The organism is Nitratireductor sp. ATLC21, from assembly GCF_057196525.1.
This window is the reverse complement of the sequence record NZ_JBXUOU010000001.1, coordinates 1-114,039: the sequence shown is the minus strand read 5'-3', so window position 1 is coordinate 114,039 and position 114,039 is coordinate 1. Positions and strand designations below refer to the sequence as shown.

General features: G+C 59.5%; 108 protein-coding genes and 4 tRNA genes. 43 read left to right on the top strand and 69 right to left on the bottom strand.

The genetic code is table 11. The annotated features are described in order from the left end of the window. Positions 1-181: 181 nt before the first annotated feature. A complete protein-coding gene (gene recA, locus AC2CHD_RS00560; RefSeq protein WP_229447096.1) occupies positions 182-1,267 on the bottom strand; it encodes a recombinase RecA in 1,086 nt (361 codons plus the stop codon). Positions 1,268-1,503: 236 nt separating this feature from the next. On the opposite strand from recA, the gene AC2CHD_RS00555 reads away from it, so the two are divergent. After that, positions 1,504-2,454 (top strand): carbohydrate kinase family protein, encoded by a 951-nt coding sequence (locus AC2CHD_RS00555; protein WP_484552210.1) that lies wholly within the window; start codon positions 1,504-1,506, stop codon positions 2,452-2,454. 12 nt (positions 2,455-2,466) lie between these two features. After that, positions 2,467-3,384: a pseudouridine-5'-phosphate glycosidase gene (locus AC2CHD_RS00550; RefSeq protein WP_484552209.1), complete on the top strand. Its 918-nt coding sequence runs from the start codon at positions 2,467-2,469 to the stop codon at positions 3,382-3,384. Positions 3,385-3,451: 67 nt separating this feature from the next. On the opposite strand, the gene AC2CHD_RS00545 is transcribed toward AC2CHD_RS00550, so the two are convergent. The 3 genes from AC2CHD_RS00545 to AC2CHD_RS00535 all read right to left on the bottom strand — a co-directional run bounded on the left by AC2CHD_RS00545 (position 3,452) and on the right by AC2CHD_RS00535 (position 6,298). Further along, positions 3,452-4,111, bottom strand: coding sequence for a YiaD family glycine zipper/OmpA-like lipoprotein (locus AC2CHD_RS00545; protein ID WP_223020454.1), 660 nt, complete (start codon positions 4,109-4,111; stop codon positions 3,452-3,454). Positions 4,112-4,265: 154 nt separating this feature from the next. Then, positions 4,266-5,342 (bottom strand): GGDEF domain-containing protein, encoded by a 1,077-nt coding sequence (locus AC2CHD_RS00540; RefSeq protein WP_229447099.1) that lies wholly within the window; start codon positions 5,340-5,342, stop codon positions 4,266-4,268. A 125-nt stretch (positions 5,343-5,467) separates the two neighbouring features. Further along, positions 5,468-6,298: an aldo/keto reductase gene (locus AC2CHD_RS00535; RefSeq protein ID WP_484552208.1), complete on the bottom strand. Its 831-nt coding sequence runs from the start codon at positions 6,296-6,298 to the stop codon at positions 5,468-5,470. 87 nt (positions 6,299-6,385) lie between these two features. Between AC2CHD_RS00535 and AC2CHD_RS00530 the strand changes: the two genes are divergently transcribed. Then, positions 6,386-7,384: a heparan-alpha-glucosaminide N-acetyltransferase gene (locus AC2CHD_RS00530; protein WP_484552207.1), complete on the top strand. Its 999-nt coding sequence runs from the start codon at positions 6,386-6,388 to the stop codon at positions 7,382-7,384. Further along, complete coding sequence (locus tag AC2CHD_RS00525; protein WP_229447102.1) at positions 7,371-7,847, top strand: methyltransferase family protein; 477 nt, start codon at positions 7,371-7,373, stop codon at positions 7,845-7,847. The genes AC2CHD_RS00530 and AC2CHD_RS00525 overlap by 14 nt, the downstream gene beginning before the upstream one ends. A gap of 15 nt (positions 7,848-7,862) precedes the next feature. On the opposite strand, the gene AC2CHD_RS00520 is transcribed toward AC2CHD_RS00525, so the two are convergent. Next, positions 7,863-8,249 (bottom strand): MerR family transcriptional regulator, encoded by a 387-nt coding sequence (locus AC2CHD_RS00520; RefSeq protein WP_223022609.1) that lies wholly within the window; start codon positions 8,247-8,249, stop codon positions 7,863-7,865. Positions 8,250-8,819: 570 nt separating this feature from the next. On the opposite strand from AC2CHD_RS00520, the gene AC2CHD_RS00515 reads away from it, so the two are divergent. Then, entirely contained in the window at positions 8,820-10,001 is a 1,182-nt protein-coding gene (locus AC2CHD_RS00515) for an MFS transporter (protein ID WP_484553173.1), read from the top strand. A 1-nt stretch (position 10,002) separates the two neighbouring features. On the opposite strand, the gene mgtE is transcribed toward AC2CHD_RS00515, so the two are convergent. Then, positions 10,003-11,364: a magnesium transporter gene (mgtE, locus tag AC2CHD_RS00510; RefSeq protein WP_484553172.1), complete on the bottom strand. Its 1,362-nt coding sequence runs from the start codon at positions 11,362-11,364 to the stop codon at positions 10,003-10,005. A 294-nt stretch (positions 11,365-11,658) separates the two neighbouring features. Between mgtE and AC2CHD_RS00505 the strand changes: the two genes are divergently transcribed. Together AC2CHD_RS00505 and AC2CHD_RS00500 are read left to right on the top strand one after the other, a co-directional pair. Next, a complete protein-coding gene (locus AC2CHD_RS00505; protein ID WP_484552206.1) occupies positions 11,659-12,114 on the top strand; it encodes a TspO/MBR family protein in 456 nt (151 codons plus the stop codon). A gap of 41 nt (positions 12,115-12,155) precedes the next feature. Next, entirely contained in the window at positions 12,156-12,434 is a 279-nt protein-coding gene (locus tag AC2CHD_RS00500) for a hypothetical protein (RefSeq protein WP_484552205.1), read from the top strand. 113 nt (positions 12,435-12,547) lie between these two features. Here the strand turns inward: AC2CHD_RS00500 and proX are convergent, their stop codons facing one another. From proX to AC2CHD_RS00485, 3 genes are all read right to left on the bottom strand, one after another. After that, positions 12,548-13,558, bottom strand: coding sequence for a glycine betaine/L-proline ABC transporter substrate-binding protein ProX (gene proX / locus AC2CHD_RS00495; protein ID WP_484552204.1), 1,011 nt, complete (start codon positions 13,556-13,558; stop codon positions 12,548-12,550). Between the two features lie 102 nt (positions 13,559-13,660). Then, complete coding sequence (locus AC2CHD_RS00490) at positions 13,661-14,593, bottom strand: ABC transporter permease (protein ID WP_484552203.1); 933 nt, start codon at positions 14,591-14,593, stop codon at positions 13,661-13,663. After that, entirely contained in the window at positions 14,590-15,840 is a 1,251-nt protein-coding gene (locus AC2CHD_RS00485; protein ID WP_484552202.1) for a quaternary amine ABC transporter ATP-binding protein, read from the bottom strand. The genes AC2CHD_RS00490 and AC2CHD_RS00485 overlap by 4 nt, the downstream gene beginning before the upstream one ends. Positions 15,841-16,180: 340 nt before the next feature. Between AC2CHD_RS00485 and AC2CHD_RS00480 the strand changes: the two genes are divergently transcribed. Beyond that, positions 16,181-16,429: a hypothetical protein gene (locus AC2CHD_RS00480; RefSeq protein ID WP_229447108.1), complete on the top strand. Its 249-nt coding sequence runs from the start codon at positions 16,181-16,183 to the stop codon at positions 16,427-16,429. A gap of 74 nt (positions 16,430-16,503) precedes the next feature. Here AC2CHD_RS00480 and AC2CHD_RS00475 read toward each other — a convergent pair whose 3' ends face one another. Next, a complete protein-coding gene (locus tag AC2CHD_RS00475) occupies positions 16,504-17,949 on the bottom strand; it encodes an alanine/glycine:cation symporter family protein (RefSeq protein WP_484552201.1) in 1,446 nt (481 codons plus the stop codon). Positions 17,950-18,271: 322 nt separating this feature from the next. On the opposite strand from AC2CHD_RS00475, the gene AC2CHD_RS00470 reads away from it, so the two are divergent. The 3 genes from AC2CHD_RS00470 to AC2CHD_RS00460 all read left to right on the top strand — a co-directional run bounded on the left by AC2CHD_RS00470 (position 18,272) and on the right by AC2CHD_RS00460 (position 19,794). Continuing rightward, complete coding sequence (locus AC2CHD_RS00470; RefSeq protein ID WP_229447110.1) at positions 18,272-18,517, top strand: hypothetical protein; 246 nt, start codon at positions 18,272-18,274, stop codon at positions 18,515-18,517. A 172-nt stretch (positions 18,518-18,689) separates the two neighbouring features. Then, a complete protein-coding gene (locus AC2CHD_RS00465; protein WP_484552200.1) occupies positions 18,690-19,529 on the top strand; it encodes a maleate cis-trans isomerase family protein in 840 nt (279 codons plus the stop codon). Positions 19,530-19,644: 115 nt separating this feature from the next. Next, a complete protein-coding gene (locus tag AC2CHD_RS00460; RefSeq protein ID WP_484552199.1) occupies positions 19,645-19,794 on the top strand; it encodes a hypothetical protein in 150 nt (49 codons plus the stop codon). 845 nt (positions 19,795-20,639) lie between these two features. Here the strand turns inward: AC2CHD_RS00460 and AC2CHD_RS00455 are convergent. Next, on the bottom strand, positions 20,640-23,486 hold the full coding sequence (locus AC2CHD_RS00455) for an autotransporter family protein (RefSeq protein ID WP_484552198.1): 2,847 nt from the start codon (positions 23,484-23,486) through the stop codon (positions 20,640-20,642). Positions 23,487-24,019: 533 nt separating this feature from the next. Between AC2CHD_RS00455 and AC2CHD_RS00450 the strand changes: the two genes are divergently transcribed. Further along, positions 24,020-24,748 carry a tyrosine-type recombinase/integrase gene (locus AC2CHD_RS00450; RefSeq protein WP_484552197.1) on the top strand — a complete coding sequence of 243 codons (729 nt, stop codon included), beginning with the start codon at positions 24,020-24,022 and terminating at the stop codon, positions 24,746-24,748. Between the two features lie 56 nt (positions 24,749-24,804). Here AC2CHD_RS00450 and AC2CHD_RS00445 read toward each other — a convergent pair. Then, a tRNA-Leu gene (locus AC2CHD_RS00445) sits at positions 24,805-24,889 on the bottom strand. 184 nt (positions 24,890-25,073) lie between these two features. On the opposite strand from AC2CHD_RS00445, the gene lipB reads away from it, so the two are divergent. The 3 genes from lipB (at position 25,074) to AC2CHD_RS00430 (ending at position 27,933) form a co-directional block, all read left to right on the top strand. After that, entirely contained in the window at positions 25,074-25,790 is a 717-nt protein-coding gene (lipB, locus tag AC2CHD_RS00440) for a lipoyl(octanoyl) transferase LipB (protein ID WP_484552196.1), read from the top strand. Between the two features lie 139 nt (positions 25,791-25,929). Next, entirely contained in the window at positions 25,930-27,690 is a 1,761-nt protein-coding gene (gene ggt, locus AC2CHD_RS00435) for a gamma-glutamyltransferase (protein WP_484552195.1), read from the top strand. A gap of 120 nt (positions 27,691-27,810) precedes the next feature. Next, complete coding sequence (locus AC2CHD_RS00430) at positions 27,811-27,933, top strand: hypothetical protein (protein WP_484552194.1); 123 nt, start codon at positions 27,811-27,813, stop codon at positions 27,931-27,933. A 170-nt stretch (positions 27,934-28,103) separates the two neighbouring features. Here AC2CHD_RS00430 and AC2CHD_RS00425 read toward each other — a convergent pair whose 3' ends face one another. The 22 genes from AC2CHD_RS00425 to AC2CHD_RS00320 form a co-directional block, all read right to left on the bottom strand. Further along, entirely contained in the window at positions 28,104-28,790 is a 687-nt protein-coding gene (locus tag AC2CHD_RS00425; RefSeq protein ID WP_229447115.1) for an ABC transporter ATP-binding protein, read from the bottom strand. After that, complete coding sequence (locus AC2CHD_RS00420; RefSeq protein WP_484552193.1) at positions 28,790-30,103, bottom strand: lipoprotein-releasing ABC transporter permease subunit; 1,314 nt, start codon at positions 30,101-30,103, stop codon at positions 28,790-28,792. Before AC2CHD_RS00420 ends, AC2CHD_RS00425 begins: the two co-directional genes overlap by 1 nt. A 47-nt stretch (positions 30,104-30,150) precedes the next feature. After that, positions 30,151-31,482 (bottom strand): proline--tRNA ligase, encoded by a 1,332-nt coding sequence (gene proS / locus AC2CHD_RS00415; protein ID WP_484553171.1) that lies wholly within the window; start codon positions 31,480-31,482, stop codon positions 30,151-30,153. Between the two features lie 461 nt (positions 31,483-31,943). Continuing rightward, positions 31,944-32,213 carry a DUF1467 family protein gene (locus AC2CHD_RS00410; protein WP_229447117.1) on the bottom strand — a complete coding sequence of 90 codons (270 nt, stop codon included), beginning with the start codon at positions 32,211-32,213 and terminating at the stop codon, positions 31,944-31,946. A 9-nt stretch (positions 32,214-32,222) separates the two neighbouring features. After that, positions 32,223-32,627 carry a methylmalonyl-CoA epimerase gene (gene mce / locus AC2CHD_RS00405; RefSeq protein ID WP_484552192.1) on the bottom strand — a complete coding sequence of 135 codons (405 nt, stop codon included), beginning with the start codon at positions 32,625-32,627 and terminating at the stop codon, positions 32,223-32,225. Between the two features lie 47 nt (positions 32,628-32,674). After that, positions 32,675-34,378 (bottom strand): ribonuclease J, encoded by a 1,704-nt coding sequence (locus AC2CHD_RS00400; protein WP_484552191.1) that lies wholly within the window; start codon positions 34,376-34,378, stop codon positions 32,675-32,677. 13 nt (positions 34,379-34,391) lie between these two features. Continuing rightward, positions 34,392-35,216 carry a biotin--[acetyl-CoA-carboxylase] ligase gene (locus tag AC2CHD_RS00395; RefSeq protein WP_484552190.1) on the bottom strand — a complete coding sequence of 275 codons (825 nt, stop codon included), beginning with the start codon at positions 35,214-35,216 and terminating at the stop codon, positions 34,392-34,394. A 3-nt stretch (positions 35,217-35,219) separates the two neighbouring features. Continuing rightward, positions 35,220-36,656, bottom strand: coding sequence for an NADH-quinone oxidoreductase subunit NuoN (nuoN, locus tag AC2CHD_RS00390; RefSeq protein ID WP_007007892.1), 1,437 nt, complete (start codon positions 36,654-36,656; stop codon positions 35,220-35,222). A gap of 15 nt (positions 36,657-36,671) precedes the next feature. After that, positions 36,672-38,186 (bottom strand): NADH-quinone oxidoreductase subunit M, encoded by a 1,515-nt coding sequence (locus AC2CHD_RS00385; RefSeq protein ID WP_229447121.1) that lies wholly within the window; start codon positions 38,184-38,186, stop codon positions 36,672-36,674. A 3-nt stretch (positions 38,187-38,189) separates the two neighbouring features. Further along, positions 38,190-40,175, bottom strand: a complete 1,986-nt coding sequence (gene nuoL / locus AC2CHD_RS00380; RefSeq protein ID WP_484552189.1) for an NADH-quinone oxidoreductase subunit L — start codon at positions 40,173-40,175, stop codon at positions 38,190-38,192. Positions 40,176-40,185: 10 nt separating this feature from the next. Next, on the bottom strand, positions 40,186-40,494 hold the full coding sequence (gene nuoK, locus AC2CHD_RS00375; RefSeq protein WP_025030250.1) for an NADH-quinone oxidoreductase subunit NuoK: 309 nt from the start codon (positions 40,492-40,494) through the stop codon (positions 40,186-40,188). A 5-nt stretch (positions 40,495-40,499) separates the two neighbouring features. Continuing rightward, on the bottom strand, positions 40,500-41,120 hold the full coding sequence (locus AC2CHD_RS00370) for an NADH-quinone oxidoreductase subunit J (protein ID WP_404933223.1): 621 nt from the start codon (positions 41,118-41,120) through the stop codon (positions 40,500-40,502). A 121-nt stretch (positions 41,121-41,241) separates the two neighbouring features. Next, positions 41,242-41,733: an NADH-quinone oxidoreductase subunit NuoI gene (nuoI, locus tag AC2CHD_RS00365; protein ID WP_065817666.1), complete on the bottom strand. Its 492-nt coding sequence runs from the start codon at positions 41,731-41,733 to the stop codon at positions 41,242-41,244. Positions 41,734-41,776: 43 nt separating this feature from the next. Then, positions 41,777-42,820: an NADH-quinone oxidoreductase subunit NuoH gene (gene nuoH, locus AC2CHD_RS00360; RefSeq protein ID WP_065817667.1), complete on the bottom strand. Its 1,044-nt coding sequence runs from the start codon at positions 42,818-42,820 to the stop codon at positions 41,777-41,779. A 6-nt stretch (positions 42,821-42,826) separates the two neighbouring features. Further along, positions 42,827-44,908 carry an NADH-quinone oxidoreductase subunit NuoG gene (gene nuoG, locus AC2CHD_RS00355; RefSeq protein WP_484552188.1) on the bottom strand — a complete coding sequence of 694 codons (2,082 nt, stop codon included), beginning with the start codon at positions 44,906-44,908 and terminating at the stop codon, positions 42,827-42,829. A gap of 48 nt (positions 44,909-44,956) precedes the next feature. Further along, positions 44,957-46,261 (bottom strand): NADH-quinone oxidoreductase subunit NuoF, encoded by a 1,305-nt coding sequence (gene nuoF, locus AC2CHD_RS00350; protein WP_223004259.1) that lies wholly within the window; start codon positions 46,259-46,261, stop codon positions 44,957-44,959. 11 nt (positions 46,262-46,272) lie between these two features. Continuing rightward, positions 46,273-47,454, bottom strand: a complete 1,182-nt coding sequence (locus AC2CHD_RS00345) for an NADH-quinone oxidoreductase subunit E (protein ID WP_484552187.1) — start codon at positions 47,452-47,454, stop codon at positions 46,273-46,275. Continuing rightward, positions 47,455-48,645 (bottom strand): NADH-quinone oxidoreductase subunit D, encoded by a 1,191-nt coding sequence (locus AC2CHD_RS00340; RefSeq protein WP_229447127.1) that lies wholly within the window; start codon positions 48,643-48,645, stop codon positions 47,455-47,457. Between the two features lie 57 nt (positions 48,646-48,702). Next, positions 48,703-49,101: a four helix bundle protein gene (locus tag AC2CHD_RS00335; RefSeq protein WP_484552186.1), complete on the bottom strand. Its 399-nt coding sequence runs from the start codon at positions 49,099-49,101 to the stop codon at positions 48,703-48,705. Between the two features lie 28 nt (positions 49,102-49,129). Further along, positions 49,130-49,732 (bottom strand): NADH-quinone oxidoreductase subunit C, encoded by a 603-nt coding sequence (locus AC2CHD_RS00330; RefSeq protein WP_065817673.1) that lies wholly within the window; start codon positions 49,730-49,732, stop codon positions 49,130-49,132. An 8-nt stretch (positions 49,733-49,740) separates the two neighbouring features. Next, the gene (locus AC2CHD_RS00325) at positions 49,741-50,316 is read right to left on the bottom strand and encodes a NuoB/complex I 20 kDa subunit family protein (protein WP_229447129.1); all 576 of its coding nucleotides are present in this window, start codon (positions 50,314-50,316) and stop codon (positions 49,741-49,743) included. Continuing rightward, positions 50,307-50,672, bottom strand: coding sequence for an NADH-quinone oxidoreductase subunit A (locus AC2CHD_RS00320; RefSeq protein WP_223004263.1), 366 nt, complete (start codon positions 50,670-50,672; stop codon positions 50,307-50,309). Before AC2CHD_RS00320 ends, AC2CHD_RS00325 begins: the two co-directional genes overlap by 10 nt. A 370-nt stretch (positions 50,673-51,042) precedes the next feature. Between AC2CHD_RS00320 and AC2CHD_RS00315 the strand changes: the two genes are divergently transcribed. The 4 genes from AC2CHD_RS00315 (at position 51,043) to AC2CHD_RS00300 (ending at position 55,322) form a co-directional block, all read left to right on the top strand. Continuing rightward, positions 51,043-52,239 carry a winged helix-turn-helix domain-containing protein gene (locus tag AC2CHD_RS00315; protein ID WP_484552185.1) on the top strand — a complete coding sequence of 399 codons (1,197 nt, stop codon included), beginning with the start codon at positions 51,043-51,045 and terminating at the stop codon, positions 52,237-52,239. Positions 52,240-52,682: 443 nt separating this feature from the next. Beyond that, complete coding sequence (locus AC2CHD_RS00310) at positions 52,683-53,111, top strand: TadE/TadG family type IV pilus assembly protein (protein WP_229447131.1); 429 nt, start codon at positions 52,683-52,685, stop codon at positions 53,109-53,111. 1 nt (position 53,112) lies between these two features. Next, positions 53,113-54,876 (top strand): pilus assembly protein TadG-related protein, encoded by a 1,764-nt coding sequence (locus AC2CHD_RS00305; protein WP_484552184.1) that lies wholly within the window; start codon positions 53,113-53,115, stop codon positions 54,874-54,876. A 206-nt stretch (positions 54,877-55,082) separates the two neighbouring features. Next, the gene (locus AC2CHD_RS00300; protein ID WP_484552183.1) at positions 55,083-55,322 is read left to right on the top strand and encodes a hypothetical protein; all 240 of its coding nucleotides are present in this window, start codon (positions 55,083-55,085) and stop codon (positions 55,320-55,322) included. Positions 55,323-55,617: 295 nt separating this feature from the next. Here the strand turns inward: AC2CHD_RS00300 and AC2CHD_RS00295 are convergent, their stop codons facing one another. Next, positions 55,618-57,057 (bottom strand): GGDEF domain-containing protein, encoded by a 1,440-nt coding sequence (locus AC2CHD_RS00295; RefSeq protein WP_484552182.1) that lies wholly within the window; start codon positions 57,055-57,057, stop codon positions 55,618-55,620. A 154-nt stretch (positions 57,058-57,211) separates the two neighbouring features. Here AC2CHD_RS00295 and AC2CHD_RS00290 point away from each other — a divergent pair, with 154 nt between their 5' ends. After that, entirely contained in the window at positions 57,212-57,370 is a 159-nt protein-coding gene (locus tag AC2CHD_RS00290; RefSeq protein ID WP_484552181.1) for a hypothetical protein, read from the top strand. 167 nt (positions 57,371-57,537) lie between these two features. Here AC2CHD_RS00290 and AC2CHD_RS00285 read toward each other — a convergent pair. Then, positions 57,538-57,614 (bottom strand) — tRNA-Asp (locus AC2CHD_RS00285). Between the two features lie 184 nt (positions 57,615-57,798). Here AC2CHD_RS00285 and AC2CHD_RS00280 point away from each other — a divergent pair. Next, positions 57,799-57,874 (top strand) — tRNA-Val (locus AC2CHD_RS00280). Between the two features lie 88 nt (positions 57,875-57,962). After that, the gene (locus tag AC2CHD_RS00275) at positions 57,963-58,433 is read left to right on the top strand and encodes an acetyltransferase (RefSeq protein WP_484552180.1); all 471 of its coding nucleotides are present in this window, start codon (positions 57,963-57,965) and stop codon (positions 58,431-58,433) included. Positions 58,434-58,548: 115 nt separating this feature from the next. On the opposite strand, the gene hupB is transcribed toward AC2CHD_RS00275, so the two are convergent. From hupB to AC2CHD_RS00250, 5 genes are all read right to left on the bottom strand, one after another. Next, positions 58,549-58,824 (bottom strand): DNA-binding protein HupB, encoded by a 276-nt coding sequence (gene hupB, locus AC2CHD_RS00270; protein WP_223020414.1) that lies wholly within the window; start codon positions 58,822-58,824, stop codon positions 58,549-58,551. Between the two features lie 256 nt (positions 58,825-59,080). Next, positions 59,081-61,507: an endopeptidase La gene (gene lon / locus AC2CHD_RS00265; protein ID WP_229447136.1), complete on the bottom strand. Its 2,427-nt coding sequence runs from the start codon at positions 61,505-61,507 to the stop codon at positions 59,081-59,083. Between the two features lie 326 nt (positions 61,508-61,833). Next, positions 61,834-63,108, bottom strand: a complete 1,275-nt coding sequence (gene clpX, locus AC2CHD_RS00260; protein WP_229447137.1) for an ATP-dependent Clp protease ATP-binding subunit ClpX — start codon at positions 63,106-63,108, stop codon at positions 61,834-61,836. A gap of 320 nt (positions 63,109-63,428) precedes the next feature. After that, positions 63,429-64,061: an ATP-dependent Clp protease proteolytic subunit gene (locus AC2CHD_RS00255; protein ID WP_229447138.1), complete on the bottom strand. Its 633-nt coding sequence runs from the start codon at positions 64,059-64,061 to the stop codon at positions 63,429-63,431. A gap of 347 nt (positions 64,062-64,408) precedes the next feature. Next, complete coding sequence (locus AC2CHD_RS00250) at positions 64,409-65,026, bottom strand: LysE family translocator (protein ID WP_484552179.1); 618 nt, start codon at positions 65,024-65,026, stop codon at positions 64,409-64,411. 124 nt (positions 65,027-65,150) lie between these two features. On the opposite strand from AC2CHD_RS00250, the gene AC2CHD_RS00245 reads away from it, so the two are divergent. Continuing rightward, positions 65,151-65,624, top strand: a complete 474-nt coding sequence (locus AC2CHD_RS00245) for an Lrp/AsnC family transcriptional regulator (RefSeq protein ID WP_229447140.1) — start codon at positions 65,151-65,153, stop codon at positions 65,622-65,624. Between the two features lie 53 nt (positions 65,625-65,677). Here AC2CHD_RS00245 and AC2CHD_RS00240 read toward each other — a convergent pair whose 3' ends face one another. Next, positions 65,678-66,961 carry an O-acetylhomoserine aminocarboxypropyltransferase gene (locus AC2CHD_RS00240; RefSeq protein ID WP_484552178.1) on the bottom strand — a complete coding sequence of 428 codons (1,284 nt, stop codon included), beginning with the start codon at positions 66,959-66,961 and terminating at the stop codon, positions 65,678-65,680. 102 nt (positions 66,962-67,063) lie between these two features. Continuing rightward, positions 67,064-67,585: a CoA-binding protein gene (locus AC2CHD_RS00235; RefSeq protein ID WP_484552177.1), complete on the bottom strand. Its 522-nt coding sequence runs from the start codon at positions 67,583-67,585 to the stop codon at positions 67,064-67,066. A 161-nt stretch (positions 67,586-67,746) separates the two neighbouring features. On the opposite strand from AC2CHD_RS00235, the gene AC2CHD_RS00230 reads away from it, so the two are divergent. After that, positions 67,747-68,079 carry a hypothetical protein gene (locus AC2CHD_RS00230; protein ID WP_484552176.1) on the top strand — a complete coding sequence of 111 codons (333 nt, stop codon included), beginning with the start codon at positions 67,747-67,749 and terminating at the stop codon, positions 68,077-68,079. A 77-nt stretch (positions 68,080-68,156) separates the two neighbouring features. After that, positions 68,157-68,477, top strand: a complete 321-nt coding sequence (locus AC2CHD_RS00225; RefSeq protein WP_484552175.1) for a hypothetical protein — start codon at positions 68,157-68,159, stop codon at positions 68,475-68,477. Between the two features lie 181 nt (positions 68,478-68,658). Here AC2CHD_RS00225 and AC2CHD_RS00220 read toward each other — a convergent pair whose 3' ends face one another. Continuing rightward, positions 68,659-69,477, bottom strand: a complete 819-nt coding sequence (locus tag AC2CHD_RS00220; protein ID WP_484552174.1) for an enoyl-CoA hydratase — start codon at positions 69,475-69,477, stop codon at positions 68,659-68,661. Positions 69,478-69,608: 131 nt separating this feature from the next. Between AC2CHD_RS00220 and AC2CHD_RS00215 the strand changes: the two genes are divergently transcribed. The 5 genes from AC2CHD_RS00215 (at position 69,609) to argC (ending at position 73,367) form a co-directional block, all read left to right on the top strand. Continuing rightward, entirely contained in the window at positions 69,609-70,067 is a 459-nt protein-coding gene (locus AC2CHD_RS00215; RefSeq protein WP_484552173.1) for a PaaI family thioesterase, read from the top strand. Positions 70,068-70,346: 279 nt separating this feature from the next. Then, positions 70,347-70,811 carry a 50S ribosomal protein L13 gene (gene rplM, locus AC2CHD_RS00210; protein WP_007007923.1) on the top strand — a complete coding sequence of 155 codons (465 nt, stop codon included), beginning with the start codon at positions 70,347-70,349 and terminating at the stop codon, positions 70,809-70,811. After that, a complete protein-coding gene (gene rpsI, locus AC2CHD_RS00205; RefSeq protein ID WP_484552172.1) occupies positions 70,811-71,293 on the top strand; it encodes a 30S ribosomal protein S9 in 483 nt (160 codons plus the stop codon). The genes rplM and rpsI overlap by 1 nt, the downstream gene beginning before the upstream one ends. A gap of 106 nt (positions 71,294-71,399) precedes the next feature. Next, positions 71,400-72,347: an agmatinase gene (speB, locus tag AC2CHD_RS00200; protein ID WP_484552171.1), complete on the top strand. Its 948-nt coding sequence runs from the start codon at positions 71,400-71,402 to the stop codon at positions 72,345-72,347. Between the two features lie 90 nt (positions 72,348-72,437). Continuing rightward, a complete protein-coding gene (argC, locus tag AC2CHD_RS00195) occupies positions 72,438-73,367 on the top strand; it encodes an N-acetyl-gamma-glutamyl-phosphate reductase (RefSeq protein WP_484552170.1) in 930 nt (309 codons plus the stop codon). 72 nt (positions 73,368-73,439) lie between these two features. Here the strand turns inward: argC and AC2CHD_RS00190 are convergent, their stop codons facing one another. Beyond that, the gene (locus AC2CHD_RS00190; RefSeq protein ID WP_484553170.1) at positions 73,440-74,558 is read right to left on the bottom strand and encodes a COX15/CtaA family protein; all 1,119 of its coding nucleotides are present in this window, start codon (positions 74,556-74,558) and stop codon (positions 73,440-73,442) included. 167 nt (positions 74,559-74,725) lie between these two features. Between AC2CHD_RS00190 and AC2CHD_RS00185 the strand changes: the two genes are divergently transcribed. Together AC2CHD_RS00185 and AC2CHD_RS00180 are read left to right on the top strand one after the other, a co-directional pair. Continuing rightward, entirely contained in the window at positions 74,726-74,941 is a 216-nt protein-coding gene (locus tag AC2CHD_RS00185) for a DUF2842 domain-containing protein (protein ID WP_484552169.1), read from the top strand. Positions 74,942-75,021: 80 nt separating this feature from the next. After that, complete coding sequence (locus tag AC2CHD_RS00180; protein ID WP_484552168.1) at positions 75,022-76,206, top strand: GNAT family N-acetyltransferase; 1,185 nt, start codon at positions 75,022-75,024, stop codon at positions 76,204-76,206. A gap of 15 nt (positions 76,207-76,221) precedes the next feature. Here the strand turns inward: AC2CHD_RS00180 and AC2CHD_RS00175 are convergent, their stop codons facing one another. Beyond that, on the bottom strand, positions 76,222-78,390 hold the full coding sequence (locus tag AC2CHD_RS00175; protein ID WP_229447153.1) for a GumC family protein: 2,169 nt from the start codon (positions 78,388-78,390) through the stop codon (positions 76,222-76,224). A gap of 236 nt (positions 78,391-78,626) precedes the next feature. On the opposite strand from AC2CHD_RS00175, the gene AC2CHD_RS00170 reads away from it, so the two are divergent. From AC2CHD_RS00170 to AC2CHD_RS00155, 4 genes are all read left to right on the top strand, one after another. After that, positions 78,627-79,190: a polysaccharide biosynthesis/export family protein gene (locus AC2CHD_RS00170; protein ID WP_484552167.1), complete on the top strand. Its 564-nt coding sequence runs from the start codon at positions 78,627-78,629 to the stop codon at positions 79,188-79,190. 28 nt (positions 79,191-79,218) lie between these two features. Next, on the top strand, positions 79,219-80,361 hold the full coding sequence (locus AC2CHD_RS00165; protein ID WP_484552166.1) for a glycosyltransferase family 4 protein: 1,143 nt from the start codon (positions 79,219-79,221) through the stop codon (positions 80,359-80,361). 157 nt (positions 80,362-80,518) lie between these two features. Continuing rightward, entirely contained in the window at positions 80,519-81,997 is a 1,479-nt protein-coding gene (locus AC2CHD_RS00160; protein WP_484553169.1) for an undecaprenyl-phosphate glucose phosphotransferase, read from the top strand. Further along, positions 81,994-83,235, top strand: a complete 1,242-nt coding sequence (locus tag AC2CHD_RS00155) for an O-antigen ligase family protein (protein ID WP_484552165.1) — start codon at positions 81,994-81,996, stop codon at positions 83,233-83,235. The genes AC2CHD_RS00160 and AC2CHD_RS00155 overlap by 4 nt, the downstream gene beginning before the upstream one ends. A gap of 57 nt (positions 83,236-83,292) precedes the next feature. Here AC2CHD_RS00155 and AC2CHD_RS00150 read toward each other — a convergent pair whose 3' ends face one another. The 8 genes from AC2CHD_RS00150 to AC2CHD_RS00115 form a co-directional block, all read right to left on the bottom strand. After that, entirely contained in the window at positions 83,293-83,796 is a 504-nt protein-coding gene (locus tag AC2CHD_RS00150) for a hypothetical protein (protein WP_484552164.1), read from the bottom strand. A gap of 437 nt (positions 83,797-84,233) precedes the next feature. Then, positions 84,234-84,310: transfer RNA gene (locus tag AC2CHD_RS00145), tRNA-Pro, on the bottom strand. Positions 84,311-84,432: 122 nt separating this feature from the next. Then, positions 84,433-84,954 carry a MerR family transcriptional regulator gene (locus AC2CHD_RS00140; RefSeq protein ID WP_229447230.1) on the bottom strand — a complete coding sequence of 174 codons (522 nt, stop codon included), beginning with the start codon at positions 84,952-84,954 and terminating at the stop codon, positions 84,433-84,435. Between the two features lie 161 nt (positions 84,955-85,115). Next, a complete protein-coding gene (locus AC2CHD_RS00135) occupies positions 85,116-85,439 on the bottom strand; it encodes an integration host factor subunit alpha (protein WP_223020392.1) in 324 nt (107 codons plus the stop codon). 108 nt (positions 85,440-85,547) lie between these two features. After that, positions 85,548-86,519: a beta-ketoacyl-ACP synthase III gene (locus AC2CHD_RS00130; protein WP_484552163.1), complete on the bottom strand. Its 972-nt coding sequence runs from the start codon at positions 86,517-86,519 to the stop codon at positions 85,548-85,550. A 9-nt stretch (positions 86,520-86,528) separates the two neighbouring features. Further along, positions 86,529-87,584, bottom strand: a complete 1,056-nt coding sequence (gene plsX / locus AC2CHD_RS00125; RefSeq protein ID WP_223020390.1) for a phosphate acyltransferase PlsX — start codon at positions 87,582-87,584, stop codon at positions 86,529-86,531. Between the two features lie 110 nt (positions 87,585-87,694). Beyond that, positions 87,695-88,249: a YceD family protein gene (locus AC2CHD_RS00120; RefSeq protein ID WP_484552162.1), complete on the bottom strand. Its 555-nt coding sequence runs from the start codon at positions 88,247-88,249 to the stop codon at positions 87,695-87,697. An 18-nt stretch (positions 88,250-88,267) separates the two neighbouring features. Further along, positions 88,268-88,816 (bottom strand): ubiquinol-cytochrome C chaperone family protein, encoded by a 549-nt coding sequence (locus AC2CHD_RS00115; RefSeq protein ID WP_484552161.1) that lies wholly within the window; start codon positions 88,814-88,816, stop codon positions 88,268-88,270. Positions 88,817-88,941: 125 nt separating this feature from the next. On the opposite strand from AC2CHD_RS00115, the gene AC2CHD_RS00110 reads away from it, so the two are divergent. Then, entirely contained in the window at positions 88,942-89,463 is a 522-nt protein-coding gene (locus AC2CHD_RS00110; RefSeq protein WP_229447234.1) for an outer membrane protein assembly factor BamE, read from the top strand. Positions 89,464-89,555: 92 nt separating this feature from the next. On the opposite strand, the gene AC2CHD_RS00105 is transcribed toward AC2CHD_RS00110, so the two are convergent. The 12 genes from AC2CHD_RS00105 to AC2CHD_RS00050 form a co-directional block, all read right to left on the bottom strand. Next, on the bottom strand, positions 89,556-91,688 hold the full coding sequence (locus tag AC2CHD_RS00105) for a sodium-translocating pyrophosphatase (protein WP_484552160.1): 2,133 nt from the start codon (positions 91,686-91,688) through the stop codon (positions 89,556-89,558). Between the two features lie 205 nt (positions 91,689-91,893). Next, entirely contained in the window at positions 91,894-93,111 is a 1,218-nt protein-coding gene (locus tag AC2CHD_RS00100; RefSeq protein ID WP_484552159.1) for an MFS transporter, read from the bottom strand. Then, positions 93,108-93,599 (bottom strand): transcription antitermination factor NusB, encoded by a 492-nt coding sequence (gene nusB / locus AC2CHD_RS00095; RefSeq protein WP_065817708.1) that lies wholly within the window; start codon positions 93,597-93,599, stop codon positions 93,108-93,110. Before nusB ends, AC2CHD_RS00100 begins: the two co-directional genes overlap by 4 nt. A gap of 1 nt (position 93,600) precedes the next feature. Continuing rightward, on the bottom strand, positions 93,601-94,068 hold the full coding sequence (ribH, locus tag AC2CHD_RS00090) for a 6,7-dimethyl-8-ribityllumazine synthase (protein WP_484552158.1): 468 nt from the start codon (positions 94,066-94,068) through the stop codon (positions 93,601-93,603). Between the two features lie 44 nt (positions 94,069-94,112). Next, positions 94,113-94,727, bottom strand: coding sequence for a riboflavin synthase (locus AC2CHD_RS00085; RefSeq protein ID WP_484552157.1), 615 nt, complete (start codon positions 94,725-94,727; stop codon positions 94,113-94,115). Then, positions 94,700-95,830, bottom strand: a complete 1,131-nt coding sequence (gene ribD / locus AC2CHD_RS00080; protein ID WP_484552156.1) for a bifunctional diaminohydroxyphosphoribosylaminopyrimidine deaminase/5-amino-6-(5-phosphoribosylamino)uracil reductase RibD — start codon at positions 95,828-95,830, stop codon at positions 94,700-94,702. Before ribD ends, AC2CHD_RS00085 begins: the two co-directional genes overlap by 28 nt. Before the next feature lie 2 nt (positions 95,831-95,832). After that, complete coding sequence (gene nrdR, locus AC2CHD_RS00075) at positions 95,833-96,291, bottom strand: transcriptional regulator NrdR (protein ID WP_025031595.1); 459 nt, start codon at positions 96,289-96,291, stop codon at positions 95,833-95,835. 35 nt (positions 96,292-96,326) lie between these two features. Continuing rightward, positions 96,327-97,643, bottom strand: a complete 1,317-nt coding sequence (gene glyA / locus AC2CHD_RS00070) for a serine hydroxymethyltransferase (RefSeq protein WP_484552155.1) — start codon at positions 97,641-97,643, stop codon at positions 96,327-96,329. A gap of 158 nt (positions 97,644-97,801) precedes the next feature. Further along, positions 97,802-99,055: a L,D-transpeptidase family protein gene (locus tag AC2CHD_RS00065; protein WP_229447241.1), complete on the bottom strand. Its 1,254-nt coding sequence runs from the start codon at positions 99,053-99,055 to the stop codon at positions 97,802-97,804. A 280-nt stretch (positions 99,056-99,335) separates the two neighbouring features. Continuing rightward, a complete protein-coding gene (ldtR, locus tag AC2CHD_RS00060; protein WP_229447242.1) occupies positions 99,336-99,851 on the bottom strand; it encodes a transcriptional regulator LdtR in 516 nt (171 codons plus the stop codon). 216 nt (positions 99,852-100,067) lie between these two features. Next, positions 100,068-100,493: a DUF6163 family protein gene (locus AC2CHD_RS00055; protein WP_229447243.1), complete on the bottom strand. Its 426-nt coding sequence runs from the start codon at positions 100,491-100,493 to the stop codon at positions 100,068-100,070. Beyond that, positions 100,490-101,533, bottom strand: coding sequence for an enoyl-CoA hydratase/isomerase family protein (locus AC2CHD_RS00050; RefSeq protein WP_484552154.1), 1,044 nt, complete (start codon positions 101,531-101,533; stop codon positions 100,490-100,492). The genes AC2CHD_RS00055 and AC2CHD_RS00050 overlap by 4 nt, the downstream gene beginning before the upstream one ends. A gap of 162 nt (positions 101,534-101,695) precedes the next feature. On the opposite strand from AC2CHD_RS00050, the gene hemB reads away from it, so the two are divergent. The 6 genes from hemB (at position 101,696) to AC2CHD_RS00020 (ending at position 107,684) form a co-directional block, all read left to right on the top strand. Next, the gene (hemB, locus tag AC2CHD_RS00045; protein ID WP_484552153.1) at positions 101,696-102,727 is read left to right on the top strand and encodes a porphobilinogen synthase; all 1,032 of its coding nucleotides are present in this window, start codon (positions 101,696-101,698) and stop codon (positions 102,725-102,727) included. Between the two features lie 73 nt (positions 102,728-102,800). Then, positions 102,801-103,268: an RDD family protein gene (locus AC2CHD_RS00040; RefSeq protein WP_229447246.1), complete on the top strand. Its 468-nt coding sequence runs from the start codon at positions 102,801-102,803 to the stop codon at positions 103,266-103,268. Between the two features lie 114 nt (positions 103,269-103,382). Then, on the top strand, positions 103,383-103,961 hold the full coding sequence (locus AC2CHD_RS00035) for an RDD family protein (protein WP_484552152.1): 579 nt from the start codon (positions 103,383-103,385) through the stop codon (positions 103,959-103,961). A gap of 190 nt (positions 103,962-104,151) precedes the next feature. Further along, a complete protein-coding gene (locus tag AC2CHD_RS00030; RefSeq protein ID WP_229447248.1) occupies positions 104,152-105,951 on the top strand; it encodes an SLC13 family permease in 1,800 nt (599 codons plus the stop codon). Positions 105,952-105,975: 24 nt separating this feature from the next. Next, positions 105,976-106,722: an arginyltransferase gene (locus tag AC2CHD_RS00025; protein ID WP_229447249.1), complete on the top strand. Its 747-nt coding sequence runs from the start codon at positions 105,976-105,978 to the stop codon at positions 106,720-106,722. 56 nt (positions 106,723-106,778) lie between these two features. Continuing rightward, a complete protein-coding gene (locus AC2CHD_RS00020; protein ID WP_484552151.1) occupies positions 106,779-107,684 on the top strand; it encodes a DMT family transporter in 906 nt (301 codons plus the stop codon). Positions 107,685-107,705: 21 nt separating this feature from the next. Here the strand turns inward: AC2CHD_RS00020 and AC2CHD_RS00015 are convergent, their stop codons facing one another. From AC2CHD_RS00015 to parC, 3 genes are all read right to left on the bottom strand, one after another. Further along, positions 107,706-110,048: a Tex family protein gene (locus AC2CHD_RS00015; RefSeq protein ID WP_484552150.1), complete on the bottom strand. Its 2,343-nt coding sequence runs from the start codon at positions 110,046-110,048 to the stop codon at positions 107,706-107,708. A gap of 366 nt (positions 110,049-110,414) precedes the next feature. Beyond that, positions 110,415-111,551 (bottom strand): D-alanyl-D-alanine-carboxypeptidase/endopeptidase AmpH, encoded by a 1,137-nt coding sequence (ampH, locus tag AC2CHD_RS00010; protein WP_484552149.1) that lies wholly within the window; start codon positions 111,549-111,551, stop codon positions 110,415-110,417. A gap of 71 nt (positions 111,552-111,622) precedes the next feature. Then, on the bottom strand, positions 111,623-113,881 hold the full coding sequence (parC, locus tag AC2CHD_RS00005) for a DNA topoisomerase IV subunit A (protein ID WP_484552148.1): 2,259 nt from the start codon (positions 113,879-113,881) through the stop codon (positions 111,623-111,625). Positions 113,882-114,039 lie beyond the last annotated feature (158 nt).

Here is a 114,039-nt window from a genome sequence, read left to right as displayed (position 1 = left end):
GGGAACAGAAGCCCGCCTTTTAACGTCAGCGCTCAAGCCTGTCCAGAAATCCCGTCAGGACGCAATCAGGCAAGCAACCGAGGCCGACAAAAAAACACCGCCAACAGGTGGCGGTGTCCTGACTTCATCGGATTAAAGCACGCCGGCCCTGCAGATTGTCAGGGTCAGCGAGAATGCGGTGCTACTCCTCGGCGTCGCCGCCGTCCTGGTCGCCTGGTCCGGTATCATCAAGGAACTTCTCGGCAATCAGGCCTGCATTCTGCCGCAGAGCCAATTCGATCTCCTGCGCCGCCTCTGGATTGTCACGCAGGAACTGCTTGGCGTTCTCACGCCCCTGCCCCAGACGCTGCGAATTGTAGGAGAACCAGGCGCCTGACTTCTCGACAATGCCAGCCTTCACGCCGAGATCGATCAACTCGCCGGTCTTGGATACGCCTTCACCATACATGATGTCGAACTCGACCTGCTTGAAGGGCGGGGCCATCTTGTTCTTCACGACCTTGATACGGGTCTGATTGCCCACCGTCTCATCACGATCCTTGACCGAACCGATACGGCGAATGTCGAGACGCACCGAAGAATAGAATTTTAGCGCATTGCCGCCCGTGGTCGTCTCCGGCGAACCGAACATGACACCGATCTTCATGCGGATCTGGTTGATGAAGATCACCATGGTCTTCGACCGGGAGATGGAGGCCGTGAGCTTGCGCAGCGCCTGGCTCATGAGTCGGGCCTGCATGCCCGGCAGGGAATCACCCATTTCACCTTCGATTTCGGCGCGCGGCGTCAAGGCCGCAACCGAGTCCACGACAATCACATCCAGCGCTCCGGAACGCACGAGTGTGTCGCAGATCTCGAGCGCCTGCTCTCCCGTGTCGGGCTGCGAGATCAGAAGGTTTTCCAGATCCACACCCAGCTTGCGGGCATAGACGGGATCAAGCGCATGCTCGGCATCGATGAAGCCGCAAATGCCGCCCTTCTTCTGCGCTTCAGCGACCGTATGGAGCGCCAGCGTCGTCTTACCGGAGCTTTCCGGACCGTAAATCTCGATAATGCGGCCACGTGGCAGTCCGCCGACGCCCAGTGCAATATCGAGGCCCAGCGACCCGGTGGAGATGGTCTCGATCTCGACCACCTGATCATTGGCGCCGAGCCGCATGATCGATCCCTTGCCGAAGGCACGTTCGATCTGCGATAGCGCCGCATCCAGAGCCTTGGTTTTGTCCACCGAATTATCCTCTACAAGCCGCAATGAATTCTGAGCCATGATACAACACCCCTTCGAGGTCAATGGAGGCGGTTCCGCCAAATCCGCGATAGCCATCTGTACCCTTTTTGTTCTCTTTTTGCAATAGGCATTAGAGCATTGATAAAAATACATAAATACAATTTGTTCTATTTTTGTGCGCACAAGATCACAATCACTGCCCTGATGCACACACCTGGCGCCTGGCTTGAGAGCAGAGGAGCATTCCCGCATCAGGCGATTCGGAAAGCGCCCCTATGAGCGCTACCAAGCGACCGCGTCTGCTTGCCGTCGGCGGTGCCCACATGGACCGTCGCGGACGCCTTGACGCACCGCATATCCCCGCCACCTCCAACCCCGGATGGATGCGCGAAGACGTCGGCGGGGGCATATTTAATGCCGCGCGCACGGCAGTCCGGCGCGGTATGGCCGTGTCACTCCTTTCCCTGCGTGGCGGGGATGCGGCGGGCGAGACGGTGGCACGCGCCATTGAGGACGCCGGCTTCGAAGACCTCTCGGCGACCTTTCTCGACCGCGTGACACCGAGCTACACGGCGATCCTCGATCATGATGGAGAGCTTATCACCGGCCTTGCGGACATGACCCTCTATGATACGGCGTTCGCCAAGCAGTTGCGGCGTTCGAAGATACGGCAGGCCGCGGCTGCGTCCGATGCCATACTCTGCGATGCCAATCTCCCCACGGAAGCGCTGGCGCAGCTGGTCTCCATCCGTGGAGCAGCACCCGTTTATGCAATTGCAGTCTCGCCGGCAAAGGCCGGACGGTTGAGCTCCCATTTTTCCGAACTCTCTGCACTATTCATGAATGCGCGGGAGGCGCGCGGGCTGGCTGGGCTTCCATCCGCAGCCCCCATCCTTCAGGCCGCAAAAACACTTCAGATTTCAGGCTTGCGCGCCGGCGTCATCACCGAGGGCGGCGGTGCCGTGACGGTCTTCACGTCCGCAAACCAGTGGCAGATCGACCCGCCACGGGTAGAGAATGTGGTGGATGTGACCGGCGCCGGCGATGCCCTGGCTGGTGCAAGTGTTGCGGCGCTGGTCCGTGGACTGCCCCTGCAGGAGGCCGCGCGCGAGGGCGTGGCCGCGTCCGGGCTCGCAATTGCCTCTGCCTCGGCAGCGCCTGAATTCGATCATACCGCCTTCAAAGCGGCGCTTGCGCGGGTGCCAGCCCCGCGTCTTGTTTCATAAAGGAGTTCCCCCTTGCGTTCCAACAACATTATCGATGTCCATGCGCCGGTCGCCGAAGCCATTTCCCTAGGAAGGCCGGTGGTGGCGCTGGAAAGCACCATCATCACCCATGGCATGCCCTGGCCACGCAACAATGAAATGGCCAGAGACGTGGAAGCGCTGATCCGCCAGGAAGGCGCGATACCGGCCACGATTGCGGTGGTGGACGGGCGCCTGAAAATCGGCCTTTCGGAGCAGGAACGCGAGGCCCTGGCGCAGGCGACAGATCCAATGAAGCTCTCTCGCGCCGATCTCGCCTTTGCCATCGCCGAGGGCAAAAGTGGGGGCACAACCGTGGCCGCAACGATGATCGCCGCGCACATGGCCGGCATTCACGTTTTCGCCACAGGCGGCATCGGTGGGGTTCACAAGGGTGCAGAGACGAGTTTCGACATCTCGGCCGATCTTGACGAACTGGCGCGGACGCCCGTCATCGTCGTTTCCGCGGGGCCGAAGGCGATCCTCGACACCGAGAAGACGCTGGAGGTGCTGGAAACCCGCGGCGTTCCCGTGGTCACCTATGGCACTGACACAGTGCCAGCCTTCTGGTCGCGCCATTCACCCTACCCCGCTCCATTGCGTCTTGACAGTGCAGAGGCAATCGCGCGCTTTCAGGCGACCCGCACGGCGCTTGGCATCAACGGCGGCATGTTGATTGCCAATCCGGTCCCGGCAGAGGACGAAATCCCCGCAGATGCGATGGCTGGATACATTCTTACGGCTCAACGCGAAGCCGATGAAAAAGGCATTTCAGGCAAGGATGTGACACCGTTCCTTCTGGCCCGTATTCTGGAACTGACAGACGGGGCAAGCCTCGTGACCAATATCGCGTTGGTGAAGAACAATGCGCGGCTGGCGGCAGGCATCGCCAAAGCGATGGCCGCCGGATAGCATGGCCCGCAATGAAAAAAGCCGCCAGCAAACGCCGGCGGCTTTTTTTTGCAGTGTGCGGGAGGGATCAGGCGCCGGTAAGCGGCGACAGTTTGATCTCCACACGCCGGTTTTCTGCGCGACCTTCCGGCGTGGCGTTGGAGGCGATCGGCTGGGATTCGCCCTGACCGATAATCGCGAAACGCTGGCTGCTGTTGCCCTGGCCGATAAGGTAATTCGCGACAGCTCCCGCGCGGCGCTGCGAAAGCTCCAGATTGTAATTCGCATCGCCCGTGGAATCGGTATGACCAAAAACGTCCACCAGCGTGCGATTGTACTTCTGGAGAACCAAAGCGACGGAATTCAGCGTGGAGTAGAAGGCCGGCTGGATGTTGGCCGAATCGGTAGCAAAGGTGATGTTGGAAGGCATATTGAGGATGATGTAGTCGCCCTGGCGGGTGACGCTCACGCCCGTGCCCTGCAGTTGGCCACGCAACTGCGCTTCCTGCTGATCCATGTAAGAGCCGACCGCGCCACCGGCCAGCGCGCCGATGCCTGCGCCAATCAGCGCGTTGCGACGATCATCGCCACCGGCCAGAAGTCCAACGCCTGCACCAGCCAGCGCACCGAGCGCAGCCCCGCCGGCCGTGTTGGAGATCTTCTGCTGACCGGTATAGGGATCCGTGCTGGTCACGCAGCCGGCAGAAAAGCCTGCCACGAGCGCAACTGCGATGGATTTCTTCAACATAGTCCGTGTCCTCACTTGTCAATATCTGCGACGTGAATCGCGCGCAAATCGCCCCTTAAGCCCCGGTGTATCACAAATCGGGCAGAATTCGGCGCAGTTCTCGTCAAACTATATGCGAAGTCGAGAAAAATGCATCCCGGCGCGGGCACGTCTATCAATCGTTTCTGTAGAGCAGCCAATTCTTCATGAATTTGCCCTTGGGAATGCTGGAAAACAGGGTAACGCGGTTTCGCCCATCCACCTTGGAGGCGTAGAGCGCCTGATCCGTCTTGGCGTAGAGTTCGTCGGCATTGGCGGCATCGCTTGCCATGCAAACCCCGAGGGAAATACGAATGGGCCCGCATTTGCGGGCGCCGGAGCCGATAACGAACTCGGCCTTTTCAACGGCGAGCCGCATTGTTTCGGCAAGTTTGACGGTCGCCTCCTCGGTAAGTCCGTCCACGATGATGGCGAATTCCTCTCCACCCGTTCTTGCGACGAAACACTCGTCAACGCATTGGGTTTTGAGGATCTGCGCGACGCCCTGCAAAATCTTGTCGCCGACCGGATGACCATATTGGTCGTTGATGGCCTTAAAGCCGTCGATGTCCGCAAGAATCAGCGCATGAAACATGATCGAACGCTGTTCATCGAAGATGCCGGCCATGCGCTTGTCGAAGGCGCGGCGATTCCAAATTCTTGTTAAGGGGTCGGTGTCGGCAAGCCTCTTGTACCTTTGAAGCTGCGAGCGCATGGCTTCAAGCTCGCTGGATTTTTCTTCCATCGCCTGCGTTATCTGACGCCCCTGAGCGATGGTCGTCTCTGTAGCCGCGGCCATGATGCCGACGATCTTGCGCATGAGATCATGCGAGATGGCGCTGCGACCGCTAAGCCCATTGGAGGTTTGATCGAGAATGACGCCAAATTTCTCCAGGGAACTGCGTTCACGGCCGAGCAGCGACAGAATTTCCTGGGCGCGCGTGGCGATCTGTTCCTGCGCGTCCTCAACAACGGCCTGCCGGTTGTTCTGCGTGAAATATTTCAGCGCCAGCTTGTCCAGTGCGTCCTGGGTGGGCCGACCGTTCAGCGCTTCGAAATCGCGCACGAGATCGCGGTTGGAACCGGTGAAAACCTCGTAAAATATTTCGTAATTGCGCGGCAGACCGGTCACCCCCATGCGCCGCATGGAGCCTGCAATCATGCCGGCAATGTCGGTGGGCCCCTTCTCCGGGGCGCCTGAAGTCTGCAACATGCGCCGTCCACCTTCCCCCAAAGGCATGACTGTCAGACACCACACAGGAGCGGAGCCGATGACAACCGTGAGTACCCTATTTTAGATCAGCTAACGCAGGGTTAACCTGCTGTCTTCCCGGAGGTTCAGACCGGGTCCCATACGGGCGAAAAATCGTAATCGCAGATTCGGCTGCCCCGCTGCCGCAAGGCGGAAATGGACCGCATTTCCTCCTCGCTGAGCGAGAAATCGAAGATGTCCGCATTCTCGGCAAGGCGCCCTGCATTGCTGGTCCGTGGAATGGCGATCACGCCTTCCTGCTGTACATGCCAGCGTAACACGATCTGCGCCGGCGTCTTGCCATAGCGCTCTGCGGGCCCTGCCACTTCCGGTTGTGAGAACAGATCACCGCCCCGTGCCAACGGGCAATAGGACACCATCGCCAAGCCCGCATCGCGGCATGCGGCATAGACCCGGTCCTGATTCAAAAATGGATGATACTCGACCTGGTTTGCAACGAGGGGGGCTTCGGACAGGCGGACAGCCTCTGCCAGAAGAGCCGTCGGGAAATTGGACACGCCTATGTGCCGCGCGGCACCGCTCGCTCTCACGCGGTTCAGGGCTTTCACGCTTTCAGCGAGGTCGATAGCGGGGTTCGGCCAATGGATCAAAAGAAGATCGACCTGATCAACGCCCAACCGGTTCAGGCTTGCTTCCGCCGAGCGCTCAAGCTCGCCACCTGCAATATCGGTCCACCAGACCTTGGTGGTCAGAAAAATATCGTCCCGCTTCACCCCCGAGGCCCGGATGCCTTCGCCCACGGCTTCCTCATTGTCATAGGCAGCAGCCGTATCGATGTGGCGGTATCCAACCTTCAATGCATGCGAGACGAGTTCCGTGCAGGCCTGCCCCTTCAAAGTCCAGGTTCCCATTCCCAAGACCGGGATGGATGCTCCGTTCGCCTCAACTGTCTGCATTGAATACCTCTCCGTCTTTCGGCCACTTTTAGCGCCGACTAATATAATCACAACATAAAACAATAATTATACCGGGGCGACCACACGATGCGGCACCAAGCGGCCGGCAAATCACGCATCGAAATTATCGATGTTGCGCGCGGCGGCGCACTCGTCGCGATGGCAGTCTATCATTTCGGCTGGGACCTTGAGTTCTTTGGCTATATGGATGCAGGCACCACAGTGACCGGCGGATGGCGCCTCTTTGCTCGCGCGATCGCAACCTCCTTTCTGTTTCTGGTTGGCGTCAGTCTGTTTCTAGCTCATGAGAAACACATCCGCTGGACAGGATTCTTGAAACGCCTGGCCATGGTTACGGTGGCTGCGGGCGCAATCTCGGCGGCAACATGGTTCGCATTCCCGCAGGGCTTTATCTTTTTCGGGATTCTGCATCATATTGCGGTGGCAAGCCTGCTCGGCCTTGCCTTTCTGCGCTTTCCGGCCTGGCTTCTTTTGGGGCTCGCCGCCGGGCTGGTGGCCGCGCCTCATATATTTAGTGCGCCATTTTTCGACACGCCGGCTCTGTGGTGGATCGGCCTTTCCACCTTTCGTCCGCCGTCAAATGATTATGTCCCGCTGCTTCCCTGGTTTGGTGCCGTCATCGCGGGCATCGCGACCGCCCGCATTGCAAGAGATACAGGCGCTCTACACTCGATCGCCCTTCTGAAGCCGGGGAATTGGCAGAAGCCCCTCGCCTTTGCCGGCCGCCACAGCCTCGCTTTCTATCTTCTCCACCAGCCAGTTCTTATTGCTTGTGTCTGGGTTCTGGCGCAGCTCTCGCCGCCGGCAGAAGTGCCTGCCGATGTGCGCTTTACCCAAGCATGCATGAGCCAGTGCGCGGAAACGCGCGGTGGCAACTTTTGCGCAACCTACTGCACCTGTTTCACCGACACGCTGGAGGCCGAGGATCGCCTTGATCTGGTCATGTCAGGCAAACCGGAAGAAGAGATGCAAAGCCGCTTGAGCCAAATCGCAACCGAATGCACTATGCGCGCGGAAGTGGGGAGCGATTTCACGCAGGGGGATAGGACCAATGAGCGGCCCTGAACAGCAACCGGCCCGTTTTCCCTGGCCACCGGTCATCTATCTGTCAGCTATCGCCATTGCGGCAACGCTGGGTGTTTTCTATCCGTTGACATGGTTCGGCCCGCCACTGGCCGACATACTTTTTGCGATAGGCTGCCTGCTCATCGTCGGATTTGTGATACTCGACGTGCAGGCCATGCGGACACTCCACAGGGCGGGAACGGCGATCCTGCCTACACGCAGCGCGGATGCACTGGTCACAAGCGGGCCATTCGCCATCAGCCGAAACCCTATCTATCTCGGTAATTCGATGCTTCTTGCAGGCATCGCCCTGGTAACAGGCAATCCCTGGTTTCTTCTCTTGCTCGCCTTTGCCTGCTTCCTGACACAGAAGCTTGCGATCGAGCCCGAGGAACGCCATCTCGCAATGCGGTTTGGGAAAAAATATCGCGATTATCAGAAACGGGTACGTCGCTGGTTCTGATTGGCCGTACCACGATCAGGTGGTCACACCGAGCTCAGCCAGACGCTCGACACAGGCTTCCTCCGCGCGGGCCAATTCTTCAAGCGTATCTTCAAGGTCCCGGCGCTTCTGGCGCAAATCCTGCTGCTTTTCAGAAATACGAGCCAGCATGAGCTTGAGCTGGCCGATCTCTCCGGGCGGCGCCTTGTAAACCTCTATGATCTCGCGAATCTCGGCGATTGAGAAACCGATACTGCGTCCGCGCAAAATCTGCCGCACCAGGTGCCGGTCAGACGGCCGGTAAAGCCGCGTTCGACCGCGCCGCACGGGTTTGATCAACCCTTCATCCTCGTAGAATCGCAGCGTCCGTGTGGAAATCCCGAACTCACGCGTCAGCTCGGTGATGGAGTAGTAATCGCGCATCGCGCCCTGCCCTTTGATGACGGCTCCCCTTTCGCCCGTGCCGGACGATGCCCCAATGGTGAGTGCCGCATTTTCTTCTACCGGGTAATGCGGTAGATCATGATCTGCCGATGCCCGCCCCGCTGCGTCTCCGATCAGGAGCATTTGTTTAGCGAGGAAAAACAAAGTCGCACGGTTCTTACGTAAAAGTCAATTTCTTGAACCGCTAGAGCGAAGACTTGGGGAAAGAGCGTTTTTGAGATGCGGAGGCGTTTCCGGGTGCCGCCTGCTAACGTGAACAATTGTGCTGGCGAAACCGACCACCCAATTGTGGGCGCGCCCGGAACAACCAGCTTCCCTGACCACCGCCGGAAATCGGCAACACCCCACCCGACCGTTCGCATGGACAGGCACCGAAGCGGGCGTGGCCCTACGGGACGATGTATCGCTGAGCTATGACAGCGACGAGTTCGCGCAGATTGAATGGGGCGCGGACAAGACGCTTTCGAACAGGGAACGAGCAGCTTGCAACAGGGCCCCGCCTATAGCGCCAGCGATGCCGTGATCGACGGTTCCTATGCCTGGTTCCGTATGACAATCGCTTTGCTTCTGGGCACGTTCGGCACGGTGGGGCTTTGGGCCTTCGTGGTCGTTCTGCCGCCCATCCAGGCGGAATTTGGCGTCGATCGGGCGGCGGCATCCCTGCCCTATACGAGTACCATGATTGGCTTTGCGCTCGGCAACGTGCTCATCGGGCGGTTTGCGGACAGAATTGGTGTGGCACTGCCCGTGGCCATTGCGGGCGCCCTGCTTGGTGCAGGCTTTGTCGTCTCCAGCTTCACGACTGCTCTCTGGCAGTTCGTCATCCTGCAGGGGCTTATCGGGCTAGGCGGCTCAGCCTGTTTCGGTCCGCTTCTGGCAGACATATCCCACTGGTTCGAGAAGCGGCGGGGCATCGCGGTGGCGGCGGTCGCCTGCGGCAATTATCTGTCCGGTGTCCTTTGGCCAACCGTCATCAAATTCGCGCTGGAACACACGAGCTGGCGGGTCACGTTTCTCGGCATCGGCATTTTCTGCATCGTCAGCATCGTTCCGCTGGCCATGCTCATGCGGGCCAGACCTAATGTAAATCAGGCTGACGACATCGCAGCCATACATTTACGGCGCCCCGGCGGACGAAAACCCATCGACCTGTCCCCTCGCATGCTGCAGGGGCTTCTGGTGCTCGCCGGATTGGGATGCTGTGTCGCCATGTCGATGCCGCAGGTGCACATCGTCGCCTATTGCATCGACCTGGGCTTCGATATCGCGCGTGGTGCCGAGATGCTCTCTCTCATGCTGGGCGCTGGGATTGCCAGCCGACTGATTTCGGGTCTGCTCGCCGACCGCATCGGTGGTGTGCCGACACTTCTGATCGGTTCGGTGCTACAATGCCTTTCATTGTTCCTCTACATTCCCTTCAACGGCCTCGCCTCGCTCTACATGGTGTCGTTCATCTTCGGGCTTTCGCAGGGCGGCATCGTGCCCAGCTACGCGATCATCGTGCGCGAATATCTGCCGGCGCGCGAAGCGGGTCAGCGCATGGGTGTGGTCATCATGGCGACCATTATCGGCATGGCGCTGGGCGGATGGATGTCGGGCTGGATTTATGACCTGACTGGCTCTTATCAGGCCGCTTTCATAAACGGGATTGCCTGGAACCTCAGCAATATGGGCATCGCTTTCTTCATTCTCTATCGCGCGCGCCGCTCGACTACCCCCCTGCCCGCTTGAACTAGACTCCAAACCACCAGGTGGCGAGGCCGAGGAAAGCGAGGAAGCCGACCACATCCGTGACTGCGGTGACGAAAACCGCCGATGCCACCGCCGGGTCGGCGCCAACGCGATCAAGCAGAAGCGGAATGAGGATGCCGCCAAGAGCGGCGACAAACATGTTGATGATCATCGCCGCCGCAATGATGCCGCCCAGATTGTAATCCTGAAACCAAGCGGCCGCGACCACGCCAATCAGCGTGGCGAAAACGACGCCGTTCAGAATGCCGACACCCATTTCTCGACGGATGATGCGGCCGGCATTGTAAATATCGATGTCCCGGGTGGCGAGCGCACGCACCGTAACGGTCATGGTCTGCGACCCTGCGTTGCCCCCCATTCCTGCAACAATGGGCATCAGAATGGCGAGCGCGACGACCTTTTCGATCGTGTCATCGAAGAGGCCGATGACGGAGGCGGCAAGGAATGCTGTGATGAGGTTGACCATTAACCAGGGAACCCGCGAGCGCGCGGCGGTCCAGACACGGTCGGAGAGTTCTTCGTCACCGACGCCGCCAAGGCGCAGAAGATCTTCCTCCGCCTCCTGCTGGATGACGTCGACCACATCGTCAATGGTGAGCACACCGACCAGGCGCTCATTCTCGTCGACCACGGCAGCCGACAGAAGGTCGTATTTTTCAAAAATCTGCGCGGCTTCCTCCTGATCCATCGTGGCCGGGATGGCGTGGCGCGTCTCGCGCATCACATCCTCGATCTTCACTCCTCGCTTGGTGCGCAGGATCCGATCGAGATCGACAGCGCCCACCAGCCGAAATGTCGGATCGATGACGAATATCTGCGCGAAGCTTTCGGGAAGGTTTTGCTCCTCCCGCATGTAGTCGATCGTCTGGCCGACGGTCCAGAAGGGCGGCACAGCGACAAATTCCGTCTGCATGCGCCGGCCGGCGGTTTCATCCGGATAGCCGAGCGAACGACGCAGGCGCACACGCTCGGTGAACGGTAGCTCGGCGAGGATCTCGTCCTGGTCCTGCTGATCGAGATCTTCCAGAATGTAGACCGCATCATCCGAATCCAGCTGTTCGACGGCACGCGCCACCTGTTGATTGGGCAGGTTTTCCAGGATTTCGAGACGGATCGCCTCGTCCACCTCGGTCAGCGCGGTGTAATCGAAATCATCGCCCATGAGCACGACAAGCGCGAGGCGCTGGTCAGGGAGAAGGGCTTCGAGCAGGTCACCGACCTCGGACTGATGGAGCGCGCCGATTTCCTGACGTAGGGTGATGGTGTCCCGGTCGGCAATCGCTGCGCCGATATGCGCCAGAAACGGTGCCGCCACCACACCATCTGCATCATAGATGCCCATTGCCTCAGCGCCTTCGGCTTCGACGTTTTCGTTCAGTCCTTCGGATTCGCTCAAATGGACCTCCCTGGCTGGGATGTTGGGCTCTGCGAGTGGGCGCAGCGTTCTTTCGGCAATACAGACGCGTGTGCCGCACCGCAACCGGGGCGCCACGCTTTCCGCTCGAGATTTTTGATTGTGTGCCCAACCTTTCGGCGCGGCAGGAACACAAGCCCCCTTGGAACGTTAATGCACTATGGCATTGGCTGGTTCCAACCTGAGCAGGTTTTGCCGATCCGAACCACGAAACAGGATAACATGATGCCTCTTCTTCGCACTCTCCCCTTTTTCCTAATTCTCGTGGTCGGTGGCGGTCTTGCCATTGGTTACCTGACAGCACCCGGCTCCTGGTATGCAGGGTTGGAAAAACCGGTTTTCAATCCACCCAACTGGGTATTCGGCCCAGTGTGGGGAATGCTTTATGTCCTGATTGCTTTGGCCGGCGCGCGCGTATGGCTGCGCGAACGCCAGAGCAATGCCATGCGTCTGTGGTGGTTGCAGCTTGTTCTCAATTTCGCCTGGTCGCCGACCTTCTTTTCGCTCCACATGGTCGGGGCCGCACTCGTGATTCTCGTGCTTCTTGTGGCTGCGGTTATCTCCTTTATCATCGCGCGCTGGCGGGTGGACCGACTGTCGGCCCTGATGTTCCTGCCCTATGCGGCCTGGGTCCTGTTCGCCGGTTTCTTGAACGGAGCCATTCTCATTTTGAACTAGGAAGCGTTGCTCCCCTGTTTAAACGCTTACGGGAGTCCTAAATGAGAGCCATGAAAATTCGTTTCAATCACATGGTCTTGGCCGCCATTGGAGCGGTTATGCTGGCGGGCACTTCGGGATATGCGGAGAACAGATCCAAGAGCGAAGCGGAACAGGCGCGGGAAGCGCGCATCGACCGTGAACTGGAACGCAGCCGCGACATGCTGGAAGACCAGCATCAGGAATGGATGCGCAGTCAGCGGAACATCCCGCATCTGACGGCGCCCGGCCCGCGGGATCTCGATGTACCGATCTACACCTCACCACCCCGGCTACAATAAACACTGTTGGCGGCACAGCTCGTCGTGACATGAAAAGACCGCACGCCGGACAAGGCGCGCGGTCCAATTTTTTTCTAGGGCCTCAAACATCGGGCCCATGACGGCAAGCAGATTTATTCGCCGGCCTTGCGGGCAGCTTCCAGCCAACCGTCAACAGTATCGCGATTGTCGGAGATCCAGTCGGAAGCCTGCATTTTGATATCTTCCGGCTTGTCGGCGCCGTCGTTCATGGCCGCGTTCTGGGCAAAAATGTCCTCGAGCGGGATCGAAGCCGATTTGAGCAGCGTCGCGACAGCCGGATTTTCCTCAAGGAACTCGGAATTGGCGACCGGCACGATGTCGTTCGCCTCAAAGCCCATGACGCAAGGATCAGCAACACAGCCATCGATCCCGGCTGCAGCGTTCTCATCCGTGGCCTCTTCAGGCACCTGAATCCAGACAACATCCTCGCCGATCTTCAGCTCGTTGACGGTCCAGTTGGGGGTCCAGGTATAGAAGAGGATGGGCTCACCGCTTTCATAAGCCGCCACAGCATCGGCCATGGAGGCAGAGTAGCTGGCCTTGATCTCGTTGATGTGATCCTTGAGCTCGTATTTTGTGAGATGATCCTCGATCGCCACCTCGCAGCCCCAGCCGGGAGGGCATGCGACCAGGTCAGCCTTGCCATCGCCATCGCGGTCGAAAGCTTCCTTCACCTCATCCCGCTTGAAATCGTCAAGCGACTTGATCTCGAATTTCTCTGCCGATGCCTTGTCGACGAGATAGCCCTGAAGCGCACCGCCCGCTGCGACCGCACCGACGATCTCCGCCGTTGCCTCGAAAGCCGGGCGATAGGTGTCGTGGATCGGGAACCAGCCGTTCACCCAAAGGTCCACATCGCCATACCCGACCGCCTGATAGAAGGGCGGGTTGTCGAGCGTGGTCGGACCTTCGACCGTGTAGCCAAGCTCTTCGAACATCTGCTTGTAGATTTCAGCGTGAAACCAGCCCGTGTCCCAGGTGGCCTGTGCCATCTTGATCGTTTTACCGGCGCCGGGGCCGTCCTGCGCCATCGCCGGCATGGCCACGGAGCCGAGCAGCGCGAGGGCTGCGATTGCGGGAATGCTTTTCTTAAGACCAGTCATATCGAGCAGTCTCCATAAATACGTGTTCGACAATTGTGGCAGGGCGTAGCCGCTGCCGTGAATGCGGAACGCCAGGTCGCGCTCCGCGAGACGGACGAAGCCTTATGCGGCTTTGCCCGCTTTTTCTTCGTCACCCGGCTTGCCGAGCGCAAACATCGAGCGCAGCGTCTGCCAGAGCGAAGGCGTGTGCACGGCTTTCTTTTCGCCGAGCGATTGGGTGATGCGGTCAAGGATGATCGCCAGAAGCACGATGCCGATGCCACCGGCGGTTGCCGCCCCCACATTGAGGCGACCGAGGCCGGTGTAGACGGTGAGGCCGAGCCCGCCAGCGCCGATCAGTGCTGCAATGACCACCATCGACAGAGCCAGCATCAGGGTCTGATTGAGGCCCGCCATGATGGTGCGCAGGGCCAGCGGGAACTGGACTTCCCACAACATCTGCCAGCGCGTGGAACCAAACGCTTCCGCAGCTTCGATCAGGTCACCGCGCACATTGCGGATTCCCAGATTGGTGAGGCGGATAATGGGGGGAAGAGCAAAGATGATCGTGGCGATGATGCCAGGCACCATTCCCACACCGAACAGCATGACGATCGGCACCAGATAGACGAAGGACGGGATCGTCTGCATGATGTCCAGAATGGGCCGCACGACAAAGAGCACACGGTCGCTGCGTGCACTCCAGATGCCGAGCGGAATGCCGATTATGGCGCAGAACAGCACCGAGGTGATGATCATCGACAAGGTGGTCATGGTCTCCGACCAGAGCCCGATCATGTCAATGAAAGCGAGGGCGATCAGCGTGAAAACAGCAACCCCGCGGCCCGCCGTACGCCAGGCAATCAGCGTAAGGCCTGCGGTAAACACCAGCATGGGCAACCAGTGGAAGAACGCATCGAGCCAGCCGAGAACGGCCGTGACCGGTGTCTGCATGGCGCGGAAGAAGGGACGGAAATTGGGCACCAGGAAATCGCGAACAAAACTGTTCACCCAGTCGTCAAGCGGGATCTGAACGAGATCGGCAGGGCTGATCATTGGCGTTCTCCTTTCTGTGCGGAGCTGGCCTCGGTTTCATCCGTTGTCGGCTGTGCCTCTTCGTTCTCCTCGCCTGAAAGCTGAGAGAACACCGCCTGCGGTTCGATCACCCCGGCAAGACGGCCGCGCTTGTCGGCCACCGCGATGGGATAACCAGCACTTGCAGCACCATAAAGCTCGTTGAGGGGCGTATCGCGAGAGACCGTGGGGACCTCCGTCACCAGGACTTCCGAAAGGTCCGTGCGGCCCTCCTCGCGGGCGGCCACCGCCAGCTCCTGGTAGGTGACGAGACCGGCAATCCGATCCTCCTCCACCACGTAGAGGGCATTGCGATTGTGCTCCTCCATCAGGTCGAGCGCCTTTTCGGCTGCATTCCTTTCGCCGAGCTCAACGGTGATCGGGCGCTCGGCGACGTGCGCGGCGTCGAAAACACGGCCCCGGTCAATGTCACCGACAAAGGCGGCGACATAATCATCGGCCGGATTGTCGACGATCTCCTGCGCGGTGCCGACCTGAACAATGCGACCATCCTTCATGATGGCGATCTTGTCGCCCAGAAGCAGCGCCTCGTTGAGATCATGGGTGATGAAGATGATGGTCTTCTTGAGCTTCTTCTGAAGATGAAGGAGCTCTTCCTGCATCTCACGGCGAATGAGCGGATCGAGCGCGCCGAAAGGCTCATCCATCAGGAGAATTTGCGGATCGGTTGCAAGCCCACGTGCAAGCCCCACGCGCTGTTGCATCCCGCCCGACAGTTCGTCGGGGTAGCTGTCGGCATAGGCCGCAAGACCAACCTGCTCCAGAGCTGCAAGCGCCTTTGCGCGACGTGAAGCGGCGCCTTCACCCTTGATCTTCAGTCCATAGGCGGCGTTCTCGGCGACGGTCTTGTGCGGAAAGAGAGCGAAATGCTGGAAAACCATGGTGATCTTCTCACGCCGCACCTTGCGCAGGCGCTCGGCCGAGCAGTTCGCCACATCGTCTTCGTCAATCAGGATTTTCCCATAGGTCGGCGGAATCAGGCCATTCAAGGTTCTGACTAATGTGGACTTTCCGGAGCCAGAAAGCCCCATGACCACAAAAATCTCGCCTTCATGGACATCAAAACTGACATCCTGAACGCCGACGGTCTGCCCTGTTTCCTCAAAAATCTCGATCTTGGTCTTGTTCTGCTTCAGACCGTCGAGCGCCTGTTCTGGATGTTCTCCAAATATCTTGTAAACATTCTCGACCCGTAGCTTGGGTTTCATGATTCCTCTTGGCTGATTATTTTATGGAAAATGAAATACAGGTCGAACACCTGTAAAATATTTCACATACGCTTGCATTCAGCATTCGCCTTGCGAGACTTCATTATGCCTCACACGTCATGTGAAAATACCATACATGGGTCCTGACATAACGCGCGTTATTTCGAATCGCAACAGTCAGTGAAAATTAATTCAGCAATCAATGCGATTGACCCATCCGCTCCAACGCTTGCTGGGTAGCCCCCGCAAGAAGCGTTTCTTTCGACGGGATGACCTGCTAGTGGTAATCCTGCGGGAGGGCGTCCATGACGCCATAAAGTGCATTTTGAAGGGACGAAGAATGAACGACCGCTACGACGCCTATGCTGCTGCAACCATCGTAACGTTCGGAGCCATCGTGATCGGCGGGCTTATGGCTGCTGCGCTTTCCTTTGGAGAGCGGGATGCATTTTTTTTCGCGCTCGGAGCGGGCACCTCGGCATGGGGCGCGGGATACGCCATGTTTCTCGACAAGGCACGCGTGTTTGTCGGCCTGACGGCTTTAGCGGTGGCCATGTCGATCGCAGCGGCCATTCTGCTGGGCTTTTAAAGCTAGGAAGAATCAAAAAGGGCAGGTTTCCCTGCCCCTTCCTACCCCTTGTTCAAACACGCGTTATGTGGCGTTCAAGCGCCCGCAGCTTCCTCACGCACCCTGCCTGTCCAGGCAGTGCGGTCGATATCCAGATCAGGAAACTTGTCCGGATCGAGCACCGGCCGATCGACACCGGCTTTCAGCTGCTCCCGGAAATCTTTCAGTATCCTCAGACATGTGGGCAGAAGCATCATGATGGCGATAAGATTGACCAGCGCCAGAATGCCCATCATTGGATCAGAGAAGAAGAAGACCGCGGTCGCCCCGGGCGCCACCGCGCCAAGAAAGACAATCCCCATCACAACCAAGCGCAGTGCGTTGATGGCCAGCGGGTGTTCGCTGATCACTGTCAGCGCGTTCTCGCCCAGATAGTAATTGTAGATGATCGAGCTGAATGCAAAAAGAAGTAGAATGAAGGTCAGGAAATACTGGGTCCATTCGCCCAGGTGAGAAACCAGCGATTGCTGAGTGAGAACAACGCCGTCGATGGCTTCGGCGCCCGGCGCATACACATCGCCCAATAAGATAACGAAGGCGGTGCAGCTGCAGATCACAATCGTGTCGATAAAGACCGAGAATGACTGAGTGATGCCCTGGCTGATGGGATGGCGCACATCGGCCGTGGCGGCGACGTTGGGGGCAGAACCAAGTCCTGCCTCATTGGAAAAAAGGCCACGCCGCAAGCCCTGTGCAAGCGCTGCCCCCATGCCCCCACCAACGGCCTGCTCCAGACCGAATGCATTCATGACGATGGAATAGAGAACGCCGGGAAGCTCGGTGATGTTCAACAGGATAATGACGACCGCCATCAGCAGATAGGCAATCGCCATGACAGGAACCACAACATCGGCTGCCTTGGCGATGCGGCGGATGCCGCCAAAGACAATGAAGCCGGCAATCACGGTCAGAAGGAGACCCGACCACATGCGGTCAATCCCCAGGCTCTCCTGCGCCGCTCCGGCAACCGTGTTGCCCTGAAATGCGTTGAAGCCAATGGCGAACGCCGCGATGAGGCAGATCGCGTAGAGCACGGCGAGCCACTTATACTCCTCACCGAGACCATGAATAATGGACCGGGCCGGGCCGCCACGAAACGTTCCGTCCGCTTCGCGGCGTTTGTAAAGCTGCGCCAGCGAACATTCAACGAGACTGGTCGCCATGCCAACCAGGGCGATAGCCCACATCCAGAACACTGCACCTGGACCACCAAGCGTGATGGCCACGGCCACGCCGGCGATATTGCCGCCGCCGACCCGTCCCCCAACGGAGACAAGAAGTGCTGCACGCGCGGAGATCGCATTGGGGTCTCCGCTCTGATTTTTGGAAGAGAGGACGCGGAACATGCGCCTGAAGAACTGAAGTTGAACAAACCCGGTCAACGCGGTGATGAAAATGCCTAAGACGACAAGAATTGGGATGAGGGACCACCCCCAGGTTAAGTCTCCGATAACGCCAAATAAGCTCTCGATGAATGTCACTGTCGCACCCTCGCTTTTCGCTAATGCACTTTCCGGCCTCTCGGCCCATGCGGCAGAATAGCCCACAATCAAAAGCGGCACACCATAAGAAACACACGCCCACAAGGGGACTGGTGCTCGAGAGCCCAAACCATCCACACCTTCCCAACCCCTTCGGTTGTGCGGCAATCGCGATGGCTTTAACTCTTTCGTAACGCTCGCCGGCGGCAACTGGGACTACCTCGATCAGCGTACTCGTCCAGAGAGCTGGGTTGTGGTATCCCACCAGCACAATCAATTTGCCTATCAATCTGAACTTAACGACGGTTCCCGGGGGGAAAGCATGTCGCTCGCATTTGAGACCTGCGCACCGGTCGACTTTGTCGTCGAGGCGCAGACCTGCCGAGACGCGATAGAGCCGGCACTGAGGCGCATTGTGACAACCGCACGGGAGCGCGGCTGGAGCCATCAGCAGATCCATCTCGCGCTGTTCGAAATCGCGATCGCATCCATAAAGACCGAAAAGCTCGATATCGCGACGCTTGTTCGCCTGCGCCGCGCTGCGTGGTGTGCGACGCCAATGGACTGATCCACTTCCCGTCCAGCCGGTTTGGGGCCCCGCCTGCGTGCTCGCCGCCACTGGAGATTTGGGAAGACGCGACAATCGGTGTATGCCTGTACAGTCACTGCGGATCCGGGGAGCGGTGTTGCCTCAAAAGCGACGCGTCTGCGTCGGTTGCCCGGCAGCACGACAAGCGTGAATGACGCGATCCTCGAATCTTGATGAGAACGCGGGACAACAGGGCCACATGCTCCACAATCCAGAAAACTCGCCGCTGCAAAACCGCAAACGGCAGGTGAACACGCCCATACGGTTCGATTCCGGCCGCAATGAACGCGCGAAGATCGGCTTTGTTCTTCTGCCCAACGATCAACTGGTGGAAGAGGATATGGTGCGCATGGCTCCGCCGGGTGTCGGCGTCTACTTCTCCAGAGCGCGCATGCCTCATGAAATTTCCACCGGCACGCTTGCGCAGCTAACCGAAAGCCTTGCCGAAACAGCCGGGCGCATCCTGCCGGATGACATTCTTGATGTGGTTTGCCTGGCCTGCACCTCAGGCACGGTGGCCGTGGGCGAAGCACGCGTTTGTTCAGAGCTCAACAAGGGTGCTCCCAACGCCCACGCCACTTCTCTCATGGGTAGCGTGACAAAGGCCCTCGCGGCCCTGCAGGTGCGCCGCATCGCGGTGGGCACGCCTTATGCGCATGAACTGACGGACACTGTCGTTGGATATCTGCAAAATGAAGCCGGTTTCGAGATCACCGCTTATGCGGGGCTTGGTCTGGATTATGACCGCGATATGGTTCGGGTCACGCCTGACTACCTTCTCGAGTTCGGGGCCAGCCTCGACACACCGGAAGCAGAAGCGCTTTTGATAAGCTGTAGCGCGTTGCGGTCGCTCGAGATCGTGGAGGCGCTGGAAAAGGAAATCCGGAAACCGGTGATCGTGAGCAATCAAGCCATGATGTGGAACTGCCTGCGCCTTGCAGGCGTCCAAGATCGCCTTTCCGGTTTTGGTGAATTGCTGCGCCAATTCTAACAAAACGTGGAAGATGCCACATCGGCAATTCTTAAGACCGCAAAGAAATCGTGATGCAGCGTATTTCGTCCCGACGAGTTATCCTGTTGGCGAAACACAGCATGAAACGGTTGTTATGTTTCTGGATTTTCTAAACACGCTGGCTTTGTTGATTTCCTTTGTGGTGCTCTCCACCGCTGCAGTGGAGTTTCTGTCCCGGATGATCAGCCGCATCTACCTTGGCGGATATCCCAGCCCTCTTGCACACGATCATCCCACCATCTGAAAGCAGGAGTTCCCAGATGGTTCGGCGATGACCGGAATTTGGTTGCTCCAACAAAAAATCTTCCTCGACGCAAATCGAAGAAGATTCCTTGTTCGCTCAATCGATGATCGAGAGCGAAGCGCCCCACCCATCGCCCCCAACGGTCGGGACGCCCCTCGTTAGCACGCATACAAACCACGTGAATTAACACAGGTTAAGTTCGGGGAGGTTTGCTGGGGATGGTAAATTGACGACGCGGTTGCGGACGTTCCGGTCCATAAGCCAAGTCAGCCGCTCGTCAACTCGGCGACCGGTTGAACCGATGCGTTACGCGTATGGTTTTGACCTGGGGCAAGCTCAAATGACCTGAGGAAAACTCAAACCCAAGTCATCATAGAATATACTCTTCGGAAGAGAGCTTGGTGCGGTCGAGCGGCCCGCGTTGTTACGCCCTCGCCCCATTGAAGTTTGCTTCCCGCCTTGTTCACAAGCGGTCTGTTTTGGAGCTTTGAGTGATCGCTTTCGCCGCCAGCCTCATATCCTGCCTGTCCCTGTCCGCAACCGATGGAGACACCATCAGGTGCAACGGACAGAATATGTGCATCATGGGACCGGGCGCTTCGTTCAGATCCTGGATCGATACTCCCGGAGATTCGCAATGCAAAATGTCCGGAGGAGAAACACCTGGGGAGGCAGGACAAACTGAGGCTTACCGAGCTTCTGCGAGAGGACGTGACGATCGAAGACAGTGGCGAGAGGGATCGTTCAAACCGGCCGCTTGTGTGAGTACGGATGCCCAGCGGAGAAGCAGCTAAATCTATCAGACAGGAGCGTAATGCCCCTGTCTGATGTCAATGTTGGCTTTCCTACCAGCGCACTCGGAACCCGGCGTTTGCTTTCACCTGATAGCTATCGCCGAAATGCCTTACACTGCTGTTCAGTGAGGCTTCGCCGTAGAGGGAGTATTGATCGTTGTTCCAGTTGTAGGATCCACCTACACCTGCACCAACCCACAACGGCTCTTTCTCATTGACGAACTCGACTCCCGAAACTGTCGAGCGTGAACCATCGAGGAAATCATAATAGAGATTTGCGATGCCATAGATGTGGCTACGGCGCGCCTTCCCCGCTGGGTCATTCCACTCCTGTGTCCGATCAACGCTGATTCCGAGCCTGGAAATCAGAGAATCGCCATTTTCCAGGCCAACGACCGCTCCAAAGGCGTCCGTGAAGGTGTCAAAGTTCACATCGGAATAGACAAGCTGCGCCTGCGGTGTAACCGACCAGATTTCGTCCAGTGCGATCTGCTTTCCCACCTCAACGCCGAGTGCGTAACCGAAGCCGTTGTTCCCGCTAACAAGGTTGCGCGACGCTGTGCTGGAAACCAGGTCACTATCAAACCAGGTCGCCTGCGCCTGAGCATCCACGTAGAGGCCAGAGTTACCGTACCAGGTCAGCGTGCCGCTCAGGCCGTATCCGGTCGAATCAATCGATCCATTTCCGAACAGGGAAGTGACCTCCGATGAAACCGTTCCGTAGTGAACCGAGACGCCACCGATAAAGCGGCCACTCTCGTTCTCATGGATCAGACCGTCTGCTCCAGCCTGCATTTTCCACAGATCCAGATCGTATTCCGCGCCGCTTGTGGAGGCCTTGGGATCAATCTTGCTGTGGCTGGCCACGATGCGGCCCCATATGCCGGAATTGTCCTGCGTGGTTTCGGACCACATGCGGTTGCCCACCCTCTGCTGGAGGGTTTCAAGTGAATTGAAGCTGCCCAGGACGCTTGCGTAGGTTTCATAGATTGGGACGCCCGGCTGATAAAGCGGCGTTGGGCTGGGTGTCGGACCCGGTGTGGGGTCTGGAGCCACCGGTAGAAGTGACGACCGCAGATACCAGTCGCCATCTGTGGGTGTACTTATTCCATTTTGATAGAGCCGGTAGGCATAAGCCCCCCCGACCACCGCCTGATCACCCTCAAACACGTAGTCGCCGTTCAGGACAAACGCATCTGCGTCTGAAGTGCCTGCAACATCGACAATGCGAATGCCTTCGACGGTGGGGGCGCCAACTCCTCCAAGATTGGTGACTCGCACCTGTGTCGCCCCCGTACCCAGAATTGAGTTACCGGTAATGACAAGAACGTCGGTGTCAGAAGCATCGTCCCCGAGCACGGATTCGATCTCCAGCGCGCCGCCATTGCTGGTGTAGTCTCCGTCGATCGTGAGCGTGCCTATGGAGTTGCCTGGCGCGATCGTGCCACCAGCATAGTTGGTGGTTGCGCCAACCGTGCCCGTGCCAGACAGAATACCGCCATGAACTTCCGTGGTTCCTCCCAGAACACCGTTCACCTCAAACGTACCGGCTTGAATGGTGGCAAGTCCGCTGAAGCCGAGTTGATCCGCGGTGAAGATTGTCTTCCCGGGACCCGTATGATTGATGGCTCCATCGCCGGTGATCGCGATGTCGAAGCCGTACGCTTCCTCGGTGTGATTGAAGTTTACTTCACTGTTGGTCGCGAGTTGTATGCCTGACGTACCAAGTGTTCCTGCTGCTGAGGCCGGCTGCCCGACCGCACCACCGATGTTCAGCACAGCTTCGCTGTTGGCATCGGCACTTCCGAGGATAAATGGCGCACCACCACTGCCCACAATTACGGCGCCGCCATCAGAGATGGTCAGAGTGCCCCGACCATTGTGACCCACTCGCAGCGTATCGGCAATCATCTGAGATCCACCGCCGGACACCAGAACATCGAACCCGGGCACTACAGGTCTAACCCGCTTGAAGGCGATCTCGACATCTGTTCCGGAAAGTACACCACCATCCAGAACTGAGATCGAGCCCTGATAGCCGGTGATGGCGTCAGACTCGTATCTGGAGCCTGGCCCGGTTATTTCCAACCTGGCATCTGAAGTGTCAAAGACTTGCAACGCACCACCGATGTGAGTACTGCCGTTGACCTTGACTGTACCTCCTTCACTGACGCGTAAGAGCGTCTCGCCATTTGCCATAGTCATGCCGGTCGTTTCATACCGCGAGCCCGCGCCGTTCACATAAATCGAGGCTTTGGCGTTACGAAAGCTGGTTGAGTGGACCCTCGTACCGCCATTGGCGATGAAGTGAGCACCATCCGTAATCGACAATGTCGATTGCGATGAAATGCCCATGCTTAGGTCCACTGTACCTGTTCCCGAGGCGAGTAGACGTGTGCCAGTCCCGGTTACCGTCAGGCTCGAAACCGCGTTGTCAGATCGAGACAGATCAAGCTGGGCGAACGTAGTGCTGTTTGACGTCGAGAGTTCGGTATCTCTCCCGCTATTTATGACTGCACTCCCTCCGTTTACGTGGAACCGGGCGAACCCTGAAGCTGTGCTCGATATCGTGAGCGCCCCATCTCCAACCTTGTTGAGGGCGTCACCCGTGCCGGTGATGTTTCCAGTAATCGTAAGTGAGGCGCCAGCAGCGACGTTAAGGTCCGTAGCAGGGAAGAACGACAGGGTGTTCGCCCCTGTTTCAATCGAGATGTTCTTATCATTGACGACCGGCAATGGACCCGTGATTGAAAAGCTGTTGGTGAGAGTGATGGTCGATGAAGCGTCTCCACTGGCCTGAGCAAGTGAAATCGCACTCGCCAACTCCGCTTCGCTAGACGCAGTAAAATTTGCAGCGTGAGATGTCGTTGCCAGGGTCAGCAATGCCACGCCTGTCATAAGAAATTTATGGCGTTTGCGTATGTGGTTATACCCAACCAACCTGGCTTCCGTGCCTCTTATCGGCATCACCGTCTCTCCGTAAAATGCTTCAATTTCCGAAATCGTCAGCCGGCTCACTGACTCGGACATACTGTTATCGTGAAACACGATTCTATCAACCACTTATTGATTGAAATCGAAATGAGACGCGCCATTGCTTAATTGAATCTAAAACTCTGAAAATACCATTTTTATTTATGGAAATACGCCTCTGATTACATTTATGTTTACAATGTTATATCTTTTTTTAATTAGCTCACTCTCTTTGTCCTAATAGTTGACCCTATTCTGGCTCACTCTGACATATGACACGCTCTCAACCTGCGGCACGAGATCATCTTCGCGTTGAGCGCTCGGAACGCTGTTGATCGCTGCGCTTTGGTTTGATTGCGAGTTCGGTTGGCTCTGCGTTCCTGTTCGGGGCCAGATCCCAAAACCGTTTTCGATCCCTCTTCCCTCGGTCCCGCCTCCTCAAACATCCCGACCGGAAGATGCTCATTCCCCACGAAAAGCTTATCGAGATGCAGGACAGCATGGGCGCAACACCGGCCCAGGCAGATGCATTCATCGAATCCGTGGCCGTGATGTTCGATTGGGCAATTGAACGCAGAAACCTGCAACAGAACCCGGCGCGCGGCATCAAGCCGATCTACCGCAAGGGTGATGGCGCGAAGCCTTGGAAGGCGGCTGACGTTCGAAAGTTCCTGAAAGTGCACCTCCCAGGCTCCAAGGCACATGTGGCACTGTCCGTCCCGCTCTGGACCGGTTGCCGCATTGAAGACCTGACAGTGCTGGGCCGCGAGAATGAGTGCCGGATCGAAGGCATCGAGGCACTACGCTGGACGCCCTTGAAGAAGGGCTCAACAGAAGTTTCCATTCCCCTGCTTCCACCGCTCAAGAAAGCAACCAGGGCGACGACCGTGCAGGGTGCAACTTATGTCCTCGGAAGCGGTGGCAAACCGTTTGCCAGCGGAGACAGCATGTCGGCCATGTTCAAGAACTGGTGCAAGGATGCCGGACTGGCTCACCTCTCCGCTCATGGTGTCCGGAAGGGGCTTGCAGAACTGCTCGCTGAGCTGGGCTGCAGCCAGTATGAGATCATGGCCATCTTGGGCCATTCGGAAGCGAAAACGAGTGAGGTTTACACCCGGCGCGTAGAGCGCTGGAAGCTGGCCAAATCAGCGACCGGGAGAATCAACGTGTCCCACGCATGGGTCTGACGTGGGACACTTTCGCATCCAAGTCATTAAAAACCATACTTTTTTGGGAGTGAGCTTGGTGCGGTCGAGAAGACTCGAACTTCCACGGGTTGCCCCACAGCGACCTCAACGCTGCGCGTCTACCAATTCCGCCACGACCGCACGCAGCTGGAGGCCGGTTCACACCGGCACCGGGCATGTAGCAAATCGGATTTCGGGAAACAAGCGCCCTTCTTCAAAAAGACGAAAAAAATCACCGGAACCCGCAGGGACGCGGTGCACTGGACCTGCAACCAGTTTGTCTCCATATGTGTCGGGCAGTTTCAGTACCTGACGGGATGATGCGATGAGCGAACGCGGCCAGATCGATACGGAATTCCTGCCGCGCGTGGCGGGTGCGCCCGTGGAATGGCGAATCGAACCGGGTTTGACCGATTACGAACAGGCCGTCGCCTTCATGGAAGAGCGAGCCGGCCTGATTCGCGAAGGGAAAGCGCCTGAGCTCGTATGGCTGGTGGAGCACCCGCCACTCTACACAGCAGGCACAAGCGCCAACAGTGCAGACCTGCTCGAAGCAGGCCGCTTTCCCGTCTACAAGACGGGGCGTGGTGGCGAATACACCTATCATGGGCCGGGCCAGCGGGTCGCCTATGTGATGCTCGACCTCAAGACCCGTCGCGAAGACGTGCGCGCCTTCATCGCAGCGCTGGAGGCGTGGATCATCGCCACACTCGAACGTTTCAACGTGAAGGGCGAACGCCGAGAGGATCGCGTCGGTGTCTGGGTTGCGCGGCCGGACAAACCGCCCTTGCCCGGAAGCCTGCCTGCCGAAGACAAGATTGCTGCCATCGGCATTCGCCTCCGACGCTGGGTGAGTTTTCACGGCATCTCGATCAACGTCGAGCCGGATCTGGCTCATTTCGGCGGTATCGTTCCCTGCGGTATAAGCGGCTACGGTGTCACCAGCCTGGTCGATCTCGGTCTGCCGGTGACGATGGAGGATCTCGACCTCGCGCTCAAGGCCGCGTTTGCCGAAGTATTCGGTCCCGCGGAAAGCCTTTGACGACTGGGCGAGGTCCGGCATGAATATGAACAGGCAGGGTGCGAACGGCAAGTCGCTTGCAGTTGTGCCACACGAGGCTTGAGAGCGTATCGGCGATCCGTATCAGGATCTACGGCGCTCTGACGGAGGAGCGCCAAAAATGCGATTATCACAGGCTTTTGGGGCCTTTGCCCTCATTTCCCTCTCCATGGCCACGCCTGGAGCGTTTGCCCAACAGGCAACAGACGCCCACGCCCCGGAAAGTGCCAGCGGGGTTACAAACAAAACGACAGTCCACGCAAAAGAGCAGATGGTGGCTGCTGCCAATCCGCTTGCAGCGGAGGCCGGTCTCGATATCCTGCGCAAGGGCGGGAGTGCGGCCGATGCACTGGTGGCTGTTCAGACGGTTCTTGGCCTGGTGGAGCCGCAATCTTCCGGCATTGGCGGCGGTGCGTTCCTTGTCTGGTATGATGCTGAAACCGCCAAGGTGACGACCTTCGATGGGCGGGAAACCGCGCCTGCTGCGGCAACGCCTGAGCTCTTCCTCAATCAACAGGGTGAGCCGCTTGCCTTCTTCGACGCCGTGGTTGGCGGCCGCTCGGTGGGCGCCCCGGGCGTGGTGCGTTTGATGGACACCATCCACAAGCGGGCCGGGAAGCTTGAGTGGCAAACGCTTCTTGAACCGGCGATCCGGCTGGCGGAAGGAGGCTTCACCGTTTCGCCGCGGCTTCACGCGCTGATAGAGGAAGACAAGGGCCGGCTGGACACGCAACCTGCCGCCCGTGCTTATTTTTATGACAAGGATGGCGATGCGGTCGCGGTCGGATCGATCCTGAAAAATCCGGACTATGCCGCAACACTGAAACGAATTGCCGAGTATGGAGCCGATGGGTTCTATAGGGGGCCGGTCGCCGAACAGATTGTGGCCGCGGTGAAAGCACATGAAGGCAATCCGGGGCTTTTGACGCTTGATGACCTTGCCGGGTACGCCGTGAAGGAGCGTGAAGCGGTGTGTGCTCCCTATCGCGACCTTGAGGTCTGCGGAATGGGGCCACCCTCCTCCGGCGCCCTGACCGTCGGGCAAATTCTAGGCATGGTTGGCACATTCGACCTGGGTAGTCTTGGACCCGAAGATCCCGAAAGCTGGCGCATCATTGGCGATGCAACGCGTCTCGCCTTTGCCGACCGGGGCCGCTACATGGCCGACAGCGATTTCGTCAAAATGCCGAAGGGTCTTCTCGACCAGGAATATCTGAAAGCGCGTGCGGCACTGATCCGCCGTCCCACCGCCCTTGGTGCGGATGACGTGAAGGCCGGAGATCCGCCATGGGATAAAGCCGAATTGCGCATCGACGGCATGAGCCTTGAACAGCCCTCGACATCGCATTTCGTTATTGTCGACAAGGCGGGCAACATCGCCTCGATGACGACATCGGTGGAAAGCGCTTTCGGCTCACGCCAGATGGCGGCCGGTTTCATCCTCAACAATCAGCTCACGGATTTCTCGTTTGCGCCTGAAGCCGATGGTGAGGCCGTGGCCAACAGGGTGGAACCAGGCAAACGTCCACGCTCCTCCATGTCGCCGACCATCGTTCTCAAGGACGGCAAGCCGCTCCACGCGCTTGGCTCGCCCGGCGGTAGCAACATCATACCCTATGTCGCGAACACGATCATCGCGCTGACCGACTGGGGCATGAACATGCAACAGGCCATCGACCTGCCGCATCTGACAAATCGTTTCGGCACCTACACGCTGGAAGCCGGCACCGAAGCCGAGGAGATGCAGAACGATCTCGATGCACTCGGCTTCAAGACATCCATCGGCGACCTCAATTCCGGCCTGCACGGCATCACTCTCACTCCCGACGGCCTGGAAGGGGCTGCCGACCCGCGCCGCGAGGGCGTGGCTGTCGGCGACTAGTCAACAGCGTGGTTGTGATAGAACAGGGCCGGTCTGAACGGCAAAACTTCATGGGAAGTAAAGCAACGCAGATCGAGAGGCGGGCCTTCCCGCCTCTTTTGCATTCGGGCGGTGCCTGACATGACGCATGGCACCGGCAAGCATCAAATGGCGCCGATCACCACAGCAGCCATCATGATAAAGGAACTGACGGCAACGAGCGAGACGACATCCTGGACAAGATCGGTCATTTATCCCTCCTGATCACTTTATAATCCCTTTATGTTCTATTTTTGTTCTATCGTCAAGCGCGATAGAAGGCGCCTCTTCCGGGCCTGGAAATCAGGGTTTACGTGGGGTTAATTCGCAAACAGACGTTCAGAAGCCCCTCGGTCGTCCGGAGGCTATCGACACACGGGGACGCTGCTGATGCGTTACCCGGTCCAGGCGACGACCTTGCCGCCGCTCAGCGTGACGACGCGGTCCATCCGCGCGGCCAGTTCATGATTGTGGGTAGCAATCAGGGCTGCGAGGCCTGACTGACGCACAAGCGCCTCAAGCGCGTCGAACACATAGCCGGCCGTCTTGGGGTCGAGATTGCCGGTCGGCTCATCCGCGAGAAGAATACGCGGAGCGTTGGCGACAGCGCGGGCAATGGCCACTCTTTGCTGCTCGCCACCCGACAGTTCTGCCGGTCGGTGGCTCGCCCGATGACCGACCCGCAAGTAATCGAGAAGCTGTCCCGCACGCGCCTTCGCCTCGGCCGGCGCCATGCCGGTGATCATCTGCGGGATCATGATGTTCTCTTCTGCAGAGAACTCCGGCAGCAGATGATGGAACTGGTAGACGAAGCCGATTTCGTTGCGACGGATCGCGGTGCGCGCATCATCCGACAGCTGGCCACACGCCTGACCTCCGACGATCACCTCTCCAGAATCCGGTGCCTCAAGCAGCCCTGCCAGATGCAGCAATGTCGATTTTCCGGCCCCTGAGGGAGCGACCAGTGCCACCATCTCGCCCGGGTTCAGAGAAAACGCTGCATCCTTGAGAATGGTGAGCCGGCCCTCGCCTTCGCGGTAGCTGCGCTCAATGCCCTTCAGTTCGAGAATGGGTGCCGCCATCAGTCATACCTCAGAGCATCGACCGGATCGAGCCGGGAGGCCCGCCAGGCAGGAAAGAGCGTTGCCACGAAGGACAGGACCAGCGCCATGATGATAACGGCCACCGTCTCGCCCGCTTCCATCTTGGCCGGCAACTGGCTCAGGAAATAGAGTTCGGGATCGAAGATCGTCGTGCCAGATAGCCAGGAAAAGAACTGGCGGATCGATTCCACGTTCCAGCAAATGACGACACCGAGGATCACGCCGGCAAGGGTGCCGGCAACGCCGATCGCAGCACCGGTCATCAAGAAGATGCGCATGATGGCGCCGCTTGTCGCGCCCATGGTGCGAAGGATCGCAATATCGTGACCCTTGTCCTTCACCAGCATCACAAGGCCGGAAATGATGTTGAGCGCAGCAACAAGCACGATCATCGTCAGAATCATGAACATGACGTTGCGCTCCACTTCGAGCGCAGAAAAGAAGGTGCTGTTGCGCTGGCGCCAGTCGGACAGCAGGATCGGCCGTTGCGCAGCCTCTTCCACCCTGGGGCGCAGGACGTCCACCGCATCGGGATTGTCGACGAAGAGTTCGATCGACTGCACGAGCCCCTCTGCATTGAAATAGAGCTGTGCCTCCTGGAGCGGCATGTAGATGATGGAGGAATCGTATTCCGACATGCCGATCTCGAAGGTCGCAGAGATCGGATAGGTTTTCACGCGCGGCGTGGTGCCGAAGGGGGTGATGTCGCCCTCGGGGGCGACCAGCGTCACGGAATCGCCGACCGTCAGGCCGAGATTCTGCGCCATGCGCGAGCCGACCGCCAGCCCTTCGCCGGCGGCGAAGCCGACCAGCGAGCCGTCCTTGATGTTGTCGGAAACCAGTTCGAGACGGGACAGGTCATCCGCCCGCACACCGCGGACCACAGCGCCGGTTCCCGCTCCGCTGCGGCCGGAAACGAGAACCTGCCCCTGCACCATCGGCATGGCAAGACGCACGCCCTCAACGCCCTCAATGCGGCTGGCAACGGCCTCATAATCATCCATCGGCATATCGATCGGCTGCACGATGAGATGGCCGTTGACGCCCAGAATGCGGGTCAGCAGCTCGGCACGGAAACCGTTCATCACCGCCATCACCACGATCAGCGTTGCCACACCCAGCATGATGCCGATGAAGGAGATCGAGGCGATCACCGAGATCACCGTCTCTTTCCGGCGAGAGCGAAGGTAGCGCCAAGCGATCAGCCGCTCGAAACGGGAGAACGGTCCGGCACCCAAGGGTTTCCCGGGCGCGCTTTGCGCGGCTTCTCCGCTGGTGGCGGCTTCACTCATGGCTCGACCTCAAAGGCTTTTGCGCAAACAGAAATCGCGGCGCCGCCTCATGCTGCGCCCTGAGCAAGGCGGTTGAGCGCATCCGCAACCGACAGGGAGACCCGTTCGCCGGAGGCCCGGTTCTTGAGCTCGACCTCGCCATTGGCGACACCGCGCGGGCCAACCACCAATTGCCAGGGAAGACCGATCAGGTCCGCAGTGGCGAACTTGCCGCCGGCGCGCTGGTCCGTATCGTCGTAGAGCACATCCTTGCCCGCGGCCTGCAGCTTTCCATAAAGCTCTTCGCAGATGCGGTCGCAGGCCTCGTCGCCCACCTTCATGTTGATCAGACCCACATCGAACGGGGCGACGCTCTCCGGCCAGATGATCCCGTTCTCGTCATGGCTCGCCTCGATGATGGCCGCCAGAAGGCGGCTCGGACCAATACCGTAGGATCCCATGGACACATGATGCTCCTTGCCGTCCGGACCGGTGACGGTCGCGTTCATGGGCTTGGAATACTTGGTGCCGAAGTGGAAAATATGGCCGACTTCGATGCCGCGCGCAGAAACCTTCTCATCTTCGGGAATGGCGTCCCAGGCGGCTTCGTCGTGCATCTCGTCGGTCGCCGCATAGGGCGTGGTCCAGGTGGTGACGATGTCGGCGATTTCCGCGTCATTGCTGAAATCGACATCCGCGCCCGGCACCTGCAGTTCAAGGAACTCCTTGCGGCAGAACACCTCGCTCTCGCCGGTGGAAGCCAGAATGATGAATTCGTGGCTCAGATCACCGCCAATGGGGCCGGTGTCTGCGCGCATCGGGATCGCCTGCAGCCCCATGCGGGCAAATGTGCGCAGATAGGCAACGAACATGCGGTTGTAGGCGGCCTTTGCGCCCTCGAAGTCGAGATCGAAGGAATAGGCGTCCTTCATCAGGAACTCGCGCGAACGCATCACGCCAAAGCGCGGGCGCACCTCGTCGCGGAACTTCCACTGGATGTGATAGAGATTGAGGGGCAAATCCTTGTAGGACTTCACGTAGGACCGGAAGATGTCCGTCACCATCTCCTCATTGGTGGGGCCATAGAGCATCTTGCGCTCGTGCCGGTCGGTGATGCGCAGCATCTCCTTACCGTAATCGTCATAACGCCCGCTCTCCATCCACAGATCGGCAGACTGGATGGTGGGCATCAGGATTTCCTGGGCCCCTGCCCGGTTCTGTTCCTCGCGGATGATCTGATTGACCTTGTCGAGAACGCGCTTGCCCAGCGGCAGCCAGGAGAAGCTGCCGGCGCCCTGCTGGCGGATCATACCGGCGCGCAGCATCAAACGGTGCGAGACGATTTCGGCCTCACGAGGAGTTTCTTTCAGGATCGGCAGGAAATAGCGCGACAGTCGCATAAACGTATCCATGGAAGCGGCTCGAGAGAGCCTGTTCGGAATCAAGATGACAAACGGTTCAAGGCCGGTGTCTTAACCATTTCGCAACGGAATGAAAAGCCGCAGCCATATGGCCGCCGCGTGCTCCGTTCTTCAAAACCGCCACCGCAGAGCAATTTGATAACAAAGCATTTCAAAGGCAATTTTCCTCGTGACATTTCGTCTCAACTTGCTCTATGGTGCCCTCCCATAACAAGAGGGTGGAGCTGAAATTCATCCTCATTACGCGGTCAAAGTCTTGGGAGGATGCGGTCCAGGCGCGGTAACTCGCAGCCGCCGACGATGATACGGCAAAGGATCGGACGCGTTGAGTTAGCAAGGCCTTTTGGCCTTGCATTTTTTTTTGGGGGAAGCCCCATCCCCTGCTTCTCTGGATAAACGGATCCCCCTAGCCGGGCGGGATAAGACTTTCGCAGCCAGCGTCAGTCGAATTTCGGCACGACCCTTGGAATATCGTCGAAAGAGTATCCGAGCCCACGCGTCAGCAGGATCAACAATCCACAGATCAGAAGCGCGATGATCGTCGTGCGAACCAGGGCGCGCAGCATGTGCGGCCCGCGCGGCGCGCTTTCGGTGGTGCCGAGCGTCACCTCACCGTCTTCCTCCTGCGTGCGCAGACCGAACGGCAGTGCAATGAAAAGCACCGTCCACCAGACGATGAAAAATACGGCGAGAAGAGAAACCCAGCCCATCGATGAACCTCAGACCTGTTCGAGTTCGACAAGGGTGCCAGTAAAGTCCTTGGGGTGCAGGAAGAGGACTGGCTTGCCATGGGCACCGATCTTCGGCTGTCCGTCTCCAAGAATGCGTGCGCCATCCGCTTTCAGCCGGTCGCGCGCGGCGATGATGTCGGCCACCTCATAGCAGATATGATGCATACCCCCGTCGGGGTTCTTTGCCAGAAAGCCCGCGATGGGTGAACCTTCTCCCAGCGGTTCCAGAAGTTCCACCTTGGTGTTGTCGAGCTCGACAAACACCACGGTGACACCGTGTTCGGGCAAGGCCTGCGGGGCCGAGACATTCGCTCCCAGCGCATCACGATAAAGGGCCGTCGCCTTTTCAAGATCAGGCACGGCAATTGCCACGTGATTGAGCTTTCCGAGCATCGGCCTTTTCTCTCCTGCAACAGGGGGATAAGCCCCCACCCTCTTGCTTATTGCGTGACGAAAACCGTCACAATGGGCTTTTTGCCCCAGGCTGCATTTGCCGCATTGCGCACGGCACGCCGGACCGATTCCGACACCAGATCGAGATCCTTGCGGCGGTTGCGCGGAATGCTGCGCACGGCGCCGGATGCTGCGTCCAGCATGATGTCCTCGAGAAGCTCTCCCCGCGCATCACGCTCGGCCACTCCGATGGCGACGATATCGGGGTCGCCATCGAGATTGAAGCGCTCATCAAGCACAACGTTGAGCACGACATGGCCGGCATAGGAGAGCTTGCGGCGATCGCGGATGCCAATCTCCTCATCGTCCCCCAGAAGCCGGCCGTCCTTGAAGAAACGCCCATGCGGAACCTCGCCGATGATCTCGGCCGGTCCGGGGGCAAGGCGCAGCATGTCGCCATTGCGCACCTGCGTGACCTCTGGAATGCCTTCCATGGCGCCGAGCGAGCCCTGCGCCACCAGATGAGCGGCCTCGCCATGCACCGGCACGAGGATCTGCGGCCTCACCCAGGAATACATCCGCTTCAATTCGCTGCGGCGGGGGTGGCCGGAGACATGAACCAGCGCGTCGTCATCCTCGATGATCTCGATGCCCATCTCGATCAGACGGTTCTTGGTTTCCAGAACCGCCTTCTCGTTGCCGGGAATGAGACGCGAGGAATAGACGACCGTGTCGCCTGCCGTCAGCGCTACATTGCGCATCTCGTCACGGGCGAGTTTGGCGAGTGCGGCGCGGCTTTCGCCCTGGCTGCCGGTGCACAGCACCACGACCTTGTCGCGCGGGACGTGCTGGAATTCGTCCTCGTCCAGATACTCCGGCAGGCCGTCGAGATAGCCAAGCTCAGTCGCCACATCGATAACGCGTTTCATGGAGCGACCAAGCACAAGAAGCTGGCGGCCGGCATCGCGCGCGGCCTCCGCAATGGAGCGAATGCGGCCCACATTGGAGGAGAAGGTGGTCACGACGACACGGCCCGATGCCGCCTCGATCACTTCCTTCAGCCCTTCGCCAACGGCCTGTTCGGTGGGCGATTCACCTTCACGCATGGCGTTGGTGGAATCGCAGACCAGCGCCAGAACGCCTTCATCGCCGATCGCGCGGAAACGTGCCTCGTCGGTCTTGGGACCGATGGCGGGAGCCGGGTCGATCTTCCAGTCGCCCGTGTGCACCACCGTGCCGAGCGGGGTGGTGATGGCGAGCGATACCGGCTCGGGTATGGAGTGCGCGACGGCAACAGCCTCGATGCTGAAGGGACCAATTTGGAAGGTTTCGCCGGCCCTGAAGATCTTCACCGGCACATCGGGTGCGCCGGATTCCGACTGGCGCTTGGCGTCGAGCAAACCGGCGGCAAAAGGTGTCATCCAGACATCGGCCTTGAGCAGCGGCCAGAGATCGAGCACCGCGCCGTAGTGATCTTCATGGGCGTGGGTGATCACGATCCCGCGCAGCCGGTCGACCTCACCGCGGATAAAGCTGATGTCGGGCAGAACCAGATCGACGCCTGGAAGCTCCGGCCCCGGAAAGGTGACGCCGCAATCGACAACGATCCATTCGCGCTTTCCGGCGGGCCCAAACCCATAGAGGCCAAAATTCATGCCGATCTCGCCGACACCGCCAAGCGGGCAGAAAACCAGCTCGGCATTCTTCAGATCGCCGCTCTTGGCCGGCTTTTTTGTGCTGGAACGCGCCATGGGTCCCCTTCTCTTAATCTGCCTGCGCAGAGGCGACCGCGCCGAAATGCACGTCGCCTGCTGCAATTCTCAACAATGAACCGTCCGCTTCGCGGATGACGAAGCGACAGGCCTCGTCGATGGTCTCGAATGTGCCGCGCGCCACGCGGCCGTCGACACGGATGGACACCTGAGTGCCAAGCCCCGCCGCCCGCTTCAGCCAGCGGCTACGAATGGCATCGAGCCCGCGCCCGCCATTCCAAAGGCGACTGTTATCGACCCAGGCGTCCGAAAGCGCAAGGAAGAGATCGCCTGCGTCACCGCCGAACCCCAGAGCCCTGAGCGAGGTTGCCGGGTAAGGTGTGTTGTCCGGATGGGAGACGACATTGACGCCGATACCAACCGCAATCGCAAAGCGGCCATCGGGAAGAATGGTCGATTCCAGCAGAATGCCGGAAAGTTTCGCCCCGTCGGCCAGAACGTCGTTCGGCCATTTGAGCGCAAAGCGCCCGCCCGGCATGTCGCCGCCATCGGCGGCAACCGCAATGCGCTTTTCCGGCACCACTGCCAGAAGCGCATCGGAGAGGGCGAGCCCGGCAACAAAGCCGAGCGTGGCCGCCGTCGCCGGCTCGAAATGACCGACATTCAGAAGCGTTGCGGCAAGATTGCCGGGCGGTGTCGCCCATTCACGGCCGCGACGCCCTCGTCCACTCTCCTGCCTGGAGGCGACAACCCAGAGATTGCCCGGATCGCCGGCGCGCGCATGATCGAGCGCCAGCGCATTGGTGGAGCCGACGCTCTCATGGGCTTCCAGCCGATAACCGGCCGTTTCCGCCGACGGCGCCAGACGAAAGGCCATGACCTAGAAGAAGGTCTTTGCGGCAGCCTCGGCAAAGCGCCCGACGGGGCCACCGATCAGAACGTAGAGCAGCACAAAGGCGCCCGACAGGAGCATGACGAAGCGCAGTTCACCCGCCATGGGCTGGAAGCCGCCCGCCGATTCGTCGAACCACATGATCTTGATAACGCGCAGATAGTAGAATGCGCCGACCACGGAGCTGACCACACCGATCACTGCAAGCGCATAGAGCTTGGCGTCGATGGCCGCGAGGAACACATACCATTTTCCCCAGAAGCCCGCGAGCGGCGGAATGCCTGCCAGCGAGAACATGAGAATGGTCATGATCGTCGCCATCATCGGATTGGTGGATGAGAGGCCCGCCAGATCGTCGATCTGCTCGACATTCGCGTCATTGCGGCGCATGGCCAGGATGACGGCAAACGTGCCGAGCGTCATGGCCAGATAGATGAGCATGTAGATCGCCACGCCCTTGACGCCGGCCTCGGAATTCGCGGCAAGCCCGACAAGGGCATAACCCACATGACCGATGGAGGAATAGGCCATGAGGCGCTTGATGTTGCGCTGGCCAATAGCCGCAAACGCGCCAAGGATCATGGAGGCAATCGCCACGAACACGATGATCTGCTGCCAGTCGCTGGCGATCGGCTCGAACGCGCCCATGGTGACACGCACCAGAAGCGCCATGGCGGCCATTTTGGGCGCTGCCGCAAAGAAGGCGGTGACCGGGGTGGGAGCGCCTTCGTAAACGTCCGGCGTCCACATGTGGAAGGGAACAGCGGAAATCTTAAAGGCGAGCCCCGCAAGCACGAAAACGAGACCGAAGACGAGACCGAGCTGACGCTCCGCACCCGTGAGCGTTGCAGCGATGACGTCGAAGCCGGTGTTGCCGGTGTAGCCGTAGACCAGCGAAATGCCGTAAAGCATCATGCCCGAAGAGAGCGCGCCCAGAACAAAATATTTCAGGCCCGCCTCGGTAGAGCGTGCGCTGTCGCGGTTGATGGCGGCAACGACGTAGAGTGCGAGCGACTGCAGCTCGAGGCCGAGATAGAGCGCGATCATGTCATTGGCCGAGATCATCAGCATCATGCCGAGTGTGGCCAGCATGATGAGAACCGGGAACTCGAACTTGTCGAACTTCTCCGCCTTGGCAAAACCGACCGACATGACGAGCGTCACAACGGAGCCGACCAGCGTCAGGATCTTCATGAAGCGGGCGAACGCATCGCTTACGAAGGCGCCGCCGAAGGCGCGGCCATCGGCCGGGAAGATCACCATCAGCGCAATCACGGCGACCAGAAGCGCGACCGCAAGGCCGGTGACGGTGGAATTGGCACGGGGGCCGGAAAAGACACCGACCATCAGGAGCGCCATAGCGCCCACCGCCAGGATCAGCTCCGGCGTTGCAAGGATCAGGCTTATCGTCAGATCAGGCGTCATTCGCTTTCAATCCGTTTACTGCGCGGCAGCCGTTGCCGCTTCCCGTGCCATGTCGGCCGAGAGGGAGACATTGTTCACAAGTGCTTCGACCGAAACCGCCGTCGCATCGAGGATTGGTGCCGGGTAGACACCGAAGAAGATGACCAGCACCACCAGCGGGTAGAGAATGAGCTTCTCGCGTGCGGAGAGGTCGAGCATGCCCTTCAGGCTTTCCTTGGTGAGCGAGCCGAAGATCACCCGGCGATAGAGCCAGAGCGCATAACCCGCCGACAGGATGACGCCGGTGGTGGCAAAAAGCGCGACCCAGGTGTTGACCTTGAACACCGACAGAAGTGTCAGGAATTCGCCAACGAAGCCGCTGGTGCCCGGCAGGCCAACATTCGCCATGGTGAAGATCATGAACACGGTGGCGTATTTGGGCATGTTGTTGACGAGGCCGCCATAGGCCGCGATCTCGCGTGTGTGCATGCGGTCATAGATGACGCCGACACACAGGAAGAGCGCGCCCGAGACGAGGCCGTGCGAGAGCATCTGGAAGATCGCGCCCTGCACGCCCTGCTCGTTGATGGCGAAAATGCCCATGGTGACGAAGCCCATATGGGCGACCGAGGAATAGGCGATGAGCTTCTTGATGTCCTCCTGCATCAGCGCCACCAGCGAGGTGTAGATGATGGCGATCACCGAAAGGGTGAAGACCAGAGGAGCAAGATCGATGGAGGCGACCGGGAACATGGGCAGCGAGAAGCGCAGGAAGCCATAGCCACCCATCTTCAACAGGATGCCCGCAAGGATGACCGAGCCTGCCGTAGGCGCTTCAACGTGCGCGTCGGGCAGCCAGGTGTGGACCGGCCACATGGGCATCTTGACCGCGAAGGAGGCGAAGAAGGCCACCCATAGCCAGTATTGCATGCCCTCGGGGAAGACGTGAGTCAGAAGCGTCGGGATATCCGTCGTTCCTGCCTGCCAGTACATCGCCATCATGGCGAGCAGCATCAACACGGAGCCGAGCAGCGTGTAGAGAAAGAACTTGAAGCTCGCATAGACGCGCCGCTTGCCGCCCCAGACACCGATGATGATGAACATCGGAATGAGGCCCGCCTCGAAGAAGACATAGAAGAGCACGATATCGAGCGCGCAGAACACGCCGATCATGAGCGTTTCCAGAATGAGGAACGCGATCATGTATTCCTTGACGCGGTGCTCCACCGCCTCCCAGCTCGCCAAAACGCATAGCGGCATGAGGAAGGTCGTCAGGATGACGAACAGCATGGAAATGCCGTCGACACCCATGTGATAGGAAATGCCGGAGCCCAGCCATTCCTGCTTTTCGACCATCTGGAAACCGGGCGTCGACGCATCGAACCCGATCCAGATGAAGAGCGACAGGACGAAGGTGAAGACGGTCGTCAGAAGAGCGACATTGCGAATGTTGCGGCGCGCACCGGCACCGTCCTCCCGGATCAGGAGGATGAGAAGCGCACCCACCAGCGGCAGGAAGGTGACCGTGGAAAGAATTGGCCAGTCGGTCATGGCTTAGAACGTGCCTCCAAGCATCATCCAGGTAACGAGGGCCGCAACGCCGATGAGCATGGCGAAGGCGTAGTGATAGAGAAAGCCGCTCTGCAGCTTGACGATCCGGTTGGTGACATCGACCACACGGGCCGAAATGCCATCCGGGCCGAGACCGTCGATGACCATTCCGTCGCCCTTTTTCCAGAGGAAGTGGCCGAGGCGCTTGGCCGGACGGACGAACAGGAAGTCATAGAGCTCGTCGAAATACCACTTGTTGAGCAGGAAGGCGTAGAGCCCGCTGAACTGCTGGGCAAGCCGCTTGGGACGCTCTGGCGACCGGATGTAATAGACCCAGGCGACATAGAGGCCGAGAAGCATCGCAACGAACGGAGCAAGCTTCACCCAGACGGGCACGTGATGGAACTCTTCCAGCATGTGGTTGTCGGGCAGCGTGAAGAGCGCGCCCTTCCAGAAGTGCTCGTACTCATGGCCGACGAAGAACTCCTTGAAGGCAACGCCGGCGAAGAGTGCGCCCACGGCCAGGATGAACAGCGGCACAAGCATAACCAGCGGCGATTCATGCACATGATGCATCACATCGGCGGAAGCGCGTGGCTTGCCATGGAAGGTCATGAAGATAAGGCGCCAAGAATAGAAGCTCGTGAAGACGGCAGCCACGGTGAGCAGGATAAAGGAGAACACGGCGAAATAGTTCTCAGCGGCAAATGCGCCTTCGATGATCGCATCCTTGGAGAAGAACCCTGCCGTGCCGATGACCGTCAACGGGATGCCCACGCCCGTGAGCGCGATCGTGCCGATGATCATCATCCAATAGGTCTGCGGGATCAGCTTCCTGAGACCGCCCATCTTGCGCATGTCCTGCTCGTCGGAAACGGCATGGATGACCGAACCGGACCCAAGGAACAGGAGTGCCTTGAAGAAGGCGTGCGTGAACAGGTGGAAGATGGCCGCGCTGTAAAAGCCGGTGCCAAGCGCGACGAACATGTAGCCGAGCTGCGAACAGGTCGAATAGGCGATGACGCGCTTGATGTCGTTCTGCACCAGACCGACGGTCGCGGCGAAGAAGGCCGTGAACGCGCCAACAAAGGTCACGACGGTGAGAGCCGTGTGCGACAGTTCGAAGATCGGCGACAGACGCGCGACCATGAAGACACCGGCCGTCACCATGGTGGCGGCGTGGATGAGCGCGGAGACCGGGGTCGGGCCTTCCATGGCGTCGGGCAGCCATGTGTGCAGCGGCACCTGCGCCGACTTGCCCATGGCGCCCATGAACAGAAGAAGGCAGATCGCCGTCAGCGCGCCGCCCTTGTCGAGCGCGTAGCCGAGGAAGGTCAGCACCGGCTCTCCAGCCTCTGCGCCTTCAGCGGGCAGATAGGTGGCCGCATTGGCGAAGATGGTGCTGAAGTTCACCGAACCGAACAGCATGTAGACGCCGAAAATACCGAGCAGGAATCCGAAGTCACCGACACGGTTGACGATGAAGGCCTTCATGGCCGCGGCATTGGCCGAGGGCTTCTTGAACCAGAAGCCGATCAGGAGATAGGAGGCCAGACCCACGCCTTCCCAGCCGAAGAACATCTGGACCAGGTTGTCCGACGTCACCAGCATGAGCATGGCGAAGGTGAAGAGCGACAGATAGGCGAAGAAGCGCGGCCGATGCGGATCGTGGTGCATGTAGCCGATCGAATAGATGTGAACCAGCGCCGAGACCGTGTTCACCACGATCAGCATGACAACAGTCAGCGTGTCGACGCGGATCGCCCAGGACACATCCAGATTGCCCGAGGTGATGAAGGAAAGGAGCGGCACGGTGAATGCCTCGCCACTGCCCATGGCGACCGAAAAGAAAGCCACCCAGGACAGAAGCGCGACAATGACCATCAGGCCGCTGGTGATCAGCTCGGACCCCTTCGCGCCGATGGAGCGGCCGAACAGCCCGGCAATCAGAAAGCCGATAAGCGGGAGAAATACGATCGCTTGATACATGGCCGTATGCTCAGCCCTTCATCATGTTGATGTCTTCGACGGCGATGGTGCCGCGATTGCGGAAGAAGACGACGAGAATGGCAAGACCGATCGCAGCTTCCGCCGCCGCGACGGTGAGAACGAATAGCGCGAAAACCTGTCCGACGAGATCTCCCAGAACCGAGGAGAAGGCGACGAAGTTCAAGTTGACCGCAAGCAGGATAAGTTCGACCGACATCAGGATGATGATGACGTTCTTCCGGTTCAGGAAGATGCCGAACACGCCGAGCGTGAACAGGATGGCCGAGACGGTCAGATAATGTGCGATGCCGATTTCCAGCATGATCAGAGTCCCTCGCCCGTTTCGACTTTCTTGATTTCAATCGCCGTTTCAGGCGTGCGCGCCACCTGGGCAGAGATGTTCTGCCGCTTGACGTTTTCCTTGTGGCGCAGCGTCAGCACGATGGCGCCGATCATGGCGACCAGGAGCACCATGCCGGCGATCTGGAAGAAATGGATGTAATCCGTGTAGAGAATATCGCCGAGGGCTGCCGTGTTGTGGCGCACATCGATCGGCGGCGTGGGCTGGGCAACCTCGCCCGAAAGCTCAGGCGCGAAGGCATAGCCTCCGAGCACAATGACGAGCTCGGCGGCAAGGATGATCCCCACCAGCGCACCCACCGGCGCATATTGCAGTGCTCCGCGCTTCAGTTCGGCGAAATCCACATCCAGCATCATGACGACGAACAGGAAGAGCACAGCGACCGCGCCCACATAGACGACAAGCATGATGAAGGCGAGGAACTCCGCGCCTGTCAGAAGGAAGAGACCGGCCGAGTTGAAGAACGCGACGATCAGAAAGAGCACCGAATGCACGGGATTGCGTGCCGCGATGACCATGAAGGCCGCCGCCACGGTGAGAAAGGCGAACAGATAAAAGAAAATCGCCTCAAGTCCTGTCAGCATGGTTCCCTCGGTACCTAGCCTGCCACGGCAAACGCCATGGCTTTTCAAAAAACCCGGCGCGCCGGGCATTCACGATGCTTCGTTTAGACGGGTGCCCTGCCCCCGTCCACAGGTCAAACCGTCACCGGTATGGCGCATCCAGCGCGATGTTGCGCGCCAGTTCCCGCTCCCAGCGATCGCCATTGGCGAGCAGCTTGTCCTTGTCGTAGTAAAGTTCCTCACGCGTTTCCGTCGCGAATTCGAAATTCGGCCCCTCGACGATGGCGTCCACCGGACAGGCTTCCTGGCAGAAGCCACAATAGATGCACTTCACCATGTCGATGTCGTACCGCACCGTGCGGCGCGTGCCGTCATTGCGGCGGGGCCCCGCCTCGATGGTTATGGCCTGGGCCGGGCAGATCGCCTCGCACAGCTTGCATGCAATGCAGCGCTCTTCGCCATTGGGATAGCGACGCAGCGCATGCTCGCCACGGAAGCGCGGGCTGACCGGGCCTTTTTCATGCGGATAGTTGAGCGTGTATTTCGGCGCAAAGAACTGCCGCATGGACAGGATGACAGCCCCGACGAACTCTTTGAGAAGCAGCGATTTGGCTGCCTGTGCAAGCGCACTCATCGATTTTCTCCGAAGCGGTTTTCAGGGATGAAAAAGGTCATGGTCATGCCATCCCCGTGAATTTCAGGAAGGCCGCGGTGGCAACGACCATGAAGAGCGACAGCGGCAGGAACACTTTCCAGCCAAGGCGCATCAACTGATCGTAGCGGTAGCGCGGCACGAACGCCTTCACCAGCGCGAACATGAAGAAGACCATGCACATCTTCAACACGAACCAGATCACACCCGGCACCCAGGTGAAGGGCGCGAAGTCGAGCGGCGGCAGCCAGCCACCCAGGAACAGGATGGTGGTGAGCGCGCACATCAGGACAATGGCCACATACTCGCCGAGGAAGAAGAGAAGGAACGGCGTCGAGGAATACTCGATCATGTGACCGGCCACGAGCTCGGATTCAGCCTCCACCAGATCGAAGGGAGGACGGTTCGTCTCGGCGAGCGCCGAGATGAAGAACACGATGAACATGGGGAACAGCGCCAGCCAGTTCCAGTCGAGGAACGTGTTGGGCAGGCCAAGCATGGTGCCTAGACCATCACCCTGCGCAAGCACGATGTCGGTCAGGTTGAGCGAGCCGACCGTGAGCAGGACGGTGACGATCACGAAGCCGATGGAGACTTCATAGGAGACCATCTGTGCCGCAGAACGCAGCGCGCCGAGGAATGGATATTTCGAGTTGGAGGCCCAGCCGCCCATGATCACGCCGTAGACTTCCAGCGACGCGATGGCGAACACATAAAGAATGCCGATGTTCACATTGGCAATCGCCCAGCCTTCATTGACCGGGATCACGGCCCATGCGGCAATCGCCAGAACCGAGGCAACGACCGGTGCCAGAAGGAACACGCCCTTGTTGGCGCCGGACGGAATGACCGGTTCCTTGAAGACGAACTTGAAGAGGTCGGCAAACGCCTGGAACAGGCCCCACGGGCCGACCACGTTGGGACCACGGCGACGCTGCACGGCAGCCCAGATCTTGCGGTCGGCATAAAGAATATAGGCGACGAAGATCAGGAGGATGACGATCATCGCCACCGACTGCAGAAGGATCAGAAGCCCCGGAAGGACGTAGGTTGAAAAGAAGGTATCCATTCGTCTCTACTCGGCCGCCTGTTTTACGTCGCCGCGCGCCAGCGCCGAACATTCAGCCATCACAGCCGAGGCACGGGCGATCGGGTTGGTGAGATAGAAATCCTTCACCGGCGAGGTGAAGGGAGCCTTGGTAAGCCGCCCGCCAAGCTTGGCGAGTTTCTCGACATCGCCCGCATCGGCTGGCGCAACCGTGTCGATGGCCGCGAAATGCGGGAATTCGGCATAAAGGGCTGCGCGCAGGGCGGCCAGCGAATCGAACGGAAGCTTGTGGCCGAGCACATCGGACAATGCCCGCAGGATCGCCCAGTCTTCCTTGGCCTCGCCCGGCGCGAAACCGGCGCGGTTGGTCATCTGCACCCGGCCCTCGGTGTTCACATAGGTGCCGGACTTCTCCGTATAGGTCGCAGCCGGCAGGATGACATCGGCGCGGTGTGCACCGGCATCGCCATGGGTGCCGATATAGACGGTGAAGGCCTCACCGATCGCATTCATGTCGATCTCGTCGGCGCCGAGCAGGAAGAGCACGTCCATCGCGCCCATCATGCCCTTCACGTCCTTGCCATCTTTACCGGGCACGAAGCCGAGATCGAGACCGCCGACGCGGGACGCCGCCGTATGCAGCACGGCAAAACCGTTCCACTCGGCAGACACTGCCTTGACCGATCCAGCAAGCTTTGCCGCGAGACCGAGGATCGCCGCACCGTCGGAGCGGGCCAGAGCCCCCTGCCCCACGATGATCATCGGCCGCTTGGCCTTCTTGAGGACCGAAGCGAACTTGCCCTTGCCTTCGGCCAGTTCCTTGAGCGTTTCGGCCCCGGCACCGAGCATGTCGTAATCATACCGCAGGTCACCCATCTCGCCGATGACGCCAATGGGGAAATCGCCCATGCGCCAGCGCTTGCGGATGCGGGCGTTGAGAACCGACGCCTCGAAGCGCGGATTGGCGCCGATGATCAAAAGCGCATCGGCGTCCTCGATGCCCTCGATGGTCGGGTTGAAAATGTAGCTCGCACGACCAAGCGCCGGGTCGAGTGCCGCCCCGTCCTGACGACAATCATAATTCGCCGAACCAAGCGACTGCATCAGCGATTTCAGCGCATACATTTCCTCGACGGCGGCCAGATCGCCGGCGATGGCGCCGATCTTTTCCGGCTGGGCCTTCGATACGGCCTTGGCGATGGCATCGAACGCCTCGGGCCAGGTGGCCGGCTGAAGCCGCTTGCCCTTGCGCACATAAGGGCGGTCGAGACGCTGGGTTCTAAGGCCATCCCAGACGAAGCGGGATTTGTCGGAAATCCATTCCTCGTTCACCGCCTCGTTGATGCGCGGCAGGATGCGCATGACCTCGCGGCCACGCGTGTCAACACGGATGGCCGAACCGACCGCATCCATCACGTCGATGGACTGGGTCTTGCTGAGCTCCCACGGACGCGCCTGGAACGCATAGGGGCGCGAGGTGAGCGCGCCCACCGGGCACAAGTCGATCACATTGCCCTGAAGCTCGGACGTCATCGCCTCTTCGAGATAGGTGGTGATCTCGGCATCCTCGCCGCGGCCGATCAGACCAAGCTCGGAAATACCCGCCACCTCGGTGGTGAAACGGACGCAGCGCGTGCAGTGGATACAGCGCGTCATGATCGTCTTGACGAGCGGGCCGATATATTTGTCTTCGACGGCGCGCTTGTTTTCCCTGTAGCGGGACGAATCCACGCCGAAGGCCATCGCCTGATCCTGCAGGTCGCATTCGCCGCCCTGATCGCAGATCGGGCAATCGAGCGGGTGGTTGATGAGCAGGAACTCCATCACGCCTTCGCGGGCCTTCTTGACCATCGGCGTGTTGGTGAAGATTTCGGGCGCCTCGCCATTGGGGCCGGGGCGCAGATCGCGCACGCCCATGGCGCAGGAGGCGGCAGGCTTGGGCGGCCCTCCCTTCACTTCCACCAGACACATGCGGCAATTGCCTGCGATCGACAGACGCTCATGGAAACAGAAGCGCGGCACCTCCGCGCCCGCCTCCTCGGCGGCCTGCAGCAGCGTGTAGTGATCGGGTACCTCGATCTCCGTGCCGTCGACTTTCAATTTTGCCATGGTCGCTGTCCGCTTACCTCTCGCCCCTTACGGAGCAAACCTTCACTTTTATTCCGCCGCCACCAGCGCCGGCCGGGCCTGATGCGCGTTGCGGGTGAACTCGTCGATGCGCCGCTCGATCTCCGGGCGGAAATGACGCACGAGGCCCTGGATGGGCCATGCAGCCGCATCGCCAAGGGCGCAGATCGTGTGTCCTTCCACCTGCTTCGTCACGTCGAGCAGCATGTCGATTTCGTGTTTCTGGGCCTGGCCTACGACGAGACGCTCCATCACGCGCCACATCCAGCCGGTGCCCTCGCGGCACGGCGTGCACTGGCCGCAGCTCTCGTGCTTGTAGAAATAGGAGAGCCGCGCAATCGCCTTCACAATGTCGGTGGACTTGTCCATCACGATCACGGCGGCGGTGCCGAGACCGGACTTCAGTTCGCGCAGGCTGTCGAAGTCCATCGGCGTATCGATGATCTCACTTGCCGGCACCAATGGCACCGAAGAGCCGCCCGGAATGACCGCCAAAAGATTGTCCCAGCCGCCGCGAATGCCGCCGCAATGGCGCTCGATCAGCTCGCGGAACGGGATCGACATTTCCTCTTCCACCGTGCACGGATTTTCCACGTGTCCGGAAATGCAGAAGAGCTTCGTGCCCTTGTTGTTCTCGCGCCCGAAGGACGAGAACCACGATGCACCGCGACGCAGAATGGTCGGTGCAACGGCGATGGATTCGACGTTGTTCACGGTCGTCGGGCAGCCATAGAGGCCGACATTCGCAGGGAATGGCGGCTTGAGGCGCGGCTGGCCCTTCTTGCCTTCAAGGCTTTCGAGAAGTGCCGTTTCCTCACCGCAGATATAAGCGCCGGCGCCGTGATGGACGTAAACGTCCATGTCCCAGCCGCATTTGTTGTTCTTGCCAAGCAGGCCCGCTTCGTAACACTCGGCAATGGCACGCTCGAGCGCCTCGCGCTCACGGATGAACTCGCCGCGCACATAGATGTATGCGGTGTGGGCGCCCATGGCGAAGCCGGCGATCAGGCATCCCTCGACCAGCGTGTGCGGGTCGTGACGCATGATGTCGCGGTCCTTGCAGGTGCCAGGCTCCGATTCGTCGGCATTGACGACGAGGTAATGCGGACGGTCGCCCGGCTCTTTCGGCATGAACGACCATTTGAGACCGGTCGGGAAGCCGGCGCCACCGCGCCCGCGCAGGCCCGACGCCTTCATCTCATTGATGATCCAGTCGCGGCCCTTGTCGATCAGCCCCTTGGTGTTGTCCCACAGGCCGCGCGACTGCGCGCCCTTCAGGGAACGGTCGAACTGGCCGTAAATATTGGTGAAGATGCGGTCTTTATCCTGGAGCATGGCTCAGTCCCTCACCTCGGCTTCTTGCCGAAGACCCTGATGTATTCGGCTTCGCCGCCCTTGGCGAGCGCCTTGGCCTGTTTGACCCAGTCCTCGCGCTCGATGCGGCCATGAAAACTCAGATAGCCGTCGACCCATTCGCGCTCGGCCTTTTTCCACTTCGAAACCTGCTCGAAGGTGAAAATGCCCAGATCGTGCAGAATGCCTTCGATCTTCGGGCCGACGCCGGAAATCATCTTGAGGTCGTCGGGCTCTGCCGGACGCTCGATGCCGGCCGGACGGTTCTTGTCCTCAAGCGCAGGCTTGGCCGGTTTTGCTGTTTTTGCGGCCCCAGATGCTTTGGGTGCGGTGGCGGTTTTGGGCGAGGTGCCAGGCTTCCTCTTCGGAGCAGCCTTGGCAGAAACAGCGGCGGCTGCCGATGTCTTGCCATTGTCCGCCTTGACCGGGGACGGCGACTTGATTGCCGGATCGGTTTCGGTGGCAGACGTGTCGGGCTTGGCCGCGCGTGACGGCGGCACCTCGGTGCCTGCGGTCGCCTTCCTCCGGCTGCCGGGCTTGCCCTTCGTCTTGCCGGTGACGGCCTTTTCGTCGGTCAGCGCCGTGAGGCCACTGGCAGGAGCCGAATAGATGCGGTCGATCTGCGGACCGGGCTTGATCGTGTCGCCCTTGCCTGCCTCGAATGCATCGATGATTTCTTCCAGACGCTCAGGCGTCAGATCTTCATAGGTGTCCTTGAAGATCATGACCATCGGCGCGTTCACACAGGCACCCTGACACTCCACCTCTTCCCACGACAGCGTGCCGTCGGCATTGGGGTGGAAGGGTTCGGGATTGATCTTCTTCTTGCAAAGTTCGATCAGTTCGCCGGAACCGCGCAGCATGCAGGGCGTGGTGCCGCAGACCTGAATGTGGGCGCGGGTGCCAACGGGTGCAAGCTGGAACTGGGTATAGAAGGTGGCCACTTCGAGCACGCGGATCAGCGGCATGTCCAGCATGTCTGCCACATGCTCGATGGCTGCGCGCGTGACCCAGCCTTCCTGCTCCTGCGCGAGCATCAGAAGCGGGATTACCGCCGACTGTTTGCGGTCCTTCGGATATTTGCCCAGCCAGCGCTTCACCTCCCCGTTCATGGCACGGGAAAAAGCGAAGCTCTGCGGCTGGACGGCTTCGTCTGCGAGACGGCGGACTGACATTTATCTGTCTACCTCACCAAACACGATGTCGAGGGAGCCAAGCACGGCGGCGACGTCGGCCAGAAGATGGCCGCGGCACAGGAAATCCATTGCCTGGAGATGAGCAAAGCCCGGCGCGCGCAGCTTGCAGCGATAGGGCTTGTTGGTCCCGTCGGAGACGAGATAGACGCCGAACTCGCCCTTGGGCGCTTCCACGCAGGCATAAACCTCGCCTTCGGGCACGTGGTAGCCTTCGGTGTAGAGTTTGAAGTGGTGGATCAGCGCTTCCATCGACCGCTTCATCTCGCCGCGCTTGGGCGGGACGATCTTGCCGTCGGTGTTGGAGACCGGGCCGACACGCTCCTTGCCAAGCAGCCGATCAACGCACTGGCGCATGATCTTCGCCGACTGGCGCATCTCTTCCATACGGATGAGATAGCGATCATAGCAGTCGCCATTCTTGCCGACCGGGATGTCGAAATCCATCTCCGGGTAGCATTCATAGGGCTGGCTCTTGCGCAGATCCCATGCCGCACCCGAACCGCGCACCATGACGCCCGAGAAGCCCCAGGCCCATGCATCTTCCAGCGTCACGACGCCGATATCGACATTGCGCTGCTTGAAGATGCGGTTGCCGGTCAAAAGATTGTCGAGATCGTCCACCGTCTTGTGGAACGGCTCGATCCAGTTGCCGATGTCCTCGACGAGCTGATCGGGAATGTCCTGATGAACGCCGCCGGGGCGGAAATAGGCCGCGTGCATGCGCGCGCCGCAGGCCCGCTCATAAAACACCATCAGCTTTTCGCGCTCTTCAAAGCCCCACAGCGGCGGGGTGAGCGCACCCACGTCCATCGCCTGCGTGGTGATGTTGAGCAGGTGGTTGAGGATGCGGCCGATCTCGGAAAAGAGCACGCGGATGAGCTGCCCGCGGATCGGCACGTCAATACCGATCAGCCGCTCGACGGCCAGCGCGAAAGCGTGTTCCTGGTTCATCGGCGCGACATAGTCGAGCCGGTCGAAATAAGGCACGGCCTGCAGATAGGTCTTGTGCTCGATCAGCTTTTCGGTGCCGCGGTGGAGAAGCCCGATATGCGGATCGACACGCTCGACCACCTCGCCGTCGAGCTCTAGCACAAGGCGCAGAACGCCGTGCGCCGCCGGATGCTGCGGGCCGAAGTTGATGTTGAAGTTGCGGACGGAGTGTTCAGTCATGACGCGCTCCATCGACGGCCACCGCCGCGTGAATGGTGAATGGTGAATGGTGAATGGTCATGCTTCACCCTTTGCGCGCTGTAGTGATCTCACGAATGACACCAGCATTTTTCCAAGTTTCTCATAACGGGGTTCAAGCGAACGCAACTGATGATCGGCGAGCAAACCAACACGCGCCGCGAGTATTGTGTGCGTTTCAAGCTCCTTTAGCGAGCCCTGAGCCATTCGTAGGTATTGCACAAACACCTTGCGTTGCGCGCGACCAAAACCCTCTGCAATGTTGGCCGGAATCGAAGATGCAGAACGGCGCATCTGGGAAGTCATCCCAAACATCTCCTCACGCGGAAAAGCGCGTGTCATTGCATAGATGTCTGCTGCCAATTCCATCGAATCCTTCCAGACGTTCAGATCACGATAATCGTGAATTGCAGGCCGTTCTGGTGTCGCGTCATCCATTCACTATTCACTATTCACTATTCACCATTCACTCTTTCGCCTTTTCATCGCCGGGCAGAACGTAATCCGTCCCCTCCCATGGCGAAAGGAAATCGAAATTGCGGAATTCCTGTCGCAGCTCGACGGGCTCATAGACGACACGCTTCAGATTGTCGTCGTAACGCACCTCGACAAAGCCGGTCAGCGGGAAATCCTTGCGCAGCGGGTGGCCCTCGAAACCGTAGTCGGTGAGGATGCGCCGCAGGTCCGGATGCCCGGTGAAGAGAACACCGTACATGTCATAGATTTCGCGCTCGAACCAATTGGCCGCGGGAAACACTTCGATGGCCGAAGGCACCGGCGTGTCCTCATCCGTCGAAAGCTTCACGCGGACGCGCTGGTTCTGGCGCGGCGAAAGGAGATGGTAGACCACCTCGAAACGCTTCTGGCGCGAGGGGTAGTCCGCTCCCGAAATGTCGACGAATGCGAAGAACTGACACTGGACGTCGTTCTTCAGAAAATTGAGCACATCGACGATGTCGCCCGGCTCGACCAGGAAGGTCAGTTCGCCATAGGCGACGACCGCATCCTGGATCTGCGCGTCGAGCTTTTCCGTGACGTATGCCGCCAGGTCCTTCAGCGCTTCGCTCATATCCGCCTCTAACGTTCGATCGTGCCAGTGCGACGGATCTTCTTCTGCAGAAGAAGAATACCGTAAAGCAACGCTTCCGCCGTGGGCGGGCAGCCAGGCACATAGATATCGACGGGCACGACGCGATCGCAGCCGCGCACCACCGAATAGGAATAGTGATAATAGCCGCCGCCATTGGCGCAGGAGCCCATGGAGATGACGTAACGCGGCTCGGGCATCTGGTCATAGACCTTGCGCAGCGCGGGCGCCATCTTGTTGGTCAGCGTGCCGGCAACAATCATCACATCAGACTGGCGCGGTGACGCGCGCGGCGCGATGCCGAAACGCTCTGCATCGTAGCGCGGCATGGAGATGTGCATCATCTCGACAGCGCAGCAGGCCAGGCCGAAGGTCATCCACATGAGCGAGCCGGTGCGCGCCCAGGTGATCAGCGCTTCCGAAGACGTGACAAGAAAGCCCTTGTCGGAAAGTTCGTTGTTGATGCCCGTGTAGAACGGATCGTCCGAACCGATCGGGTTGCCGGTGTTCGGATCAATCAAACCCTTGGGCTGGGGCGCTACGAGCGTGCCGTTGTTCAGTCCCATTCCAGCGCTCCCTTCTTCCATTCATAGATGAAGCCGATGGTCAGAACCCCGAGGAACACCATCATAGACCAGAAGCCGAGCCAGCCGATATCTCCGAACGCCACCGCCCACGGGAAGAGAAAAGCCACTTCCAGGTCGAAGATGATGAACAGGATTGCCACCAGATAGAAACGCACATCGAACTTCATGCGCGCATCGTCGAATGCGTTGAAGCCGCATTCATATGCGGAGAGCTTCTCCGGATCCGGATTGCGATAGGCCACCAGGAATGGCGCAACCACCAGCGCAAGCGCGACGACGAGCGCGACGCCGATGAAAATAACGATAGGTAGGTATGAACTCAGAAGCTCATTCATGGTCCGACTTTCCGTTGCCCGCCGCGGGCGAGGCTGCGTATCAAGGCCCGTGACCGGGTTTTTGCGCCTACGGCCAAGGCAGCAAGGCTAGGCTCATGTTGCAACGCGGCGAGGGTTAGCGCAGGGCGCTTGGCGACGCAAGTCAAACCTTGGCCAGATTGCGGCATTGTCGCACGCATATCCGCCTTTGTTCACAAAACGCGCCCCTGCGCGTGTGCCGCAACAGCGGAGATAACGCACAAAAAACGCGTGTAAAGCATCCTCGCCTTCATGTCAGGAGACTGCGCTGTTTTGGAACAATCGGGTGGCATATGCCCGATCGACTGGCTAGGTCTTTTATGAATCGAATGAGCGGGATGAACGCAGGCCCATGCGAAGAGAGCGACTCACACCGGCTGAGGTGCGGCGAATTGCCCTTGGCGCCCAGGGATTTTCCGCTCCGCTGCCCCAAGGCCCTGTCACGCGACAGCACATCAAGCGAACGCTGGCCCGCACCGGTTTGTTGCAGATCGACTCAGTCAACGTAGTCGCTCGCGCGCATCTCATGCCGCTCTATGCCCGACTTGGCCCCTATCCAGTGGAGCTCCTGGAGCGCGCCCAGGCGAAAAAGCCGCGCATGCTGTTTGAGTACTGGGCGCATGAGGCCTCCCTTCTGCCGGTGGAACTGCAGCCCCTTCTGCGCTGGCGAATGGAGCGCGCGCGAGACGGTGAAGGCGTCTACAAAGGGCTCGTCCATTTCGCTCGCGAAAAGCGAAACCTTGTCGAACGCCTGTACAAAGAGGTCGAGAGCCGGGGGCCGATGGCTGCGTCGGATTTCGAGGGGGAAAGTGGAAACGGCGGCTGGTGGGGCTGGAGTGAAACAAAGAAAGCGCTCGAATGGCTTTTCTGGTGCGGGCGCATCACCACCCATTCCCGCCGCCCAAGCTTTGAGCGGCTATACGACCTGCCCGAGCGCGTGTTGCCACGCGATATCATCGCTTCTCCCACCCCGCGAGAAGAGGACGCACAGCGCGCTCTGGTCAACATCGCAGCGCGCGCCCTCGGTGTTGCCAGTGAGCCGGATATCAGGGACTATTTTCGATTAAAGCCCGATGTATCGAAGGCCCGTGTCGCCGAACTTGTCGAGGATCGCATCTTGCATCCCGTAGAGATCCGCGGCTGGCGTCATACCGCATATCTTCACGAGGACGCACAGCTGCCAAGACGCATCGACAGGGCCGCTCTGCTCGCTCCGTTCGATCCGATTGTATGGGAACGCGCCCGGGCCGAACGTATCTTCGGATTTCGCTATCGGATCGAGATTTATACTCCCGCTCATAAGCGTGAGCACGGATATTACGTTCTGCCCTTTCTGCTCGGTGATCGTATTGTTGCTCGCGTAGACCTCAAGGCGGAACGGTCAAAACGGGTTCTGATCGTTCAGTCGAGCCACGCGGAGCCCGATGCACCCGCTCACACAGCAGAAGCCCTGCACAAGGAGCTTGAGCGGTTCGCTTTTTGGCTCGGTCTCAATTCCATTCTGATCATGCCGCGCGGAAACCTGGCGCCAGCATTGAAAATGCTCTGACTGACGCGACGTCACCCTTCAATCCTTCGATTTTCGTGGTGTTTTTTGCAACCATTTCAGGAATTACTCTGACAGTTACAAAACTTTTCGAATTTTTTTTGCAACCTCTGCTTTTTGAGAGTGATGTCTTCTTCGCGCTAAATCGAATTTGCTTTTGAGAGACTGAAATCCGCATTTTACAATCTCAAGGTGATATTCCCGACCCAGCGAGCAAGGGAGAAAGCCCACGAAACCAACGCTCTCAACGTGAACATTGAAATACAAATCTTAATTGTGTAACCCTGAGTTGTTTTCAAGAAAAGACATGACTGCAAATCAGCGGTTGCTTCTAAAAAAAACACAACCGATCAAGCACAATCTACAGTATTAAAGACCACCTCTCTTGTTTAATCTTTGTTTATTTCTGCTCATCAATCCTGCTTACGGGCTTGGGAGTACTGAAAATGGACAGAAGATATTTCGTAAAATTTCTCCACCGATCAGACGGCACAGCAGCGCTAGAATTCGCCATTATTGCGCCGGTGTTTTTTCTCACCGTTTTTTCGATGATTGCTTACGGAATCTATCTAAGCGCTGCCCATTCCGTTCAACAGGTCAGTGCTGACGCCGCTCGTGTTGCAGTCGCGGGGCTTTCTCAGACAGAAAGGCAAACGCTGGCGCGAGACTACATCCAAAGATCGATGACCGATCACCCGTTCATCGACGCGCAGAAGTTCGACGTTCAAGTGGCGGACGATGCTGGCAACCCTAACCAGTTTACCGTTTCCGTCGAATACGATGCCGGCGACCTGCCTATATGGTCACTTTACTCATACGCAATGCCCGACAAGAAAATAGTAGGGTATTCAACGATCCGGCTTGGGGGGCTTTGACATGCCCGGAACCCGCTTTGCGTTTATCAGCAGGTTCGCCGAGGATCGCCGGGCAAATGTCGCAACACTTTTCGCGCTGTTCGTGCCCGTCATGATTGGGTGCGTGGCGTTGGCCGTGGATTACGGCAACCTTACTTTACAAGACAGAAAACTTCAGAAGACCGCTGATCTCGCTTCGATCGTTGCTGCTGCGGACATTACAAGGGCAGAGAAAGCTGTCGCCCAGTTTTTCTCACTCAACAAGCAAGAGATCGCCGTGGAGACGGATGAAGGTCTTTTGCTTGACGGACGCTATCTGTCCGCCGACCAATATATTGAGCAGGAAAAGCGAGGTATCGCACGCCTTGTCCGCGGGCGTTACTACCCAGACCCTTCCATCTCTACAAACCTGCGTTTCGTGGAGATGGAAACCTCGCCCGATGCCGCAAGGGTGACGATCAGAAAGCGCGGAGACCTCTATTTCGGCGCCATGTTCGCAGACCCGCCCGAATTGTCTGCGGTCGGCACCGCCTCGGCGGAGAAACTCGCAGGCTTCTCGGTAGGGTCGCGGCTTGCAAGCCTCAATCACGGCATACTCAACGGACTGCTCGGGGGGCTTCTCGGAACGACGATCTCGCTGAAAGCGATGGACTATGAGGGACTGCTCGACACCGACATCGATCTTCTGTCTTTCATGCAGACCCTGGCAACACGCCTCGACCTGACAGGCCTGACATACAGCCAGATACTCGAAACTGACCTTTCGCTACCTGAATTGTTGTCGACGATGCGCCTGACAAGTGGCGTTCAGCCAACGGTTCAGAGCGTTCTGAAAACGCTCGAAACGGCAACCTCGAAAAACAACAACTCGATCAGGCTGGAGCAGCTTCTGAATCTCGATTCCATCGGTCCGCTGAGCATTGCGACAAATGCTCCGTGGGAGATGAGAATTTCGGCGCTCGAAATGATTACGATGGCTGCTGCCCTTGCCAATGGAGACAATCAGGTTGCCGTCGACACCGGCTTGGCGCTGCCTCCCCTCAGCAACCTTTCGGTCAAGCTTGCAATAGGCGAACCGCCTGCCGGGACGCCCAGTCATGCGTTAGCGCCGATAGGGACGGCTGTACGCACCGCGCAAACGCGCCTGAAGGTCACTTTTGAGGTCGGCATTGACCTGGTGGTCCTGAAGACGAAATTGCGTATCCCGCTCTATGTGGAAGTCGCACACGCGGAGGCACGCCTCGCCGACATCCAGTGCAGCCCCTCGCAACCAAACAGAGGCAGCGTCTCCGTTGACGCGATGCCAGGTCTGCTGGAGATCGCGCTGGGCGAGGTCGATGACCGTGCCCTGTCGACCTTTTCAGATCAAGCGCGCGTGACGCCCGCCAAGATGATCGACGTCGGAGGTGTGCTGAGTGTATCCGTCAACGGTCAGGCGCATGTTGAAACGCAGAACATGGAAACGAGCCGGTTGAGATTCTCAAGTTCGGATATCCAGCAGGGGCGCATCCGAACCGTTTCGACCCGGGATGTTCTCGGCTCGACAACCAGCTCGCTGCTGAACAATCTCCATCTCGACGTAGAGGTTCTGGGCGGATCGGTGCTCGGCGGAACGCTTTTGAACAATTCGCTTGTGAAAGGGACGGTTAAGACGCTCCTCTCCAGCCTTTCCGACCCTATAGACGAACTCCTTTACAATGTGCTGGCGCTGGCCGGTGTGAAGATCGGCGAAGCCGATGTAAGGGTCACCGGCGTCCGCTGCAAACGCCCGGTGCTCGTACAATAGCTCCCAAGCAGAATGTGCAGCCACCTGCCCCGCAATTGAAATTGCGGGGCTTTTTTTGTCTTTGTGCTCTGCATGGCTCATCGGCGGGAGCCGTTTCGTTCCGATTGGTGTCTGACGCGGAAGAGGTGTAAGATCGCCTGCATAGCCGCATGACCAGTCGTATAGAATGCCTGACATATGCAACATGCGGCCACGTGGAGGAAGACATGAAACCCTATGCACTTGTTGTAGCGCTGATCGGCCTGTGGCCGGCGGCGGCCCTTGCGCATTTCTGCCCCAGCCTGATGAGCGAAATCGATCAGGCCATGCAGACAGCCTCGCTCTCCGAGAGTGACAGCGCTCGTGTGAAAGAACTGCGGGCAATGGGGGAGGAGCAACACAAGGCCGGCGATCACGACGCATCGATGTCGAGCCTGGAGGAAGCCAAGGCCCTGCTTGGCCTTTAGCCTCTGAGTGCATGTCTTTGACGTGCTCAAAAACAAAAAAGCGGGCCTCGGCCCGCTTCCTTCGTTCCCGAGAGCCATCTGGGTGCCGGTACCTTCATGGTCACCACAGGGTCGTTCGGATCGAATACAGCGAATGTCCGGGGAACCTCGCCACATATCCTGCAGGACGTCCCACGCCGGTTCAACCGCCGCTCGACAGGATATGGTGTTGTCCGGCACACAATGCAACAGCGCCTGTGAGGAAATTCGCCACCATCGTTGAACCTCTTCCTGCCACACCAAGGCGGAAAAGGACTTATGCGGGCCTCCAGCCCGGCGTCTGATCATGTATCTCGGAACGGTTGCGCCCGAGATGCTTTGCACGATAGAGCGCCTTGTCGGCTTCTTCCATAAGGGCTTCGACATCAGCCGAGCCATCATGTGAGGCAGCCAAGCCGACGCTCACAGTGACACTAATCGGAGCTCTGTTGTCTGGCGTCACCTGCGCTTGCGCAAAAGCGCGCCGTATCCTTTCGGCGATCTCAAGGGCCTGCTCGCGCGTGCATTTTGGGAGAAGGATGGCGAATTCCTCGCCCCCTACCCGCCCGATAATATCGGCAGACCGCAGGCACGCAGAGATCTTTTCTGCTGCAATCGAGATCACCTGATCACCGGTTGCGTGGCCGAAGCGGTCGTTGATGGACTTGAAGTGATCGATATCGAGCATAAGCGCCGAATATGGATGGCTCTGTTTGGCGCAGTACCGAGCAAGCTTCTGCGCCTCCTCACCAAATGCACGCCGATTGAGGAGGCAGGACAAGGGGTCGTGCCGTGCGAGATGCGAGAGTTGCGCAATCAGATCCTTTTGCTTCGCCATGGCGCTGGCGAGCATGAGAGGGGCCAGGGTAATCAAGCTCACTCCCAGACGCATCGATATCAACGCGTTTTCCGCGGATGCACCGGCCATATAGTTGAAGAGATCGGCCGACAGAGCGATCAGACTCCAGAAGCTGAACGCCGACGTCAAAAGGACGGTCACAAAGCGCGGGTAGACGATGGCTGCCCACAGAAGGGCCGGCACAGGAAATGCCAATGCTCCGGGCCCGCCGATCTCGAAACTGGCAAAGCAGCTGAGAAGCAGAGCAAGCACCGGCAGTGCGAGATAAGCCAGCCGTTTCAGCGAAATGCCTCGCGGGAATGAGAACAGGCGTATGGTCAGAATGACAGGAAGGATGGCCACATAGTTCGCAAATTCCGTGACGAACCAGAAGGCCCAGCCCCCGACGGCACTGCCGCCGAACAGCACAGGATTGGCGACCGCTCCGACAAAACCTGCCATGCACGCGCCAAAACCGATAGCGGAAACGAGTTGTGGAACCGATTCTGGTGTTTGAAGACGGATGGCCTCACGCGAATACAGACGCAAAACCGCGTAAGCTCCCCCGATCCCGGCGAGGTTGGCACCGGTCAGTATCAACGCTTTACCCCACGGCGAGCCGGTCATCAGATCAGCGAGGATGAATCCCGCGGTGGCTGCAATCCAGCCCAAAGGCGTTGCTGTTGTCGGGAACCGTAAAAGCAGGCCAAGCATCACAGCGTTGGCAGGCCAGACATTTGCAAGAAAATCGAGCGGGCGGGTGTATATGCCAAAAAGACAGGTGCCAAAAATCACAACGCCCAGCAAAAATGCAGACTGGATCATCTTCGAGACTGATCCTCTGCGCGCTCCTTCGCTGGCTTCGATCTTCGTCAGCACCACTTCAGGCCCCCACACTAGAGAAGCAGTCTAGTATCGAATGATATCACGCAGGTTAAGAGAAACAGGTGCCTCCTCTTTTTCGCAGCCCGATGAGCATTGGTTAACGCTTCCGTGCAGGGTCCATTAAAGTTCCTGCATTATCTTTCTCGGCATGAGCCTTACAAAGCTGTTCTCGTGTGTGTTGCGCGTAGCGCTTTTGCTTTCACCGGCAGCCGCCGCTGTGATCATGTTCGTCTATCTTCTGGGAGTGGCAGAACGAGGTGACGAGCCACAGAGCGTCGATCCTTTCCGCACTGCAACGATACGTTGACAACCCCGCTACGCGTTGAAGCAGGAGCGCGAGAGCGCAAGACCGAGCACGCCGTCCGTTTTTCACGCGATCACGTGCGCTGCGGAAGGACATCAGAGAAATTCTTGAAGCGAAACAAAATGATCTGGGATTTTTTCCCAGCGCCACTTCCCGATGTTTATGAGAAGTGGCGCGAGTGACGGGGCTCGAACCCGCGACCTCCGGCGTGACAGGCCGGCACTCTAACCAACTGAGCTACACCCGCGCTTGAGGCGTTGTGCCGAAGCAGCAACGCGTCGATGAGCGCTGAATTAGGGGGTTCTTGATGTGGTGTCAAGCAGCCAATCTGCAGTTTGTGAAACTTTCTTGATGTTGGTTCAATATGCGTTGGAGAAGGCGTTTTTTGCTTGCGATCCGTGCGCGAACCCCCTAAACGATCCGCTTGGAATGGGCGATTAGCTCAGTTGGTAGAGCGCTTCGTTTACACCGAAGATGTCGGCAGTTCGAGCCTGTCATCGCCCACCATTCCCTCCCCATTATCGAAGTGTTGCTGCTTCTTCACTCCTGGGTGCTGCCTGGCTGCACACTTGCCTTCCTGCCGCGGAACAGATGCATGGCAAAGATTCGCAAATCCCGCAAAGACGACCTCGTTGATCTGATGGAGATCTGGCGGCGGTCAGTCCGTGCGACACATGATTTCCTTGCCGAATCAGATTTCCGGGCGATCGAGGTTGAGGTCGCCGGCAGCTATCTCCCGGGCGCGGAACTTTGGGTCGCGGTCGATGATCAGGATTCGCCCCTCGCCTTCATGGGGCTTTGCCAAAAACATATTGACAGTCTTTTCGTGGATCCGGATTTGCGCGGCTCAGGCCTTGGTGCGCGTCTCATCGCGCATGCGCGCGCAATTGCCGGCAGAAATATCACTCTGGATGTCAACGAGCAGAATGAGCAGGCGCTTGGCTTCTATAAGAAGATGGGTTTCGAGATCAAGGCGCGCTCGCCGAGAGATGGCGCCGGACGCCCCTATCCGCTTCTGCATATGAGCCTCGAGAGCCGAAAGACGCGCACCGGAACGGCGGGATAGACCGTCTCCCCGTCCGGGGCTCGCCGGAGAATGACACCGGCGTCGCTCCCGACTTTGCCTCAAAAGAAAAGCCGGGTTGAAACCCGGCTTTTCTTGTATTCCGTTAAGAGCGCGATCAGCTGTTGACCGCGTCCTTGAGGCCCTTGCCGGCCGAGAACTTCGGCACGTTGCGAGCCGGGATCTGAACCGTGGCACCGGTCTGCGGGTTGCGGCCCGTGGAGGCTTCACGCCGCGAGACGGAGAAGTTGCCGAAGCCGACGAGGCGCACGTCCCCACCCTTTTTGAGTTCGCCTTCGATCACGGAGAAAACCGCATCGACCGCGGACTGGGCGTCGCCTTTGGAGAGGCCTGCCTCTTCTGCGACTGCGGATACGAGCTCGTTCTTGTTCATGTAATTACCCCTTCCTGATAAGGACCAAGTGATGCGACTCACTCGGCTCGAGGCAGTCTAGGGAGAACAGTTGCCGCCACCAAGCACGAAATGCTTTCAAGCGCTCTAAAACCCACGTTTTCTGCGGTTTTCGACAGAAAAGCCGGACAAAATGTCCGGCTTCTGAAGATTCTGCCGAAAATACGGCAAGGAAATGCCTCAATCCCTTGCGCCGCACCGGTTACACGCTCTTGCTGAACCGGCGCGGCGAACGGAATCAGTGAGCGATGGTCTGCCCTTCCGTCTCGCCTGCCGCGACCTTTCCGGCAGGCTCCACGGGCTCCACCCATTCGATCGGCTCCGGCATGCGTGTGAGTGCATGTTCCAGAACCTCGCCCACACGGCTCACAGGCACGATCTCGAGACCGTTTTTCACATTCTCGGGAATGTCGGCCAAATCCTTGGCGTTCTCTTCCGGAATGAGCACCTTCTTGATCCCACCACGCAGGGCGGCAAGAAGCTTTTCCTTCAGACCGCCGATGGGTAGCACGCGACCGCGCAGGGTGATCTCGCCGGTCATGGCGATGTCCTTGCGCACCGGGATACCCGTCATGATGGACACGATGGACGTTGCCATGGCGACGCCTGCCGACGGGCCATCCTTGGGGGTGGCGCCTTCCGGAACGTGCACGTGGATGTCCTTCTTGTCGAAGACAGGCGGCTCGATGCCGAAATCGACGGCGCGCGAGCGGACATAGGATGCCGCTGCCGAAATCGATTCCTTCATCACGTCGCGCAGATTGCCGGTGACCGTCATCTTGCCCTTGCCGGGCATCATCACACCTTCGATGGTGAGCAACTCGCCACCAACTTCCGTCCAGGCGAGACCCGTCACGACACCAACCTGGTCCTCACCCTCGGCCTGTCCGAAGCGATAACGCTGCACGCCCAGATAATCCGACAGGTTGTCCTCGGTCACTTCGACCTTGTCCTTGCCGCCGTCCTTCTTTGCGTTGCGCAGGATTTCCGTCACCGCCTTGCGGGCGAGCTTCATCAGCTCACGCTCAAGGTTGCGGACACCCGCCTCACGCGTGTAGGTGCGGATGATCTGCTGGAGCGCGCCATCGGTCACGGAGAACTCGTGCGCCTCCAGAGCATGCTCGCGCACGGCCTTGGGCAGGAGGTGGCGCTTGGCGATCTCCACCTTCTCGTCTTCGGTGTAGCCGGCGATGCGGATGATCTCCATGCGGTCCATCAGCGCTGGCGGAATGTTCAGCGTGTTGGCCGTGGTGACAAACATCACGCTCGACAGGTCGTACTCCACCTCGAGATAGTGATCCATGAAGGTCGAATTCTGCTCCGGGTCGAGAACCTCAAGCAGGGCCGAAGACGGATCACCACGGAAATCCATGCCCATCTTGTCGATCTCGTCGAGCAGGAAGAGCGGGTTGGACTTCTTGGCCTTCTTCATCGACTGGACGACCTTGCCAGGCATCGAGCCGATATAGGTGCGCCGGTGGCCGCGGATCTCTGCCTCGTCGCGCACGCCGCCGAGGGCCATGCGGACATATTCACGTCCGGTGGCCTTGGCGATGGACTTGGCGAGCGAGGTCTTGCCGACGCCGGGCGGTCCGACGAGGCACAGGATCGGGCCCTTGAGCTTCTTCTGACGACTCTGAACAGCCAGATACTCGACAATACGCTCCTTGACCTTCTCGAGGCCGAAATGGTCCGTGTCGAGCACGTTCTCGGCGAACTCGAGGTCGTTCTTGATCTTGCTGGGCTTTTTCCACGGAATGGAGAGCAGCCAGTCGAGATAGTTGCGGACCACCGTGGCCTCGGCCGACATGGGCGACATGGTCTTGAGCTTCTTCAGCTCGGCTTCCGCCTTTTCGCGCGCTTCCTTGGAGAGCTTGGTTTTGTTGATCCGCTCTTCCAGTTCCGCGGCCTCATTGCGACCGTCCTCGCCCTCGCCGAGCTCCTTCTGAATGGCCTTCATCTGCTCATTCAGATAGTACTCGCGCTGGGTCTTCTCCATCTGGCGCTTGACGCGCGAACGGATACGCTTTTCCACCTGCAGAACGGAAATCTCGGCTTCCATGAAGCCCATGGCCTTTTCCAGCCGCTCACGCACGGAGAGCGTCGCCAGCATTTCCTGCTTTTCAGGAATCTTGATGGCCAGATGCGAGGCGACCGTATCGGCCAGCTTCGAGTAATCCTCGATCTGAGTCGCGGCGCCCACCACTTCAGGCGAAATCTTCTTGTTGAGCTTTACGTAATTCTCGAAATCGGAAACGACCGACCGTGCCAGGGCCTCGATCTCGACCTGATCCTCTTCGGGTTCGGGAAGCAGATCGGCGGTCGCCTCATGGAACTCCTCTCGGTCGGTGAACTGCGCGATGCGCGCACGCGACGTGCCCTCGACGAGCACCTTGACCGTGCCGTCGGGCAATTTGAGAAGCTGCAGGACATTGGCAAGCGTACCGACATCATAAATGCCACTTGGCTCCGGGTCGTCATCGGCGGCGTTCATCTGCGTTGCCAGCAGAATCTGTCGCTCGGCACCCATCACCTCTTCCAGCGCCTTGATCGACTTGTCGCGGCCGACAAAGAGCGGAACGATCATATGCGGGAACACCACGATATCGCGCAGCGGCAATACGGGGAAAGCAGTGCCAGCAGCGGTCTTGGGGGTATCAGTCATGTTTCAGCCTTTTCAAACCGCGACCGCTCGAGAGCCGGCCGCGGGTTTCAGTCTATCCGGCCAGAGCGTTATCCACCAGAAGCAACCGCATAATTGCGCGATGTCCGTATGGAAACCACCCCACCTTTACTCCTCCCTTAGTTGGAGACATGAACCGAGAAGATCAAGGGCCTGGGCAAGATGCGTGGACCGGACACACAGCCTGCCGCCTGTCACCGTCCCGATTCGGTGGTTTTGGGGTATATCGACGCTGCAAAAAACGCGAACGTCACCGAAGCCGGACTTCGGTGACGCAAACACGCACACTTCCAAACGCGGACGATTCGTCAGGCGCTGGCGTTGCCCTTTTCCTGCTCGCGCTCTGCATAAATATAGAGCGGGCGGGCATTGCCGGCGACGACTTCGTCAGAGATTACAACCTCCTGGACGCCTTCCAGCGCCGGCAGCTCGAACATGGTGTCGAGCAGGATCGCTTCCATGATTGAGCGCAAACCGCGCGCACCCGTCTTGCGCTCGATCGCCTTGCGGGCAATCGCGGCAAGCGCGTTTTCATGGAAGGTCAGTTCCACATTCTCCATGTCGAACAGGCGCTGGTACTGCTTGACCAAAGCATTCTTCGGCTCGCTCAAGATCTGAACAAGAGCAGCCTCGTCCAAATCTTCCAGCGTCGCCAGCACCGGCAGACGTCCAACGAATTCAGGGATGAGACCGAATTTCAGAAGGTCTTCCGGCTCCACCTGACGGAACAGCTCGCCCGTAGGCCGATCCTCCGGTGACGCGACCGTCGCGCCGAAGCCGATGGAGGTTTTGCGGCCACGGTCGGAAATGATCTTGTCGAGGCCTGCAAATGCACCGCCGCAGATGAAGAGGATGTTGGCTGTATCCACTTGCAGGAATTCCTGCTGCGGATGCTTGCGACCGCCCTGGGGAGGAACCGAAGCGACCGTGCCTTCCATGATCTTCAGCAATGCCTGCTGTACACCTTCGCCCGACACGTCACGCGTGATCGACGGATTGTCGGATTTACGCGAAATCTTGTCGATCTCGTCGATATAGACGATGCCGCGCTGCGCCCGCTCGACATTATAGTCGGCCGACTGGAGCAGCTTGAGAATGATGTTCTCTACATCCTCGCCAACATAGCCAGCTTCGGTAAGCGTCGTTGCATCGGCCATGGTAAACGGTACATCGATGATGCGGGCGAGCGTCTGAGCCAGCAATGTCTTGCCGCAGCCGGTGGGGCCGATCAGCAGAATATTCGACTTGGCCAACTCCACATCTGCATTCTTCGATGCGTGGGCAAGGCGCTTGTAGTGATTGTGGACCGCCACGGAGAGCACGCGTTTGGCATAGCTCTGGCCGATCACATAATCGTCAAGCACTTCGATGATTTCCTGCGGTGTGGGCACGCCCTCGCGCGACTTCACCATCGAGGATTTGTTTTCCTCGCGGATGATGTCCATGCACAGTTCAACGCACTCATCGCAGATGAAGACAGTCGGTCCCGCAATCAGTTTGCGGACTTCGTGCTGGCTCTTGCCGCAGAAGGAGCAGTACAGCGTGTTCTTGGAGTCCCCGCTGCCGTTGCTGGCCTTGCTCATGTCTTACGTCCTTTCACTACCCACCGGCATGTCGCCCCGTACCTGCCGGGCGGTCATGGCGCCTGAAGACGGAACAGCCCCCAAGCGGTCCACGCTCTGTCTTCGAAACGAAACACAAATCCGAAAACGCGGCAACCATACCGAGCCCCTTACCAGACCTTGGCTCTGGAAACTCAATATAGGCTTAACGTAGGCGTTCACACACCGGCTGCAAACACAAAAATGTGACAGAATTGACGCAATCGACCGCAAATGCATGCCGAATTGCGCCGCACCCGGCGCCAGGCCGGGCCCGTGGTTGATGAAAGCCAGACCGGATATCAGGAATCAGAAGCTTTCTCGACCGCTTCGCGTGAACTGATCACCTTGTCGATCAGCCCGAACTCCTGTGCCTCGTCCGAGGTCATGAAGTGGTCACGGTCGAGCGTCTTTTCGATCGTCTCGTAATCCTGGCCGGTATGCTGCACATAGACTTCGTTCAGACGGCGCTTCAGCTTGATGATGTCCTGCGCATGACGTTCAATATCGGACGCCTGCCCCTGGAAGCCACCGGAGGGCTGATGCACCATGATGCGCGCATTGGGCGTGGCAAAGCGCATATCCTTGTGGCCGGCGCACAACAGCAGCGAGCCCATGGACGCCGCCTGACCGATGCAGAGCGTCGAGACCGGAGGCTGGATGAACTGCATCGTATCGTAGATGGCCATCCCCGAGGTCACCACACCGCCCGGCGAATTGATATAAAGCGCAATTTCTTTCTTGGGGTTATCGGCCTCAAGAAACAGAAGCTGGGCGCATACGAGCGAGGCCATGCCATCCTCGATCGGGCCGGTGATGAAGATGATGCGCTCTTTGAGAAGGCGCGAGAAGATGTCGTAAGCCCGTTCACCCCGGTTCGTCTGCTCGACGACCATGGGCACCAGATTCATGGCGGTATCGACGGGATTCGGCATGAATATACCTTTCGGTTGGAAGTCGCACGCCGCAAATCCGGCGCGCGCAAAAGCGGCAGAATCGTTTGGTTCAAGGGGATAAATAGGATGCCCCCTTCCCCTGACGCAAGAGCAAGCGCGTATCAAGATGCTCGGCGGGTGTCGTTTATCTCATTTCAAACGGCGATAGACGCAGGTGGCGCCGCCAGCCAAAATGCCTGCGTTCCCGCGGGAGGCGCAAAGGAGGTTCATCTCTCTCCAATTCAATGCCGAGTGGGCGCACGCGCCTCCACAGAACCAGAATTGTGGTTGAGGAGCTCCTGTGACGGAATACGCAGCTACGGCTCTGCGCTCCGTGAGACCGTGCACTATGTTGCCGCGAGCAATACACTGAATCCAATCAGCACTGCCCCCAGGCCACGGGTGACCCAGGAGAGAATTCCTTTCCCGTTTGCCGCACGCCCCAGACTGGCGCCGAAAAGGCAATAGAAACCGGCAGCAATCCATTCGAGTGTCAGCGAAACGGCCACCATGGAGGCAAACAAAACAGCGAAGCCCGGCTGGCCCGGCGTGACGAACTGCGCGTAGAAGGCAGTGGCAAAGATCACGGCTTTCGGGTTCATGATCGCAATGATGAATTCCCGCCGCATCAGGCCGAGAATTTTTCCGCTTTCAACCGCATTCGTCGCCGACGAGATCTCGAGCGCCGAGCGGATCAGCCGGCACCCCATATAGGCGAGGTAAAAAGCGCCACACCATTTGATGAGCGTGAACAAGAGAGGCGAGGTGTTCAACACGGCGCCAAGGCCCAGTCCTGCAGCAAGGAAGATAAGAAGATAGGCCGGATAGCGGCCAAGCGAGCCCAGATGGCCCGCCCAATAGCCCATTCGAATGGCCCGCGAGAGGGCGAGAATATTGTTAGGTCCGGGAGAAAAATGCACTGGCAATGAAGCCAGGATGAAGGTGAGCCAAAGCTGCGTGGACATGGGTAGCACTCCTGAAGTGCGCGCATATTGGCTCCGGCAGGCCGCGCATGTCCTTGCGAAATAGTCTTCTTTAGCGCTCTAAATTGGCATAAACTGCCAACAGGAAAATCAAAATGGCTTATGCATGCCAATATCACTGGATTCTATCGATCTGCGAATTCTGAGTGCGCTGCAGGCGGACGGGCGTTTGACAAATGTCGAACTTGCAGACCTTGTGGGCCTCTCGCCCTCGCCATGTCTGAGGCGTGTAAAACGGCTGGAGCGCGAGGGCGTGATCCGTGGCTACCGCGCCATCATCAATCGCCGTTCCGTATCGCTCGGCCTCACCGTTTTCACCGAGATCAAGGTCAACCGCCACAACCGGGCGAACGCTGACGGGCTCCAGAAGGCCCTTGAAGCCATCCCCGAGGTGGTGGCCTGCCACATGGTGTCCGGCGCACCGGATTTCATTGCTGAAATCGTGGTACCGGATCTGGCCGCCTACGAGGTTCTTCTGAGCAACGTCCTCCTGGAACTGCCGATGGTGGAGGACATTCGTTCAAACTTTTCCATGCGCACCGTGAAGACGGAGGGGCCCCTGCCCATCCCGCAAAAATAAAACGGCACGGACCGAAAGCCCGCGCCGTTCCGATTTCTCAGAAGCTAGCCCGATCAGATCTGGGCCAGCGCCTGCTCCAGATCGGCAATGATGTCTTCCACATCCTCGATACCGATCGACAGACGGATTACATCGACGCCTGCACCAGCTGCAGCCTTTTGCTCATCGGAAAGCTGGCGATGCGTGGTGGACGCCGGATGAATGATCAGGGATTTGGTGTCGCCGATATTGGCCAGATGCGAGAAGAGCTCCACGCTCTCCACCACCTTCACACCCGCATCGAAGCCGTCCTTAAGGCCAAAGGTGAAGACCGCACCCGCGCCCTTGGGGGAGTATTTCTTCATGAGGCCGTGATTGGGATCGTCGGGCAGGCCCGGATAGGAAACCCAGGACACCTTGTCGTGCCCCTTCAGCCATTCGGCCACCTTGAGCGCATTGTCGCTGTGGCGCTGCATGCGAAGCGCCAGCGTCTCGATGCCGGTGAGAATCTGGAAGGCGTTGAAGGGCGAGATCGCCGGGCCGAAATCGCGAAGGCCCAGAACGCGGGCGGCGATCGCAAAGGCAAAATTGCCGAAGGTCTCGTGCAACACCATGCCGCCATATTCCGGGCGCGGCTCGGACAGCATCGGATATTTCCCCGATTTCGACCAGTCGAACGTGCCGCCATCGACCAGAACGCCGCCGACGGAATTGCCATGGCCGCCCATGAATTTGGTCAGAGAGTGCAGGACAATGTCTGCGCCATGCTCAATGGGGCGCAGCAGATAAGGCGAGGCCATCGTGTTGTCGACGATGAAAGGCAGACCGTGCCTGCGGGCAATGTCGCCGATCTTCTCCAGATCGACAAAAGTTCCGCCGGGATTGGCGAGGCTTTCGACGAAGATCGCCTGTGTATCGTCGTCGATCTGGCTTTCGAAACTGTCGAGATCCTCCGGATCGGCCCAGCGCACATGCCAGTCGAAATTCTTGAAGGCATGGCCGAACTGGTTGATCGACCCGCCGTAAAGTTTCTTGGCCGCAATGAAATTCGCGCCGGGCTTCATGATCGTGTGGAAGGTGAGAAGCTGTGCCGCATGGCCCGACGCCGTGGCAAGCGCCGCCGTACCACCTTCCAGAGCCGCGACGCGCTCTTCGAGAACAGCCTGCGTCGGGTTCATGATGCGGGTGTAGATATTGCCGAAGGCCTTGAGCCCGAAAAGCGATGCCGCGTGATCCGCATCGTCGAACACATAGGAGGTGGTCTGGTAGATCGGCGTGGCGCGCGCGCCTGTGGCCGGGTCGGGCTGAGCCCCTGCATGCACTGCCAGCGTGTCGAAACCGGGCGTACGCTCACTCATCACTATTCCTCCAAAAACGCATAATTATCGGCTGCATCAATACAGAGCGAGCCCCCACAGGAAAAGGCGTTTTGTCCCGATAGGCGGCTCCACACTGGAAAATCAGCGCTGGCGAATACCGAAACTCTGGAAACCTTTGCGCATGATCGGCTTTTTTGACGAAATGACCCGGCTGTTGACGCCATTCCAGCCGATTTCGCGTGAAAGCCGGGCATATTCGATCTTCGGGCAACGGTCCATCACCACCTGAATTCCCTTTTCTTCCAGTCTTTCGGCCGAGGCATCATCGCGCACGGTGAGCTGCATCCACACGACCTTTGGGAGCGGGTTCATCGCCAAAATCTCATCAGTCACGCCGGGGATGGCGGCGGAAGGGCGGAAGATGTCGACCATGTCGACCGGTCCGGACAAATCTGCCAGACGGGCAACGACCGGACGCCCCGCAATCTCCTTGCCTGCCTGCCCCGGATTGACAGGGAACACGGTATAGCCCTTGTCGATCAGATATTTGGTGACGAAGAAGCTCGGTCGAACCTCATTGGCGGATGCGCCGACAATGGCGACGGTTTTTACCGCATTCAATATACCGGAAATATAAGCGTCATCATATTTGTCGTGGTTCATCGTCGCTCCCAGAGATTCGGTTCGCCAGTGCCGTTTTTTCCGTCGATTGCCCGCTTCCCATCAGGTCAATCTTGAAAATTCCACCGACCGCATTGTTGGCGCAAACAGGCTTCATGATAGGTATCTGCTCATCCCAGCCAGCAGAACACCAGGGGTAGAACATGTTGAGATACGCAACACTTGCCGTCGCAGCGACGCTCATCGTCAGCCCGGCCGAAGCCATATCCCGTTACACGTCAACTGCCATGAGCTGCGCTGAGGTGCAAGCGAGGATCGCGGCGGAAGGTGCTGCCATCATGCGTTACCAGTCGCGCAACAACCCGAACCTGCCGCGCTATGACCGTTATGTATCCCATGAAAGCCTTTGCCCCGTTGGGCATATCGGCGCGCGCGCCAGCATTCCCACGGCAGACCGGGAGACCTGTCCGGTAATGCGCTGCAAACCGGAGATGAAGGAGCGGCTTTTCAGGCGTCCCTGGCTTCACTCCAACTGAGATTTCGCACTGTCTTAGACTGTTTTAGAAAGACAGGCTTGCGTCCCGATCCACACGCTGGCGCAAGGCGGAAAGGTATGCATAAAAACAGAAAAAATCCTTTATTTATTTATGTTTATATCAGCTTTTTCCCTCAACTGACCTCGGGCATTACTTCCCGCCGCGCATCGCCGGTACGCCGTTTTCACCGGGGATGGTGCGGCTTTGCAACGATGCTCAGAAAGGGAAACCATGCAAAAGCTGTTGGTCACAATCGTGGGTATGGTCTTGCTGTTTCCAAACAACAGCACATGGGCTGCAGGTCTGACCTGCCAGCAAATACAGGCAAGCATAAAGAAGCACGGTTCTGTTATCCTGCGCTATCCCTCGAGGAACGGGGGGCCCATTCAGCGGTATGACAGGTTCGTGGCAAATCTCGAAGAGTGCCCGACTGCGTTCAACACGCTGCGGGTCCGGCACATTCCAGCCTTCGATACGGATGCATGTCCGGTGCACATCTGCTGGACCGAAGATTGACAAGAAATCTTGGGGGGCGGCGTCCGCCACGGCCAGTCTGCCTGCCGACCCCAGCAGGCCTTTCTATTTGCCCTGCCATTCCGGCCTGCGTTTCTCGATGAAGGCACCAATACCTTCTTCCGCATCGCGTGCCATCATGTTCTCCACCATCACCCGCACCGTGTAGTCATAGGCCTGCGAAAGCTCCATTTCGGCCTGCGCATAGAACGCCTCCTTGCCGATCCTGAGCGTCAAAGGTGATTTGGAAGCAATGGTTTGTGCAAAACTTATCGCAGTCTGATTCAATTCGTTCTCCGGCACCACGCGGTTGACGAGACCGAATGAGAGCGCCGTCTGCGCGTCGATCATCTCTCCCGTGAGCAGCATTTCCATTGCGTGTTTGCGCGAAACATTGCGCGACAGGGCGACCATGGGCGTCGAACAGAACAGGCCGATATTCACACCGGGCGTTGCAAACCGCGCTGATTCACTGGCCACGGCCAGGTCGCAGGAGGCAACAAGCTGACAGCCAGCAGCGGTGGCAACCCCGCTCACCTCGGCAATCACAGGCTTGGGGTTGCGCACGATGGTCTGCATCAGGCTGGAGCACAACAGCATGGTCTTTTCGAAGAACGCCCTGCCCCGGTCCGCGTCGGCGCGATGCGCCGTCATTTCCTTCAGATCATGACCGGCACAAAACACCTTGCCTTCGGAGCGCAGAACTATGACCCGTATCGCTTCATCGTCGCGGGCGCGTTCAAGAGCGCCTTTCAGCGCCTCCATCATGGCGATGGACAGCGCATTGGCCGGCGGGCTGGCGAGCGTCAGCTGCAGGATGCCATCGGCCTCGCTCACAGCGACTGGTGCCTGTATCCTCTCCTGAACTGCAGCCGCTTCGGCCATGGTCTTCCTCCCTGCGTGAGATCCGCTGCCACCTTAGTGCCGCTTGTGTTGCTTCGGCAATCCGGCAATTCTCTCACTGATTGGTCGCCTTCGCAAAGCACCAGTCAGGCAAAATGGGGAGGACAAGGTTGATGGATGCACGCAGCGGTGGACAAAGGTTCCAACCGGTGATGAACGCCGAAGACGTCAATTCCTATCTGCGCGAAGTATTTCCGCAAGCCTGCAGCGGAGAGGTTCCCGATTATCGCGCACTCAGCATCTCCCCGGGGCGCTGTACGGTGCGGCTGGAAGCCGGATACCAGCACCTGCGCCCCGGCGACACGGTTTCCGGTCCCTCGCTCTTCGCCCTCGCCGACATAGGCGGCTATGTCTGCGCCCTCTCTCATATCGGTCGCAGAGCCCTCACCGTCACCACCAATCTCAACATAAACTTCATGCGCAAGGCCGGCGCCGGCACGGTGGATGGTCATTGCCGCATCCTCAAACTGGGGCGGCGCCTGATGGTTTTTGAGGCTGAACTGATCGCGGGTGAGCGCGAAGAAATCGTCGCCCATGCCACCGGCACCTATTCCATTCCGCCTGCGGATTGAGCAGCTTTGCCGCGGAATTCCTGGTATCAGCGCCATTTTCATGCGGTATTATAATACCATATTTTTAATTCATTGTTTTTATTGACATTTTTAGAGCGCCCACCAAGAAAATCAACTTGACGCCATCCCAAACGCTCTATAGGAAACCATCGCTGCATCGTGAACTGGTGATGCATAGGTTTGTGATGACTGTTTCCTTCGTGAAACAACGCCTTGCAAACACAAGCAACAAGAAACGCCCTGCCTTTGGGCCGGGTTCATGAAAGTGGAAAAAGACCCATGAAAACCTTTTCGCAGAAGCCTGCGGAAGTGACGAAGAAGTGGATCCTGATCGACGCCGAAGGCGTTGTCGTCGGCCGTCTCGCTTCCATCGTCGCAAACCGTCTCCGCGGCAAGCACAAGCCCACCTTCACCCCGCATGTGGATGATGGCGACAATGTCATCATCATCAATGCCGACAAGGTTGTGCTGACCGGCAAGAAATACACCGACAAGAAATACTACTGGCACACGGGTCACCCCGGCGGCATCAAGGAGCGCACCGCGCGCCAGCTGCTCGAAGGCCGTTTCCCCGAGCGTCTGCTGGAGAAGGCCGTTGAGCGCATGATCCCGCGTGGACCGCTTGGCCGCCGCCAGATGAAGAATCTGCGCGTCTACGCCGGCGCCGAGCATCCGCACGCCGCCCAGAACCCGGAGACGCTCGACGTCGCCGCCATGAGCAAGAAGAATGTGAGGGCCCAGTAATGGCCGAAATCAATTCCCTCGAAGAGCTGGGTGCGGCAACGGCTGCGCAGACCACCGAGCAGGAAGCTCCGGTCCATGTGCAGAAGCTGGACGCCCAGGGCCGCGCTTACGCCACCGGCAAGCGCAAGAACGCCATCGCCCGCGTGTGGGTCAAGCCGGGCTCCGGCAAGATCACCGTCAACGGCAAGGAATTCCAGGCGTATTTCGCTCGCCCGGTCCTGCAGATGATCCTGCAGCAGCCGATCGTCGCAGCCGACCGCAACGGCCAGTATGACATTGTCGCCACCGTCGTCGGCGGCGGTCTGTCCGGTCAGGCCGGTGCCGTTCGTCATGGCATCTCCAAGGCTCTGACCCACTACGAGCCGGCGCTGCGCGGCGTCCTCAAGAAGGGTGGCTTCCTGACCCGCGACAGCCGCGTGGTCGAGCGTAAGAAGTACGGCCGCGCCAAGGCTCGCCGTTCGTTCCAGTTCTCCAAGCGCTAAGCTTCCAGAACTGCCAGACACGAAAAAGCGGGCCCTCGGGTCCGCTTTTTTCTTGCGCAGAGTTGGGCTTCACCCTACCCATCTGGATCATCACAGGAGGAGCGCCATGCCGTCGAATTCGATCGACCACGCCTTCACCGCCCGCAGCCTGACCGGTGCGGCCAGCGACCCCACCTATGCGGGGGCGCTCTCCTTCATGCGCCGCAAGTTCACCAAATCACTGAAGGGCGCTGACGCCGTGGTCTGGGGCATCCCGTTCGACGCAGCCGTCTCCAACCGGCCGGGCGCGCGCTTCGGTCCACAGGCGATCCGCCGTGCCTCGGCGATCTTCGACAACGATCCTCAATATCCGTTCGGCGCGGATCTGTTCGAAGGATTGTCCGTCATTGATTACGGCGACTGCCTGCTCGATTACGGCAACCACCAGAAGACGCCGGCGACCATCGAACGCGAAGCGGCGAAAATTCTCAAATCCGATGCGTTTCTACTGTCGCTGGGTGGCGATCATTTTGTCACGTGGCCCCTCCTGAAGGCCCATGCGGCAAAATACGGCCCCCTCGCCCTCGTTCAGTTCGACGCGCATCAGGACACCTGGTACGACGACGGCAAGCGGATCGACCATGGCTCCTTCGTTGGCCGCGCGGTGCGCGATGGCGTCATCGATCCGGCCGTGTCCATTCAGGTCGGCATCCGCACCCACGCGCCGGAGGATTGCGGCATCGCGATCCTCCATGGCTATGACGTGGAAGAGATGAAGGCCGGGGAGATCGCCGAGGCCATTCTTGCCCGTGTGGGCAGCCGCCCCGCCTATGTCACCTTCGACATCGACTGCCTCGACCCGGCCTTTGCACCGGGCACCGGAACGCCGGTGGCCGGCGGTCCTTCCAGCGCGAAGATGCTCTCCGTGCTGCGCCAGCTGGGTGCACTGGAGATTGTCGGCGCGGACATTGTCGAAGTGGCGCCTGCCTATGATCATGCGGATGTGACGGCCATCGCCGGTGCGACCATCGCCATGCACTATCTCGGCCTTCTCGCAGCGCGCAAGCGACGATAAGAGCTGAAGCATCGATTCAAGCGCTTCGCGAACTGAATCCGAGGCTGCGCGCAACCAGTTGAAATCTGACTCTTTTCCAGGACTGACATCATGACGGCGAAAATCTTCATCGACGGCGAACACGGCACCACCGGCCTGCAGATCAGGGCGCGACTGGCCGAGCGCCGTGACATTGAGGTGATTTCCATTCCCGCCGAGAAGCGCAAGGATCCGGCAGCACGTGCAGAATTCCTCAATGCAGCCGACATCGCCATCCTGTGCCTGCCGGACGATGCAGCGCGCGAAAGCGTCTCGCTGATCGACAATGACAGGACGCGCGTTATCGACGCCTCCACGGCCCATCGCGTCGCCGAGGGCTGGGTCTATGGCTTTGCCGAGATGGACAAGGCGCAGAGTGCAGCGATCCGCGATGCCAAACGTGTCGCCAATCCCGGTTGCTGGCCGCAGGGCCCCATCGCCTTCTTGCGTCCGCTCATCGCTGCAGATCTTTTGCCCGCCAATCTCCCCGTCACCGTCAATGGCATCTCAGGCTATTCGGGTGGTGGGCGCACCATGATCGAGGACTATGAGGCCAAAGGCGCTGAAGCACCGGATTTCATGCCATACGGGCTCACCCTGAATCACAAGCATCTGCCGGAACTGCAAACCTATGCACGGCTTGCCGAAACACCGCTGATGCAGCCAGCGGTCGGCAATTTTGCACAAGGAATGCTGACCGCCCTCCCCCTGCAACTCGGCCAGCTCGACCGTGTGCCCTCCGGCGCCGAACTCCATGCAGCACTTGCCGACCATTACGGGGCGATCGACAATGGCGTGGTCAAGGTTGCCCCGCTCGCGTCAGTCGAGCGTACGGCGGATATCGATCCGCAAATTCACAACAACACCAACACGATGACGCTCCATGTCTTCGCCAATGACGCCCGCGCGCAGGCGCTCCTCATCGCTGTCTACGACAATCTGGGCAAGGGTGCCTCAGGAGCGGCCGTTCAGAACATGGACCTGATGCTGGAAGGACTCTGAGCTTCGTCTCAGGTAAAAAATGAAGGCGCGCCGTGAAGGACGCGCCTTTTTTCTTTGGCGATTTGCCTGAAATTATACGGCGGCGTAGACCTCGTCCTCGTCACGGCTGTGGCGTGACGGCTCAGGCAGAGGATAAGGCCCCTTGGTCGCGCGCCAGTGAGCGCAGGCGAAGAAGAGCACGACAAGCGCCATTCCCTGATGGGTGAGCGCCACATCGATGGGCACGACCATGATGAGAGTCATGATGCCAACGGTCGCCTGAGCCATCACGAGAACCCCGAAAAGGATGGTGCGGCGCGCATGCGGCGTTCCCGGCTCCCGGCGCATCACGAACACGATCTGCCAAACTGCAAGGATCAGAAGCGCATAGGCACCGAGCCTGTGCACGAATTGCACCATTTTCGGGTTCTCGAAGAAATTGATCCAGGCCGGCGTCTGCACAAACAGCCCCCCTGGGACCAGCGCACCGTCCATCAGCGGCCAGGTGTTGTAGGTCATACCGGCGCGCAGGCCGGCCACGAGGCCGCCGAGATAAATCTGAAACAGAACTGCAATCACCATCCAGCCGGCGAAGCGGCGAACACTTTCATCGGCTTTGCCGGTCGTGTGCGGTGCAAGGCCACGCGCAACGAGAGCGGTGGCAGCGAAGATCAGGCAGGCGATGGTGAGGTGCGTGGCAAGCCGGTACTGGCTCACATCGACCCGATCCACCAGTCCGGAAGCAACCATCCACCAGCCGACCGCCCCCTGCAGTCCGCCCAAGGCAAGTATTCCCAGAAGCTTCGGTTTCAGGCTGTTTTCAAGTCGCCCCGTCAGCCAGAAAAAGGCAAGCGGAAGGGCGAAAACGAATCCGACCCCGCGCGCAAGAAGCCTGTGCGCCCACTCCCACCAGAAGATCGTCTTGAACGCATCAAGGCTCATCCCCTTGTTGACCTGCTGATATTCGGGAATTTGGCGGTACTTCTCCAGCTCCTCTTGCCATTCGGCCTCGCTGAGCGGTGGGATGACACCGTGTATCGGCTTCCACTCCGTGATGGAAAGGCCTGATTCCGTCAGCCGCGTCGCCCCGCCGACGATCACCAGGGCGAACAAGGTCAAAAGCACGAAGTAAAGCCAGAAGCGAACGAATTTGCGGTTCCGCAGAAGGGTCTCCTGCGAGACATCTGCCCTTTCAGCACTGGAAGCGGTCATATTCACAGCGTCAGCCATCGTCATTTTGAACGTTGACCGTTGGTGAACCAAAGCCCTCCGACTTGCAAGCTGAACTGCCACCTGCGCGACAAGCCGTCGCGCAGGATAAGGTGCGCGATTGCATCGCCTCGCCCCGCGCTCTATGAAGCACGCAAAAGGTGTTTTTCATGCCCGTACGTCTGCGAAAATTCATTGGCATGGTTGCGCTCGTTGCGCTTGTGGCCATTTACGCCATCCTCTCGACAGCGATCGCCGTCGCCCAGCTTGCCCAGTCAGGGCCACTGATCCACCTCGCCTATTTCTTCCTGACCGGCCTCCTGTGGATCATACCAGCCATGTTCATCATCCGGTGGATGATCGGCAAGCCTGAGCACGGCGCCTGACCCGTCGATTGTTCTTTCACCTTTTATCGCTACAAAGAAACGGCGCTGCCGGAAGGCGGCTTCGACGACAGCGATGGAAGATGACGTTTGCCGAGCAACCAAAACGCATTCCTTCTGCCAGCATGAACGGCGAAGGCAATCTCAGGGTCGAGGTTTGCGATGCCAGTGCTGTAGCCCTGGAGCGCTACCGCAAAGACTGCGCCGAGGCGGGCTTCATGCCGGCCCAAAGCCCCGATTGGGTTTCGGCCTGGACGAAACATACGCCTCATCCTGCCATCCTAGTGCGCCTTTGCGACGGACAGGGGCACCTCATGAGCCTGGCCCTCGAAATCGTCAAAAAGGGCGGCTTCCGCCTCGCCCGCTTCATAAGCAACAGGCACGCCAACGGTAATTTCCCGGCATTGCACCTGCGGGTTCGTGATGGTCTTCCCGAAACGCATCGGACTGCACTTCGCGATGGCATCCGGCAAGCCCGGCCAGACATTGACGCTTTGGTTCTCGAACGACAGCTGCGCCATTGCAACGGTCAGGAAAACCCCCTGCTGGGCTGGCCACACAATGACAGTCCCAATGTCTCGCTGGCGGTCAACCTTGACGGTGGCTTTGACGCCGTGCTCGCGCGTTCAAGCGGCAAACGGAAGCGAAAGCAGCATCGCTCTCAGGCCCGCAAGCTGGAGGCGGCCGGTAAGGTCGAGCGACGTCTCGCCCGTTCACGCGCCGAAGCTGAAGTGATGCTGAACGCGTTCTTTGACATGAAGGCGCACCGCTTCGCCCAGATGGGGATTCAGAATGTTTTTGCACCTGACGCGGTGAAAGACGCGTTTCGGACACTGTTTGGTGATGCGGCTGAGACGCAAGATCCGCGCTTTGTGCTTCACGGGCTTGAAGTGGCCGGAAAGCTTCGTGCCGTAACAGGCTCAAGCTGCACGGGCGATCGACTGGTCTGCGAGTTCAGTTCAATCGCGGACGATGAATTGACCGATGCCAGCCCCGGCCGTTTCCTCTTCTATGAGAACATTCAGGAAGCCTGTTCGGAAGGGCTGAAGGTCTATGATTTCAGTGTTGGCGACGAGTATTACAAACGTCTGTGGTGCGACCTGGAAACCATCCAGTTCGACACTTTCGTGCCCCTCACCGGAAAAGGCCGCATTTTGACTTTTGGGTTGTCCGCGGCCGCGCGCGCCAAACATGTGATCAACAATGATCCGCGTCTATGGCGTGTCGCGAAGGCCTTGCGTCGCCGGCTCAGCTCAGCGCATGGCTGAGCCCAATTGCGGGAATCAGGCCGCGTCACGTCCAGGAGGCGCAGGCGGCATGCTGTAGCCAGCAGGCGAAACCAATATGGGTGCGTCGACACCGCTGTCCCGCAACTCGTCCAGCATTTCCAGAACGAGTTCCCCCTCTTCCGGATCAATCATGCTGACAAGCACTTCCGTATCGGAGGAGAGAAGACGACGGATTGCCTGCGCATCCGTCGGGCCGCATTCGACAATCACCACATCATAGGCAGCCGACAAAGACTCCATGATGATCGGCAGCCGGTCCGCCGCACGCATGGCGCGCTGCGGGTCAGCCGTACCGACTGGAATAATGTGACACTCCGAAAAGAGGTCGTTGTGGATCACATCGGCAAATTGCGCCTCGGAGGCGAGAAGGTTGGTGATGCCGGCATAGGCTGTGCTTTCGAGCATGGGCAAAGAAGCTGCACCGGATGCAGTCAGATCAAGAAGCAGAACGCGCAGGCCGGAATCGGCCACATCCCGCGCGACCAGAACCGATGCCGCAGCAGCCTCATCGCCTTCCGGCGAGATGAACAGGGCGCGGGTGGCGCCTCCGGTCACGAGCCGTTCAGATGCCTGTTCAATATTGATTTCGCCGTAGCGGGCCACGGGTTCCGGCTTACGCTGCTCCTCCGGTTCAGGAATGGAGGCCGAGACCATCTTCCCTGCAGGAACGGATTTGGAAACCCCGGACAAGGGGGCCCCGACATCAACCAAAGGCTCAGCACGCGGCATTCGCGCGGTCGCGGGCACCGGAGCGGCAACACCGCTGGTCGGACGCATGGCACGGCCGCTGAACAGCTCCTGCAGTAGCGTGATGATGGCCATGATCAACAGCGATGCGACAAAGGCAGCCACCGTGATTGGCATGATCTTGGGAAAATATGGCTCACTTGGCGTGATGGCGCGCGAGAAGATGCGAACATCCGCGGGCAGATAATTGCGATCACTGCGGGATGCCGCTTCGCGGTAGCGCGTCAGATAGGATTCCAACAATTCGCGCTGGGCGGCTGCCTCCCGCTCCAACGCGCGAAGTTCCACCTGCTCTTCTTCTGCAACCGCGGATGCGGCTTTCAGTCTATTGAGTTCCGCAGTCAGTTCTTCTTCGCGTCTTTGCGCCGTCGCGGCTTCGGCCTCGAAGCCGGCGAGAACCTTGTTGGCTTCGCTCCTGATTTGCGTGTCAAGATCAGCGAGCTGCGAACGCAGAGCGCGGATCCGTGGATGATTGCCAAGGAGCGTTGTCGAAAGGTCGGCTATCTGTGCGTTGAGTTCCACCTGGCGTTCACGCAAGCGCTGAATGAGGGGCGATGCCATGACTTCTGGCAGAGTTTCCACGGCGGCACCGCTTTGCAGCGCGCTACGCACGGACTCTGCCTGGGCCGTCGCTGCTGAGCGATTGGCGCGGGTGCGAGACAGCTCGCTCGACAGTTCGGCAAGCTGCTGCGTGGCCAGAACGGTGTTGTTCTGACCAAGCAAAAGATCAGACTGCGCGCGATATTCGGCGACGCGGGCTTCGGCTTCCTTTACACGCTCGCGCAGATCCTCGATTTCCGGTTCAAGCCACTGAGTCGCGCTGGTGTTTGACTGGAGCTTCGCCTCGCTTTGCATGGCGACATAGGCGTCGGCCACCGCGTTTGGAATTTCAGCCGCAAGCTTTGGATCCTCGGAAGAAAACTCGATAACGATGACTCGCGAATTCTCCACGCGATAGACGGTAAGACGCTCACGGAAAGCGCGCAGAACCTTTTCTTCCTGTGTCCCTTCGACAGGAGCGCTCTTCAGCCCCGCCATCACCAGCAGGCCGGATAGGAAAGAGCCACCGCCGCCGGCGAACTCTCCCCGATTGGCGAGATTGTATTTCTCGGCCACACTCGTGAGGATCTCAGTGGATGTGATCAGTTCGACCTGGCTTGCCACGCCCTCGCCGTCAAGGATCGGCCGGTCCCCGTCATTCACGCCCTGCGGGCGGGTATAAACGGATTCGCGGGTCTCGATCAGCAGCCGCGTTTGGGCCCGATATTGTGGTGTGACGGTGTAGGTGACGGCAAAAACCAGTCCCGTGATGACAAGCGCGGCGAAGAGAATGCGTGGCCATTTACGCCGAACGCCGGCAAAAAGCCGACCCAGGTCGACATCCACGTCACCATGCGCGATCTGATCGCTGTTCATCCAGTTGGCTCCCAATCTGCTTGCCGCCAAGGTAAACGGGCATAGTAACCAGCCGGTTAAAGCCTCGCGTCAGCCGTTAATGGGAAAATACATGCCCGTTATGGGGGCATAAGGCGTGGCTTTACCCGACATTAACCCTAACGGATGGATAAAACGAGCATGGTGCCTGCTCTGGCGGCGACGTCGCAAGCGGTTCAGAGGCGGGACTCGATGACGTCAGAGGTTTGCAGTCGGTCATGATGAAAACAGCCAAACTCCTCCCTGTGCTGGCAGCACTCGTTCTTGCTGCGGGCTGTTCGGGGTATCGCCCGGCACCAGCGGCATTCCACGAAGCGCTCTATCAGCCTTATGTGCTCGACGCGGGAGACTCACTGCGGGTGACCGTTTTCGACCAGGACAATCTGACCAACACCTACAGTGTCGACCAGTCCGGATACATTGCCTTTCCGCTGATCGGCTCGGTTGCTGCCCGGGGCAAAACCTCCAAACAGGTGGAACAGGCAATCGCCAGCATGCTGAGGCAGGGTTATCTTCGCGACCCCGATGTGACGGTCGAAATTGATCGCTACCGTCCGGTGTTTGTCATGGGTGAAGTGGGGTCTCCCGGCCAATACTCCTATGTTCCGGGGATGACGGTTCAAAAGGCTGTCGCTGCTGCCGGCGGTTTCAGCGCCCGGGCCAATCAGAGCAATGTCGACATCACCCGTGACATCAATGGCAAGGTCCTGACAGGTCGCGTCGTCACCTCCGATCCGCTTCTCCCTGGTGACACGGTCTATGTCCGCGAACGCCTTTTCTGAAGCGTATTCACCAACAAGGGTCGAGGCCTTGTCCTCTCGGGAAAAACTGAGGATCGTTCACTGCTTTCGCTCTCCGGTTGGCGGAATCTTTCGCCATGTTCGCGACCTTTGCGATGCACAGCGTGCGGCAGGGCATGAGGTCGGCATCATCTGCGATTCCACCACGGGCGGCAGCTATGAAGCAAGCCTCATTGCCGAGCTCGAGCCACGCCTTTCCCTGGGAGTGAAACGCACTCCCATGCAGCGCCATATCGGACTGGGCGACATTTCGGCAGCACGGCGTGCATATGGCGTCGTCCGTGACATGCGACCCGACGTCCTGCACGGACATGGCGCCAAGGGCGGCGTATATGCACGGGTCTTCGGCACCTTGATGCGCATGTCGGGGCAGAAGCCGGCACGCATCTATTCCCCCCATGGTGGCAGCCTACATTATGCGGCGGAGACCGCTACCGGTCGCTTCTTCTTCTCGATCGAACGCATGATGGATCGCCTGACCGACCACATCCTTTTCGTGTCGGATTATGAGCGACGTACATTTGAGCAGAAGGTCGGGATTCCCCGCGCGCCCTCCACATTGGTCTATAACGGGCTGACGGCGGATGAATTCGCGCCCGTTGAAACTCTCTCCGGAGCTTCTGATTTCCTTTACATCGGCATGATGCGTGACTTGAAGGGCCCAGACCTTTTTATCGACGCGCTTGCCCTGACGGAGAGGAAAATCGGTCGCAAGCTCAATGCTGTGATGGTCGGCGACGGCGACGACCTCGACCGCTACAAGCATCAGGCACTTCAACTTGAATTCGGTGAACGCATCAGTTTTCTTCCGGCCATGCCGGCTCGCGATGCGTTTTCACTGGCCAGGATCATGGTTGTCCCTTCACGCGCCGAAGCCATGCCCTATATCGTATTGGAGGCGCTGGCAGCCGGACGCACGCTGATCGCGAGCGCGGTCGGCGGTATTCCCGAAATTTTCGGACAGAGTTCCCCAGCGCTTACCCAGCCGGATGCTGACGCTATCGCCCAAAAAATGCAGCTGGCCCTGGCCGACGAAGCCGCTTTCCATGCTTTGATGCCGGAAAAAGCTGACCTGCGCGCACGTTTCGGCGCGGACGTCATGGCGGCCTCCATCGAGACGGCATACAGAGCCAGCCTGGACACCAAACGTTAAGCACAAATACGAGCAGTTTCAGCTCCACTGCGCCTGAAACATATTTTTAGCCCCTGGCACCTAACGTAGGGTCGCAAACGTCAGGGGGCATTGCCAGTTCATGAATCAGATTGACCCGAAACGGCTTCAGGTGTCGAAGGCGCCGAAACAGTCGGGCATGCTGAAGGCCGGTGATGAGCAAAACAAGCTCAATCCCATTGCCTGGCAGGTCGCACAACAATACAAGCGCGAAACCATGTCGCCAGTCATGGTTCTCGGCGTCATGCGGCTGGTCGAACTGACGATGTTGCTTGCGACCGGCTTTGTTCTCTATGCCATTTATGTGGGCACCTCGCCGGTGCTATTTTGGCACTATATGACCGTTATCGGCGGCGGTTCCCTTCTCATGGTGGTGCTGTGCGAATTCACCAGCTGCTACCAGATGCGTGCTCTGCGCAATCCCACCGGTGCCATGGGGCGCGTGTTCATCGCCTGGATGGCGACATTCGCAGCGTTGGCTCTGACGGGCTTCTTTCTGAAAATCTCCGACAGTTTCTCACGTTTCTGGCTTGGATCCTGGTTTGTCTGCGGGTTCATGGCGCTTCTCGTTCTGCGCATCACCATGTCGCAGCTCCTGCGCCGCTGGGCGCGCAATGGAACGATCGAACGGCGCGCGGTTATCGTGGGTGGAGGCGCCAATGCCGAGCAGCTTATTCGATCCATCGAGCAACAGCCCTACAATGACATACGCATCTGCGGGCTGTTCGATGATCGCGACGATCTGCGTTCCCCGCCCGTTGTGGCCGGCTACCCGAAGCTCGGCACGATCACCGAGCTCGTGGAGTTCACCCGCATTGCCCGTATCGACGTGCTGATTGTGGCATTGCCGATTTCGGCGGAGAAGCGCGTGCTGTCGCTTTTGTCGAAACTCTGGGTGCTGCCGGTCGACATCCGCCTCTCGGCTCATGCAAACCATCTGCGGTTTCGTCCGCGCGCCTATTCCTACATCGGCTCGGTGCCGATGCTGGATATTTTCGACCGCCCCATCAACGACTGGGACTCGGTCGCCAAGAGAGGCTTCGACATCGTCTTCAGCCTGCTCGGCATTCTCGTTTTCTCTCCGATCATGATCGCCACGGCCATCGCCATCAAGCTCGACAGCAAGGGGCCTGTGCTGTTCAGGCAAAAACGCCACGGATTCAACAATGAGTCCATCGAGGTGTTGAAGTTCCGCTCCATGTATGTGGACCAGTGCGATCCAACAGCAAAGAACGCTGTCACAAAGAATGACCCTCGCGTCACCCGTGTCGGCCGCTTTATCCGCAAGACCTCCATCGATGAGCTGCCACAGTTCTTCAACGCGCTATTCGGCAGCCTCTCCCTTGTGGGTCCACGGCCGCACGCAGTGGCTGCCCAGGCCCACAATCGGCTTTACGAAGAAGTCGTCGATGGTTACTTCGCGCGTCACAAGGTGAAGCCCGGGGTTACCGGCTGGGCGCAGATCAATGGCTGGCGCGGCGAAGTGGATTCAGATGAGAAAATCCGCAAACGCACGGAATACGATCTCTATTACATCGAAAACTGGTCGCTCTGGCTCGACCTGAAGATCTTGTTCCTGACACCAATCAGCCTGTTCAATACGGAAAACGCCTATTGAGCCTGCTCACCTACGATAGAGAGCCGCCCGGGCTTGCCCGCGCCGCCATAGACGCCAAGCTGGTTTCTCTCATGAAACTGGCGGCAATCGGGCTTGGGGTTTTCCTGTCGGGCTTCGTTATTCGCGAACCCGCACCCTATGAGCTTTACATGGTGGGCCTGATCGCAATCTGGGCACTCGCGGGCTTGCGGATATCGCGACGCATCGCGCCGCTTCTGGCGCTGCTCGTCGCCTTCAATATCGGTGGTCTCATCTCACTGTCCCAACTTGCAGATCTGGGCACCATCCCGCTTTACATCGCGGTGTCGCTGTTTCTTGCACTCACATCCGTTTTCTTCGCAGCGATCATCGAGGCGGAATCCGACCTGCTTGCGGTTGTCTTCCGCGCCTGGGTGGCTGCCGCCGCAGCCACTGCGCTTTTCGGAATTCTGGGATATTTCAACGCCTTTCCCGGCGCCTCGATGTTCACCAAATTCGGGCGCGCAGCCGGTGTCTTCGAAGACCCCAACGTCTTCGGCCCGTTTCTCACGCTGCCGGCGATCTATCTGCTTTACCTTATCCTCACCGCGCGGCCATCCATCGCCCTTGTCTCCGCACCGCTGCTTCTGATTGTCACCGGCGGCATCTTCTTTTCTTTTTCGCGCGGCGCTTGGGGACTTCTCCTCATGACGGCAAGCCTTCTCGTTCTTGCCGTCTTTCTCAACGCCGGCACAGCCAGTGCACGGCTGCGAATTGCCGTTACAGCGCTGCTTGCAATCGCCGCCATCGCACTTGCCCTCATCCTTGCGCTTCAGATTCCTGCGGTCTCGGAGCTCTTCACCCAACGCGCGCAACTCGTGCAGGATTATGACAGCGCCCGGCTTGGCCGCTTTGCCCGATTCGGAATTGGCTTCGGATGGGCGACTGAAAACCCCCTCGGCATCGGACCTCTGCAATTCGGCCAGATTCTCGGTGAGGACACCCACAATATCTGGCTCAAGGCATTGCTCGATTATTCCTGGCTGGGTTTTGCGGCTTATCTGACGTTGATCCTGTGGACGGTCACAGCGGGCTTCCGCATTCTGTTCCGCCGCCGTCCCTGGCAGCCATATTTGATCTGCGTCTACATCGTCTTCGTTGGTCATGTGGCCCTGGGAACCGTGATCGATACCGACCACTGGCGCCATTTCTACCTGCTCCTCGGCCTCCTCTGGGGCATGATAGCGTTGGAGCAGAAATGGATGGCGCGGCGCCTGTAAGTCGACACAAGACCGGCAAAAGAGTCCCGGGACCAGAGGCCAAACCTCTTCCCCAACCTAGTTGGCGTCCTGCGACCCCACCGGTTCTTCGCTTCGCGTGATGGTGAGATGAACGCCCTCATCACGCCGCAGTTCCAGAAGCGCGCCCACCCGACACCATTTGCCGCCGAAGCAAGGCACAGCCCATTCACTGAGAAGACTGTACTGCTCCTGCGCGGTGAAGCCATCATCTGGCCGTGAGACACGCACAGCCTTGAGCGCGTAGGAAAACCAGGGATCGAACAGCACTGCCATGCTGTCCATGATGCGGTCCACATCCTGCGAATAGTCCCATTTCCTTCTCCAAGCCACACGGCACCCCCCGCTCGGTGCCGCGTCGGTGGCGAATGTCAGTTCGACATAAGGAGGTGCCCCCTCGGCATAGTCATTTGCTTCATCCCCAGTCCTGGAGAGCACCACCGCTTTCGGTTCAGAGCCGGTCTCAAAGCCGAGAGCATGCAGGCTCGATGAGACGATCTCGTAGTCTTCGGGCAACAATTGCTTAGGGAGATCCTTTGTCACGGGTTGAGCAAGGCAAGCAGCTCTGGCAGCTTCAAACACGTTGAGGACGCCGCGAAGGTCCGACCAGTTTTTATGCGCGAAGATGATGCGCGCCGGCTCAGCTGAAGCGGTGGATAAAGCGCCCAACGAACAGACCACTGACAGGCACGCGATCTGTGCAAACTGCGGAAGGCATGCGATTCTCATCAAAATCAGCTCCAGCAGTGGTGTCTATCGGCCCAGCCTAGCACAAAACGCCCATTCGGGCTCGTGCCACACGAGGAAAACCAGGGCGCGACCGAAGTCCATGGCTGTCATCGGGTCTGACAAAGCAGTGTGATTGTGATCTTGAGCAACGCGCCTCAGGACGCGTTCCAAGCCGAACAGGCACATGCGCAGACCAGCAAACAGTTCACGGGAGGAAGTGGACTGCAAACTGTTGTGATGTAAAGGAAAAATGGTCGGAGCGGCGGGATTCGAACCCACGACCCCTTGACCCCCAGTCAAGTGCGCTACCGGGCTGCGCTACGCTCCGAACCGGCGCAAGGGATATAGTTTCCTCTTCCCACGCGCAAGGCCTAAAAACCGCTCAGGGACAAAAAGCCGTGTGCGAGGCCAACTTTCTCCACGAGCGTCTCCAGGAATGGAGAAAAGAAGCTACCGCACCTGATCAAGCAGGCGCTTGCATTCCAGAAGATCGAACAGCGCCTCCTGGAGAAGCGCCCGGTTGTCGCGCGAAAGGCTCGTGGCATCGGCGGCCACAGGTCCATCCTGCTCGCCACGGCCCAAACCGAAAAAACGTTTGCTCGGCTTGGCTTTCGGCGTACCGACCAGAACCTCCTCTTCAGAGGCAGCCTTCTCGGCTTCGGCCTGGTGACTCTGGGCGATCGCTTCGACAGCGGCCACATCGCCGCGACCAATGGCCACGACAAACTGGTTGCCGTTTTCACGCAGAAGCTTCTGAACACCTTTGATCGTGTATCCCTGATCATACAGCATATGACGAATACCCTTGATCAGGTCGATGTCCTGCGGCCGGTAATAGCGGCGTCCGCCGCCCCGCTTCAGCGGCTTGATCTGCGAGAATCGCGTTTCCCAGAAGCGCAGAACGTGCTGAGGCAGATCGAGTTCTTCAGCCGCTTCGCTGATGGTGCGGAAAGCGTCGGGGCTCTTGTCCATGATCGCGCAATCTCCTGAAGGCCGGCGCCCTGCGCCATCCCTTTCAAACCGGGCGTTCCGACCAACGTTCTTGAAGCGTCAGAACACCCCACCGATTCGGAAGTCTAAACCACTTCCCGGCCAGGAAAAATGAGAGCGGGGCGGTTTCCGAAAAATGCGGGTCAGGCGCTCTTGCGCATCCGCCTTGCCTGGTGCGCCTTCAGAATTTTTTCCTTGAGCACATTCGAAGCCTTGAAAGTCATCACACGACGCGGAGAGATCGGCACTTCTTCGCCGGTCTTCGGATTGCGGCCGATGCGCTCGTTCTTGTCACGCACCTGAAAGGTGGCAAAAGAGGAAAGCTTCACCGTTTCGCCGCGGACCACCGCGTCACAGACTTCCTGAAGAACCATTTCGACAAGCTGAGCGGATTCGGTTCGTGACAGTCCGACCTTCCGATAGACGGCCTCAGCCAGCTCGGCACGCGTCAGTGTCTTTCCCCCCATAGGGCTACCCATCCAGATCTTGAAAATGCATGTGATTTCAATACGCGGCGCTGACGTTACAAAAATTGCTTCGCAACGGTCAAGGACGATACACGTGATTTACGTCCGCTACCAGCGTACCAGCACCGCACCCCAGGTAAAACCGCCGCCCATGGCCTCCAGAAGCACGAGATCGCCCTTCTTGATCTGGCCGCGTTCGACTGCAACTGACAACGCCAAAGGCACAGAGGCTGCCGACGTGTTGCCATGGAGATCCACCGTCACGACAACCTTCTCCTCGGCAATGCCGAGTTTCCTGGCCGAAGCGTCGATGATCCGACGGTTGGCCTGGTGCGGAACGAACCAGTCGATATCGTCGGCGGTGATGCCGGCCTTGGCGAAAACGTCCTCGATCACATCAGTGATCATACCGACTGCGTGTTTGAACACTTCCCTACCCTGCATCCGCAGATGACCAACCGTGCAGGTCGTCGAGGGTCCACCGTCAACATAGAGTTTGTCTCGCTGGCTGCCGTCGGAACGCAGCGATGAAGCGATAATACCGCGCTGGTCCAGTGCGGCTTCACCGTCTTCGGCCTCCAGAACCACCGCGCCCGCGCCATCTCCGAACAGCACACAGGTCGTGCGGTCATTCCAGTCGAGAATGCGCGAGAAGGTTTCAGAGCCGATCACCAGCATCCGTTTTGCCTGACCCCCACGAATGTAAAGATCGGCCGTGGTGATGGCATAGACGAAGCCGCTGCAGACGGCCTGCATGTCGAAGGCGAAGCCGCCCGGCATGCCAAGACGCTCCTGGATTTCGACGGCTGTTGCCGGAAAAGTATTGTTTGGGGTGGAGGTGGCCAGAATGATCATGTCGATGTCGGCGGGCATCAGTCCCGCGCTATCGAGAGCGGCGCGTGCCGCCGCCTCTCCCAGCGATGCGGTCGTCTCATCTTCCGACGCGATATGACGCTGGCGGATGCCGGTCCGCTGGACGATCCACTCATCGGTTGTGTCGACAAGTTTCTCGAATTCCGCATTCTTCATGATGCGGCGTGGCAGGGCGGAGCCAATGCCACGCACAACGGATCTAGTCATCACAGCGTCCTATTCATTCACGGCTGTAACGCCGGCAGCCGCTTGCGGCTTGCGGGCGTGATAGAGGTCCAGGGTGGCGCGCGTTCTGTCGAGCAGATGACTGCGCGCCATTTCATATCCAAGCTCGACGGCGGCAGCAAATCCCTCTGCATCCGCCCCTCCATGGCTTTTGACAACAATTCCGTTAAGGCCCAGAAAGACGCCGCCATTCACCTTGCGCACATCCATCTTTTCGCCGAGGCGCCGGAAGGCGCCGCGCGCAAAAAGATAACCGATACGCGCCATGAGCGTACGTCCCATGGCCTCGCGGAGATAGCCGGCAATCTGTCGCGCTGTGCCTTCAGCGGTCTTCAACGCAATGTTGCCGGCGAATCCTTCCGAAACCACCACATCGACCGTGCCCTTGCCGATATCGTCACCCTCCACGAAGCCCTCATAGCGCATCGTGTTGAGTGCGGCCTCGCGCAGCATGCGCCCAGCCTCTTTCACCTCTTCCTGCCCCTTGATCTCCTCAACCCCCACATTCAGGAGGCCGACCGTGGGGCGATCAAGATCGAAAAGCGCGTTGGCCATGGCAGCACCAAGGATGGCGAAGTCGACCAGTTGCTGCGCATCGGCGCCGATGGTCGCGCCCACATCCAGCACGATGCTTTCGCTGCGCATGGTCGGCCAGATTGCCGCGATAGCCGGTCGTTCGATATCGGCCATGGTGCGCAGGCAGAATTTGGACATGGCCATGAGCGCACCAGTGTTGCCGGCAGAAACACAGGCATCCGCCTCGCCGTTCTTGACCGCTTCGATGGCTTTCCACATGGAGGACTTCCAGCGCCCCTGGCGCAGCGCCTGGCTTGGCTTGTCGTCCATCCGCACCGCTACCTCGCAATGCGTGAAGTCGCTCACGTCCTTCAGGCCTGGTAAGCCGTCGAGAACCGGCAGGACAGCATCCTCCCGGCCATAAATGAGAAAACGGGCGTCGGGACGTCGTTCGATAACCTTGGTCAGGCCACGCAGCGTGACCTCGGGACCATGATCCCCACCCATAGCGTCAATCGAAATGCGTACCACGCGTGATGTGCCTCAATGGTTGATCGGGCGCCGGTATCGGCTCAAATGTGCGGCGAAAATAGCGTTTTTGGCCGGAGGCACAACCTCGTTTCGCGCCTTCAACATGCAATTCAGGACTTTTGTCCAAGCTTTCGCAGCCCTTCATACAGCGGACCGGGCTCTTTCGGCGCTTCGTCCTGAGGCTGCCCGGCTTCCATAACAGCCCCTGCCTTGCGCGGATAGGGGTCGATGCCGAGCGTGAAGAATTCTTCTGCGAGCGCACCCACGTCAATGATGCTGCCGTGAAAAGTGTCGGGCATGTCTGGACCTTCTGCGTCGAGCACGAATTCTCCACCGTCCACTTCGTTCCGCGCCAGCCGAGAACCTTCTGGCACAAGCGTGGCGGACACGTCTTCCCTGATATGGCTTGAAACGGGCTCAAGCGTCACCACGCAGGCCTGAGTTATCTCCGCCTCCACCGTACCCGTAATGCGCACCCCGTCAGCCTTCCACGGCCGCACGGTGAGATCCGCGACAAAGCGCTCGACAGAAAGAAGATCGTGCTCCTCAGCCAGGGCTCCGCGTTGGCCTGCATCGGCCTCGATCGATACCGGCATGCCCTTTCGGGCTAGGCGATGAACATTCACCTGGTGTGAGACCGGCGTTTTCCTGGGTTTGTCTGTCATGGTCCTGTCGATCATGGATCAGCGCTCCCTTTCTGCATCAGGGAATGAAATGTCGGCGGCGATCAGGTGTTCCACGTTCTGCGTTTCCAGCAAGGCCGCCGCCTCAAGCGCATAGCGGGCAAGCGGTTCGGCACCCATCCAGGTTTCGTCGTCCGGACGGATATTGCGCCGCATGGCCGCAGCCAGCGCCTCGGCATCATTCGCGTCGATGGCTTCACCATAGGTGGCGGCGCGGCCATAGAACATGCGCGCCAGCTTCTTGATCCGCTTGGGAACCCCCATGTCGCCAATGCCCAATTCGCGGATGGCGTGCTCCACATCAGCGAAGAATACGTCTGTGACCTCCTGCGCCACCTCGCGAACGGCCGCCCCATCCTCGTTGCGTACCCGGCGCAGAAACAGAATCATATGAAGTGCAATCATCTCAAAACGCCCAAGTGGCGTGTCGGGCACATCCCAGCGCGCATAGAAGACAGGCTGCCGCGAGGCCGCCACGATTCGTTCATACAAGCCGTCGATGACCATACGGCGCGAGCGCTGTCCAAAGCCAAACAGCTTCTGGAACATGAGAATTGCCCTCCCTTGGGGCCGGTTTGGGACAGGATCAGGTTGCATCGGCGCTTAAGCTGGTTTACCCGTTTTGCCGGCGGGGACAAGGGTTTTCGATCGAAAGCCCTCGCGCCGGGGACGCTATGGAGATGTCGTTGCAGGTGAAGAAAATCAACAGTTATCCTGTCGGACGCACAATTTTGGCTGCCGGTCTCGCCGGCGCTGCGGCTGCATTGTCCGGCTGCAATGTCGCGAACACGCTCGATGCGCGCGAAACGCTTACCCAGGGTTACGTCATCGACGAGCAGGCCTTGGAGCTGGTTCCCGTGGGTTCCAGTCGCGAGCAGGTGCTGCTGGCGCTCGGTTCGCCGTCCACAACAGCAACCTTCGACAACGAAGCCTTCTACTACATTTCGCAGAAACGCGTGCGCGGGGCCGCCTTCATGCGTCCTCGTCTCGTCGAGCAGCAGGTTCTCGCCGTTTACTTCGGCGACGACGAACGTGTCTCGAAAATCGCCCGATACGGAATGGAAGACGGGAAGGTGTTCGATTTCATTTCCCGCACCACACCGACGGGCGGCAAGGAACAAACTTTCATCGGCCAGATTCTCGCCGGGGCTTCCAAGGGCGGCCCGCCTTCGGGCCTCTTCGGCGGCGGCGGCTGACCGATCACAGATCTCAGGCAACAACAAAAGCCCGCGAGCCATGCTCGCGGGCTTTTTCATTGACGGCTACAAATGCAGCCCCTGTCAGCCTGTCAGTGTGCCAGAACCGCCAAGAGCAACAGCGCGATGATGTTGGTGATCTTGATCATCGGGTTCACAGCCGGCCCTGCGGTGTCCTTGTAGGGGTCTCCCACCGTATCGCCGGTCACCGAAGCCTTGTGGGCCTCCGATCCCTTCTCGTGCTTGGTGCCGTCAGCATCCACGAAACCATCCTCGAAGGATTTCTTGGCATTGTCCCAAGCGCCGCCTCCGGCGGTCATGGAAATTGCCACGAACAGACCTGTCACGATGACGCCGAGGAGCATCGCACCAAGGGCCGAGAAGGCCTCGCTCTTTCCAGCAATGGCGTAGACGACCGCAAACGCCACCAGCGGCGATAGTACCGGCAGGAGCGAAGGCACGATCATTTCCTTGATCGCCGCCTTGGTGAGAAGGTCGACCGCCGCGCCATAGTCAGGCTTCTCCCTGCCTTCCATTATGCCCGGCTTTTCACGGAACTGCCGGCGCACTTCCTGCACGATGGCACCGCCGGCGCGGCCCACCGCCGTCATGGACAGACCGCCGAAGAGGAAAGGCAAAAGGCCACCGAAGAGAAGGCCGGCGACCACATAGGGGTTTGAGAGAGAGAAATCGACGCTTACGCCCTCAAAGAAAGTACCCGGCTGCGCATTCGCCGCGAAATATTTCAGGTCTTCCGTATAGGCCGCGAAAAGCACCAGCGCACCGAGACCGGCAGACCCGATGGCATAGCCCTTGGTCACCGCCTTGGTGGTGTTGCCGACCGCATCGAGCGCGTCGGTCGTCTGGCGAACTTCGCTCGGCAGATCCGACATCTCGGCGATGCCGCCGGCATTGTCCGTCACCGGACCGAACGCATCGAGCGCCACGACCATGCCTGCCAGTGCCAGCATCGTTGTCACGGCGATGGCGATACCGAAGAGCCCCGCAAGATTGAACGACAGGATGATGCCGGCAATAATGACGATAGCTGGAAGCGCCGTTGCCTCAAGCGAAACCGCCAAGCCCTGAATGACATTGGTGCCATGGCCGGTCACCGATGCCTGGCTGATGGAACGCACCGGCCGGTAGCCGACGCCCGTATAATATTCGGTGATCCAGATGATGAGCCCGGTGACACCGAGCCCCACAACGCCGCACCAGAAGAGCGACATGCCGGTAAACTCGGCACCATTGCTCGCCGAGAAGGTTGTGGAAGCACCGAGCCAGCCCCAGACAATGCCGCCAAGCGCGACGACCGAAAGAGCGGCGGTCGCCCAGAAGCCTTTGTAGAGCGCGCCCATGATGGAGTTGTTGGAGCCCAGCTTGACGAAAAACGTCCCGACGATCGACGTCACCACGCAGGCAGCACCAATGACCAGCGGGAAGAGCATGAGCGTCAACGCCACCTCGACCGTGAAGAAGATCGAGGCGAGCACCATGGTGGCGACGACGGTCACCACATAGGTTTCGAACAGATCGGCGGCCATGCCGGCGCAGTCGCCGACATTGTCGCCCACATTGTCGGCGATGGTGGCCGGGTTTCGCGGATCGTCTTCGGGGATGCCCGCTTCCACCTTGCCCACCAGATCGCCGCCGACATCAGCACCCTTGGTGAAAATGCCGCCGCCGAGGCGCGCGAAGATGGAGATGAGCGACGCGCCGAAGCCGAGCGCCACCAGCGCGTCGATGACGATACGGTCTGTCGGCGCATGGCCGAGCGGCCCGGTGAGGACCCAGAAATAGACTGACACCCCCAGCAGCGCGAGACCCGCCACCAGCAGGCCGGTGATCGCACCGGACTTGAAGGCGATGTCGAGGCCGGCTGCCAGGCTGTTGGAGGCAGCCTGTGCCGTGCGCACATTGGCGCGCACCGAAACGTGCATACCAATAAAGCCGGCTGCGGCCGAAAGCACTGCACCGATGAGGAAGCCGATGGCCGCCACGCCGGTGAGAAGCCACCATGCGAGAACGAATACCACGACGCCAACAATGGCGACAGTGGTGTACTGCCTTGTCAAATAAGCCTGCGCACCCTCCCGGATTGCACCGGCGATTTCCTGCATGCGTGCATTGCCCTGATCGGCGGCGAGCACCGACCGGGTTGCCCAGATGGCATAGAGTATGGAAAGCACACCGCAGGCGATGACCACGTAAAGCATGTTCATTGCCAATCTATCCCTTGATTTCGACCCGCGACTGGAACCCCCTCCCGGGTCACGCTGAAAAGGCCGGCGGCATTCGCGCCCCTCCCGGCCCAATGCGCGCAGCTTGGGCGAAGGCGCGCGGAGACGTCAAGCGTGTGCTGGGATAAATTGTCGCAGACCCGAAGGGAATCAGCCTCGGGGCCTTGTGCTGACCGGCATTGCCGGCTCAGGCAAGCTGACGTCTACGCCGGCTGATCGCCATGACTCCCAATGCCAGAAGGCAGGAACCGGCGACGGGAATCACAATCCATGCGAGCATATTCCAGCCGAACGCATTGTAGATCTGGCCCGACATAAGCGAGGAGAAGGCAGTGGTCGAAAACAGTAGGAAGTCGTGCACACCCTGAACGCCGTTCTTCTCCGATGGCCGGTAGCATTCGGCCACCATCGCCGTTGCGCCGATAAAGCCGAAGTTCCAGCCAATGCCAAGCAGGATCAGTGCAGTCCAGAATTGCCACAACGCAATGCCCGACAATGCCACGATGGCGCAGGCAATCAGGGTCAGCAATCCCGTAGCCACAATGGTTTCCTTGCCGAAGCGAGCGATCAGCCGGCCAGTGATGAAACTCGGCGCAAACATTGCCATCACGTGCCAGGAAATGCCGAGCGTGGCCTCGTCAGGCGTAAAACCGCAGCCAACCATGGCAAGAGGCGCACCCGTCATGACGAAGCTCATCAGTGCATAGGAAGCAATGCCGCAGAAAAGCGAGACCAGAAAGCGGGGCTGCAACAGAATCTGGACCAGCGGGCGGGCCGGTTCTTGATCATCAAGCACCGTCGACGGTGTTTCCTTCGGCAGGCGCAGGAAAGACAGGATGCACGATCCCATAAGTCCCAGCACGACGAGGGCTGCAAAAGCGCCGGCAAACTGCACCGGAGCAAAAAGGTCCCGGGTGTAGATGACGGTTTGCGGGCCGATGATTGCGGCAAAAATGCCGCCGCCAAGAACCCACGAAATGGCGCGGGGCTTGAAATCGGCCGGCGCGTTGTCGGCGGCGGCGAAACGGTATTGCTGCAGAAAGGCATTGCCTATGCCCGTGAGAAGGAGGCCAATTGCAAAAAGCCAAAAACTGCTTTGAAACAGGGCTGTTGCGGCCACGAAACCGCCGCTTGCCGTGACAAGTCCGCCGGCCATAAAACCGTTGCGACGCCCCACCGCGCGCATCAGCGCGGCAGCGGGAAGCGCGCCAAGCGCGATGCCGAGATTGAAACCCGTTACGGGTGCCGTTGCGAGCGACTTGTCGCTGCCGAGCAGATAGAAACCGGCGAGACCGCCCATGGAGATGGCGATCGGGGCAGCGGAGCCGACGATGGCCTGTGCTGAGGCAAGAATCAGAGCGGTGCGTTTTGCCTCGCGGTACAGGTCATCGCGTGTTCCGGTCATTCGGGGTCTTTCCCCCTGCCCTCATTGCGGCTGCGCCGGGCAACCCGGTCGAGCACTGCATTGACGAGCTTCGGCTCGTCCTCGGTGTAGAACGCCTTGGCGATGTCCACATATTCCGAAACGATCACGGCCACCGGCACATCCTTGCGCCGTGTAAGCTCGTAGACACCGGCGCGCAGGATGGCACGCAGCGTCGAATCGAGGCGCGAGAGCGGCCAATCCTCCGTCAGCGCCTTGCGGATCACTGGGTCGATCGTCTTCTGGTCCTCGACAACGCCCGACAGAATGGCGCGAAACCACTGCGGATCGGCATCGCGGTAAAGCTCGCCGTCGATTTCCTTCCCAAGCCGGAAAAGCTCGTATTCCGCCGTGGTCTCGAGCAGGCCCGTGCCCGCCACATCCATCTGGTAAAGCGCCTGAACGGCTGCAAGGCGGGCTGAACCCCGTTTGTTGGCCGGGCGAAAGCCGTCTGCGGTCGGTTCGGTCACATCAAGCTCCCATGCGCTGCTTGAGCGCAATCATCGTCAGTGCCGCTTCGGCGGCGAAATATCCCTTGCCCATGCTTTCGCCGCTGGTGCCCTCGCTCTTCTCGATGCGGGCAAGCGCCTGGGCCTCGTTCTCGACGGTCAGGATGCCATTGCCGATAGCAAGATTCTTCTGCACGGCGAGGTCCATCAGCGCGCGGCTCGATTCATTGGCAACCACATCGAAATGATAGGTCTCGCCGCGGATAACGCAGCCGAGCGCTACGTAACCATGATAAAGCGGACCGCTATTGCCAGTCGCGGCGAAGGCAATCGCTGCGGGCACTTCAAGCGCTCCGGGAACCGTTACCACATCATAGGCCGCACCGGCGGCATCCAGTGCTGCCTTTGCACCTTCAAGAAGGCCATCGGCCAAATGGTCGTAAAAACGGGCTTCGACGATCAGCAACCTAAAGGCGCGCGCATCGGCCATGGACATTCTCCACACGGCATTAAATTTAGAATGAGAGCGCTGCCTTAAGCCTCTTTGGCGGCATCCGCAAGCCGTGCGGCGTATCGCGCCATCGTATCGACCTCGATATTCACCCGGTCGCCCACCTTTCGCTCTCCCCAGGTGGTGACGGAAAGCGAGTGGTGAATGAGCAGGACATCGAATTGCGCGCCGTCAACGCTGTTGACCGTGAGCGACGTGCCGTCCAGCGCCACCGAGCCTTTCGGCGCAATGAACTTCGCCAGTTCCTTCGGCGCTGCGAGTACGAAGCGAACGGCCTCGCCTTCATCCCTGCGCTCGACGATTTCCGCCATACCGTCCACGTGACCCGAGACGATATGTCCCCCCAATTCGTCGCCCACCTTTAGCGCGCGCTCCAGATTGATGCGCTGTCCCTGCTGCCAGTCGGAAACCGTGGTCAGCCGCAGGGCCTCTTCCCACGCCTCCACCTCGAACCAGCGCGTGTTCGCGCCCGCTTCTGACAGTTTCACCACGGTGAGGCACACACCGGCGCACGCAATGGAAGCACCGATATCGATCGTCTCGGGATCGAAATTGGTCTCGATGCGCAACAGCACCCCTTCGTCGCGCGGGGTGACGGACTGCACCACGCCTATGTCCGTGACAATGCCGGTGAACATCGCTCGCCTTTCACATATTCCAGGTACACATCGTCGCCGAACCGCGCCTCGCGCAGCAGGCGAAAACCTTCCGGGATATGGTCGCGATCAAGAGGCGCGGCAATCCCTCCAGGGCCGATTTTCGATGGCCCAACAAAGAGTGCGAGCCGGTCAACCAGCCCTTCCTCGAGGAACATCCGGGCCGTGTAGGCTCCACCCTCCACCATCAGGGTGAGGATGCCCCGCGCTGCCAGATCTTCCAGAAATTCCGGCAGCGCGATCTCTCCGTCATGGAGCTCGACACCGAGAAAATCGACGCCGGCTTCTGCCAGTGCCTTTCGGCGTTCCGGCTGGCAGTCTTCCGCCGCTGTCACCAGAACCGGCACATCGCGGGCGGTCCGTGCCAGAGCGGACTGCACCGGAAGCCTCATTCCCCGGTCGAGCACGACGCGCAGCGGCGAGCGATGTTCAAGCCCCGAAAGCCGGCAGGTCAGCGACGGATCGTCGGCCAGCGCCGTCCCGATACCGACGAGAATCGCGTCGCTTTCCGCTCGCATCATGTGAACCTGCCGGCGCGATACCGGACCTGTGATCGCGACCTGCCCCTCGCCTGTCCGCCCGATCATGCCATCGGCGGATATGGCAAGCTTGAGAATCACTTCCGGCCGTTTCTTCTCGGATCGCGTGAGATACCCACGCAGCATGTCGGCCGCCTCTTGTGCCAGTACACCCTCGACCACCTCGATGCCCGCCTCGCGCAGAATGGCGTAGCCCCTGCCGCTCACGCGCGGATCGGGATCGCTCGCCGCCCCCACCACACGGGTAACACCGGCAGAGACAAGCGCATTGGCGCAAGGGGGTGTGCGACCGTGATGGGCACAAGGTTCGAGCGTAACATAGGCGGTCGCACCACGCGCCGCCTCGCCAGCTTCCGCCAGCGCCTGCGGCTCGGCGTGCGGGCGCCCGCCAATCGCGGTGACGCCCCTGCCGACGATGCGTCCATCGCGCACGATGAGCGTTCCAACGGAGGGATTGGTGCCGGTCAGACCGAGATTGCGGCGCGACAGCCGGATCGCAGCCGCCATAAAGCGCCGGTCGAGCTCGCTTGCCGGCCCGCTCTCCATTCTCAGTCCTCTTTGCCCTTCAGCTCGCCCAGCACGTCCTGAAAGTCCTTCGCTTCGCGGAAATTGCGGTAGACCGAGGCAAAACGCACATACGCCACGTCATCCAGCGCCTTCAGCGCATCGATGACCAGCAGGCCGATGTCGTCGGAGGGGATTTCCGTCTCGCCCGAGCTTTCGAGCTGGCGCACGATGCCGGTCACAGCACGTTCCACGCGCTCCGGCTCCACATTGCGTTTTCTGAGCGCGATGTCGAAGGAGCGCATCAGTTTGTCACGGTCGAATGGCACCTTGCGGCCCGACCGCTTGACCACCACCAGATCGCGCAGCTGAATGCGCTCGAAAGTGGTGAAACGCCCGCCGCAATCGGGACAGGCGCGCCGTCGCCGGATCGCCGCCCCGTCTTCTGCGGGGCGGGAATCCTTTACCTGTGTGTCTTCCGACTGGCAGTAGGGACAGCGCATGTTGAGCCCTTGTTCACGAATCCGTTCGTGATTGCTTACCCCAGATAGGGGTAGAGCGGGAAGCGCTCGGTGAGTGCGATCACCTTGTCCTTCACAGCCTGTTCGACCTTGGCATTGCCCTCGTCAGAGTTCGCTGCCTTGAGACCGTCGAGCACCTCGGCGATCAGCTGGCCGATTTCGCGGAACTCGGCCGTGCCAAAGCCACGCGTGGTGCCGGCAGGCGTGCCAAGACGGATACCCGACGTCACGAAGGGCTTTTCGGGATCGAACGGAATCCCGTTCTTGTTGCAGGTGATGTTGGCGCGGCCAAGGGCAGCCTCGGCACGCTTTCCCGTGGCGTTCTTCGGACGCAGGTCCACGAGCATCAAATGGTTGTCGGTGCCGCCCGACACGATGTCGAGGCCGGTCTCCTTCAGGCTTTCGGCCAAGGCACGCGCATTCGCCACCACATCGCGCGCATAGGTCTTGAATTCCGGCTTGAGCGCCTCGCCCAGCGCAACCGCCTTTGCGGCAATCACATGCATAAGCGGACCGCCCTGAAGACCGGGGAACACGGCCGAATTGAACTTTTTCGCCAATGCTTCGTCATTGGTCAGGATCATGCCGCCGCGCGGACCACGCAGAGATTTGTGCGTCGTGGTGGTGACCACATGGGCATGCGGCAGCGGCGACGGGTGCTGGCCACCGGCAACGAGGCCGGCAATGTGCGCCATGTCGACCATCAGATAAGCGCCGATCTCGTCGGCGATCTCGCGGAAGCGCTTCCAGTCCCAGACGCGTGAATAAGCAGTGCCGCCAGCCAGAATAAGCTTCGGCTTGTGTTCCTTGGCGAGCCGTTCCACCTCGTCCATGTCGAGAAGATGGTCGTCCTTGCGCACGCCATAAGAGATGGGGTTGAACCACTTGCCGGACATGTTGACCGGAGAGCCATGCGTCAGGTGGCCGCCTGAGTTCAGATCCAGCCCCATGAAGCTGTCGCCGGGCTGCAGGAGCGCGAGGAACACGGCCTGGTTCATCTGCGAACCGGAATTGGGCTGCACATTGGCGAACTCGCAGCCGAAAAGCTTCTTGGCGCGCTCGATAGCCAGTTCCTCGACAATGTCGACATACTGGCAACCGCCATAATACCGCTTGCCCGGGTACCCTTCCGCATATTTGTTTGTCAGGACCGTGCCCTGCGCTTCCATCACGGCGCGCGAAACGATGTTTTCCGAGGCAATCAGCTCAATCTCATGACGCTGGCGGCCAAGTTCCTGACGGATTGCGGAAAAGATTTCCTGGTCGCTGTCTTCGAGCGGCCGGGTGAAGAATGCGTCGGTCTCGCTGGAAGCGGCGGCGGTCGCAATTGCCATGGCGGTGTGTCCCCTTCGATGATGGATCAAATGCGGAAGTGGCGCATCTAGCACTTTTCCCCCGACCTCACCACGCCTGCCGGCGAAATTTTATGCTCCAAGAACGCAACAGCCGCCCGTTTCCGGGCGGCTGCGGCAATTCACCATGGGTGGATGGATCAGAGCGCCGTCGAAATCTGCAATTCGCTCGCCCCGTCCCGTCCATAAATGTCGTCGCGCAGATGCACAGCACCGTCGCCCGTCGACCAGGCCGAGATGTAGGTGAAATAGACCGGTACCGGATTGCTGAGCGCCACCCGCACATCTTCCTCCGTCTGGATCGTCTGCTCGATGCGCCGGCGGTCCCAGCCATCGGTCTCGCGCAGAAGCCAGGTGACGAGGTCGCGCACGTTTTGAACGCGTACGCAACCCGACGAATAAAACCGGTCGAGATCGCGGAACAGGCCCTGCTGCGGCGTGTCGTGCATATAGACCGCATGCGGGTTCGGGAAATTGATCTTGATCGACGCCATGGCGTTGATCCGGCCCGGATCCTGGCGGAACCGGTATTTGGCCGCGTCGTCTGTCGACCAGTCCACCGTCAACGGATCCACCTCGCTGCCATCGGGCGCGATCAGGCGGATATTGTTGTCCGTCAGATAGTTCGGGTTCTTGCGCATCAGCGGGATAATGTCCTTGCGGACAATCGAAACCGGCGCATTCCAGTAAGGATTGATGATGATTTCGTTGATCTTGGAATTCAGGATCGGTGTCTGGCGGTCGACCTTGCCGACGATCGCCGTATGGCGCAGCATCACACGGCCGTTGTCCACCGCTTCAATTTCGGCAGCGGGAATGTTCACAACCACATACCGGTCGCCAAGGAAGCCGGACATGGACCGGAGCCTGACCAGATTGGTTTCGAGCTGGCCAAGACGGATTGCTGCGGGAACATTGAGAGCAGCGAAGGTATGGCGCCCGGTCACGCCGTCCGCCGGAAGACCATGTCTCGCTTGAAAACGCTTTACTGCGGCATCGACGTAGGAATCGAACGATTGGGAAATCCCGGCCCGCTGGGAAAGATCGCCGGAAATCATGAGACGGCGGCGAAGAATCTCCACATTGGGGTCAACGACACCGAGTTCCAGTTTCTTATCGTCGGGCACACGGGGCCAGCCGCCCTGCGCGACAATGTTGGAATACTCCATGATCGCGCGCTCGAGATAGGCGACCGTTTCCTGGCTGAAGATCGGAAGGTTGGTTGCCACCTTGCCGCCGCTGCTTGCCCGTGCATCGAACTGGTCGTTCCAGGCCCCGCGCCGCGGCGAACGGATGATTGCCTCAATCAGATCCTGCGCGTTGGCGGCTCCGGTCATCGCTGCCGTTGCGGCCGCGCCGGCTCCGGTTAAAAACATGCGGCGGTTCGTGTTCATACGCGTATCCGTGCTCTCTAGGGTCGTCAGCCCCTTCAAAGGTGCTGCATGCAGTCCTGCAGCCTTACATGCCGCAACTGCGTTAAGAATCCGCGAACCCTGATGATAAATTGGCAAATTCTGCCACGCGGTCTTCAGGAGGCTCAATTCCACTGGATTATGACTTTAACGTGACCACACGTCACTTTGAGCCTGATAACAAACACGTGAAGGCCGGCGTCCCGCCACGCCGGCCTTCATTGGCTGCACACCGGCGCGCAGCCAGGTGATCAAGATGAGACTACATGCGATATGCGATCGAGTCGTTCCAGAAGCGATCCAGCCGCTGCAGGGCGCGATTCATCTGGCTGAACTCGTCGGGGCTGATGCCACCCACCTGCTCGATGGAGCCGATGTGGCGGTTGTAGAGCCCCTCGACCACCTTGGCGACCTGCACACCCTTGGGCGTCAGGCTGATGCGCACCGAACGACGGTCCACACGCGAACGCTGGTGGTTGACGAAGCCGAGATCAACCAGCTTCTTGAGATTGTAGGAGACGTTGGAGCCGAGATAGTAGCCGCGAGAGCGCAGCTCGCCTGCTGTCAGTTCCGTGTCACCAATGTTGAAAAGCAGCAATGCCTGAATGGCGTTGATGTCGCTGCGTCCGTTGCGCTCGAACTCGTCCTTGATCACGTCGAGCAGACGGCGGTGCAGTCGCTCCACGAGCTGGAGAGATTCGAGATAAAGAGAACGCAGTGCATCTTTGCGTTCATCATTGTTAGCGGCAGGTTTCGCCGCGGGTCGCGAAGTATTCATAACTAAAGCCTCTCGTTTGACGCCGGTGATTTTTGTTTTTTGTCTCACCTTGGCCTGACCCTATCGAATGCTTCTAAAATTCGACTTAAACACTAGCCTTAACAACGCCTTACAAAAGTCGACCCTGCAAATACAGCTAACAGCCGGTAAACCGGACCGCAGACATTCGATGAAAGCTTGAGAGGAGGTTGGACGCGCCACTGAAGACGGCGCGCGCTACTGCAGGGCTTTGCGCCTGCTGTGATAACGGACAAACCGCAACGCGCCATAGCTGACGGCCACCAGAAGATGAAAGCCGATCAGTGGATAATTGTCTCCAAACAGATCCGATAATGGGCCGTACATCACCACTTCGGCGGCCGCGCACAAAAACCAGATGACGGCACCCCATGGGGCGATCAGCCAAAGGCCAACCGAAGCAAAGGGATAGATGACGGCTAAAATGACGCTGGCAATCTGCCAGTGGACCGGCATCAGATCAAACCGCCACATCAGCCCGGGATAGAAACCCAGAAGGCGCACCCAATAAAAAATGCCCATGGCCAGGCAGGCGGCCGCTATGGCGCGATGAAACCCGGAATAGAGAGTGTCGAGTTGGGACGGTCGGGAAGGCGCCAGGCCCGATAGCGTCTCGCCGTTCACAAGCTCAGCTCCCCGCCGGTCAATGGCGCGAAATACGCGTTGATGTGGTCTTCACTGATCTCGTCCAGCGTTTCGGGCTGCCAGCGAGGGGTGCTGCCCTTTTCCACCAGGACGGCGCGTATGCCCTCGTAGAAATCATGCCCTGCAAGCATCCGGTTGAGGATTCGGAACTCCATGGTCATGCATTCATCCATTTCCAGCATGGCGCCTGCCCGCAACTGGCGGAACGCGACACAAAGGCTGGTGGGGGAACGCTTTTCAATCGTTGCCAGGGTCTGACGCGCCCAGTCGTCCTGATCCTGAGACAACGATTCCAGAATTTCAGCCAGGCTTTCGAAGGAAAAATGGCGCGCTATTGCATGTCTGATGCCCTCATTCAGTTCCGGCTCGGCAGCGACACCAAAGGAGGAAAGCGTGCCGTCCACATTGTCGGCATCGCAGAGTGCTTCGGTAAGTGCCGTAAGGCTCCCGGCATCGACCGAATGCGTTGCCAGCCCCGCCGCGCAGGCATCGCCACGACGAATGCGGTTTCCGGTCAGGGCGAGGTACATGCCCAGTTCGCCGGGCAAACGCGACAAAAGATGACTGCCGCCAACATCGGGGAAGAACCCGATTCCCACTTCGGGCATAGCGAAAACCGCATTTTCGGTCATCACGCGATGGGAGCCATGGAAGGAGACGCCGACCCCTCCGCCCATGACGATACCGTCGATCAGCGCAATATAGGGTTTTGGAAAACGGGCAATCGCGGCGTTGAGCCGGTATTCGTCAGCAAAGAAATCAGGGCTGGCTCTGCCTTCGAGGCCGGCACGGTACACATCCAGAATGTCGCCGCCCGCAGAGAAGGCCCGCCCCTCCCCGCGAATGATGACGCGCTCGACCGCATTGTCGGCTTCCCAGGCCGAAAGCGCCCGTGCAAGAGCGCTGACCATGCTGTGATTGATCGCGTTCAAGGATGCAGGCCGGGAAAGGGTCACAATGCCGGCACGCCCGACCTGTTCGAACAGGATATCTCCAGCGCCACCGAAATCGACCTTCACCGGAACCCCCAATCGTTGCAGAAACAGCAAACCCTTTCAGGTGATTATTCGCCGCTACCCGGGCCGTCAATGCTATAAGCGGATGCGACCACAGGACACCGGACGCGGACTTGGTCCGATTTCACCAGCATGATAGAGAGACGCCACACTGGAGTCGAAGCCGTGAACAAGTTTTCCAGCACCATCAACAGCCTGGGCACCCGCCGCACCGTCGATGAGATCACGGGTGGCCGCCGCCTGCGCCGCACCCGCAAGGCCGACTGGTCGCGCCGCCTTGTGCGCGAGACCCACCTGACGGTCGATGACCTTATCTGGCCGCTGTTTCTGATGGAGGGCGACAACCGGCAGGAACCACTCGAGGCCATGCCCGGTGTTATGCGGCACACCGTCGATCATGCGGTGAAACAGGCTGAACGAGCGGCGAAACTCGGCATCCCTGCCATCGCCACCTTCCCCAATATCGATCCGGCACGCAAAGATGAAACCGGGTCACACAGTCTCGACCCAGACAATCTGATCAATCGGGCCACGCGCGCGATCAAGGATGCGGTGCCGGAAATCGGCGTGATAACCGATGTGGCACTCGATCCGTTCACCAGCCACGGGCATGACGGGATTTTGCGCGACGGCGAGATTGTGAACGACGACACAGTCGCCCTCATCGCCATGGCAGCCGTGGGCCAGGCCGCGGCAGGCGCCGACATCATCGCCCCCTCCGACATGATGGATGGGCGTGTCGGAGCCATCCGAGATGCGCTCGATCAAAACGGCTTCCAGAATGTTGCGATCATGTCCTATGCGACCAAATTCGCTTCCGCCTTCTACGGACCATATCGTGAAGCGATCGGTACGGGCGGCCTTCTGAAGGGCGACAAGAAGACCTATTATATCGACCCTGCAAACAGCGACGAGGCCATCCGGGAAGCCGAGCAGGATCTACTGGAGGGAGCGGACATGCTGATGGTGAAACCGGGCCTTCCCTATCTCGACATTGCCCGCAGACTGAAAGACACGTTTGCCGTTCCGACCTTCGCCTACCAGGTTTCCGGAGAGTACGCGATGATCAAGGCTGCAGCGGCCAATGGGTGGATTGACGGCGAGAAAGCCATGATCGAAAGCCTTCTTGCTTTCAAACGCGCCGGTTGCGACGGGATTCTCACCTATTTTGCCCCGGAAATGGCGGAATTGTTGTGATTCCACACCGAAAAGCTTGAACCACAGGCAAGGCTCCCCATCTGTGCGCTGAACCAACCGAAAGGCATTGTTCATGACAGCCCGGCCTCTTGATGGCGAAATCCTGAATACCGCACAGGATGACGGATATCTTTATCGCGGTGTTCGCACACGCCGTATTGTGGCGTTCTTTATCGACTACCTGCTGATCGGCCTGTTGATGATCCCCGTCGCAATCGTGGTTGCCCTGCTCGGTGTGATGACATTGGGCCTCGGCTGGCTTCTGTTCGGCATTCTCGCGCCCCTCACCGCCCTTCTCTATGTCGCGATGACTTTGGGAGGCCGCCGACAGGCGACGCTTGGCATGCAGTTCATGGACATTCGGCTTGCGCGTCTTGATGGCGGGCGCGTCGACGCACTTCTGGCTGTGGTGCATACCGTCCTTTTCTGGGCGGGCAATGCGATCCTGACCCCTCTTATTCTTCTTGCGAGCCTCTTTCTCGATCACAAGCGCACCGTGCACGATCTTCTGTTGGGAACCGTTGTCGTTCGCTCGAGCTGAATACTCCTAAAAGTTGCATCATTAACGCAACCATATACTTTGGATTTATACGCTGTGGGCGCCGCTGTATATTGATGCCTCTACGGGGGCATATTCGATACAGTGAGTATTTCGATGACCGATACTTTTGACGACGCCCACCGGTGGGAGATCACTCCTGAGAGCCGCAGAACGGAAATTCACATTCGGCAGGGAGATTGGCTGCACCTCCGCCGCGTTCTCGCGCTTTTCATCGATTATACGCTTTATGTCGCTTTGGCTTTCGCCCTCGCTGTCGGTGCGACGTTATTGATGGAATATCTGACCGGGGTCGGCGGAACGCAGGGGCTTACGACGCATGGATTTTCCGAGCAATCCGTCAATGCCTTCTATACGATGTCCGCAGCGATTGCCTCTGTGGCGACGCTGGCCATAGTCCTGCTCTATATCGGCATCACCTTGGGAGGGCGTCGCCAAGCGACTCTCGGGATGCGCGTTCTCGGGCTGCGGCTTGAGCGCCTCGACAACACGAAGATTACGGCCCGCTACGGCATAGCCCATTTTCTGTTGTTTTTGGCGACCTCCACGATCTTTACACCGCTCGTCCTGTTTGCGCCTTTCGTTCTGGCCAACAGGCAAACCCTCCATGACCGCTTGCTCGACATTGTCATCCTCGGCTCGGCCGAAAACCTGATACCGGGCGCGAAGCCCTGAAACCTGACCATCAGCCGACGGCAAGCAAAAATCTTTCCCAATGGAGGCGACCGGCTCCTCTCATTTGTTCGGCTTTTCACTGCACGAAACAAATCCATGCTTGCGGCGCGCCTGCCCGTGCTTATTCTCCTCAGCAGATTGCAGGCGCAAATCATCGCCTGCGCTGACAGCGTCAAGCGACGGGACCTGCATGGCCGATTTTCACCTCTGGGCGACCTACGCGATCATTCTCGTGACTGTCGCCGCCTATGTCAGTGAGCGCTTCACCCTAGAGAGCGTCGCCCTTGGCAGCCTGGTCGCCTTTCTGGCGCTCTTCGCGTTCTTTCCCTATGAAGGCGCCTCCGGTGCGTTGCCACCCGATGAGCTTCTGTCGGGTTTTGCCAATCCGGCACTCGCAACAGTTCTGGCATTGCTTATCGTCGGACAGGGGCTGTTCGCCACGGACGCACTCGATAAACCAGCACGCATATTGGCAAAGTCCGCCGGAAGTTCGAGCACACGGACCATCATCATAACGCTGATCACGGCGGCGATGCTGAGCGCCATTCTCAACAACACCCCTGTGGTGGTCATCTTCATTCCGGTTCTGATCGTCTTTGCTGCACAGCGCAATTTCCCCGTCTCCAAAGCGCTGATGCCCTTGTCCTTCATGACCATTCTAGGGGGCATGACAACGCTGATTGGCTCTTCCACCAACCTGCTGGTGGCTGGCGTTGCGGGCAAGGCCGGCATTTCGATCGGCTTCTTTGACATCACCATGCCTGGTATGCTTTTGGCGGCTGCAGGGGCGCTCTACGTCTTTTTCGTCATGCCGCGAATCCTGCGCGATTCGAGCAGTGAAAAAACATTCCGCCAGATGCAGTCTGGAACCCAGTTCATCGGCGAAATCCGCGTGGTGCCGGGGCATCCATTCATAGGCAAGGAATCGAAGGCCGGCCTGTTCCAAGGTCTCGGCGATCTTACACCGCGCCTTATCGTTCGGCGGGGAATGAGTTTTCACCCCCCTTTCGAGAATGTGGTCCTGTCTGAGGGGGACCGTCTTATGGTCACGGCCACCCGCCGGGCCTTCACGCAGGCGCTTTCCCACGGGGCGGCAGGTCACATTGCCGAAGCGGACACAGCCACCGTCGGGCCCGATTATCACATCGCCGAAGCAGTTATTCCGCCGGGTTCCCGCCATGCCGGACGGACCATTCGGAACGCAGGGATCGAGACCGAGCACAGTGTTCACATGCTGGGTGTGCAACGGAAAAGCCGAATGGGGCGCACCCCGGTTTCCGACATACGGCTCGAGCCAGGCGACACCATCCTCGTCGGCGGCACAGACAGGGCACTGGAGGATCTGCGGGAGAGCCATGACCTTCTTGTCCTGGAATGGTCGGCAGAGCCCGTTCCCCAGCGCCGCAAGGCCTGGATCGCCTTCGTGATCTTCGCCGGAATCGTCGTTACGGCAGCACTCGATATCGCTCCCATCGTCGCCACGGCCGTCGCCGGAGCCTTCGCGATGATTGCGACGGGCTGTCTGACGCTCGCACAGGCCGGCCGTGCTTTCGACCGGCAAATTTTCCTGCTGGTGGGTTCGGCCATTGCCGCCGCAACGGCGCTGGAGCGCACAGGTGGTGCCCAACTCATTGCCGATGCCGCCGTTTCTGCACTCGAAGGTCAGGCTCCCGCCGTCATCCTGTCGGGATATTTTGCCGTCGTTGCGATCCTCACGAATTTTCTTTCCAACAACGCCACCGCGGTCCTCTTCACCCCCATCGCTTTGGGAATTTCGTCTGCAATAGGTGCGCCTCCCGAGGCCTTCATTGCTGCAACGATCTTCGCGGCCAACTGCTCCTTTGCAACCCCCATCGGCTACCAGACCAATCTGATGGTCATGGGTCCCGGTCACTACTCCTTCCGCGATTTCATCAAGGCTGGAACACCTCTGGTCGCGATAATTTGGTTGACGTTTTCGTTTGTCGGCCCATGGTATTATGGGCTTTAGGATCAGGAGTGACGCCCTACCGACATGACGCAGCAACCCGCCCAATCGCCACAGTTCTTTCTGACCGCGCCCTCCCCCTGCCCTTATCTGGAAGGACAGTTTGAGCGGAAGGTCTTCACCCATCTGGTGGGGGACAAGGCCCCTGAACTGAACGATTTGCTGACCCAGGGCGGCTTCCGCCGCTCGCAGAACATCGCCTATCGCCCTGCCTGCGAAACCTGCCGGGCCTGCGTTTCGGTGCGCATCCTTGCGCAGGAGTTCCAGCCGACAAAAAACATGAAGCGCATTCTCAGACAGAATGCCGATCTCATCGGCACCGCGCACGAGGCCGAACCGTCCACGGAGCAATACACGCTTTTCCGCTCTTATCTCGACGCCCGACACAAGAAGGGCGGCATGTCGGACATGACCGTTCTCGACTACGCGATGATGGTGGAGGACACCCATGTGAGTACGCAGGTCATCGAATATCGCCGCCGCGGACCCGACAGTTTCATCACCGGCAAGGGACAAGGCGAATTGATGGCCGTAGCCCTCACCGACACAATGGGTGACGGGCTTTCCATGGTCTATTCCTTCTTCAACCCGGAGCTCACTGACCGGTCGCTCGGTACCTTCATGATCCTGGATCACATCAACCGAGCGGTTGCTGCCGGTCTGCCGCATGTCTATCTGGGCTACTGGGTCAATGGCTCGCGCAAAATGGCCTATAAGGTGCGCTTCAAGCCACAGGAGCACCTTGGCCCGCAGGGTTGGGAACGCGTCGACTGAAGGACGCATCCACCGCCCCCGCCTGCATCCGACACGCAGTCCCGGAAGGGTCCTTCATGCCCACTCCCTCGCCATCTTCCCACGCCAAGGGCCTTGCGCTGACCGCCTTTGGCGGCATGGCGCTCACCATCGACATTCCGCTGATCCGGCTGGCCGATGGCGACCCATGGCCGATCCTGATGGTGCGCAGCGCCTTGACGGTCGCGGTGGCGCTTACCGTATGGTTCGTGTGGCGGCTTTTTACGCGCAATGTCCCGCCGCTCGTCCCCGGTCGCGTGGGCCTTGTGGTCGCCGCCCTTTATGCGCTTTCGGCACTCTGCTTCATCACCGCCGTCTACAACACCTCTACCGCCAATCTGGTCTTCATTCTTGCCTTCAACTCCATGTTTGCCGCGCTTCTCTCATGGTTGTTCCTCAAGGAAAGACCAAGACCCGCCACGCTGATAGCGATGGGCGTTATGCTGATCGGTGTCTTGATCATCGTCGGCGGTGGCATCGGGGCGGGAAACCTGTTCGGTGACGTGATGGCGCTGAGCGCCGCATTCCTGCTCGCCACGGCGATCACCATCACACGTGGCAGCGGTCGCGATATGGGCTTTGCCGCGCTGGTGGCCGTGGCGCTTCCTTGCGTCGTCGCGGCGATCATGACCGCCAGAACCGGTTATCGCATCGAAGCCCCGTGGTGGATCATCCTCAACGGGGCCGTGATCATGCCGATCTCGTTCTTCTGCCTGTCCAACGGCCCCAAATACATTTCAGGGCCGGAAGTGGCGATGTTCTATCTACTCGAAACGGTGCTGGCGCCGGTCTGGGTGTGGCTGATCTTTTCCGAGGTGCCCAGCCGTGCCACCCTCATCGGCGGCACGATCCTCATCGTCACACTGGTCGTGCACTCGCTGTGGCAACTCCATTCAGGCCGCAAGCGGCGATTGGCGCAAGGCGTGGTGCGTCACCCGCTATGAGGGCGGAATGACGAACGCCCTCTATTTCTTCTTCATGGCCTGAGCGAGCGCTGCGGCCAGCGCGCCCTGCGGTTCGCTGCCGCGTCCGCCCGGTTTGCCGCCGCCATTGCGTGGCATCGCGGCACGGGCGGGCTTGCCCTGATCGCGCGATCGACCGGCACCGGTTCCTGCGCCTGCGCCGACCCCAGCTGCGCTGCCGCCATCCTTGCGCATGGAAAGGCTGATACGCTTGCGCTTGATGTCCACCTCAAGCACCCGGACCTTCACCACGTCTCCGGCCTTCACCACCTCATGAGCATCCTTCACGAAGCGGTCGGCAAGCTGCGAGACATGCACGAGCCCGTCCTGGTGCACGCCGATGTCAACGAAGGCGCCGAAGGCGGCGACATTGGTCACCGTGCCTTCGAGGCTCATGCCGGGCTTCAGGTCCTTGATGTCGTCGATCCCCTCGGCAAACGTCGCCGTGCGGAAGGCCGGACGCGGGTCGCGGCCGGGTTTCTCAAGCTCGGAAATGATGTCACGCACAGTCGGCAGACCGAAGCGATCATCCACGAAAACACGTGGATCGAGCGCCTTGAGCGCACCGGCATCGCCCATCAGCGCGCGCACGTCGCGGCCGCATGAGGCGACGATCTTGCGGGCAACGCCATAGGCTTCCGGGTGGACGGATGACGCGTCGAGCGGCTCTGTGCCGTTCTGGATGCGCAGAAAGCCGGCACATTGCTCGAAGGTACGCTGTCCGAGCCGCGCCACTTCCAGAAGCTCCTTGCGGCTGGAGAACGCGCCATTGGCATCACGATGCGCGACAATCGCCTCGGCGATCGATTCACCAAGGCCGGAAACCCGCGCCAGAAGCGATTTCGATGCCGTGTTCAGGTCGACGCCCACCGCGTTCACCGCATCTTCCACTACGGCATCGAGCGCCTTTGCCAGACGGTACTGATCCACATCGTGCTGATACTGACCGACGCCGATGGACTTGGGTTCGATCTTCACCAGTTCGGCCAGCGGATCCTGAAGCCGGCGCGCGATGGAGACCGCCCCGCGCAGCGACACGTCGAGATCGGGGAACTCGGCCGCGGCCGTGGGCGAAGCCGAATAAACCGAAGCCCCCGCCTCCGACACCACCACCTTGAGCGGCTTGGGTGCTGGCATGTCGGAGAGCATGTCGGCCACCATTTTTTCCGTCTCGCGGCTGGCGGTACCATTGCCGATGGCAATGAGTTCCACCCCATGTTTTCGCACAAGCGCGGAAAGTGCTGCCTGGCTGCCGCGCAGATCGTTGCGCGGCGGGAACGGATAGACCGTTTCCGTGTCGAGGAGCTTGCCGGTGGCATCCACCACCGCCACCTTCACGCCGGTGCGGATGCCGGGATCGAGCCCCATCGTCGCGCGTGTGCCGGCGGGAGCTGCCAGAAGCAGGTCCTTCAGATTGCGCGCGAAGACGTTGATTGCCTCCTCCTCGGCCCGTTCACGCAGATCACGCATCAGATCGAGGCTCAGATGCAGGAAGAGTTTTACACGCCATGTCCAGCCGGCGACGTCCAGCAGCCATTGGTCGCCGGGAAGCTGCCCGCCGATCTCGTAGGCTGCCGCAATCATGCGCACGGCCGGTTTTAGCGGGCTCGTGTCGTCGGCATCCACTTCCAGATCGAGTGCCAGAATGTCCTCATTGCGGCCGCGCAGCATGGCAAGCGCGCGGTGGCTCGGCACGCCTGCCCAGCGCTCTGAATGATCAAAATAATCGGAAAATTTCGCACCCGCCTCTTCCTTGCCCTCAACCACCCGGGAACGCAGCACGGCGCGCTCCTTCATGTGGTTGCGCAGTTTTCCAACCAGGTCGGCGTTTTCCGCAAACTGCTCAGCCAGTATGTCACGCGCGCCCTCCAGCGCGGCCTTTTCATCCGGCACCTCTTCGCCCAGATAGTCCTTTGCGAGATCCGCCGGCACCTTTGAGCGGTCCGCCAGAATGGCCTCTGCGAGCGGCCCCAGCCCGCGCTCACGCGCGATCTGCGCCTTGGTGCGCCGTTTGGGCTTGTAGGGAAGATAGATGTCTTCAAGCTCTGCCTTGGTGGCGGCGGCGGCGATCTTCGTCTCCAGTTCCGGCGTCAGCTTGCCCTGCTCGCGGATGGACCCGAGGATCGTGTCGCGCCGCTGGTCGAGTTCGCGCAGATAGGAAAGCCGCTCGGAGAGCGTGCGCAATTGCGTGTCGTCGAGCCCGCCGGTCACCTCCTTGCGGTAGCGCGCGATGAAGGGGACGGTCGCCCCCTCATCCAGAAGCCCGATGGCGGCTTCCGCCTGCTCCGGTCTGGCGCTGATCTCGGCGGCGATGAGGGTGGCAATGCGTTTGGCGTCTGCGGACATGGAATTCCCTGAATCGATTGGTGCGGCGAAGATAGTGTCATTCGCCGTAGCCTGCCGCTCACAAGAAGCGCTTTTCCACAATCGCGGACGTGAAGGGACAATGTGCGCTGAGAGGGAGTGCGTCCTTCGACAAGCTCAGGATGAGGGGCGCAAGGAGCCAGTCATCTCATGTCGGGATGGCGTGCTCCATCCTCCCTCATCCTGAGCTTGTCGAAGGACGCGATGATGGCGCCCATGGCACGCGCCATGCTCTCACATCCCTCATCCCGAGCTTGTCGGAGGACGCGATGATGGCGCCCATGGCACGCGCCAAGCTCTCACATCCCTCATCCTGAGCTTGTCGAAGGACGCACGGCGCAGTGCAAATCAGCGCGGTGCGAGATCGGCGATGAGGTCGTTCACCACTTCGGCCATCAGCATGGAAGCGGCGAAATCGAACTCGTTTATGGCGACGAACACGCCCACACCACGCGTGGGGGCAAAGGCGTGATAGACGAACATGCCCTGCCGCCCGCCGGCCTTTTGGAGCAGGAGCGGGCGATCACCTTCCGGCTGCATCACAACCCAGCCAAGCCCCATCGCATCCATATGACCGGATTCGTCAAATCCATAGGTCGGATCGAGCGCATCGCGCTGCACATAGGAGGCATGGTTGAGCATCCGCATTTCCGCCATGTCCGGCGAAAACCGGTCGAGATGCCACTCAAGCCATTTCAGCATGTCATTTGTGGTCGTGTAGAGGCCGCTTGCTCCGGCCATGACCGGCGTGTTGGGAACATCCGGCAAGGGCGAACCATCAAAATTGTGTCCCTGCATCAGGCGATCGCGATCAGCCTCACCGGGCGCGAGCGTGGTGTCTTTCAGCCCCAGTGGCTCAAGCACACGCTCGGCAAGCAGCTCGGCATAGGGCTTGTCCGCAGCAGAACCGAGAGCAACGGCCAGCATGTCGAACCCGAAATTGGAGTAAAGCCCGCCCGTTCCGGCGGGGAAAAGTTGCGCGCCTTCCGTAAGCGCCTTCGCATAGGCTTCCTTCGTCACGGTGGAGAACGGGTCATCGTCCGGGCCGCGTTCTACATCCACCTCGCGCGGCAGGCCGGACGTGTGGGTCGCCAGATCGATCAGTCGAATGGGCTTGTCGTCGAGAACGGGGATCTCCACGTCCCAGCCCAGCCGGTCCTGCAGCCGATCGGTGAATTGAACCGTGCCATCGGCGGCAAGGCTTGCAAGAACCGCACCGGTAAACACCTTGCTGATCGAGCCGACCCGCATCAGCGTGTCGCCATCGGGCACCTTGCCATTGCCCTTTGCGGTTTCGCCAAATCCGAAGACAGCGGTTTCACCATCCCGCACGGCACCAATGATGAGACCTGGCACATCCGTCTGCAGGTAAAGAACCTGTCCGGAAAAGGAGACCGCCTCTTCAAGGAGACTGTCTTTCGCCGCGGCCGGCGGAACGAGCCCCAAAATCCCGATCAGGGATATGGCCACCGTGGCCCGTTTCATTCCTTTCATCCAGTGCAGCATCTTGCCCCTCCTCTGTCTGCACGACCTCCTTCAGGCCCGGCCCAAAATCCTCATCCGAACTTGCCGGTGCGCGGGAAACCCTTCGGCGCCATGCGGCCGGCGGCGGCACGGTTGCCCATCCATTCGGTGAGCTCCTCGCGTGTCTTGACGAAGGTCCGGTCAGCCGAATCCTTCCAGGAAAGTCCCTCTTCCATGGCGAAGGTCTTGATGTCGGAAACGCCGCCATCCTTGTAGCGCTGCAGGCGCACGCCCTTGCCGCGCGACATCTCCGGCACTTCGGAGAGCGGGAAAACAAGCAGTTTGCGGTTCTGGCCGACGACCGCCACATGGTCGCCCGAAACCGGCAGGCAAAGCTTGGCCTCGTCCGGTGCCTTCACATTCATCACCTGCTTTCCCTTGCGGGTGTTGGCGACGATCTCCTTCTCGGCCACGACGAAGCCGTTGCCCAGATGAGAGACCACCAGAAGCTTTCGCTCCGGATCATGGGCAAAGGCTGTCACGATGGCCTGATCATTGTCCATGTCGACCATGATGCGCACCGGCTCACCATGGCCGCGCCCACCGGGCAGACGATCGGCGCCGATGGTGAAGACCTTGCCGCCCGTGGTGAAGAGCAGGATCTTGTCGGTCGTCTGCGCATGGAAGGCAATCTTGAGGCTGTCGCCTTCCTTGAAGGACAGAGACGAGAAATCGGCCAGATGCCCCTTCATGGCGCGCAGCCAGCCTTTTTCGGACAGCACCACGGTGATCGGCTCCCGCTCGATCAGCGCTTCGTGCACCTCTTCCAGATCGTGCTCCGGCGCTTCGGCAAAAGTGGTGCGGCGCTTGCCCAAAGCCTGATTCTTCTCCGGATCGAAGGTCTGGCGCACCTTGGCCACCTCCCAGCGCACCGTCTTCCACTGGCGTGCGGTAGAGGCGAGCAGCGCCTCGATGCCTTCCTTCTCTTCGGAAAGCTTCTCGAACTCCTTGCGGATTTCGAATTCCTCGAGCTTGCGCAGGGCGCGCAGGCGCATGTTGAGGATCGCCTCGGCCTGCGTGTCCGTCAGTTCGAAGCGCGCGATCATCACCTTCTTGGGCTCATCCTCCTCGCGAATGATGCGGATGACCTCGTCGATGTTGAGATAGGCGACCAGATAGCCGGCCAGAATTTCCAGCCGCTTCTCGATTTCGGCGAGCCTGTGGCGCGAGCGGCGCAGAAGCACCTCACGGCGATGGTCGAGCCATTCACGCAAGACCTGCTTGAGCGAGAGGACACCCGGCACCTTGCCGCGCGAAAGCACATTCATGTTGAGCGGGAAGCGGCTTTCCAGATCGGTCAGCTTGAAGACCGATTCCATCAGGAGTTCCGGTGCAACGGTGCGGCTCTTGGGCACCAGCACGATGCGGATGTCTTCCGCGCTCTCATCGCGAATGTCTTCCAGAAGCGGCAGCCGGCGCGAGATGATCAGCTCGGCGATCTTCTCGATCAACCGCGATTTCTGCACACCATAGGGGATCTCCGTGACCACGGCCGTCCACGTGCCGCGCCCCTGATCTTCCTTGTGCCAGCGTGCCCGTACGCGGAAGCCGCCCCGTCCGGTGGCATAGGCTTCGCGGATCGAGGCCTGATCCTCGACGATGATGCCGCCGGTCGGGAAGTCCGGTCCCTTGACGAAGTCGAGAAGGCGGTCGGGGTCAATATCCGGATCGTCGATGACGGCGAGCGCCGCATCGCAGACCTCGGCCGCATTGTGCGGCGGGATCGAGGTGGCCATGCCCACGGCAATGCCCGACGAACCGTTGCACAACAGGTTCGGAAAGGCGCCGGGGAGAACCGTGGGTTCCTCGTCTTCCTCATTGTAGGTCAGGCGAAAATCGACCGCATCCTCGGTGATGCCGGTCAGGATTTCCGAGGCGACCTCGGTCATGCGCGCTTCGGTGTAGCGCATGGCAGCCGCGTTATCGCCGTCGATATTGCCGAAATTGCCCTGCCCGTCGACCAGCGGATAGCGCATGGCAAAGGGCTGCGCCAGGCGCACCAGAGCGTCATAGATCGACTGGTCGCCATGCGGATGGAACTTGCCCATCACGTCGCCGACGATGCGGGCGCATTTGGCAAAGCCCTGATCGGGGCTCAAGCGCAGAAGACGCATCGTGTGGACAATGCGCCGATGCACCGGCTTCAGCCCGTCACGCACATCGGGCAGAGCACGATGCATGATCGTCGACAGCGCATAGGCGAGATAGCGCTCTTCAAGCGCCTTTTTCAGATCGACCGGCTCAACGGCATCGCCGCCGTCGCCACCGGGCGGAAGCAAATCTTTTCCCATGGTTTCGGGTTAGACCAGAGGGTGATTCGCGGCAAGGGGGGAGTAGCGAGTAGCGAGTAGCGAGTAGCGAGTAGCGAGTAGCGAGTAGCGAGTAGCGAGTAGCGAGTAGCGAGTAGCGAGTAGCGAGTAGCGAGTAGCGAGTAGCGAGTAGCGAGTAG

Coding starts and splice junctions, on each gene's coding strand:
- nuoL (WP_484552189.1), bottom strand. CDS start 40,175: ATGTATCAAGCGATCGTATTTCTCCCGCTTATCGGCTTTCTGATTGCC.
- lipB (WP_484552196.1), top strand. CDS start 25,074: ATGAGCGAACGCGGCCAGATCGATACGGAATTCCTGCCGCGCGTGGCG.
- AC2CHD_RS00020 (WP_484552151.1), top strand. CDS start 106,779: ATGCCCACTCCCTCGCCATCTTCCCACGCCAAGGGCCTTGCGCTGACC.
- AC2CHD_RS00320 (WP_223004263.1), bottom strand. CDS start 50,672: ATGAATGAGCTTCTGAGTTCATACCTACCTATCGTTATTTTCATCGGC.
- AC2CHD_RS00245 (WP_229447140.1), top strand. CDS start 65,151: ATGCCAATATCACTGGATTCTATCGATCTGCGAATTCTGAGTGCGCTG.
- AC2CHD_RS00300 (WP_484552183.1), top strand. CDS start 55,083: ATGAAACCCTATGCACTTGTTGTAGCGCTGATCGGCCTGTGGCCGGCG.
- AC2CHD_RS00450 (WP_484552197.1), top strand. CDS start 24,020: ATGCTCATTCCCCACGAAAAGCTTATCGAGATGCAGGACAGCATGGGC.
- lon (WP_229447136.1), bottom strand. CDS start 61,507: ATGACTGATACCCCCAAGACCGCTGCTGGCACTGCTTTCCCCGTATTG.
- AC2CHD_RS00275 (WP_484552180.1), top strand. CDS start 57,963: ATGGCAAAGATTCGCAAATCCCGCAAAGACGACCTCGTTGATCTGATG.
- AC2CHD_RS00515 (WP_484553173.1), top strand. CDS start 8,820: ATGACAATCGCTTTGCTTCTGGGCACGTTCGGCACGGTGGGGCTTTGG.
- AC2CHD_RS00290 (WP_484552181.1), top strand. CDS start 57,212: ATGAGCCTTACAAAGCTGTTCTCGTGTGTGTTGCGCGTAGCGCTTTTG.
- AC2CHD_RS00430 (WP_484552194.1), top strand. CDS start 27,811: ATGACGCATGGCACCGGCAAGCATCAAATGGCGCCGATCACCACAGCA.
- AC2CHD_RS00025 (WP_229447249.1), top strand. CDS start 105,976: ATGACGCAGCAACCCGCCCAATCGCCACAGTTCTTTCTGACCGCGCCC.
- speB (WP_484552171.1), top strand. CDS start 71,400: ATGCCGTCGAATTCGATCGACCACGCCTTCACCGCCCGCAGCCTGACC.
- AC2CHD_RS00540 (WP_229447099.1), bottom strand. CDS start 5,342: ATGTTGCAGACTTCAGGCGCCCCGGAGAAGGGGCCCACCGACATTGCC.
- parC (WP_484552148.1), bottom strand. CDS start 113,881: ATGGGAAAAGATTTGCTTCCGCCCGGTGGCGACGGCGGCGATGCCGTT.
- AC2CHD_RS00040 (WP_229447246.1), top strand. CDS start 102,801: ATGACAGCCCGGCCTCTTGATGGCGAAATCCTGAATACCGCACAGGAT.
- ribD (WP_484552156.1), bottom strand. CDS start 95,830: ATGGAGAGCGGGCCGGCAAGCGAGCTCGACCGGCGCTTTATGGCGGCT.
- proS (WP_484553171.1), bottom strand. CDS start 31,482: ATGCGACTGTCGCGCTATTTCCTGCCGATCCTGAAAGAAACTCCTCGT.
- nuoF (WP_223004259.1), bottom strand. CDS start 46,261: ATGCTCCAGGATAAAGACCGCATCTTCACCAATATTTACGGCCAGTTC.
- AC2CHD_RS00305 (WP_484552184.1), top strand. CDS start 53,113: ATGCCCGGAACCCGCTTTGCGTTTATCAGCAGGTTCGCCGAGGATCGC.
- nuoH (WP_065817667.1), bottom strand. CDS start 42,820: ATGGATACCTTCTTTTCAACCTACGTCCTTCCGGGGCTTCTGATCCTT.
- AC2CHD_RS00115 (WP_484552161.1), bottom strand. CDS start 88,816: ATGTTCCAGAAGCTGTTTGGCTTTGGACAGCGCTCGCGCCGTATGGTC.
- proX (WP_484552204.1), bottom strand. CDS start 13,558: ATGACTGGTCTTAAGAAAAGCATTCCCGCAATCGCAGCCCTCGCGCTG.
- AC2CHD_RS00120 (WP_484552162.1), bottom strand. CDS start 88,249: ATGACAGACAAACCCAGGAAAACGCCGGTCTCACACCAGGTGAATGTT.
- AC2CHD_RS00535 (WP_484552208.1), bottom strand. CDS start 6,298: ATGCAGACAGTTGAGGCGAACGGAGCATCCATCCCGGTCTTGGGAATG.
- glyA (WP_484552155.1), bottom strand. CDS start 97,643: ATGGCAATTGCGACCGCCGCCGCTTCCAGCGAGACCGACGCATTCTTC.
- AC2CHD_RS00330 (WP_065817673.1), bottom strand. CDS start 49,732: ATGAGCGAAGCGCTGAAGGACCTGGCGGCATACGTCACGGAAAAGCTC.
- nuoG (WP_484552188.1), bottom strand. CDS start 44,908: ATGGCAAAATTGAAAGTCGACGGCACGGAGATCGAGGTACCCGATCAC.
- AC2CHD_RS00555 (WP_484552210.1), top strand. CDS start 1,504: ATGAGCGCTACCAAGCGACCGCGTCTGCTTGCCGTCGGCGGTGCCCAC.
- AC2CHD_RS00455 (WP_484552198.1), bottom strand. CDS start 23,486: ATGACAGGCGTGGCATTGCTGACCCTGGCAACGACATCTCACGCTGCA.
- rpsI (WP_484552172.1), top strand. CDS start 70,811: ATGGCCGAAATCAATTCCCTCGAAGAGCTGGGTGCGGCAACGGCTGCG.
- ribH (WP_484552158.1), bottom strand. CDS start 94,068: ATGGCCGATGCGCGCGCCTTTAGGTTGCTGATCGTCGAAGCCCGTTTT.
- AC2CHD_RS00420 (WP_484552193.1), bottom strand. CDS start 30,103: ATGAGTGAAGCCGCCACCAGCGGAGAAGCCGCGCAAAGCGCGCCCGGG.
- AC2CHD_RS00410 (WP_229447117.1), bottom strand. CDS start 32,213: ATGGGCTGGGTTTCTCTTCTCGCCGTATTTTTCATCGTCTGGTGGACG.
- AC2CHD_RS00175 (WP_229447153.1), bottom strand. CDS start 78,390: ATGAACAGCGATCAGATCGCGCATGGTGACGTGGATGTCGACCTGGGT.
- AC2CHD_RS00160 (WP_484553169.1), top strand. CDS start 80,519: ATGCTGAAGGCCGGTGATGAGCAAAACAAGCTCAATCCCATTGCCTGG.
- AC2CHD_RS00255 (WP_229447138.1), bottom strand. CDS start 64,061: ATGCCGAATCCCGTCGATACCGCCATGAATCTGGTGCCCATGGTCGTC.
- AC2CHD_RS00525 (WP_229447102.1), top strand. CDS start 7,371: ATGAGCGGCCCTGAACAGCAACCGGCCCGTTTTCCCTGGCCACCGGTC.
- AC2CHD_RS00335 (WP_484552186.1), bottom strand. CDS start 49,101: ATGGATGACGCGACACCAGAACGGCCTGCAATTCACGATTATCGTGAT.
- AC2CHD_RS00480 (WP_229447108.1), top strand. CDS start 16,181: ATGAACGACCGCTACGACGCCTATGCTGCTGCAACCATCGTAACGTTC.
- ampH (WP_484552149.1), bottom strand. CDS start 111,551: ATGAAACGGGCCACGGTGGCCATATCCCTGATCGGGATTTTGGGGCTC.
- recA (WP_229447096.1), bottom strand. CDS start 1,267: ATGGCTCAGAATTCATTGCGGCTTGTAGAGGATAATTCGGTGGACAAA.
- AC2CHD_RS00485 (WP_484552202.1), bottom strand. CDS start 15,840: ATGAAACCCAAGCTACGGGTCGAGAATGTTTACAAGATATTTGGAGAA.
- AC2CHD_RS00240 (WP_484552178.1), bottom strand. CDS start 66,961: ATGAGTGAGCGTACGCCCGGTTTCGACACGCTGGCAGTGCATGCAGGG.
- AC2CHD_RS00345 (WP_484552187.1), bottom strand. CDS start 47,454: ATGTCAGTCCGCCGTCTCGCAGACGAAGCCGTCCAGCCGCAGAGCTTC.
- AC2CHD_RS00130 (WP_484552163.1), bottom strand. CDS start 86,519: ATGACTAGATCCGTTGTGCGTGGCATTGGCTCCGCCCTGCCACGCCGC.
- ldtR (WP_229447242.1), bottom strand. CDS start 99,851: ATGAATACTTCGCGACCCGCGGCGAAACCTGCCGCTAACAATGATGAA.
- AC2CHD_RS00185 (WP_484552169.1), top strand. CDS start 74,726: ATGCCCGTACGTCTGCGAAAATTCATTGGCATGGTTGCGCTCGTTGCG.
- argC (WP_484552170.1), top strand. CDS start 72,438: ATGACGGCGAAAATCTTCATCGACGGCGAACACGGCACCACCGGCCTG.
- AC2CHD_RS00470 (WP_229447110.1), top strand. CDS start 18,272: ATGTCGCTCGCATTTGAGACCTGCGCACCGGTCGACTTTGTCGTCGAG.
- AC2CHD_RS00315 (WP_484552185.1), top strand. CDS start 51,043: ATGCGAAGAGAGCGACTCACACCGGCTGAGGTGCGGCGAATTGCCCTT.
- AC2CHD_RS00465 (WP_484552200.1), top strand. CDS start 18,690: ATGACGCGATCCTCGAATCTTGATGAGAACGCGGGACAACAGGGCCAC.
- AC2CHD_RS00385 (WP_229447121.1), bottom strand. CDS start 38,186: ATGACCGACTGGCCAATTCTTTCCACGGTCACCTTCCTGCCGCTGGTG.
- AC2CHD_RS00460 (WP_484552199.1), top strand. CDS start 19,645: ATGTTTCTGGATTTTCTAAACACGCTGGCTTTGTTGATTTCCTTTGTG.
- nuoN (WP_007007892.1), bottom strand. CDS start 36,656: ATGACGCCTGATCTGACGATAAGCCTGATCCTTGCAACGCCGGAGCTG.
- AC2CHD_RS00015 (WP_484552150.1), bottom strand. CDS start 110,048: ATGTCCGCAGACGCCAAACGCATTGCCACCCTCATCGCCGCCGAGATC.
- AC2CHD_RS00035 (WP_484552152.1), top strand. CDS start 103,383: ATGACCGATACTTTTGACGACGCCCACCGGTGGGAGATCACTCCTGAG.
- AC2CHD_RS00490 (WP_484552203.1), bottom strand. CDS start 14,593: ATGATCAGCCCTGCCGATCTCGTTCAGATCCCGCTTGACGACTGGGTG.
- clpX (WP_229447137.1), bottom strand. CDS start 63,108: ATGAGCAAGGCCAGCAACGGCAGCGGGGACTCCAAGAACACGCTGTAC.
- AC2CHD_RS00085 (WP_484552157.1), bottom strand. CDS start 94,727: ATGTTCACCGGCATTGTCACGGACATAGGCGTGGTGCAGTCCGTCACC.
- hupB (WP_223020414.1), bottom strand. CDS start 58,824: ATGAACAAGAACGAGCTCGTATCCGCAGTCGCAGAAGAGGCAGGCCTC.
- AC2CHD_RS00065 (WP_229447241.1), bottom strand. CDS start 99,055: ATGAACACGAACCGCCGCATGTTTTTAACCGGAGCCGGCGCGGCCGCA.
- AC2CHD_RS00225 (WP_484552175.1), top strand. CDS start 68,157: ATGCATAAAAACAGAAAAAATCCTTTATTTATTTATGTTTATATCAGC.
- rplM (WP_007007923.1), top strand. CDS start 70,347: ATGAAAACCTTTTCGCAGAAGCCTGCGGAAGTGACGAAGAAGTGGATC.
- AC2CHD_RS00505 (WP_484552206.1), top strand. CDS start 11,659: ATGATGCCTCTTCTTCGCACTCTCCCCTTTTTCCTAATTCTCGTGGTC.
- nrdR (WP_025031595.1), bottom strand. CDS start 96,291: ATGCGCTGTCCCTACTGCCAGTCGGAAGACACACAGGTAAAGGATTCC.
- AC2CHD_RS00190 (WP_484553170.1), bottom strand. CDS start 74,558: ATGACCGCTTCCAGTGCTGAAAGGGCAGATGTCTCGCAGGAGACCCTT.
- AC2CHD_RS00310 (WP_229447131.1), top strand. CDS start 52,683: ATGGACAGAAGATATTTCGTAAAATTTCTCCACCGATCAGACGGCACA.
- AC2CHD_RS00235 (WP_484552177.1), bottom strand. CDS start 67,585: ATGAACCACGACAAATATGATGACGCTTATATTTCCGGTATATTGAAT.
- mce (WP_484552192.1), bottom strand. CDS start 32,627: ATGCTCGGAAAGCTCAATCACGTGGCAATTGCCGTGCCTGATCTTGAA.
- AC2CHD_RS00135 (WP_223020392.1), bottom strand. CDS start 85,439: ATGGGGGGAAAGACACTGACGCGTGCCGAGCTGGCTGAGGCCGTCTAT.
- AC2CHD_RS00500 (WP_484552205.1), top strand. CDS start 12,156: ATGAGAGCCATGAAAATTCGTTTCAATCACATGGTCTTGGCCGCCATT.
- mgtE (WP_484553172.1), bottom strand. CDS start 11,364: ATGGGCATCTATGATGCAGATGGTGTGGTGGCGGCACCGTTTCTGGCG.
- AC2CHD_RS00520 (WP_223022609.1), bottom strand. CDS start 8,249: ATGCGCGATTACTACTCCATCACCGAGCTGACGCGTGAGTTCGGGATT.
- AC2CHD_RS00425 (WP_229447115.1), bottom strand. CDS start 28,790: ATGGCGGCACCCATTCTCGAACTGAAGGGCATTGAGCGCAGCTACCGC.
- AC2CHD_RS00230 (WP_484552176.1), top strand. CDS start 67,747: ATGTTGAGATACGCAACACTTGCCGTCGCAGCGACGCTCATCGTCAGC.
- AC2CHD_RS00340 (WP_229447127.1), bottom strand. CDS start 48,645: ATGACTGAACACTCCGTCCGCAACTTCAACATCAACTTCGGCCCGCAG.
- AC2CHD_RS00110 (WP_229447234.1), top strand. CDS start 88,942: ATGGAGATGTCGTTGCAGGTGAAGAAAATCAACAGTTATCCTGTCGGA.
- AC2CHD_RS00030 (WP_229447248.1), top strand. CDS start 104,152: ATGGCCGATTTTCACCTCTGGGCGACCTACGCGATCATTCTCGTGACT.
- AC2CHD_RS00325 (WP_229447129.1), bottom strand. CDS start 50,316: ATGGGACTGAACAACGGCACGCTCGTAGCGCCCCAGCCCAAGGGTTTG.
- AC2CHD_RS00250 (WP_484552179.1), bottom strand. CDS start 65,026: ATGTCCACGCAGCTTTGGCTCACCTTCATCCTGGCTTCATTGCCAGTG.
- AC2CHD_RS00220 (WP_484552174.1), bottom strand. CDS start 69,477: ATGGCCGAAGCGGCTGCAGTTCAGGAGAGGATACAGGCACCAGTCGCT.
- AC2CHD_RS00530 (WP_484552207.1), top strand. CDS start 6,386: ATGCGGCACCAAGCGGCCGGCAAATCACGCATCGAAATTATCGATGTT.
- AC2CHD_RS00215 (WP_484552173.1), top strand. CDS start 69,609: ATGGATGCACGCAGCGGTGGACAAAGGTTCCAACCGGTGATGAACGCC.
- ggt (WP_484552195.1), top strand. CDS start 25,930: ATGCGATTATCACAGGCTTTTGGGGCCTTTGCCCTCATTTCCCTCTCC.
- AC2CHD_RS00545 (WP_223020454.1), bottom strand. CDS start 4,111: ATGTTGAAGAAATCCATCGCAGTTGCGCTCGTGGCAGGCTTTTCTGCC.
- AC2CHD_RS00105 (WP_484552160.1), bottom strand. CDS start 91,688: ATGAACATGCTTTACGTGGTCATCGCCTGCGGTGTGCTTTCCATACTC.
- AC2CHD_RS00400 (WP_484552191.1), bottom strand. CDS start 34,378: ATGGCGCGTTCCAGCACAAAAAAGCCGGCCAAGAGCGGCGATCTGAAG.
- AC2CHD_RS00100 (WP_484552159.1), bottom strand. CDS start 93,111: ATGACCGGAACACGCGATGACCTGTACCGCGAGGCAAAACGCACCGCT.
- nuoI (WP_065817666.1), bottom strand. CDS start 41,733: ATGAGTGCGCTTGCACAGGCAGCCAAATCGCTGCTTCTCAAAGAGTTC.
- AC2CHD_RS00395 (WP_484552190.1), bottom strand. CDS start 35,216: ATGGCCTTTCGTCTGGCGCCGTCGGCGGAAACGGCCGGTTATCGGCTG.
- AC2CHD_RS00140 (WP_229447230.1), bottom strand. CDS start 84,954: ATGGACAAGAGCCCCGACGCTTTCCGCACCATCAGCGAAGCGGCTGAA.
- AC2CHD_RS00170 (WP_484552167.1), top strand. CDS start 78,627: ATGATGAAAACAGCCAAACTCCTCCCTGTGCTGGCAGCACTCGTTCTT.
- AC2CHD_RS00370 (WP_404933223.1), bottom strand. CDS start 41,120: ATGCTGACAGGACTTGAGGCGATTTTCTTTTATCTGTTCGCCTTTCTC.
- AC2CHD_RS00180 (WP_484552168.1), top strand. CDS start 75,022: ATGACGTTTGCCGAGCAACCAAAACGCATTCCTTCTGCCAGCATGAAC.